Consider the following 106,379-nt stretch of genomic DNA (forward strand, 5'->3'; position numbering starts at 1 on the left):
GGTTCTTGCACGATGCGGCGGAGTTCGATGCGGAGTTCTTCGGGATTTCGCCGCGTGAGGCGTTGGTGATGGATCCGCAGCAGCGGTTGTTGCTGGAGACGTCGTGGGAAGCGGTCGAACGGGCCGGTCTGGATCCCGCGAGCCTGCGCGGCACGTCCACCGGGGTCTTCGTGGGCGTCATCGACCAGGACTACGGGCCGCGCGCCCAGGAGGCGCCCGAATCCGTCGGCGGCTACCTGATGACGGGCACCCTGCCCGCCGTCGCCTCCGGCCGCATCGCCTACAGCCTCGGGCTGGAGGGGCCCGCTGTCACGGTGGACACCGCTTGCTCGTCGTCGCTGGTCGCGCTGCACATGGCGGCCCGGTCGCTGCGCCAGGGCGAGTGCGAACTGGCGCTGGCGGGCGGCGCGTCGGTGATGGCCACGCCGGATCTCTTCGTGGAGTTCAGCAGGCAGCGCGGCCTGTCGCCGGACGGCCGGTGCCGCTCGTTCGCGGCAGGCGCCGACGGCACCGGGTGGTCCGAGGGCGCTGGCGTCCTGCTGCTGGAACGGTTGTCCGACGCGCGGCGCCGAGGTCACCCCGTGCTCGCGGTGCTGCGCGGCAGCGCCATCAACTCCGACGGCGCCTCGAACGGGCTCACCGCGCCGAGCGGCCCCGCCCAGCAGCGGGTCATCCGGGCCGCGCTGGCCGAGGCCGGGCTGTCCGCGCAGGACGTCGACGCGGTCGAGGCGCACGGCACCGCGACCACCCTCGGCGACCCGATCGAGGCGGAGGCGCTGCTGGCGACCTACGGCCGGGATCGCACCGAGCCGCTCTGGCTGGGTTCGCTGAAGTCCAACATCGGGCACTCGCAGGCCGCCGCCGGAGTCGGCGGGGTGATCAAGGCCGTGCAGTCCCTGCGGCACGCGGTGCTGCCCGCCACCCTGCACGCGGAGGAACCGACCCCGCACGTGGACTGGGAGCGCGGTCGGGTGCGGCTGCTCTCCGAAGCCCGGCCGTGGCCCGAGGTCGACCGGCCGCGGCGGATGGCGGTGTCGTCCTTCGGCGTCAGCGGGACCAACGCGCACGCCATCCTGGAGGCCTGCGAGCCGGACGCCGCGGTGGACCCGACGCCGCCGGTCACCGTGCCCGTGGCGGTTTCCGGGGTGAGCCCGCAGGCGCTGCGCACCCAGGCGGCCCGGCTGCTCGACCACCTCGACGCGCACCCGGACCTGGGCATCGCCGACATCGCACTGTCCACTGCGACCACCCGCGCCGCGCTGGAGCACCGGGCGGTCGTGGTGGCCACCGAGCACGCCCAGCTGCGCGCCGGGCTGGCCGCCATCGCCGCCGGGCAGGACAGCCCCTCGGTGCGCGTCGGTGCCGCTTCCGGCGGGGAGCAGCGGATCGCGTTCCTCTTCGCCGGCCAGGGTTCGCAGCAGCCCGGCATGGGGCGTGAGCTGGCCGAGCGGTTCCCGGTGTTCGCGGAGGCCTTCAACGAGGTCTGCACCGCGCTGGCCGCGCACGGCGTCACCGATCCGCGCCGCGCCGTCGACCTCGACCCGACCGACCTGGCCCAGCCCGCGCTGTTCGCGTTCGAGGTCGCCATGGCCAGGTTGCTGATGTCCTGGAACGTCCGCCCCGAGGTCGTCGCCGGTCACTCCGTCGGCGAGTTCGCCGCCGCGCACCTGGCCGGTGTGTTCGGCCTCGACGACGCCTGCCGGGTGATCGCCGCCCGCGGCAGGCTGATGGCCGCGCTGCCCGCCGGCGGCGCGATGACCGCCGTGGGGCTGCCCGAGGACGAGGTCCGCCCGCTGCTGGCGGGTGTCGTCGACATCGCCGCGGTCAACGGGCCCGCCTCGGTGGTGATCTCCGGTGCCGAAGCCGACGTGGCCGCGGTGGCCGAGCTCGCGGCCGCGCGCGGGGCCAAGACCAAGCGGCTGCGGGTCAGCCACGCGTTCCACTCCGCGCTCGTGGAACCGGTGCTCGCCGAGTTCCGCGAGGTGGTCGCGGGCGTGCGGCGGAACCGCCCGGTGCTGCCCGTGGCCTCCGGGCTGACCGGCGAGCTCGTCACCGACGAGCTGTGCGACCCGGACTACTGGGTGCGCCACGCCCGCGACGCCGTGCGGTTCGCCGACGCGGTCGCCGCCGCGGAGTCCTGCGAGATCACCGCTTTCGTCGAGATCGGACCGGACGGGGCGCTCAGCGGAATGCTGGACACCACCGCGCTCGTCGTGCCGACCGCGCGCGGGGGCCGCGCCGAGGTCGACTCGGCGCTCGGGGCGGCGGGCGCCCTGCACACCGCCGGGTCCGATGTGGACTGGACCGAGGTGTTCGCGGGCACCGGGGCGCACCGGGTCGACCTGCCCACCTACGGCTTCCAGCGCAACCGCCACTGGCTGGAGCCGGTGCGCCCGGAACCGGCCGCGGACGAGGTGGGAGCCCGGTTCTGGTCCGCTGTGGACGGTGCGCGGTGGACCGAGATCGCCGAGGCCATCGACGTCGACGCCGACGCGCCGCTCTCGCTCGCGCTGCCCAAGCTCGCCGCCTGGCGGAAGCGGGCGGACGAGCTGTCCAGGACCGACCGGTGGTGCCACCGGCTGGAGTGGCGACCGCTGCCGGAACCGCCGACCGCGCGGCTGTCCGGGACCTGGTTGCTGCTCACGGCCCCGGGCGGAACACCCGCTGACGACGCCGAAGCCGCCCTGAGCGCGGCGGGCGCCGAGGTGCGGCGGGTGGAGCTGGCCGACGCCGACCGCGCGGACGTGCTGGCCCGGATCACCTCCATGGTGCCGGAGCAGACCGGCGTCGCGGGTGTGCTCTCGCTGGCCGCGGCGGGTGGCGTGGAAGGCGGTGCGCCCATCGGGCTGGCCCGGACCGCCGCTGTCGTCCAAGCGCTGGGTGATGCCGGGATCGACGCTCCGCTGTGGTGCGTCACCGCCGGTGCCGTGGACGTGGACGGTTCGGGACCTCCGGTGCCGGAGCTGGCAGCGGTGTGGGGACTGGGCCGGGTCGCGGCGCTGGAGCACCCCGAGCGCTGGGGCGGGTTGCTCGACCTCGGGGCCGAGAGCGGTCGACGGGCCTGGCGGCACGTCGCAGCGGTGCTCGCCGGGATGGGGGAGGACCAGGTGGTGCTCACCCCGTCCGGGCCCGCCGGTGCCCGGCTGGTCCGCGCGGTGCCGGATGCCGTGGCGTGGCGGCCCCGCGGCACGGTGCTGATCACCGGCGGCAGCGGTGCCCTCGGTGCGCACGTGGCCCGGTCGCTGGCCGCCGCGGGTGCCGAGCACCTGGTGCTGGTCAGCCGCCGGGGCGAACAAGCGCCGGGCGCCGCTGAGCTGGTCGCCGAGCTGTCCGCCGATGGCACCCGGGTCACCGTCGCCGCCTGCGACGTGGCGGACCGGGACGGGCTCGCGGCGCTGATCGCGGAACTGCCGCCCACCGCTGTGGTGCACACCGCGGGAGTGGTGGACGACGGCGTGCTCGACGGGCTCACCACGGCCCGGCTCGCCGACGTGCGCGCGCCGAAGGCGACGGCGGCCTGGCACCTGCACGACCTGACCCGCCACCTCGACCTGGACGCGTTCGTGCTGTTCTCCTCGGCGGCGGGCGTGCTCGGCAACGCGGGACAGGGCAACTACGCCGCCGCCAACGCCGAGCTGGACGCCCTCGCGCAGCACCGCAGGGCCGCCGGTCTTCCCGCGACCTCGATCGCCTGGGGAGCCTGGGCCGGTGCGGGCATGGCGGTGGATCCGGTCACCGCCGAACGGCTGCGGCGTGACGGCGTGCGGCCGATGGAACCGGCCGAGGCGCTGTCCGTGCTCTGGCGGACCGTCAACTCGGAGCGGGCGCACGCGCTGGTCGCCGACATCGACTGGGCCCAGCTGGCGGCGGCCGTCACGGTCGCGCGACCGAGCCCGCTGCTCACCGACCTCGCGGGCGCCCCGGCATCGAACGGTTCCGCCGCGGCGCCGGAGCCCACGTCGGCCGAGCGCCTGGCCGAGGTGGAGCCGGGTGAGCGCGCCCGGCTGCTGCTGGAGGTCGTGACGGAGACCGTCGCGGCGGTGCTGGGCCACGAACCGGGCGCGGTCCTCGCCGACCGGGCGTTCATCGACCTCGGGTTCGACTCGCTGACCTCGGTGGAGCTGCGCAACCGGCTCGCCGCGGCCACCGGGCTGCGGCTCACCGCGACGCTGGCCTTCGACCACCCGACCCCGGAGGCGCTGGCCGGGCACCTGAGCGAGCTGCTGGTACCCGCGGAACCGCAGGCCGACCTGGTCGCCGACCTCGACCGCTTCGCCGCGGCCGCCACCGGCGCGAACGACCCCGACCTCCGGGCCGGGCTGGCGGGCCGGCTGCGCGCCCTGGCCGAGCAGCTGGCGCCCGCACCCGCCACGACCACCCGCGACGTGCTGAGCGCGTCCCGGGACGAGCTGTTCGACCTCATCGACAACGATCTGGGGGTGTCCGACCGATGACCGGCGACGACAAGGTCCTGGACTACCTGCGCCGCGTCACCGCCGACCTGCAGGCGACCCGCGAGCGGCTGCGGCAGGCCGAGGAGGCCGACGGCGAGCCCATCGCGATCATCGGCATGGCCTGCCGGTTCCCGGGCGGTGTGCGCTCTCCGGAGGACCTGTGGCGGTTGGTCTCCGAGGGGACCGACGCGATCGGGCCGTTCCCGGCCGACCGGGGCTGGGACCTCGCCGCGCTGGCCGCCCCGACCGGCCCGGGGCGGTCGGTCACGCAGGAGGGCGGATTCCTGGACGGGGCGGCGGATTTCGACGCGGAGTTCTTCGGGATCTCGCCGCGGGAGGCGCTGGCGATGGATCCGCAGCACCGGCTGCTGCTGGAAACCTCCTGGGAGGCGTTCGAGCGCGCGGGGATCGACCCCCGGTCCGCGCGCGGGAGCCGCACCGGCGTGTTCCTGGGCACCAACGGGCGGGATTACCCCGAGCTGCTGCGGAACGCCCCCGACGCGGTGGAGGGGCACGCGGGTATCGGCAACGCATCCAGCGTGCTCTCCGGTCGGGTGGCTTATGCACTGGGGTTGGAGGGGCCTGCGCTGAGCGTGGACACGGCGTGCTCGTCGTCGCTGGTCGCGCTGCACCTCGCCTGCCAGTCGCTGCGCCGTGGCGAGTCGACCACGGCGCTCGCGGGCGGCGCGACGGTGATGGCCACCCCCGGCACGTTCGTGGAGTTCACCCGCCAGCAGGGCCTCGCTCCCGACGGGCGCTGCAAGGCCTTCGCGGATGCCGCTGACGGCACCGGTTGGGGCGAGGGTGTGGGTGTTGTGGTGTTGGAGCGGTTGTCGGTGGCGCGGGGTTTGGGTCGTCGTGTGTTGGGTGTGGTGCGGGGTTCTGCGGTGAATTCGGATGGTGCGTCGAATGGTTTGACGGCGCCGAGTGGTCCGTCGCAGGAGCGGGTGGTGCGGCGGGCGTTGGTGGTGTCGGGTGTGTCGGCGGGGTCGGTGGATGTGGTGGAGGGGCATGGGACGGGGACGGTGTTGGGGGATCCGATTGAGGTGCAGGCGTTGCAGCGGGTGTATGGGCGGGGGCGTTCGCGGGATGTGTTGTTGGGTTCGGTGAAGTCGAATGTGGGTCATGCGCAGGCGGCTGCGGGTGTTGCGGGTGTGATGAAGATGGTGTTGGCGATGCGGTGGGGGGTGGTGCCTGCGTCGTTGCATGTGGGTGGGGTGTCGTCGCGGGTGGAGTGGTCGGGTGGTGGTGTTGAGGTGGTGGATCGGGCGCGGGAGTGGCCGGTGGTGGTGGGTCGTCCGCGTCGTGCTGGGGTGTCGTCGTTTGGTGTGTCGGGTACTAATGCGCATGTCATCCTCGAAGCCGCAGAAGAACCCGAGATTCACGAGTCCGCTGTGGACGGTCTGGTGCCGTGGGTGATCTCCGCCCGGACCCCGGAGGCGTTGCGGGAGCAGGCTGCGCGGCTGTGCGAGCACGCCCCGCGGGCAGCCGTCGACGTCGCCCACACGCTGCACACCGGCCGGGCCGCGCTGGAGCACCGCGCGGTCGTCGTCGGTGCTGATCGCGCCACCATGCTCGAAGGTCTCCGCGCGGTGGCGGAGGGAGCTCCCGCACCGCAGGTCGTCCACGGAAAGGCCCGCACGACGGGGAAGACGGTGTTCGTGTTTCCGGGTCAGGGTTCGCAGTGGGTTGGTATGGGGGTCGATCTGCTGGGGTCGTCGCCGGTTTTCGCGGAGCGGTTCGCGGAGTGCTCGGAGGCGTTGGAGCGCTTTGTTGAGTGGTCGCCGCGAGCGATGCTGGGCGATGAGTCCGGGTTGTTGCGGGTGGATGTTGTTCAGCCGTTGTTGTGGGCGGTGATGGTCTCGCTCGCGGCGGTGTGGGAGTCGTTCGGGGTGAAACCTGATGCGGTGGTGGGGCATTCGCAGGGCGAGATCGCTGCGGCCGTGGTCTCGGGTGCGTTGTCGGTCGAAGATGGTGCCAGGATCGTTGCTCTGCGGAGCAGTGCGCTGAAGGCTCTGGCCGGGCGTGGCGGCATGGTTTCGATCGCTGAGTCTGCTGACCGGGTGCGGGAGCGGATTTCGCAGTGGGGTGAGCGTGTTTCGGTTGCTGCGGTGAACGGTCCGGCGGTGACGGTGGTCGCGGGTGAACCTGCGGCGCTGGAGGAGTTGATCGAGGCGTGTGAGGCCGAGGATGTGCGGGCCCGGCGGATCCCGGTGGATTATGCGTCTCATTCGGCTCAGGTGGAGAGTTTGCAAGATGAACTGCTGGCTGTCCTGGAGCCGGTGCGGCCGGTGGCGGGTCGTGTTCCGCTTCTGTCCACTGTGTCTGGTGTGGAAACCGATGGGTCGGATTTGGATGGCAAGTACTGGTTCCGGAATTTGCGTGAGCCGGTGGAGTTCGAACAAGCGGTGTCCCGGTTGGTGGGGTCGGGGTGCGGGTTGTTCGTGGAGTGCTCGCCGCATCCGGTGCTGACGCTGGGTGTTCAGCAGACCGCTGAGGATGCTGTCGTGGTGGGCACTTTGCGCCGCGATGCTGGTGGCATGGACCGGGTGCTGCTGTCCGCGGCGGAGGTGCACGTCGCTGGTGCTCGCGTCGACTTCAGCCCGCTGTTCCAGGGCGGTCGGCTCGTGGACCTGCCCACCTACCCCTTCCAGCGCGAGCGGTTCTGGCCGACGGTGCGCCCCGCCGTCGGAGACCTCGACGCGGGTGGCCTCGACCCGGCGGGGCACCCGCTGCTGGGCGCCGTCGTCGAGCGGGCCGACGGCGGGGTGGTGCTGACCGGTCGACTCGGCTTGGACACCCACCCCTGGCTGGCCGACCACGTCGTGCGCGGCACCGCGCTGCTGCCCGCGGGGGCCTTCGTCGACCTCGCGGTGCACGCGGGCGATCTGGTCGGCTGCGACCAGGTCGACGAGCTCACCCTCGAAGCGCCGCTGGCCGTCCCCGACCACGGCGGTGCCCGCCTGCACGTCACCGTCGGCGGCCCGGACGCCTCGGGAACCCGGTCCGTCGCGGTGCACTCGCGCAACGACAGCGGCTGGACCCGGCACGCCACCGGCACCCTCAGCGCAGCCGAGTCCGATGTGGACGCCCAGGGCGGTCAATGGCCCCCGGGCGGAGCGGTTCCGGTCGACCTCGACGGCTGGTGGGACCACTTGGCCGCCCTCGGCGTGGACTACGGCCCGGCGTTCCGGTGCCTGCGCGCGGTGTGGCGGCACGGCGACGATCTGTACGCCGAAGCGGCCCTGCCCGACCCCGCCGCGGCAGAGGGGTTCGGCGTGCACCCGGCGCTGCTCGACGCCGCATCCCAGGCCACCGCGCTGCTCGCGGACGACCGAACGGCCCGGATGCCCTTCTCCTGGACCGGGTTCCGCCTGCACGGCACCGGTGCTACCTCGGTGCGGATCCGGGTGTCACCGCGCGGCGCGGACACCGTGAGCTTGTCGATCACCGACCCGGCGGGCGCTCCCGTGGCCACCGTCGGCTCGCTGGTCTCCCGCCCGGCCCCCGCTGCGGGCGTCGCACGGGCGGGCGGCCTGTACACCCTCGACTGGATCGACTTCCCCGGCGGCCTCGGCGGCGGGCAACCGGCCGGCGAGGTCGTGCACCTGCGCTGCGATCCCGCCCCGGACGACCCCCGCGCCCCGCTCGGCCGCGTGCTGGATGCGCTGCGGGACGCGCTCTCCAGCGACGACGGCCTGCTCGTGGTGCGCACCCGGGGCGCTGTGGCCACCGACGACCCCGACCCGGCCGGCGCTGCGGTGTGGGGACTGGTCCGGTCCGCGCAGCGCGAGCACCCGGGCCGGATCGTGCTCGTCGACGTGGACGACGACCCGGCGTCCGAGCGCGCGCTCACCGCCGCGATCGGCACCGGCGAGCCCCAGCTGGCGCTGCGAGCGGGCAGGGCGCTCGTGCCTCGCCTGACGGCGGTGCCCGCGGACGGCTCGGCGGTGGAGTTCCCGCGTGACGGGACCGTCCTGGTGACCGGGGCACCCGCAGGGCTCGGCGGTCTCGTCGCCCGCCATCTCGTGACCGCGCACGACGTCGCGCACGTCCTGTTCGTCTCGCGCCGCGGTGCGGACGCTCCCGGTGCCGACCGGCTGCGGGACGACCTGACCGCTGCGGGCGCCGCGATCACGATCGCCGCCTGCGACGCCGCCGACCGGGACGCGATGGCTGCCCTGCTGGCCGGAATCCCGGCCGAGCGGCCGCTGCGCGCCGTCGTGCACACGGCCGCCGTGCTCGCCGACGGTGTCGTCACCGCCGTGACCGATGCGGACCTGGACCGCGTGCTGCGCGCCAAGGCCGATGCCGCTCAGGTGCTCGACGAGCTGACCGCCGACGCGGATCTCGCCGAGTTCGTCCTGTTCTCGTCGGCATCGGGGACGCTCGGTGGCCCCGGCATGGCGGCCTACGCCGCGGCCAACGCACATCTCGACGCCTTCGCCGCCGCTCGGCGGTCTCGCGGTCTGCCCGCCCGGTCGCTGGCCTGGGGCCTGTGGGCCGACACCGGGGGCATCGCGGGCAGGCTCGCGAGCACCGCGGTCGACCGCATGGTCCGCGCGGGCGTCGCAGCGCTGAGCGAGCAGGACGGCCTGGCGCTGTTCGACGCCGCCCTGGCCTGCGAAGCCCCGGCCGTGCTGCCGATGCGGCTGGACGTCGCCGCGCTGCGGGCGGGCGGCCCTGAGCTCGCCCCGCTGCTGGCCGGTCTGGTCCGCCCCCAGGTGCGGCGCGCGGCCGTGGGCGGGAGCGACGACGGGCGGCCTCCGGCGGACCTGGCCGAACCGGGGGCGCTGCTCGACCTGGTGCGCGGGCACGTGGCGACCGTCCTCGGCCACGGCTCCGCCCGCAAGGTTCCCGAGGACCGGCCGCTGCGCGAACTCGGCTTCGACTCGCTCACCGCGGTGGAACTGCGCAACCGGCTCGTCGCGGCCACCGGGCTGCGCCTGCCGCCGACCCTGGCCTTCGACCACCCGAGCGCCGCGGCGCTCGCCGCGCACCTGCGCGCCGCGTTGTTCGGCGACGAGGTGGACGGGGCGGCGGCGCTGTTCGACCACCTCGACAGGCTCGCCGCGGACCTGGCCGCGACCGCGCTGAGCCAGGACGAACGCGCCGACGTCGCCGCCAGGATGCGGGCCCTGCTCGCCGAGTGGGCCGGGGAACCCGGCGATCCCGGCGACGGCGGGCTGCCGGCCGGGGACGACGACGAGCTCTTCGCCTACATCGACAGCAAGCTCGGTCCCGCGTGACGCGGCCGGACTTCCACGACGACTGCACCGGGAGGCTCTGATGGCCAACGAGGACCGGCTCCGCGACTACCTCCGGCGGGTCACCGCCGACCTGGACCAGGCGCGCACCGCCCTGCGCGAGCACGAGCAACGGGCCGGCGAGCCCATCGCGATCGTCGGCATGGGATGCCGCTTCCCCGGCGGCATCGACGACCCGGATGCGCTGTGGCAGCTGCTCGCCGAGGGCGGCGACGTGGTCGGAGGCTTCCCGACCGACCGGGGCTGGGACCTCGCCGGGCTCGCGGGCAACGGCGACGACGGCCCCTGCCACGCCCGCGGCGGCGGCTACCTGGACGGGGCGGCGGATTTCGACGCGGAGTTCTTCGGGATCTCGCCGCGGGAGGCGCTGGCGATGGATCCGCAGCACCGGCTGCTGCTGGAAACCTCCTGGGAGGCCTTGGAACGCGCGGGGATCGACCCGACCTCGCTGCGCGGCACCCGGACCGGTGTGTACGTGGGCGGCAACGGCAGCGACTACGCCGGACTGCTGCGCGAAGTGCCGGAAGGTGTCGAGGGCTACCTCGGCATCGGCAACGCCGCGTCGGTCGCGTCCGGTCGGATCGCGTACGTGCTGGGGTTGGAGGGGCCTGCGCTGAGCGTGGACACGGCGTGCTCGTCGTCGCTGGTCGCGCTGCACCTCGCCGCGCAGGCCCTGCGCGCGGGTGACTGCTCGTTGGCGCTGGTCGCCGGAGTGACCGTCATGTCCACGCCCGGCTTCCTGGTCGAGTTCAGCAGGCAGCAGGGACTCTCGCGCGACGGCCGGTGCCGCGCCTACTCCGACGCGGCCGATGGAACCGGGCTCGCCGAGGGTGTGGGTGTTGTGGTGTTGGAGCGGTTGTCGGTGGCGCGGGGTTTGGGTCGTCGTGTGTTGGGTGTGGTGCGGGGTTCTGCGGTGAATTCGGATGGTGCGTCGAATGGTTTGACGGCGCCGAGTGGTCCGTCGCAGGAGCGGGTGGTGCGGCGGGCGTTGGTGGTGTCGGGTGTGTCGGCGGGGTCGGTGGATGTGGTGGAGGGGCATGGGACGGGGACGGTGTTGGGGGATCCGATTGAGGTGCAGGCGTTGCAGCGGGTGTATGGGCGGGGGCGTTCGCGGGATGTGTTGTTGGGTTCGGTGAAGTCGAATGTGGGTCATGCGCAGGCGGCTGCGGGTGTTGCGGGTGTGATGAAGATGGTGTTGGCGATGCGGTGGGGGGTGGTGCCTGCGTCGTTGCATGTGGGTGGGGTGTCGTCGCGGGTGGAGTGGTCGGGTGGTGGTGTTGAGGTGGTGGATCGGGCGCGGGAGTGGCCGGTGGTGGTGGGTCGTCCGCGTCGTGCTGGGGTGTCGTCGTTTGGTGTGTCGGGTACTAATGCGCATGTCATCCTCGAAGCCGCAGAGGAGTTCGACCCCACCGCCGTCGAGGGCTCGGACGAATCCGAAGTGGACGACTCGACGGGTGCGGTGCTGCCCCTGGTGCTCTCGGCCCGCACTCCGGAGGCGTTGCGGGAGCAGGCTGTTCGGCTGAGGGAGCGGTTGGACTCGCACCCTGCGCGGGCCGCGGACGTCGCGCGCACGCTCCTCGACGCCCGAGCGACTTTCGAGCACCGCGCAGTGGTGGTCGCCCGGGACCTCGACCGACTTCCCGTCGCGCTGACCGCCCTCGCCGAGGACCGGGAGATCCCTGAACTGCGCCAAGGCGCCGCTGAACCTTTGGGGAAGACGGTGTTCGTGTTTCCCGGTCAGGGTTCGCAGTGGGTTGGCATGGGGGTCGATCTGCTGGAGTCTTCGCCGGTTTTCGCCGAGCGGTTCGCGGAGTGCTCGGAGGCGTTGGAGCGTTTCGTCGAGTGGTCGCCGCGAGCGATGTTGGGCGATGAAGCTGGTTTGTCGCGGGTGGATGTTGTTCAGCCGTTGTTGTGGGCGGTGATGGTCTCGCTCGCGGCGGTGTGGGAGTCGTTGGGTGTGGGGCCTGATCTGGTGGTGGGTCATTCGCAGGGTGAGATCGCTGCGGCTGTGGTGTCGGGTGCGTTGTCGGTGGAGGACGGTGCCCGGATCGTTGCTCTGCGGAGTCGTGCTTTGGTCGCCTTGGCCGGTGGCGGTGGCATGGTTTCGATCGCTGAGTCTGCTGATCGTGTGCGGGAGCGGATTTCGCAGTGGGGTGAGCGTGTTTCGGTTGCCGCGGTGAACGGCCCCGCGGTGACGGTGGTCGCGGGCGAGCCGGGTGCGCTGGAGGAGTTGATCGCGGCGTGTGAGGCCGAGGACGTGCGGGCCCGGCGGATCCCGGTGGATTACGCGTCCCACTCCGCCCAGGTGGACAGGCTGCGCGACACGCTGCTGGAAGAGCTCGCGCCGGTCCGCCCCCGGGCGGGTCGTGTCCCGCTCCTGTCCGCAGTGACAGGTGAGCGGATCGACGGTGCCCAGCTCGACGCCGACTACTGGTTCCGGAATTTGCGCGAGCCGGTGGAGTTCGAGCGGGCGGTGTCCCGGCTGGTGGGGTCGGGGTGCGGGTTGTTCGTGGAGTGCTCGCCGCATCCGGTGCTGACGCTGGGTGTTCAGCAGACGGCGGAAGATGCTGTCGTGGTGGGCACTTTGCGCCGCGACGACGGTGACCTCGACCGGGTGCTGCTGTCCGCGGCGGAGGCCCACGTCGCCGGTGCCGAGGTCGACTTCAGCCCGCTGGTTCGCGGCGGCCGGATCATCGACCTGCCCACCTACCCCTTCCAGCGCAAGCGGTTCTGGCTCGAGCCGACCGCCACCGCGCGGGCGGGCGACCCCGTCGACCCGCTCCGCTACCGGGTCGGCTGGGTTCCGGTGACCACCGAGCGCAGCGACCTGTCCGGCCGCTGGCTCGTCGTCACCGACAACCCCGACGACCGGGCTGCTGCCGTGGTTTCGGCCCTGCGCGAGCACGGCGCCGACCCGGTGACCGTCACCGCCGCCGAAGCACCCGAGGCCGCCTCGGGTGCCGCGGGAATCCTTTCCCTGCTCGGCATCGACACCGCACCCGATCCCGAGCACCCCGCACTGGGCGCGGGCGAGGCAGCGACCCTCTCGCTCGTCCAAGGTCTCGCGGGCAGCACGGTCCCGCTCTGGCTCGCCACCCGCGGCGCGATCGGCACCGGACCGGCCGACCCGGTCACCGCGCCGGAGCAGGCCGGGATCTGGGGCATGGGCCGGGTCCTCGGCCTCGAACATCCCGAGCGCTGGGGCGGTCTGGTCGACCTGCCCGCCGAGTTCGACGCCGAGACCGGTGCAGCGCTCGCTGCCGCTCTCGCGGGCACCGGCGGCGAGGACCAGCTCGCCCTGCGCGGCAGGACAGTGCTCGCCGCTCGGCTGGCACGCGCGCCCCGCACCCTGCGCGGCGACCGGCGGTGGCGGCCTCGCGGCACCGTGCTGGTCACCGGTGGCACCGGCGTGCTCGGCCCGCACCTGGTGCGCTGGCTCGCCCGCAGCGGCGCCGAACACGTCGTGCTGCCCAGCAGGCGCGGGCCGGACATGCCCGGCGCGGCGGAGCTGACCGCCGAACTCGCCGAACTCGGCGTGCGGCTGACCATCGCCCGCTGCGACGTCGCCGACCGGTCCGCGCTGGCCGGTCTGCTCGACGGCCTCCGCGACGACCCCGCGCCGCTGCGCGCCGTGGTGCACGCTGCCGCGCACATCGGCCTGGCATCGCTGGAGAGCACCAGCACCGCCGACTACGCGCAGGTCTGCGCGGCCAAAGCCGGCGGTGCGCGGGCCCTCGACGAGCTGACCGCCGGGTTCGACCTGGACGCGTTCGTGCTCTTCTCCTCGATCGCCGGTGTCTGGGGCAGCGGTGACCACGCCGCCTACGCCGCCGCCAACGCCCACCTGGACGCGCTCGCACAGCACCGCAGGGCGCGAGGGCTGCCCGCCACCAGCATCGCCTGGGGAGTCTGGCGGGCGGTCAACCCGTGGGACGCCGATCGCACGATCGACGGCATCGACAACGACGAGCTGCGGGCCCGCGGCCTGCCGTTGATGGACCAGGAGCTCGCCCTGGCCGCGCTCGGGCAGGTCCTCGACGACGACGAGACCACCATCGTGGTCGCCGACGTCGACTGGCCCCGGTTCGTCCCGGTGTTCACCTCGACCCGGCCCCGCCCGCTGCTGGCCGACCTGCCCGACGTGCGCGCGCTCGACAGCTCCGCGGCCGCGGCACCGGCCGGCGACGACGGGCTGGCGGCCCGCCTGGCGGCGGTGCCGGACGACGAGGCCGAGAGGATCGTGCTGGCCCTGGTGCGCACGCACGCGGCCGCGGTGCTCGGGCACGACGGCCCGGACTCCGTCGATCCCCGGCGCCCGTTCCGCGAGTCCGGGTTCGACTCGCTGACCGCGGTGGAGCTGCGCAACCGGCTGCGCCGGGTGGTCGGCGGATCCCTGCCCGCCACGCTGGTCTTCGACCACCCCACACCGGCCGCGCTGGCCCGCTACGTCCGCTCCCGGCTCGCGCCCGAGCGGGCCGCGGCCGGCGGCGACGAGGTCGACCGGTTGGAGCGGGAGCTGTTCGGCCCGGGCGACGACGAGCGCCGGGACCGGCTGGCCGCCAGGTTGCGGGCGCTGCTGTGGCGGTGGGACGACCGCGCCGCGCAGCACCCCGACCAGCCGGGGGATGACGACCTCGACCGGGCCACCGGCGAGGAGTTCTTCGACCTTATCGACGCCGAGCTCGGCGGTGCCTGAATGAGGGTGGACCTGATGGGCGAGAGCCACGCGACCGGGGCGCACGCGCCCCACGACCGACCCGGATCGGAGGAGGCGCGGCTGCGCGACTACCTCAAGCGGGTCACCACCGAACTGCGGTCCGCGCGACGCGACCTCGCGGCGGAGCGGGAGCGCCACCAGGACCCGGTGGCCGTCGTCGGCATGGCGTGCCGGTTCCCCGGCGGTGTCGAGACCCCGGAGCAGCTGTGGGAGCTGCTGGCCGCGGGTGCGGACGTGATCGGCGAGTTCCCCGCCGATCGCGGCTGGGACGTCGACGCGCTGTACGACCCCGACCCGGACCGGCCGGGCCGGACCTACGTGCGGCACGGCGGTTTCCTCACCGACGTCGACCACTTCGACGCCGAGTTCTTCGGCATCTCGCCCCGCGAGGCCGCGGCCACCGACCCGCAGCAGCGGCTGCTGCTGGAGACCGCGTGGGAGGGGCTGGAGCGCGCCGGCATCGACCCGCTGTCGCTGGAGGGGTCGCGCACCGGCGTGTTCGTCGGCTGCCACTACCAGGACCACGGGACCCTGCTGCGCGGTGCGCCGGAGGGGTACGAGGGCTACGTCGTGACCGCGAGCAACACCAGCGTGGTCTCCGGCCGGATCTCCTACTGCCTGGGCCTGCAGGGGCCTGCGATCACAGTGGACACCGCCTGCTCCTCGTCGCTGACCGCGGTGCACCTGGCCGCCCAGTCGCTGCGCCAGGGGGAGAGCACGCTGGCCGTGGCGGGCGGGGTGGCGATCATGGCGACTCCGGCCTCGTTCACCGGCTTCAGCCGCCAGCGCGGCCTGGCCCGCGACGGCCGCTGCAAGGCCTTCGCCGCCGCTGCCGACGGCATGGGGCTGTCCGAGGGCGTCGGGCTGATCGTGCTGGAGCGGTTGTCCGACGCCCGGCGCAACGGCCATCCGGTGCTGGCGGTGATCCGCGGGTCGGCGGTCAACTCCGACGGCGCTTCCAACGGGCTGACCGCGCCCAACGGACCGTCCCAGCGCGCCGTGATCCACCAAGCCCTGGCCACCGCCCGGCTCTCGCCGCACGAGGTGGACGCGGTGGAGGCGCACGGCACCGGGACCACGCTGGGCGATCCGATCGAAGCTCAAGCGCTGCTGGCGACCTACGGCCAGGACCGCACCGAGCCGCTCTGGCTGGGCTCGATCAAGTCCAACATCGGGCACGCCCAGACCGCGTCCGGGGTGGCCGGGGTGATCAAGATGGTGCTGGCGATGCGGCACGGCGTGCTGCCCGCGACCCTGCACGTGGACGAGCCGACGCCGCACGTGGACTGGTCGGCCGGAGCGGTGCGGCTGCTGACCGAGGCGCGGCCGTGGCCGGAGGTCGACCGGCCCCGGCGCGCGGGCGTCTCCTCGTTCGGGGTGAGCGGCACCAACGCCCACGTGATCCTGGAGAGCGCCCCGGACGACACCGGGGCGTCCACCGAACCGCGGACGGCAGGCCCGCTGCCCTGGCTGCTCGCGGCGCACAGCCGCGCCGCTCTGCGCGCGCAGGCGGCTCGGCTTGCCGAGCGCCTCTCCGCGGGCGAGGCACCCGCCGCGCTCGACGTGGCCCGCTCACTGGCCACCTCCCGGTCCGCGTTCGCCCACCGCGCCGTTCTCGTCGGTGCCGACCGCGAAGCCCTGGTCGAGGACCTCGTCCACCTAGCCGACGACGCACCCGGCCCGCACGTGGCCGTCGGCGAGGCGGCAGACCGGGGCAGGACGGTGTTCGTGTTTCCGGGTCAGGGTTCGCAGTGGGTTGGTATGGGGGTCGATCTGCTGGGGTCTTCGCCGGTTTTCGCCGAGCGGTTCGCGGAATGCTCGGAGGCGTTGGAGCGCTTTGTTGAGTGGTCGCCGCGGGAGATGTTGGGCGATGAAGCTGGTTTGTCGCGGGTGGATGTTGTTCAGCCGTTGTTGTGGGCGGTGATGGTCTCGCTCGCGGCGGTGTGGGAATCGCTCGGCGTGAAACCCGATGCGGTGGTGGGACATTCGCAGGGTGAGATCGCTGCGGCCGTGGTGTCAGGTGCGTTGTCGGTCGAAGACGGCGCTCGGATCGTCGCGCTCCGGAGCAGTGCGCTGAAGGCTCTGGCCGGGCGTGGCGGCATGGTTTCGATCGCTGAGTCTGCTGACCGGGTGCGGGAACGCATTGCGGGCTGGGGTGAGCGTGTTTCGGTTGCTGCGGTGAACGGTCCGGCGGTGACGGTGGTCGCGGGCGAGCCGGATGCGCTGGAAGAGTTGATCGCGGCGTGTGAGGCCGAGGATGTGCGGGCCCGGCGGATCCCGGTGGATTATGCGTCTCATTCGGCTCAGGTGGAGAGTTTGCAAGATGAACTGCTGGCTGTCCTGGGGTCGGTGCGGCCGGTGGCGGGTCGTGTTCCGCTTCTGTCCACTGTGTCTGGTGTGGAAACCGATGGGTCGGATTTGGATGGCAAGTACTGGTTCCGGAATTTGCGTGAGCCGGTGGAGTTCGAACAAGCGGTGTCCCGGTTGGTGGGGTCGGGGTGCGGGTTGTTCGTGGAGTGCTCGCCGCATCCGGTGTTGACGCTGGGTGTTCAGCAGACCGCTGAGGATGCTGTCGTGGTGGGTACTCTGCGCCGCGACGACGGTGATCTCGACCGGGTGCTGCTGTCCGCGGCGGAGGCCCACGTCGCCGGTGCTCGCGTCGACTTCAGCCCGCTGTTCCAGGGCGGTCGGCTCGTGGACCTGCCCACCTACCCCTTCCAGCACCAGTCCCACCGGCTCCCGGTCGGGGACGGGACCGACCTGGGCGGGGCCGGGCTGGACCCGGCCGGACACCCGCTGCTGGGTGCCCGGATCGACCACCCCGACGGCGCGGGCCTGGTGCTCACCGGGCGGTTGTCCCAGCGGACCCACCCCTGGCTGGCCGAGCACTCCGTGCACGGCACCGTGCTGCTGCCCGGCACCGCGTTCGTCGACCTCGCCGTGCACGCCGCCGATCTCGCCGGCTGCGACCACGTCGACGAGCTGACCCTGGCGGCGCCGCTGGTGCTGCCCGAGCGCGGGGCCGTGGTGCTGCGGGTCGCGGTGGGCGAGCCCGACGACACCGGGGCCCGCGGTCTGACCGTCCACTCCCGCCCCGACGAGGACGGCGCGGAGTGGGCCGAGCACGCCACCGGCCTGCTCAGCGCGGCGGACCCCGCCGACCAGGAGGCGGCCCGCGCCGCGGCCGACCTCGGCAGGGCCTGGCCCCCGGCAGGTGCCGAGGAGATCGACCTCACCGGCTTCTACGACGGCTTCGGCGACCGCGGTTACGGCCACGGCCCGGCGTTCCAGGGCCTGCGCGCGGCGTGGCGGCGCGGTGACGACGTCTTCGCCGAGGTCCGGCTGCCCGCCGACCACATCGCCGGGGCCGAGGGCTACGGCCTGCACCCGGCGCTGCTCGACGCGGCCTCCCACGCGCTGTCCCTGCGCCCGGCCTCCGGCGGCGACGAGCGCCCGCACCTGCCCTTCTCCTGGACCGGGGTCACCCTGCACGCCACGGGCGCCACCGCGGCCCGGGTGCGCGTCTCGCCGGCGGGCGACGACGCGGTGGCCATCGCGCTCGCCGACGACACCGGCGCCCCGCTGGCGACCGCGGACGCCTTGGTCGTGCGGCCGGTCGCCCCCGGTGGGCTGCGCTCCCGCAGCACCGGGCCGCTGTTCCGGGTGGCGTGGCGCGCCGAGCCGGTCCCGGCGGCCGAGACGCCCGGACTGCCGGTGGTCGCCGACGAGTTCGGGCTCGCCGAGGCGCTGCCCGGTGCCCGGACGACCACCTTCGCCGAGCTCGCCGCCGACCCCGGGGAGGTCCCGCCGGTCGTCGTGACCTGCCTGACCGGTGGGACGGCGCACCCGGCCGAGGCGGCGCGCACCGGAGCCCGGCGGGCGCTGGAGCTGGTCCGCACCTGGCTGGCCGAGGAGCGGTTCGCCGACTCCTGCCTGCTGATCGCCACTCGCGGCGCCGTCCGCACCGGTTCCGGTGACCCGGCAGCCGATCTCGGTGCCGCTGCCGCCTGGGGCCTGCTGCGGACCGCGCAGACCGAGCACCCCGGCCGGTTCGTCCTGCTCGACCTCGACGACTCCGGGGTCCTGCCCGCGGCTGAAACCGCTGACGAGCCCCAGCTGGCCGTGCGCGGCGGGCAGGTGCTCGTTCCGCGACTGGTCCGGGTGCCCGCAGCCGAGCCGGTCCACCTCGAAGGCACCGTGCTGCTCACCGGCGCGGGTGGAACGCTCGGCGGGCTCGTCGCCCGCCACCTGGTCAGCACCCACGGCGCGCGCGACCTCGTGCTCGCCTGCCGCCGCCCGGACGCGGTCGGCGAACTCGCCGCGGAGCTGCGCGATCTGGGCGCCGAGGTGCGGGTGACGGCCTGCGACGTGGGCGACCGCGGCCAGGTCGACGCCCTGGTCGCCGGGCTGACCGGCCCGCTGGCCGTGGTGCACCTGGCCGGGGCGCTCGACGACGGGATCGTCACCGCGATGACACCCGAGCGGCTGGACACCGCGCTGCGGCCGAAGGCGGACGCGGTGGTGCACCTGCACGAGGCGACCCGCGACCACGACGTGCGCGCCTTCGTGCTCTTCTCCTCGGCAGCAGGCACTTTCGGCAGCGCGGGCCAGGCGAACTACGCCGCGGCCAACGCCTTCCTCGACGCGTTCGCCGCCCACCGCCACGATCTCGGCCTGCCCGCGGTGTCCCAGGCGTGGGCGCTCTGGGCCGAGCGCAGCGGCATGACCGGGCACCTGACGGACGCCGACGTGGGCAGGATGACCGACGGGGGCATGGTTCCGCTGGACACGGCCGAGGCCCTCGCGCTGTTCGACGCCTCTCTGGCCGCGCAGCACGCGGCGGTGGTACCCGTGCGCCTCGACGCGACGCGGCTGCGCACGGGCGCCCCGGTGCCCCCGCTGCTGCGCGATCTGGCCCGGGGCCCCAAGCGCCGCACCGCGCGCAGCGGAGCGGCCGACGGCAGCGGGTTGCGCGAACGGCTCGCCGGTCTCGCCCCCGCCGACCGCGACCGGACGCTGCTCGACCTGGTCCGCCACCACGTGGCGACGGTCCTCGGGCACGCCTCGTCGGATTCGATCCGCTCCGGCCGCTCCTTCCAGGAGCTGGGCTTCGAGTCGCTGACCGCCGTCGAGCTGCGCAACCGGCTCGCCGCGGCGAGCGGGCTGCGGCTGCCCGCCACGCTGGTGTTCGACCACCCGAACCCGGCCGCGCTGGCCGCCCACCTGGGCACCCGGCTCGGCGCGGACCGACCCGCCCCGGCACCCGCGGCAGGGAACGCCGAGCTGGACCTGCTGCGCCGGGTGCACGCGATCCCGCTGGAGCGGCTCCGGACCGCCGGGCTGCTCGACGACCTGCTCGCCCTGTCCGACGACCTCGCCGCGGAGCCCGCCGCGGAGCCCGCCGAGGACGCCATCGACGACCTGGACCTGGACGGCCTCGTGCGGCTCGCCCTCGACGGCGAACCCGGCAGCGGGAGGAGCTGAGATGACCACCTCGAACGATCGCGTCGTCGCCGCGCTGCGCGCCTCGCTGAAGGAGAACGAGCGGCTCGGCCGGGAGGTGGCCGAGCTGACCGCGACCGCCACCGAGCCGATCGCCGTGGTGTCGGCGGCCTGCCGGTTCCCCGGCGGCGTGCGCAGCCCCGAGGACCTGTGGCGGCTCGTGGCGGCCGGGGAGTGGGCCGCGTCGCCGTTCCCGGCCGACCGCGGCTGGGACCTCGGCGCCCTGCTCGACGCCGAGCCCGGCTCGGCCGGGGCCAGCAGCACCGGTCTCGGCGGTTTCCTGGACGGCGCAGCCGATTTCGACGCCTCCTTCTTCGGGATCTCGCCGCGCGAGGCGCTGGCCATGGACCCGCAGCAGCGGCTGCTGCTGGAAGCCGCGTGGGAGGCCGTGGAACGCGGCCGGATCGCCCCGCACACCCTGCGCGGCACCCGCACCGGGGTGTTCGCGGGCGTGATGAACAACGAGTACGGCTCCCGGCTGACCGACCTGCCGCCGGGTGTGGCCGGGTACGTGGGCAACGGCAGCGCGGGCAGCGTCGCCTCCGGTCGCGTCGCCTACACCCTGGGCTGGGAGGGCCCGGTGGTCTCGGTGGACACCGCCTGCTCGTCCTCGCTGGTCGCCCTGCACCTGGCCGTGCAGGCGCTGCGCCGCGGCGAGTGCGATCTCGCCGTCGCCGCCGGGGTCACCGTGATGGCCACTCCCGGTACGTTCCAGGAGTTCAGCAGGCAGGGCGCGCTCGCCCCGGACGGCCGGTGCAAGGCGTTCGCCGACGCCGCCGACGGCACCGCCCTGGCCGAGGGCGTCGGCGCGGTGCTGGTCGAGCGGCTGTCCGACGCGCGCCGACTGGGCCACCCGGTGCTCGCGGTGGTGCGCGGGTCGGCGATCAACTCCGACGGCGCGTCCAACGGGCTGACCGCGCCCAACGGACCCGCGCAGGAGCGCATGATCCGCCAGGCCCTCGCCGACGCCCGGCTGACCGCGGCCGACGTGGACGCCGTCGAAGCGCACGGCACCGGCACCACCCTCGGCGATCCGATCGAGGCGCAGGCGCTGCTGGCGACCTACGGCCAGGACCGGGACCGCCCGCTGTGGCTCGGCTCGGTGAAGTCCAACCTGGGCCACACCCAGGCCGCCGCGGGCATGGCCGGGCTGATCAAGATGGTGCTGGCCCTGCGGTACGGCGTGCTGCCCGCCACCCAGCACGTGGACGCCCCGTCGACCCACGTCGACTGGTCCGAGGGCCAGGTCCGGCTGCTGACCGAGCAGCGCGACTGGCCGCGGTCCGGGCGTCCGCGCCGGGCCGGGGTGTCCTCGTTCGGCGTCAGCGGCACCAACGCGCACGTGATCCTGGAGGAGGCGGACCCGGCCGAACCCGCCGACGTGCCCGCCGCGTCCGGGCCGTGGCTGCTCTCCGGCCACGACGAGGCCGCGGTCCGGGCCCAGGCCGGGGAACTGGCCGGACTGCTGGACGGCGACGTCGACCCGGCCGCGATCGGGCACGCGCTGGCGGTCAGCCGGACCCCGCTGGAGCACCGGGCCGCCGTTTCCGGCGCTGATCTCGCCGCCGGGCTCGCCGCCCTGAGCGCGGGCCGCGCGCCGGTGCACCGGGCCGTCGAGGACGCCCGCACCGGGTTCCTGTTCGCGGGCCAGGGCGCCCAGCGCAGCGGCATGGGGCGCGAGCTGGCCGCGCGGTTCCCGGTGTTCGCCGAGTCGTTCGACCGGGTTTGCGACGCCTTCGCCGCCGCCGGGCTGGCCGATCTGCGCACCGCGCTCGACTCGCCCGACGCCGACCGCACCGAGTACGCCCAGCCGGGCCTGTTCGCCCACGAGCTGGCGCTGGCCGAGCTCTTCCGGTCCTGGGGCGTGCGGCCGGCCGTGGTCGCGGGCCATTCGGTCGGCGAGTTCGCCGCCGCCTGCCTGGCCGGGGTGTTCTCGCTGGCCGACGGCTGCCGGATGGTCGCCGCGCGGGGCAGGCTGATGGGAGACCTGCCGCCTGGCGGGGTCATGGTCGCGGTGGCCGCGAGCGAGACCGAGGTGCGCCCGCTGCTGGCGGGTGCGGTGGACATCGCCGCGGTCAACGGCCCGGAGGCGGTCGTGCTCTCCGGCGCCGAGACCGCCGTGGCGAGCGTGCTCGCGGAGCTGCCGGGCAGGAGGACGAAGCGGCTGCGGGTCAGCCACGCGTTCCACTCCCCGCTGATGGAGCCGGTGCTCGACGACTTCGCGGCTGTCGTGTCCACTGTGGAATTCCACTGGCCGTCGGTGCCGTTCGTCTCCGCGGTGACCGGCGCCCGGGCCGACGCGGAGGTCGCGGATCCGCAGTACTGGGTGCGCCACGTCCGGGCCGCGGTGCGCTTCGCCGACGCCGTCTCCGCGGCCGACGCGCTGGCCGCCGACGTGTTCCTGGAGATCGGTCCGGACGGCGTTCTCAGCGGGCTGGTCCGGTCCTTGCTCCCCGGCACGCCGGTGGTGCCCGCCGCCCGCACCGGCCGGCCCGAGGCGGAGGCCGCGCTCGCCGCGATCGGTGCGCTGCACACCCGCGGCGTCGAAGCGGACTGGGCCGCGGTGTTCGGCTGCGCGGGTCCGGCCGCAGTGGACCTGCCGACCTACCCGTTCCAGCGGCAGCGGTACTGGTTGCGCTCCGGCGGGCACCCGGTGCTCGACGGGGACACGGCCATCGCGGGCACCGGGGGGCACGTGCTCACCGGGCGGCTGTCCCGCGCCGCGCACGACTGGCTCGGCGAGCACACCGTCGGGGGCACCGCCATCGTGCCCGGCGCGGCGCTCGCCGAACTCGCGGTGCAGGCCGCCGACCGCACCGGGGGCGGGCACGTCGCCGAACTGACCCTGCGCGAACCCGTCCTGGTGCCCGAAAAGGGGCCGGTGCACCTCCAGGTGCTGGTCGAGGCCGCTGATCCGGCGGGCAGGCGCGAGTTCGCCGTGCACGCCAGGAGCGCGGAGACCGACGACTGGACCCAGCACGCCGGTGGTGTGCTCGCCCCGGAACCCGCGGCCGAGGAGCCCTGGGACGCCGCGGCCTGGCCGCCACCGGACGCCGAGGAAGTCGCCCCCGACCTGCTCTACGCCCGGATGGTCGACGCCGGTGTGGTGCACGGGCCCGCCTTCCGCGGGGTGCGGGCGGTGTGGACCCGGGGCGAGGAGGTCTTCGCCGAGGTCGCGCCGCCGGTCGACCTGCCGGGGGAGTACGCCGTGCACCCGGCGCTGCTCGACGCCGCGCTGCACGCCGCCGCGCTGGTTCCCGGCGCGGGCGCCGGGCTGCCGTTCGCGTGGGCCGGGGTCTCGGTGCACGCCGCGGCCACCGGAGCGCTGCGGGTGCGGATCACCCCGGCCGGTCCGGATGCGGTCTCGGTGTCCGCAGTGGACGGTTCCGGGACGCCGGTGCTCACCGTCGGGTCGCTGACCGCCCGGCCGTGGCGGGCGAACCGGGGAACCTTGCTGAAACCGGCCTGGCAGCCCGTCGGCACGGCGCCGGAACCCGCCGGTGCCCCGGCGGTGCTGACCGGTGGCGACCTGTCGGCCCTGACCGAGGTGCCCGCGGTGGTGCTCGCGCCGTGCACCCCGGCCGGTGACCTCCCCGAAGCCGCGCACGCGGCGGCGGCGCGGGCGCTGGCCCTGGTGCAGGACTGGATCGCCGACGACCGCTTCGCCACCTCCCGGCTCGTGCTGCTCACCACCGGTGCCGCGGCGATGGGCACCGCGCCGGACCCGGCGGCCGCGGCGGTGCGGGGCCTGGTCCGCGCTGCGGCGATCGAGCACCCGGGCCGGTTCGGCCTGCTCGACCTCGATCCCGCCGATCCCGACCCCGCCGCACCGGCCGTCCGCACCGCACTGGCCGTGCTCCTGGGCGGCGAACCGGAAGCGGCGATTCGCGCCGGGGCCGTGCACGTCCCCCGGCTGGTGCGCCGCGCCGCACCGGACGAACCAGGCCGGTTGCCCACCGCGGGCACCGTGCTGGTGACCGGCGGCACCGGATCGCTCGGCACCCTCGTGGCCGAGCACCTGGTCGGCCACCACGGCGTCGGAAAGCTGGTGCTGCTCAGCCGAAGCGGGGGACCGGCACCCGACCTGCCCGCCGACGTGCGGGTGGTGGCCTGCGACGCGGCAGACCGGGAAGCCCTCGGAGCCGTCCTCGACGGCATCCCCGACCTCACCGCCGTCGTGCACGTCGCGGGTGTGGTCGACGACGGCGTGCTCACGGCCCTGACCCCCGAGCGGCTGGCGGCCGTGCTGCGGCCCAAGGTCGACGCCGCAGCGCACCTGCACGAGCTGACCCGCCACCTCGACCTGGACGCCTTCGTGCTGTTCTCCTCGGCAGCGGGCACCTTCGGCGGCGCGGGCCAGGCGAACTACGCCGCGGCCAACGCCTTCCTCGACGCCCTCGCCGAGCAGCGGCACGCGGCTGGTCTGCCCGCCACGTCGCTGGCCTGGGGGCTGTGGGAGCAGGACGACGGGATGACCGCCGCCCTCGGTGCCGGCGACCGCGCCCGGCTGGCCCGCGGCGGGGTCACCGCGCTCGCCCCGGCGGACGGGCTGGCCCTGCTGGACGCGGCACTGGCCTGCGCCGAGCCCGTGCTGACCCCGATCGCGCTCGACCACGCCGCCCTGCGCGCCCAGGAATCCCCGCACCCGCTCATGCGCGACCTCGTGCCCCGCCGCCCGAAGCCCGCACCCCGTTCGGCCCCGCTCCCGGCGGCCGCCGGACCGGAGCCCGACCTGCTCGACGTCGTCCGCACCGAGGCCGCCGCCGTGCTGGGGCACCGCAGCGGCGCCGACATCGACCCGGACCGCGCGTTCAGCGACCTCGGCGTCGACTCGCTCGCCGCCGTGGACCTGCGCAACCGGCTCGCCGAGCGCACCGGGCTGGCACTGCCCGCCACCCTCGTGTTCGACCACGCCACCGCGACCTCGCTCGCCGCGCACCTGCGGGCCGAGCTCGGCGGTGCCGCCGAGGAGGCGGACGCGCCGGTCGGCACCGGCCCGGTGCCGGGCGAGGAGATCGCCGTGGTGGCGATGAGCTGCCGGTACCCCGGCGGCGTGCGCAGCCCCGAAGACCTGTGGGACCTGGTGGCCGCCGGGCGGGACGCGATGGGCGAGTTCCCCACCGACCGCGGCTGGGACCTGCCCGCGCTGTACCACCCCGACCCCGACCACCGCGGTACCTCGTACACGCGGGAGGGCGGATTCCTGCACGACGCCGCCGATTTCGACGCGGAGTTCTTCGGGATCTCGCCGCGCGAGGCGGTCGCGATGGACCCGCAGCAGCGCCTGCTGCTGGAGACCGCATGGGAGCTGTTCGAGCGGGCCTCGATCGATCCCCGGTCGCTGCGCGGCAGCCGCACCGGGGTGTTCACCGGGGTCATGTACCACGACTACGCGGGTCGGCTGCACACCGTGCCCGAGGCGGTCGAGGGCCACCTGGGCAGCGGCAACGCGGCGAGCGTGGCGTCCGGCCGGATCGCCTACACCCTGGGCTTGGAGGGGCCCGCGCTCACGCTCGACACCGCCTGCTCGTCCTCGCTGGTCGCGCTGCACCTGGCCGCTCAGGCCCTGCGCCAGGGCGAGTGCACCCTCGCCGCCGCAGGCGGGGTGACCGTGATGGCCACCCCGGACGCGTTCGTCGACTTCAGCCGCCAGCGCGGGCTGGCACCGGACGGGCGCTGCAAGTCCTTCGCCGAGGCCGCCGACGGGACCGGCTGGGGCGAGGGCATCGGGCTGGTGCTGCTGGAGCGGCTGTCCGACGCGCGCCGCAACGGTCACCCGGTGCTGGCCGTGCTGCGCGGATCCGCGGTCAACTCCGACGGCGCGTCCAACGGGCTCACCGCGCCGAGCGGCCCGGCCCAGCGCCGGGTCATCCGGCAGGCCCTCGACGCCGCCGGACTGGAACCGTCCGATGTGGACGCCGTGGAGGCGCACGGCACGGGAACCCCGCTCGGCGATCCGATCGAGGCCCAGGCCCTGCTGGCCACCTACGGCCAGGACCGCGCCGAACCGCTGTGGCTGGGCTCGGTGAAGTCCAACATCGGCCACACCCAGGCCGCGGCCGGGGTCGCCGGGGTGATCAAGATGGTGCAGGCCATGCGGCACGGCGTGCTGCCCGCGACGCTGCACGTGGACGCGCCGTCCTCGCACGTGGACTGGACGTCCGGCGCGGTTCGGCTGCTCGCCCAGGAGCGGCGGTGGCCCGATCCGGGCCGTCCCCGCAGGTGCGCGGTGTCCTCGTTCGGGATCAGCGGCACCAACGCGCACGTCGTGCTGGAGGCGGCGGCCGAGCCGGCCGGTGCCGAGCCGGAGGTGACCGGCGCGCCCGAGGTGGCGGTGCCGCTCTCCGCCCGCAGCGAAGCGGCGTTGCGCGCGCACGCGACCGGACTGGCCGCGGCGAGCGAGCACCCGGCGCACCTCGGGTGGTCGCTGGCCACGACGCGCGCGGAGTTCGACCACCGGGCCGTCGTGGTCACCGCTGACCCGCCCGGCCTGGTCCGGGGGCTGGACGCGATCGCCGCCGACCTCCCGGCGAGCACCGTCGTCCGCGGCGTGGCGCGGCCCGACCGGCGGGTGGCGCTGCTGTGCACCGGGCAGGGCACCCAGCGCGAGGGCATGGGGCGCGAAGCCGCCTCGCGGTTCCCGGTGTTCGCCGAGGCGTTCGACCGGGTGTGCGACGTCTTCGCCGGCGAAGGAGTTCCCGGGCTGCGCAAGCTGATCGACTCGCCGCAGGTGCACGGGACCGACGTGGCCCAGCCCGCCCTGTTCGCGTTCGAGGTGGCCGCCGCCGAGCTGCTCGCCTCCTGGGGGGTGCGGCCCGCCGTGGTGCTCGGGCACTCGGTCGGCGAGCTGGCCGCCGCCCACCTGGCCGGAGTGCTGTCGCTGCCGGACGCCTGCCGCGTGGTCGCCGCCCGCGGTCGGCTGATGGCGGGCCTGCCCGCCGGCGGCGCCATGGTCGCGGTCGAGGCGTCCGAGGACGAGGTACGTCCGCTGCTGGTGCCCGGCGCGGACCTCGCCGCGGTCAACGGACCCCGGGCCGTGGTGGTGTCCGGCGAGGAGGACGCGGTGGCCGCCGTGATCGGCGCGCTGCCGGGCAGGCGGGCGAAGCGGCTGCGGGTCAGCCACGCGTTCCACTCGCCCCTGATGGACCCGATGCTGGCGGACTTCGCCGCGGTGCTGTCCACTGTGGAGTTCTCCGAACCCGTCCTCCCGCTGGTGTCCGGGCTGACGGGCGCCGCGGCCACGGCCGAGATCGCCACCGCGCAGTACTGGGTCCGGCACGCCAGGGAAGCGGTGCGCTTCGGCGCCGCGGTCGGCGCCGCCGCGGAGTCCGGCGCCACCGACTTCGTCGAGGTGGGGCCGGACAGCGCACTGGCCGCGATGGCCCGCGATGCCCTCGGCGCGGCAACCGAGCCGGACATCGCCGTGCACGCCGGGCCCCGCCGCGATCGCGCGGAACCGGCCGCGCTGCTCGGCTGCGCCGCCGGGCTGTACGTGCGAGGCGTCCCCGTCGACTGGAGCCCCGCGTTCGACGGCATCCCGGTCCGCCGGGTCGACCTGCCCACCTACCCCTTCCAACGCCGCCGCTACTGGCTCGACGCCGAGCCGGCGCTGCCGGACGGCGGCCTGTGGCGGGCGCTGCGGGACGGGGACGCCGCCGCCGTCGGCATCGACCCGGACGAGCCGTGGGGCGAAGTCCTGCCCCGGCTCGCCGCGCTGCTCGGCGGCGATCGCGCCGCCGAGCCGGAACCCGGCCCCGACCCGGAACCCCAGTCCCTGCCGGACCGGCTCGCCGGGCTCGACGAGGCAGCGCGCGACGACGCGGTGCTGTCCTACCTGCTGGCCAGCATCGCCGCGGTGCTCGGCCACGACTCCGCGGCGGACATCGACCCCGACGCCGACCTGCTCGACCTCGGCTTCGCCTCGCTGACCGCGGTGGAGCTGCGCAACCGGCTGGCCGCCGCCACCGGCCTGGACCTGCCCCCGACCCTCGTCTACGACCACACCAGCCCGACCGCGCTCATGCGGCACCTGCGCTCGGAACTGGCCGCCACCACCTGATCGAGAAGAACCGAAGGAGAGCACCACCGTGACGATCTCTAGCTCACCCGGCACCTCCCTCACCTCCCCGGACTGGCGGGTGATCTGGCGCGACGACTTCGACGGTCCCGAGGGCACGCCGGTCGACCACGACCGCTGGACGGTCATCACCGGCAAGCCGTGGGCCGCGGGCGAGGAGAGCTACGCCGACGACACCGACCACCTCAGCCTCGACGGCCGGGGCAACCTGCGGGTCACCGTCACGCACACCGAGGAGCAGGGCTACGTGTCCGGCTGGCTGGAGACCAGCCGCGCGGACTTCCTGCCGCCCGCGGGCGGAGCGCTGCGGATCGAGGCCAGGGTGCGCACCGCGCCCGGCCTCGGCCTGGACTGCGCGATGTTCGCCTGGGCCGAGCGGATGCGCTCGCTCGGGGACGAGGAACCGCTGCAGGGCTGGTACAAGTCCGGTGAGCTGGACCTGTTCGAGGTGGTCAACACCGCGCCCGCCGACGTCTACGGCGTCGTGCACTCCCCGGAGTGCCACCAGCTGCCCTCGCTGGGCATGGGCACCGCGTACACCAACCCCGGCGGGGCGCCGCTCAGCGACGACTTCCACACCTACTCGGTGGTGTGGACGCGCGAGCCGGACACCCTCACCTGGTACCTCGACGGGCACCAGTACCTGCACCTGACCCCGGCCGACACCACCCCCGAGGGATGGCTGTTCGACCAGCGCGCGTTCTTCGGCCTGCTGGTGGTCGTGGGCAGCCCGGGCGGCCCGATCCTGCCCGGCGAGCCCGACCCGGCCGCCTTCCCGGCCACCATGCTGGTCGACCACGTCACCATCGCCGAGACCGGCGGCGCCCGGTGACCGCGGTGGACGCGGCCACCGACACCGCCGACCGGGTCGTCGCCGACCTCGTCGCGGACCCCGGCGGCAACCTCTACCCGTCGGTGTACGAGACGGGGCGGCTGGTCTCCCTGGTGCCCTGGCTGACCGGGCACGAGAAGCGGATCGAGTTCCTGCTCTCGGCGCAGCAGCCGGACGGGGCGTGGAGCGGGCCGGGCACGGTGGCCCTGGTCCCGACGCTCAGCGCGGTGGAGGCCCTGCTCGCCGCCGGGCGGACCGGTGCCTCCGTCGACCGCGGCCTGTCCGCGGCCGCGGACCTGTTGCGCCGGGTGGAGCGGGACGGCCTGCCCGGGACGCTGATCCCGTTCCTGATCGTGCCCGCGCTGGTGGCCGACATCAACGACCGGCTCGGCCACGAGCGCCTGACCCTGCCGCCGGACCTCGACCCCGCGGCACTGGCCGCGCTGCGCGCCGACGGCTGGCGCAACCCGGTGTCGGCGTTCTACCTGGAGATCGTCGGCCCGGCAGCGGTCGGCTCGACGGCCGTGTCCCCGGTGGCCGGGGTGATCGGCTGCTCGGCGGCGGCCACCGCGGCCTGGCTCGGCCCCGATGCCCCGGCCGCGGACGACCGCAGCGCCGAGTCCGTCGACTTCCTGGTCCGGTCGCAGTCCACCATGGACGGTCCGGTCGCCGGGCTGACCTCCATGACGTACTTCGAACGGGCCTGGGCGTACCGGGCGCTGGCCGCCGCGGGCACCGACCCGGAGGTCATCGCGCCGCTGCTGGAGGGCCTGCCCGGCGACGTGGGCCGCGCCGGAGCGCCCTCGGCACCCGGCGCGGCGGCCGATTCGGAAACCGCCGCGCTGGTGCTGCTCGCCACGGCCGACCGCACGGGCGTGCTGCCCGAACCGCACTGCCTGTGGGAGTACGACCGGGACACGCACTTCCTCACCACCGTGCCGGTGGGCGCCCCCTCGGTGATCACCAACGCCCGCGTCCTCGAGGTCCTGCACCGCTACCTGGAGCAGGACCCGTCCGACGCGGACCGCTACGCCGGGGCCGCGGCCCGCGTCGCCCGCTACCTGACCGACAACCAGCAGCCCGACGGCAGCTGGCAGGACCGCTGGCACGTCTCGCCCTACTACGCCACGGTCTCCTGCGGGTTGGCGCTGCTGGCCGCGGGGCGCACCGAACCGGTCGGCCGGGCCGTCGCGATGGTCCGCGAGTCCCAGCGCCCCGACGGATCTTGGGGCGTTCACGAGGGCACCGCGGAGGAGACCGCGTACGCCGTGCTGCTGCTGGCCGCCGCACCGGGCGAGCACCGGGACGCGATCGCGCGCGGGCTCGCCCACCTGGAACGCGCCGGGTCCGCGGGTCCGCACCCGCCGCTGTGGGTGGGCAAGGACCTCTACGCGCCGGTCAACCTGATCCGGGCAGCCGTGCTCGCGGCCGCGGCGGCGGGCCGTCGGGCGGGAGGCGGCGCCTGCCCGTACCCCTTCCAGCCCGCCGAGCGGCTGGAGACCGACCCGCGCGCGGCCGAGCTGCGCCGCACCGCCCCGGTCAGCCGGGTGACGCTGCCGTTCGGCGGTGAGGGGTGGCTGGCGGTGGGCCACCGGGAGGTGCGGACCGTGCTGTCCGACCGCCGGTTCGGCCGGGCCGCCCTGGTCGGCGCCGACGTGCCCCGGGTGACCCCGCGGGTGATCGCGCAGACCAGCATCCTGACCATGGACCCGCCGGACCACACCCGGCTGCGGCGACTGGTCGCCCCGGCGTTCACCCCGCGCCGGATCGAGGCGCTGCGGCCCAGGGCCGAGCGGCTGGCCGCAGACCTGGTTGGCCGCATGATCGACCAGGGGCCGCCCGCCGACCTGGTGCGCGATCTGGCCCGGCCGCTGCCGAGCACGCTGATGTCGGAGCTGCTCGGGGTCCCGGTCGCCGATCAGGACCGGTTCTTCGACTGGGCCGAGACCGTGGTGGGCGGCCCCGGCGTGGACCCGTCGGCGATCGCGGCCGCCTTCGCCGAGCTGTCCGAGTACCTGGCCGGACTGGTCGCGCAGCGCCGCGAAGACCCCCGGGACGACCTGCTCGGCACCCTGGTCGCCGCGCGCGACGAGGGAGACCGGCTCAGCGAGCAGGAGCTGGTCGGGATCGGGGTGACCCTGCTGCTGGCGGGTCTGGAGACCACCACCAACCAGATCGGCAACTTCGCCTGGCACCTGCTCACCCGCCCCGGCCTGGTGGCGTGGCTGCGCGAGGACCTCGGCCGGGTTCCCGCCGCCGTCGAGGAGCTGCTGCGGTTCACCCCGATCGCGACCTCCGCCGGGTTCACCCGGGTGGCCGCCGAGGACGTCCGGCTCGGCGAGGTGACGATCCGCGCGGGCGAGGCGGTGCTGGTCGACCTCGACTCGGCCAACCGCGACGAGGCGGTCTACCCCGACGCCGACGAGCTGCGCCTGGACCGGGCGGGCGAGCCGAACCTGGCCTTCGGCCACGGCCCGCACTTCTGCCTGGGCGCCCAGCTGGCCCGGATGGAGCTGGACGTGGCGCTGACCGCGCTGCTGGAGTCCCTGCCGGGCCTGCGGCTGGACGTGCCCGCCGGGGAACTGGTCTGGCACACCGACCGCGTGGTCCGCGGCTTGCGGGCGCTGCCGGTGCGCTGGTGACCGCTCACCACTGGACCGGCAGCGCGTGCAGGCCGTTGACCAGGGGCGAGGACTTCACCGGCAGGTCGGCTGCCGGGACCGCCACCCGCAGTCCCGGCAGCCGCTCGAACAGCACCGCGAGCGCCACCTCGAGCTCCGCGCGGGCCAGGTTCTGCCCGAGGCACTGGTGGACCCCGAACCCGAACGCCACGTGCCCGCGGTCGCCGTCGGCCAGGTCGAGCCGGTCGGGGTCCGGGCGCTCGCGGTGGTCCCGGTTCGCGACCGCGGTGGAGAACACCAGCCCGTCGCCCGCGCGGATCCGGACGCCGCCGACCTCGACGTCGGCCACCGCGATCCGGGTGACCACCGTGTCGGTGACCGAGGTGTGGCGCAGCAGCGCCTCCACGGCAGGCCCCGGGGCGGCGCGCAGCGCGGCGAGCCGTTCCGGATCACCGGCCAGCAGCGCGGCGCTGACCGCGATGGCGCTGGAGGTGGTCTCGTGCCCGGCGCCGAGCAGCAGCACCGCGGTGTTCACCACCTGCTCGACCGTCATCCGGCCCGCCGCGACCTGATCGGCCAGCAGGCCGCTGATCAGGTCCGGGCCCGGTCGCTCGGCCTTGGCGGCGGCCAGCCCGGTCAGGTAGTCGATCAGGTCGGCCGCGGCCCGGACCACCTCGGCGCGCTGCGGCGCGGTGATCATCGTCCGGGTGCGGGTCTGGAAGAACTCGTGGTCGGCGTAGGGCACCCCGAGCAGTTCGCAGATCACCATCGAGGGCAGCGGCAGGCAGTAGTCGCGCACCAGGTCCGCCGAGCGGCCGCCGGCCGCCATCCGGTCGACGAGCGAACCCGCCAGCCGCGCCAGGGCCGGCCGCATCGCCCGCACCCGCCGGACGGTGAACCAGGCGGTCACCATCCGGCGGAAGTAGGCGTGGTCGGGGTCGTCCATCCCCGCCATCGTGCGCAGCGGGGTGCCCTCGGCGGGGGAGGGCAGCAGCGCCGGGTAGCCCGGCCTGGTCCGGTCCGCGGAGATCCGCGGGTCCGACAGCAGGGCACGGGTCTCGGCGAGGCCGGTGACCAGCCAGCCGGGGCCGCCGCCGGGCAGGGTGACCCGGGAGACCGGGTGCCGGGCGTGCAACTGCCGGTAGCCCGCGGGTGGTTCGTGCGGGCAGGTCCTCGGTTGCGGGACCCGCGGCGGCCGGTCGCCGGTCATGATCAGGAAACCTTGGACCCGGCCGGGTCCTCCGCCCGTTGTGGGTCCGGCGCGGGTGCGGGCTGCGCCGGACGTCCCTTGGCCAGCAGGGCGCAGGCCGCGCCGATCAGCACTGCGGCGATCGGCAGGACCATCGCGCCGTGCATGGCGGCCACGTAGCCGGTGGTGAACACCTCGCGGGCGGCGGCTTCGACCTGCTGGGCCAGGGCGGGGGAGATGCCGCTCGGGATCGGCACCGCGGTGCCCGCTTGCAGGTCGGCGAAGTCGATTCCGCTGCTGGTGGCGCGCCGCACGCCGTCGACGAACTCGCCGCGCACCTCCGCGGGCAGTGCCGCGGCCGCGGTTTCGGTGCGGGCCATCAGGTTGCCGATCAGCTGGTTCTGCAGCAGCACGCCGAATCCCGCGGTGCCCAGCACCGAGCCGACCTGCCGGGTCGCGTTGAGCACGCCCGCCGCCGATCCGGCCACCATCGGCTGCACGTCGTGCATCGCCACGGTGGTCAGCGGCGCGAAGGTGGCGCCGAGGCCCACGCCCATCACGAGCATCGCGGGCAGCAGCGTCCAGGCCGTGCTGTCCACAGTGGAGGTGAGGGTGAAGGTCAGCAGGCCGAGGCCGAACAGCAGCAGTCCGGTGACCACGATGCGCTTGCCGCCCAGCTTGTCGCTGAGCCTGCCCGCGTACGGGCCGAGCACCACCGAGATCGCCGACATCGGCAGGCTGATCAGGCCCGCGGCCAGCGCGGAGTAGCCCAGCACCGACTGCGCGTAGAGCTGGAAGCCGATCGCCATGCTCATGATGCCGACCGAGAGGCCGATGGCGCCGATGTTCATCAGGCCGAAGTTGCGGTTGGTCAGCAGCTCGAAGGGCACCATCGGCGCGCGCGGCCCGGGGCGGCGCTGGCTGAACGCGAACGCCACCAGCAGCAGGACACCGGCGACCAGGAGCAGCGGGATGCTGATGAACGACCAGACCGCGCCCCAGTCGTAGCGCTCGCCCTCCTGCAGGCCGAAGGTCAGGCAGGACAGGCCGAGGACAACCAGCAGCGCGCCGCGGAGGTCGAAGCGGCCCGTGCGCGGCGGCGTGGCGCCCGCCGGGATGATCAGCGGGGCGATCACCAGCACCAGGACGCCCAGCGGGACGTTGATGGTGAAGATCCAGCGCCAGTCCAGCGCGCCGACCAGGAATCCGCCCAGCGGCGGTCCGGTGATCGTGGCGACGCCGGCCACCGCGCCCCACACGCCCAGCGCCGCACCGCGCCGTTGCGGGGGGAACACGCTGATGATGATCGACATGGTCTGCGGGATCAGCAGCGCCGCGCCCAGGCCCTGCAGGGTGCGGGCCGCGATGAGCTGGGCAGGCGTCTGCGCCAGCGCGCACAGCAGCGATGCCGCCGAGAACACCGCGACCCCGGCGAGGTAGGTGTTGCGCTTGCCGAGCAGGTCGCCGAGCTTGCCGCCGGGGATCAGGAACACCGCCAGCACCAGCACGTAGGAGTTGCTGACCCAGAGCACCTCGTTGTAGGTGGTGCCCAGCCGCTCGACGATGTTCGGGATCGCCACGCCGACGACGGTCGTGTCGAGCAGCGTCATGAAGAATCCGAGGCAGAGGGCCACCAGCACGGCCCAGGGATTCCCTCGCAGTTTACTCATCCGTTCGCTCTCTACTCGGTGGTGCGCCAGTGCAGGCGGCCTTCGCGGATGTCGTCGGCGATGGCGCGGGTGAGGTCCAGGTCGGCGCGCAGATGTGCTTGCAGGTGGCGGAGTTCGATGATGTCGATGGCGTTCACGCCGCGTTTGAACAGTGCGTCGCTGCTGGTGGTGGCCGCTGCTAGTTCTGCTTCCAGCAGCACTGTTCGCCGTTCGAGCTGGGCGGCGGCGTCGTCGGGGCTCAGCAGTGACATGAACGCCAAAGCCGCGCAGTAGGCGGGGTATTCGGGTTGGAGGGTGGCGAGCAGTTCGCGGAGTCGTCCGGTGGCGATCTCCCGGCCCGCGTCGGTGATGGCGTAGACGGTGCGTTCGGGTCGTTTGCCTTCTCTGGTGGTTTCCACGGGGTGGATGTAGTCGGCCTTGGTGAGGACGTCGAAGGCGTGGTACAGCGCGCCGTGGGTGACCTTGATCAGGTGATCGAGTCCTTGTTCCCGCATCCGCTGGCGGACTTCGTAGGGGTGCCGGGGTTGTTCGTCGAGCAGGCGCAGGACGGCCAGCCCGAGGGTCGTGAGGTTGCGCATCAGGTGCCTCCGGTCAGGTCCGTTCAGAATAGTCCAAACAAACTATTTGGCGAAGACGGGTCTGCCCGCGCCCGCGCGCGGGTGGGTAGGGGCACGCTAGGGGTGCCTCGCCGGAGGTCCCCGCTGTTAGCGTCGATCCGTCATACAGCCACCCTGAGCTGCGCAAACGTGCGCCGTCGACGCGGGCGGCGGGCGCTCACAGGCGAGGAAGGCGGTTCGTCACTGTGTCGGCACCGAACGGGAGTTCCCCCGGAGAAGCGCTGGAGCTGGACGACTCCCTCTCCCAGTGCCCGCACGAGCTCTACCGGGGACTGCACGCCTCGGGCTCGGGTGTGCAGCGCGTGATCATGCCGCCCGGCGCGGGGCCGTGGAGCGGGCTGCCGGTCTGGCTGGTCACCGGCTACCGCGAGGCCCGCGCCGCGCTCGCCGATTCGCGGCTGAGCAACGACCTGGCGCGAACCACCCGCCTGTTCGGCGGCGGTGGCGGTGGCGGCGAGGGCGGCAGGGGCGCGTTCTCCGCCGCGCTCTCCCGCAACCTGCTGCACGCCGACCCGCCGGACCACACCCGGCTGCGCAAGCTGGTCAACAAGGCGTTCACCTCGCGTGCCGTGCAACGCCTGGAACCCAGGATCGAGCGGATCACGGCCGATCTCCTCGACCAGCTCGACGGCGTCGAGGAGACCGACCTGCTGGTGTCCTACGCCTCGCCGCTGCCGATCATCGTGATCTGCGAACTGCTGGGCATCCCGGCCTCCGACGAGGACGACATCCGCGGCTGGACCAAGGGCCTGGTCTCCGGCGCCTCGCGCACGGACATGGCGGCCGCGTCGGAGGGCATCGGCGCCTACCTGACCGAACTGGTCGCGGGCAAGCGAGCGGCCCCCGGCGACGACCTGCTCTCCGAGCTGATCAGGGTCAACGAGAACGGCGACCAGCTCGCCGACGAAGAACTGGTGCCGATCACCTTCGTGCTGCTCATCGCGGGCCACGAGACGACGATCAACCTGATCGGCAACGGCGTGTACGCCCTGCTGCGCAACCGCCCGCAGCTGGAACGACTGCGGGCCGACCCGGCCCTGCTGCCGGGGGCGGTGGAAGAGCTGCTGCGCTACGAGAGTCCCAGCAGCCACGGCACCTTCCGCTCGACCACCGAGGACCTCCCGCTGGGAGACGCGGTGATCCCGGCGGGCGAACTGGTCCTGATCTCGCTCATCGCCGCCAACCGCGACCCGGCCCACTTCGACGCCCCCGACGTCCTGGACGTGGCCCGCCCGCCGACCTCCAACCTGGCCTTCGGGCACGGCATCCACCACTGCGTCGGAGCACCGCTGGCCCGCATGGAGGGGCGCATCGCCCTCGGCAGGCTGCTGGAGCGCTACCCGCACCTCGCGCTGGCGGTCGACGAGGCCGACCTGTCCTGGAACCACAGCACCCTGATCCACGGCCTGCGGTCCCTCCCGGTCCGCCTCAACGGAAGGAGCGAGCCGTGATCACCAGAGCGGCCTCCATCGGAATTCCGGTCACCGACCAGGAAGCGGCGGTCGAGTTCTTCGTCGACGTCCTCGGCTTCGAGAAGCGGGTGGACGTCCCGACCGACCGCGGCCGGTGGATCGAGGTGGCGCCGGCGGGTGCGGAAACCGTGCTGACCCCCTACACGTGGCTCGACCACCACGACGACCGGACCGGTGTCTTCACGCGCGTGGTCCTGGAGTGCCAGGACCTGACCGGTCTGCACGAGGAACTGGTGGCCAAGGGCGTCGAGTTCGAGCTCGACCCCACCGAATCGGCCGGCGGCCGGTTCGCCCACTTCAAGGACCCCTTCGGCAACCTGTACGTCCTGGCCGAGCTCTGATCCGGGCGGCGCTTCCCGCCGAGGATTCGCGGTTCCTGGGACGGCGGTGAGGGTGCTCGGCGGGATCACGCTCGGACAGCGTTCCCCGTGAGGAGCGGATCAGCGTCCGGTCTCCCGGATTCCGCGTCCGGGCGGCGTTTGCGGCTGTTCCGCCTTGCTCGGCCGCCGCCGTCGCGGTGCCCTGCCCGCGGCGCTCGCGATGCTGCCGTCAGGCGCCCCCGCCGGGTTTTCGGCCACCGGCATCACTTCGCGACACGAGATTGGAAGAACGTCGATGAATTCAGTCAACGTCTTGGTGGTGGGTGCTGGACCTACCGGGCTCACCTTGGCTTACGACCTGGCTCGTCGCGGTGTGTCGGTGCGGATCATCGACAGGGACGCGAAGTTCACCACCGCTTCCCGGGGCAAGGCCGGCATCCAGCCGCGCACCCAGGAGGTCTTCGACGACTTCGGCATCGTCGACGAGGTGCTGAAGCTGGGCACCACGCGGCTGCCGTTCCGGCGGTTCCACCGCGACCGGATCGTGAGCGAGGCGATTCCGTACGAGGCGAACGACCCCCGGCCGGACGCGCCCTACCGGCGGCTGCTGTTCGTCCGGCAGTCCCTGGTCGAGGGCGTCCTGCGGGATCGCCTGGCGGAGACCGGGAACTCGGTGGAGCGCGGTGTGAAGCTGCTCCGGTTCGAGCAGCACGCCGGAGGGGTCGTCGCGACGCTGGAGTCGGAGGGCGGCGCTGAAGAGGTCACCGCCGACTACCTGGTGGGCTGCGACGGCGGTGCCAGCACCGTGCGCAAGGCCCTCGGGCTGGAGTTCCGCGGGTTCACCGAGGAGGACCGCAAGCTGCTCGTCGGCGACGTCGAGGTGGACGGTCTGGACCCGGACGCCTGGTACCAGTGGTACGACATGGAGCGCGGCATCCTCCTGCTGTGCCCGCTCGCCGACACCAACACCTGGCAGATCCAGGCCTCGCCTCCCGCGGACGCCGACGGCGCGCCGATGGGCCCGTCGCTGGCGGCGATGCAGACCGCGGTGGACCGGATCACCGGGATGCCGATCCGGCTGTCCAACCCGACCTGGCTGTCGACGATGAAGCGGAACGTGCGGATGGTCGACACCATGCGCGTGGACCGGGTGCTGCTGGCCGGCGACGCCGCTCACGTGCACCCCGTCACCGCCGCCCTGGGCGCGAACACCGGGGTGCAGGACGCGTACAACCTGGGCTGGAAGCTGGCCAGGGTGATCACGCGCGGTGCCGGCGACGGACTGCTCGACACCTACGAGCGCGAGCGGGTGCCCATCGCCGAGTGGACCCTCAAGACCGCCTGCGACGCGGGCGACCTGATCTTCGCGGCCATGCTGGACGGCAAGGGCGGCGCCGAGAAGGGGCTGACCGAGGAGTCGTTGCAGCTCGGCCTGCACTACCGGGAAGGACCGCTGAGCCGCGATCTCGTGGACGCCGGTGCGGTCCGCGCGGGCGACCGCGCGCCCGACTCGCCGTGCCCGGGCAGCGTCGACGGCGCGACCACGCTGTTCGACGCCTTCCGCGGCCCGCACCTGACCCTGATCGGCGTGGGCCCGACCACCGCGGCCGCGCTCGAAACCGTGTCGGACCAGCACGGCGACGTGCACACGGTCCTGCTCACCGAGCACCCGGAGGCGTACGCGGGCCCGGACGACCGGCTCGTGCTGGTGCGGCCCGACGGCTACATCGGCCTAGTCGCCCCGGCCGACGACGCACGCGCGGTGCTCGACTACCTGGCAGCCCTGGACACCTTCGCACCGGTGGAGGACTGATGTACCGTCCCGAGTACTTCCGCGCCCCGGATCTGGAGGCGCAGCACGACCTCATCGAGGAATACCCGTTCGGCCTGCTCACGCTGTCCATGTTCGGCTCGCCCGAAGCGGTGCAGCTGCCGTTCGTGCTCGACCGGGATTCCTGGCCGTACGGCAAGTTGCGCGGGCACCTGTCGCGGGGCAATCCGATCGCCAAGGCGCTGTCGGAGAACGTCGAGGTCCTGGTCGCCTTCACCGGGCCGAGCGCCTACATCTCGCCGGACAACTACGAATCCCAGCCGCACTTCCCCACCTGGGCGTACGCGGCGGTGCACGTGAAGGGGCGGCCCAGGCTGCTCGACGACACCAGGACCGTGCGCCAGCTGACCGACCTGATCGCCGACCAGGAGGCGCGCCTGGCCCCCAAGCAGCCGTACGTGCTGCCCCGCAAGGCCTCGGCGCTCTTCGATGAGTACCTGCAGCTCATCCAGGGTTTCGAGATCTTCGTGACGAAGATCGACGGGATCTTCAAGCTCGGCCAGAACAAGACGCCGCGCGACATGGCGGCCCAGGCGAAGGCGTTCCGGGAGCAGGGCACCGAGTCCTCGGTGCGGATGGCCGAGTTCCTGGAGAAGCACAACCCGTTCCCCAAGCACTCCTGAACCCGCGCGGACCGCGTTGTCGCAGTGCGACTTCCGCCGGTCCACCCGTCGAAGGCGGCCTGCCGGACCGATCGTCCGGCAGGCCGCCTTCGACGTGAGCGTCAGCGGTTCATCGCGAGTTCCGGCGCCAGCGCTTCCGGCAGCCGGTCGGCGTGGATGACGTGCAGGCTGCTGACGGCTCGGGTCAGCGCCACGTAGAGGCGCTGGAGGCCGCGCTGCTCGGCTCCGGCGATGCGGGCGGGCTCGACGACCAGGACGACGTCGAACTCGAGGCCCTTGGCGAGGGTGACCGGCGTGAGGGCGAGGCGCTCGGCGTCCAGGTCGTCCTCGCCGGTGCCCAGCACGGTGTGCGGCAACCCGCTGCGGGTGAGGGCCTGGTGGAGCTCCGGGACGTCGTCGTCGGCGGCGATGAGCCCGACCGATCCTTCGCCCGCCAGTGCCGCGGTGCAGGCCGCGAGGGTCGCCTCGATCGTCCCCTCGGGCGCGGTCCGGGTGATGTGCAGCGAATCGGCGACCCGGCGGAACGAGGCCGGGCCGTTCAGCCCCGGTGCGATGTGCGGCAGCAGGCGGGCGGCGTAGTCGATGATCTGCGCCGGCACGCGGTAGCCGCGGGTCAGCTCCTCGACCCGGCCGTCCGGCAGGTCGAGGTGGGCGAGGACATCGGTCCAGTCCTGGACGGCGGAGGGGCTGGTGGCCTGCGCCAGGTCGCCGAGGACGGTGCAGGAGATCGCCACCCGGCGGCCGATCGCCCGGATCTGCATCGGGCTGAGGTCCTGGGCTTCGTCGACCACGATGTGGCCGAGCCGCGCCGGGCGCTCGATCAGCGCCGCGGCCTCGTCGAGGAGGGCGAGGTCGAGGCTGCTCCAGGGCATCGACTTCACGCTGCGCGGGCGGCGTTCGAGCAGGAGGTCCTGCTGCTCCTCGGCGGAGAGCACGCCGTCGGCGGCGCGCGCGAGCTGGTCGGCGTCGGTGAGGAGGTCGAAGACCAGCCGGGCCGGGTCGGCCGCGGGCCACATCTGCCGGAGGGCGCGGCCGATCGCCTTGTTGCGCTGGAGCTGGGGAAGCGTTGTGGTGCCCGAAGTTCCGGCCTGCTCCATCCGGCGCAGCACGAGGTGCGCGAGCCGCTGGGTCAGCAGTTCGCGGCCGGCGGTGTAGTCGATGTTGCGGCTGAGCGCGGCGTCGAGCTCTTCGGCGAGCTCCTCGGGGTGCAGGCGCCAGGTGCGGTGCTGGTGCTTGACCTCCACCGTCTCCTCGAGCGGTCGCACCCGCGACCACAGGTGGCGGCGGATGACCTCGCTCATCCGGACGTCGCCCTTGACCCGCGCCGTCCGCGGCTCGTCGGTGCGCTCGACGGTGAGGTCCGGTCCGGTGAGCTCGTCGATGGTGGTCTGCGAGACGGCCACCTCGCCGAGGGCGGGCAGGACCTTGCGGATGTAGGCGAGGAACGAGCGGTTGGGACCGATGACGGCGACCCCGCCCTCCTTCTGCAGCCGCTCCCGCTCGGCGTAGAGCAGGTATGCCAGGCGGTGGAGGCCGACCGCGGTCTTGCCCGTGCCGGGCGCGCCCTGGATGCACAACGTGCTTTCCAGCGCGGTGCGCACCAGGCTCATCTGCTCGGGCTGGATCGTGGCGACGATGTCGCGCATCGGGCCCTTGCGGGGCCGCTCGATCTCGGCTGCCAGCAGGCCGCTCCCCGCGTCGGAGGCGACCTGCTCGCCGATCCGCTCGTCCTCGAAGGCGGTCAGCACGCCGTCGTTGTCGAAGCCGTACCGGCGGCGGACCCGAACGCCCAGCGGATCCTGGTCGCTGGCCTCGTAGAAGGCGCGCGACAGCTCGGCGCGCCAGTCGATGACCATGGGTTCGCCGTCGTCCTCCCGGACACCGCGGCGTCCGATGTAGACGCGGTCGCAGTCCGGCGGGTGGGTGGGCGAGCTGGCCTCCCGGGCCTTGCCGGTGTCGTTGCCGTAGGCCTCGCCCGGCGGGAATTCGAGGCGTCCGAAGAACAGCGGCGCGCCGTCGAGGTCGGCGAGCTCCTTGGCGAACTGCTTGCGGAACTGGCGCAGCGCGTGGTTGAAGTACTTGTCCACGACGGCATCGCCCTCACCGGCGCCGGTGGCGAGCATCGTGTTGACCTCGTCGCGCATGCGGGTCAGCGTTTCGCGGCAGGTGGCCATGTAGTCGCGTTCGGCGAGTATCTCGGGCTCGACGGCGTCCTGGTCGGTCTGGTGCACGGTCATGACAGGCCTCGCAGCGAAAGGTCGGCAGGTGGAGTACGCGAACTCGATCAAGAATACAAACGAGGAAAGTTCTTAACCAAGTTGGCCCGCATCCCGGCAATATGTCCCTGGTAGGAGGAATTGCCGGGATGGTGGTTCTCGCGCCACCCCGTCCCGGCCGCATCCGCGCTCGCGAATTCGGGTTGAAAATTTGACCACTTTCGGCCGCCGGAAACCGAAGAACCGGGCCCGGCAACGGAAGCTGCTCCGCGCCGACCACGTCCTCCTGCCGAACGGGACTCGTGCCGGATCTTCGCGCATCAGCGGCGCGTGTCGCGGGCCTCGGCGTGTCGGTACCCGTGGTGGCGGCCCCGGTTGGCGCGCATGCCAGACTGCCTGGCGATGCACACGCCGTCCGACCTCGCCGATCTGCTCGAGTGCGAGCACCGCAGCATCCTCAAGCAAGCGCTGGCGGCGGGGTTGCCCGGCGCGCCGCGGCCGAGCTCCGGGCCCGACCGGCTGGCCGTCAAGCACGGGCGCGCGCACGAGGCCGCCACGCTCGAACGGTTGCGCGACGAGCGCAAGACCGTGGTCGAGATCGAGGAGCCCGATCAGGTCGCCGCCGCGAAGGCCACCGAGGAGGCGCTGCGGGCGGGCGCGCCGGTGGTCTACCAGGCCGTCTTCCACGACGGCGAGTTCTCCGGACGTGCCGACTTCCTGCTCCGCGATGACCGGGGCCGCTACGAGGTCTACGACACGAAGCTCGCGCGGCACGCCAAGCCGTCCGCGGTCCTGCAGCTCGCCGCGTACGCCGACGCGCTGCGCCGCGGCGGTTGGCCTGCCGGGCCGGAGATGCACCTGCTGCTCGGCGACGGCACCACGCGCAGCCTGCGCGTCGACGACTTCCTGCCGCTGCTCGACCGCCTCCGCGACCGGCTCGTCGCGCGGCCGCCACGGCTGCCGGAACGCATGTGGGCCGACGAACGCCCGGCCTGCGGCGGCTGCGGCTTCGCCGACCACTGCTCGTCGGCGCGCGAGGCGGACCGGGACCTGTCGCTGGTCGCCGGGATGCGCGGTGAGCAGCGGCGCAAGCTGGTGACCGCCGGGCTCGGCACGATCGACGCGCTCGCCACCGCCGAACCCGCGGACCGGCCGCGCGACATGTCGGCGGGCACGTTCGCGACCTTGCGCGCGCAGGCCGCCATCCAGGTGCGGCAGGACGAAACCGGGAAGCTGGCGTACGAGGTCATCGACCCGACGGCGCTGGCCGAGCTGCCGCCACCGAGCCCGGGCGACGTCTTCTTCGACATGGAAGGCGACCCGTACGCGCTGGCCGGCACCGGGCTGGAGTACCTGTTCGGCGCCGTCACCCCCGACCTGCGCTTCACGCCGTTCTGGGCGCACACGCGCGCCCAGGAGAAGCGCGCCTTCGAGGAGTTCGTCGACTTCGCCACCGCCCGGCTGACCGAGGACCCGGACGCGCACGTCTACCACTACGCGCCGTACGAGGTCACGGCCGTCAAGCGGCTCGCCGCGGTGCACGGAACGCGCGAGGAGGCCGTGGACGAGCTGTTGCGCAGCGGCCGGATGGTCGACCTGTACGGCGTGGTGCGCAAGGCTCTGCGCGTCGGCCAGCGGTCGTACTCGATCAAGTACCTCGAACCGCTGTACATGCCGGAATCCCGCGGCGGCGATGTGCAGACGGCCGCGTCGAGCATCGAGGCGTACGAGGACTACCTGACGCTCGCCAAGGCCGGTGACGTCGAGAAGGCCGACGAGGTGCTCCGCGGCATCGCCGACTACAACGAGTACGACTGCGTGTCCACGTTGCGGCTGCTGGAATTCCTGCACCGGGTCCGCGAGGAAGCGGGCATCGAGCTCGCGACCCCGGCACCGGAGTCCGAAGTGGACGCCCTGCTGCGGCGGACGGAGGAGGAAGAGGCCGCGCTGCGCCGGGCCGAGCGCGCGGCCGCGCTGGCGGCGCTGGTCGACCCGCTGCTCGACGGCCTGCCCGGCGATCCCGCCGACTTCACCCCGGACGACCGCGCTCGTGCGCTGCTCGCCGCCTCCGTCGGCTACCACCGGCGCGAGACGAACCCGGCGTGGTGGGAGTTCTTCCGGCAGCTCGCCGCACCGGTCGGCGACCTGGAGGTGGACACGACCTGCGCGGTGCCGGTGTCGGTGGCCGCGGGGGAGTGGGTGCCGCCGTCGGGGCGGCTCCGCACGGCCAAGCGCACGCTCACGGTGGCGTGCGACCCGGACCGGCCGCACCCGTTCTCGGTCGGGGACGGCGTGCGGCTGCGCTACGGCGCCGACGCGCGGGAGGCGAAGGTCGTTGCCGCGTCGGCGGTCGAGCTGACGCTGGAGGAGAGCAGCGCACCGGACAGCACGTCGAACGAGCTGCCTGCCGCGGTCCTGCCGGGCGGCCCGGTGCGGCCGGCGCCGAAGGACGAGGCCGTGGCCGAGCTGGCCCGGCTGGTCGGGGAAACCCTCCCGCGGCTGCCCGCGCATCCGGGTGTGGACCTGCTGCGCCGGATCCCGCGGTTGCGCGGCGGCGGTGCGCTGCCCACCCCGGGCGAGGACTCGGTGGCCACCGTGATCGAGGCCGTCGACGCGCTCGACGGCTCGGTGCTCGCGGTGCAGGGCCCGCCCGGGGCCGGGAAGACGTACCTGGCGGGCAAGCTGATCGCGCACCTCGTGCGCTCCGGGCGGACGGTCGGTGTGACGTCCAACAGCCACAAGGCCGTGGAGAACGTGCTGTCCGCCGCGCTCGGCAACGCCCCGTCGATGGCGTGCGCCAAGCGGCCGCGCCGGACGCCGGACCCCGAGCTGCCGTGGGAGCAGCCGAAGACGAACAACGCGCTGGCCAAGTGGCGCGAGGAGCACGACGACGGGCATCTCGTCGGCGGCACCGCGTGGACCTTCGCCAACGCCGCCGTGCGCGAGGAACCGTTCGACGTGCTGGTGATCGACGAGGCCGGGCAGTTCGCGCTCGCCGACGCGCTCGCCGTGTCGATGTGCGCGAAGAACCTGGTGCTGCTGGGCGATCCGCAGCAGCTGCCGCAGGTCGTGCAGGGCACGCACCCGGCGGGTGCGGAGGCCTCGGCGCTGGGGCACCTGATCGGCGAAGCGGACATCATGCCGCCCGAGCTGGGTTACTTCCTGGACCTGACGCGGCGCATGCACCCGGCGGTGTGCGCGCCGGTTTCCCGGCTGTCGTACGCGGGTCTGCTGCACTCGCACCCGTCCGCGGACCGCTCGGTCGACGGCTTCGCCTCCGGGCTGTACCTCGCGTCGGTGGAGCACCGCGGGAACACCACGCGGTCGGTCGAGGAAGCGGCGCAGGTCGTGTCGGTGATCGAGGACCTGCACGGGCGCACCTGGCAGGGCCGCCCGCTGACGGACGCGGACTTCCTCGTGGTGGCGCCGTACAACCTGCAGGCGCGAACGGTCACGCGCGCGCTGGCCGACGCCGGTTTCGGCGACGTGCGCGTCGGCACGGTGGACCGGTTCCAGGGCCAGGAAGCCCCGGTGGTGGTGGCGACGATGACCTCGTCGTCGGCGATCGACCTGCCCCGCGGACTGGACTTCCTGCTGTCCCGCAACCGGTTGAACGTGGCGCTGTCGCGAGCGCAGTCGGTGGCGGTGCTGGTGTGCAGCCCGCGGCTGCTGGAGGCCGACATCCGCACGGTCGAGCAGATGCGGCTCGTCTCCGGGATGCTCGGCCTGCTGCGCGAAGCCCACCCCTGGCCCGGCCGCTGACCTGCTCCGCGGGCCGCGTCGTCGGCGCGTTGGGGTAGCTTGCCGATCATGAGGATCGTGGCAGGTGTGCTCTTCTTGTCCTACCTCGTCATCGTGTTGACCTGGTGGCTCCAGTACGCCATCGCCGCGGTCTTCGTCATCAGGTTCGTCGTCACCGCCGTCCGCGGCCCCCGCGACGTCTGGCGCAGGCCTGCTCTCTGGGGACTGCTCAGCGCCGGTTCCGCGTTCGCCTTCCTGGCCACCGTCGCCTACGGGATGTCTTCGATGAAGAGCCACTTCAAGAAGGACCCCGGCGACCCGTGCCACATCGACGACGACGTGTTGGGAAATGAACCGATCCTGGACTGGCCGCTGAGCGACACCGGTTGTGGCGGGTACGAATCGGTGCCCGCCTTCGTGAACCCGGTGATCTTCCTGTTCGCCGCGGTCCTGCTGGCATCGACGGTCGCGGTGATCACGACCTGGCGCCGGGCGCGGGCCCGGGCGGAGTAGCCGGGCCCGCGCCGACCAGGATCAGGGAACCGGTGCCGCTCGGCGGGGCAGGCGCGTCGAACTCGCGGCTTCCCGGACGTCGTCGTCGGGGTGTTCGCGCAGCGCCAGGATTCGGTCGGTTCAGCCCGATCGGCGGGCGGTCGCGGTGAGGATGCGGATGGCCAGCAGGCCGGGGATCGATCCGCGCTGCCGGTGCAGGTGGTCGGTGACCGCCGCGCGGGCAGTCCAGGATCGCGCACGCCATCGCCCCGGATCCCGGGATCTCCGCCGCGCTGACAAGGGATCGATAATACCTGTTGCTTCAGTGGAGAACGAAATTAATCCCGGGTCGGGAAAGCCCGAAGGCCCGCCGAGGAGCTCGGCGGGCCTACGGGGTGGGGGAGCGTCAGGCGGTGTAGCCCTTGGGCTTGATCAGCGACGCCAGCTGGTCGAGGCTCAGCCAGTAGTCCTCGATGCCGCTGAAGTTGGCCGGGTCGGCGATGTGGACCGTCTTGTTCGCCGCGTCGTAGCCGGCGATCGTCACGTAGTGGTAGATCGTCTGGCCGGACGGGTAGCCGGGCGGCTGGTTGCCGGGGGTCGCCACGATGTTGGCCACCATGGCCTTGTCCTGGTCGATGTTGCGGACGACGTCCGACCACAGCTGGTCGGTCAGCTCCGGGGTGAGCTGCTTGTCGCTCCAGTCGCGGGCGATGTAGCCGCCCTTGTCGCCGAGCTTCTCGTTGAGGCCGTCGACGATCTGGTGGATGGTGTCCGTGCCGTTCTCGGTGGTGCCGAGGTCGGCGGCGAGCGCGGCCTGGTCGGGCAGGGCGTCGGTCTGGCTGGACAGCGCGATGCGGGTCGCGGTCGGGCCGCACCAGTAGCTGGTCTGCTGCGCCTGGTAGTCGAGGTCGAGGGACTTCGAGACCGGCTTCGGCGGCTCCTGCGGGGCGGGGGCCTCAGCGGGGGCCGGTGCCGGCGGGAGCTCCGCGGCGGGCGGGGCCTGCGGGGCGGCCAGGGGTGCCTGGGCCGGGGCTTCGGCGGCGGGGGCCGCGGCGGGAGCCGGCAGCGGGGCTTCGTTGTCCACGGCGCGGACCTGGGCCGTCGTGGGTTCCGGTTCCGAACCGGCGCCCGCCACCAGGGGCTGGCCGACCAGCACGATCGCGCCGCCCGCGACGACCACCGGGAGGACCTTGCCGGACACCCGGCGGGCCCGGGAGCCGCCTGCGTTCTTGCCGAACTTGTCAACGAGTGCGCGGACCTTGGTCTTCGGGGTGTGGCCCGCGTTGCGAAGCTTCTGCACGTGCGCCTTTCGACGTCGGGGAGATCCGGTCGGCACCGCCGGGGGTGCGGTTGCCGTCGTGACCGGATCGTGATTCAGCCTCCAGCAACGTAACTGAGAGTCATGCTCGCTTCAATGTATGCCCTGATCGGGTCAGCGTTTGGGGCTTGACGACTCCGCTGGGTAACCGTTTGCGTCCGTCGGTGGAAAACCGCCGCGCCGCGCCGAGTGGATCTCGGGCGCGGAATCCGCATCGGGGTCATCGGTGCTGGTGAGCGAAGTGCGGATCCGATGCCGTGCGGGCCCGGCGGGCCGAGATCGGATTCCGGTCGATCACCGTCGGTGAAGATCGGCGGGAGCGCCATCGTGAGCCTGGGCACAGGGCGCCGGAACGATCAGCGTCGTGGCTGCTCGCGGAGTGCTCGCGGTGCCGGCGGATAGACTGGGCCCGGGTGGATTGATCTCCGATGCGGGCGGTGACCGGTGGCCGTTGATGCGATGGACGTCGCCGCGCTGTTCCACGACAGCCGCCGCGAGTCCGCGCCCGCCTACCGCCGCCTCAAGGACGTGCTCATCGAGCAGATCGGCACCGGGCGGTGGCCCGAGGGCGAGCTGCTGCCTTCGGAGAGCCAGCTGGTCAGCGCCCTGGGTCTGTCGCGGATGACGATCAACCGGGCGCTGCGCGAGCTGAGCGCGGAGGGGCTCGTCGTGCGGCTGGCCGGGGTGGGCACCTTCGTCGCCGAGCGCAAGAGCAGCTCGGCGTTGTACGAGGTGCGCAACATCGCCGACGAGGTGCAGCGGCGCGGGCACCGGCACCGGACCGACGTCGTGCTGCTCCGGGCCGAGCCCGCCGACCTGCGCGCGCACCGGTTGTTCGGGATCGCCGAGGGGCGGCCGGTCTTCCACTCGGTGGTGGTGCACTTCGAGGACGGCGTCGCGATCCAGCTGGAGGACCGCCACGTCAGCCCCGAGCTCGCTCCCGACTACCTCGACCAGGACTTCACCGCGCAGACGCCGAACAGCTACCTGTCGCGGATCGCGCCGCTGGGCAAGGGCGAGCACGTCGTCGAGGCGGTGCTGGGCAGCGCGGAGGACTGCGCGCTGCTGGGCGTCGAGGGTTCCGAGCCGTGCCTGCTGATCCACCGGCGCACCTGGTCGGAGGGGCGGCTCGTCAGCTCTGCGCGGCTGTTGCATCCTGGATCGCGGTTCCGGCTCGAAGGAACCTTCGACGCGAGCTGATCGCGCGCGGAAAACCCCTGGTCATCACCCGGAAACGTTGGTGTTAGTCATCGAGTGCGCGGTGCCCCGGTCGATGCCGGATCCGACTCTTGACGAGCTGTATATACAGCACTATACATATCGCACCGCTCGGATTGTGCTCCCGGGCACAGCCAGGGCAGGGCAGCAGCCCGGTCGCGACGGAGGGGACGACGTGGTTCCCGCAGGGAGGAACAGGTGAGAAAAGGCGCGGCGGCACTGAGCCGGGGCCTCACGGCACGGCACATCCGCTTCATCGCCCTCGGCTCGGCCATCGGGACCGGCCTCTTCTACGGCTCGTCGGAGGCGATCAGCCAGGCCGGGCCATCGGCGCTGCTGGCCTACCTCATCGGCGGCGCGGTGGTGTTCGTGGTGCTGCGGGCGCTCGGCGAGATGGCCGTGGCCGACCCGGTGCCCGGTTCGTTCGGCGAGTACGCCAGCAGGCACCTGGGGCGCCTGCCGGGCTTCCTGACCGGCTGGACCTACACCTTCGAGATGATCATCGTCTGCATCGCCGACGTCACCGCGCTGGCGGTCTACATGGGGTTCTGGTTCCCCGACGTGCCCAGGTGGGTCTGGGTGCTGGCCACCCTGTTCGTCATCGGCGCGGTGAACCTGGCCAGCGTCAAGGTCTTCGGCGAGCTGGAGTTCTGGTTCTCGGTGATCAAGGTCGCCGCGATCATCGCGATGATCATCGGCGGCGCCGCGGTGCTGGTCTTCGGCTTCAGCGCCGGTCAGGCCGAGCCGGCGGTGAGCAACCTCTGGACCAACGGCGGCATGTTCCCCAACGGGTTCGAGGGCTTCCTGCTGTCCTTCGCCGTGGTGATGTTCGCCTTCGGCGGCACCGAGATCATCGGGGTCACCGCGGGGGAGGCCGCCGACCCGGAGAAGACCATCCCGCGCGCGGTGAACACCGTCCCGGTGCGCGTCCTGCTGTTCTACGTGCTCACCCTCGGCGTGATCATGTCGATCACCCCGTGGCAGTCGATCAGCTCCTCGGGTAGCCCGTTCGTGGAGATCTTCCAGAGCCTGGGCCTGACGTCGGCGGCGACGGTGCTCAACGTCGTGGTGATCACCGCCGCGCTCTCGGCGATCAACAGCGACATCTTCGGCGCGGGCCGGATGCTGTTCGGCATGGTCGAGCGCGGTCAGGCACCGGCGATCATGGGCCGGGTCTCGCGCAACGGCGTGCCGTGGATGACGGTGGTCATCATGACCGGTGCGCTGCTGGTCGGCGTGGTGCTCAACTACGCCATCCCGGAGAACGTCTTCACCGTCATCGCCTCGATCGCGACCTTCGCGACGGTCTGGGTGTGGCTGATGATCATGCTCTCGCACTACCGGGCCCGCCGGGCGATGAGCGCCGAGGAGGCCGCCGCGCTGAAGTTCCCGTCGCCGCTGTGGCCCTACGCCCAGATCGCGGCGATCGCCTTCCTGGTCTTCATCTTCGTGCTGCTGGCCTTCTCCGCGGACACCCGCGTGGCGCTGCTCGTCGGCGCGGCGTGGCTCGCGCTGCTGACGCTCTGCTACTGGCTGGGCGTGGCCCGGCGCCCTTCCGGTGACCGGGCGGCCGAGGTGGAGGTGAGCTGAGGCGGCGCCGAACCGCGGAACGTCCGGGCCGGTCCGGGCGGGGATCATCGAATTCCCGCCCGGATCGGGCGTTTCGGGGCCTTCGGCCGGCCTGGGTGTCTGCCATTCCGGACAGCGGCCACCGGACGGGCGTTGCCCCCGGCATCCGCGCGGCGGCTAATGGAACCGGCCGAGATCCGCGAGGTGAGGAGTGGCGCATGGCGGCGTTGCAGGTCGAGCGGAGGTCGATCGACCCGGTCCCGGACGGCGAGCGGCACGGCAGCCCGCGCAGCCTGTTCACGCTGTGGTTCGCCGGGAACATGCAGATCACCTCGGCGGTGACCGGTGCGCTGACCGTGCTCGTCGGGCTGCACCCGCTGTGGGCGCTGGTGGCCATCGCGCTGGGCAACGCGCTCGGCGGCGTCCCGATGGCGCTGCACGCGGCGCAGGGGCCGAAGCTCGGCATCCCGCAGATGATCCAGAGCCGGGCGCAGTTCGGCGTGCACGGCGCGGTGCTGCCGCTGGTGCTCGTGGTGCTGATGTACCTGGGCTACTTCGCCAGCGGCAACGTGCTGGGCGGTCAGGCCCTCGCCGCGATCACCCGGTTGCCGGTGGACCTCAGCATCGTGCTCTACGCGGCGCTGTCGGCGCTGATCGCGGTCGTCGGGTACCGGCTCATCCACCGGTTCGGCTGGCTGGCGTCGCTGCTGTCGGTCGTGGTGTTCGCGTACCTGACCGTCCGGCTGGTCGGCGCGCACGACCTCGGGCCGGTGCTGGCGGAGCCGGAGCTGGACGTGCCCGCGTTCCTGCTCGCGCTGTCGCTGACCGCGTCGTGGCAGCTCACCTTCGGCCCCTACGTCGCCGACACCTCCCGCTACCTGCCCGCGAGCACCTCGATCCGGGCGACGTTCTGGTGGACCTACGGCGGCACCGCGCTCGGCGCGACGTGGGCGATGTCCTTCGGCGCGCTGGCCTACGCGGTCGCGGGTGAGCGGTTCAAGGGCCACGAGGTCGGCTACGTGGTGGGGCTGGGCGGTGAAGCGCTGGTGCTGCCGCTGCTGCTGGCGATCGCGCTGGGCAAGCTCACGATCAACGTGCTCAACATCTACGGCGGGTACATGACGGTGGCCACCACGATGACCGCCTTCACCCGCCGGGCGGGGCTGTCACCGGCGGTGCGGATCGGCTACATCGCGCTCGTCGGCGTGCTGGGCGGGGTGCTGGCCGTGCTGGGGCGCGGTGATTTCCTGGCGAACTTCGTGCTGTTCCTGCACTTCCTGCTCTACTTCCTGACGCCGTGGAGCGCGATCAACCTGGTCGACTTCTACTTCCTGCGCAAGGAGCGCTACGACCTGGACGCGATGTACGACCCGGACGGCGCCTACGGTCGCTGGTGCGCTCCGGCGCTGATCGCCTACTTCGCCGGTATCGCGGTGCAGATCCCGTTCTCCCATGTGGACGGTGTGTTCACCGGTTTCGCGGTGCCGCTGCTCGGCGGCGCTGACGTCGCCTGGCTGCTCGGGCTGGCGGTTCCCGGCGCGATCTACTGGGCCGCCATGCGCAACCGCCTCGGCTTGCGCACCTGAGGCGCCGCCCGCGCCACCGCCGATCGGGTGGTGCCTCCGGTTCACGTGGAGTTCCACATCTGACCACAGTGGACGTACCGGGATGCGTCCGATTCATCCTGCGATGGCCTCTCGATCACTCTTTTGGTGGGTTCGGAGTGACGGGGATGTGTTGTGTGGTGGGGAAGAGCGGGATCTGGCGAGAAGTGGTCGGCGGGGTTCTCCGGGCGGCAGCCGTCGGTCAAGGTTGTGGATCAACAGCGGTGTCCGGCCGTCCCGCGAACAGCGGATGGAGGTGTCGGTGAGCGCGAACGGAACCGAGCCCGGTGGAGCGGGCGGAACCAATCCGGTGACCGCCGGTTCGCGGCGGCGCGTGGTCCGCCACCTCGAACCCGCCGAGCTGGCCGACGTCGAACTGCTGCTGGACGGGGCTTTCCCGCCGCTGCGGGGATTCCTCAGCGCCGCCGAGGCGTTCTCGGTGCGCAGCAGGCACTGCCTGAGCAGCGGGGCGCCCTGGCCGGACCCGATGACGCTCCCGGTGACCGACGAGGCCGTCGCGGCCGACGAGGTCGAGCTGCGCGACGGCGAAGGCGCTCCGGTGGCGGTGGTCCGCAACGAGGCGCCCTGGCACGACGAGTCCGGCGCGCACGCCGCCGGGCCGGTCCGGGCGGCGGGCGAACCCACCGGTGTGCTGCGCCGGATGCGCCCGCCCGCCGAGGACGTCCGCGCCAAGTTGCCCGCCGGGCCGGTGCTCGGGCTGCTGCCGGAGGAACCGCTGCACCACCGCGAGCTCGCCCAGATCCGCGAGCTGGCCGCCGAGCTCGGCGCGCACGTGCTGGTGCTGCCGAGGATGAGCGGGCCCCGTCCGGAGCTGCTCGTGCAGGCCCTGCTGGCCGCCGAGCCGGAACTGCCGGCGGGCACCACGATCGTGCCGGTCCCGCTGGTGCGCCGCGCCGACCCGAAGCGCGACGCGCTGCTGTGCGCGCACGTCGCGGCGGCCTACGGCGCTACCCACCTGATCTCGGAGCAGGCGCTGGAGCAGGCTCCGATCGAAGTCCTGGCGCCGCCGGAGGTGGCGCGCGACCGGGACGATCGCTGGCGCCCGGCCGCGCAGATCGCGCCGGCCGACCGCCGCCCCGGGCTCGGCGACGAGCGGCTGCGCGAGCTGCTCGACCGCGGCGAGGCGCTGCCCGGCTGGTTCACCACCGCCGCCATCGCCGAGCAGCAGCGCAGGATCCACCCGCCGCTGGCCGGTCGCGGGTTCACCGTGCTGTTCACCGGGCTGTCCGGGGCGGGCAAGTCCACGTTGGCCCGCGCGCTGCGCGACGAGCTCAACCGGCACGACCACCGCGCGGTGACGCTGCTCGACGGCGACGTCGTGCGCCGCACCCTGTGCGAGGGACTGGGCTTCTCGGCGGCGGATCGCAGCCGGAACGTGCGCCGCATCGGTTTCGTGGCCGCGGAGGTCACCCGGCACGGTGGTGCGGCGATCTGCGCGCCCATCGCGCCGTACCACGCCGATCGCGACGCGGTGCGCCGGATGGTGGCGGAGGTGGGCGGCTTCGCGCTGGTCCACGTGGCCACGCCGCTGGACGAGTGCGAGCGGCGGGACCGCAAGGGCCTGTACCGCAAGGCCCGCGCCGGTTCGCTGCCGGAGTTCACCGGTGTTTCCGCCCCGTACGAGGTGCCCGGCGATGCCGACCTCGTCCTGGACACCACCGGGCTCTCGCCGGAGGAGGCGGTCGGACGCGTCGTGGCGCTGCTGCGCGAGCGGGGCTGGGTGGGGTCGTGGACTGGGGAGTAGCGGCGACCGGGCTGCTCACCGGGCTGCTGGTGGGCATGACCGGCATGGGCGGCGGCGCGCTGACGATGCCGCTGCTCACGCTCGTGTTCGGCGTGCCACCACTGGCCGCGGTGTCCTCGGACCTGGTGGCCGGGGCGGTGATGAAACCGCTCGGCGCGGTCGTGCACCTGCGTCGGCGCACGGTGCAGCCGAAGCTGGTCGGCTGGTTGTGCCTGGGTTCGCTGCCGTGCGCGGCGGTCGGCTCGCTGCTGGCCGGATCGCTGGGCGCGGGCGCGGAATCGGTGCTCAAGGAGGTCATCGGCGGTGCCGTGCTGCTCGCCGCGGGAATGCTGTTCCTGCGGATGCTGCTGGCCCGCCGCCGCGGCGGCGGGCCGGGCGGACTGGTGGTGCGGCCGCTGCCGACGGTGCTGCTGGGCGGGGTGGCCGGGCTGGTGGTCGGCCTGACCTCGGTCGGTTCCGGTTCGATCATCATCGTGGTCCTGCTGCTGCTCAACCCCGGGCTGAGCTCGGCGCGGCTGGTCGGCACCGATCTCGTGCAGGCGGTGCCGCTGGTGCTGGTCGCCGCGGTCGGGCACCTGTTCGCCGGTGATGTCCACTTCGGACTCGTCGGTGCGCTGCTGGTCGGTTCGCTGCCCGGAGTGCTGGTGGGCGCGCTGATCTCGGCCCGGGTGCCGGACCGCCCGGTGCGCGTGCTGGTGGGCGGCATGCTGGTGGCCACCGGGCTGGTGATGCTCGGCGCGGGCGTCCTGCTCGGCGGGGCGGCCGGGCTGCTGGCGGTGCTGCTCGGCGTGGTGCTTTCCGCTGGTGGGCAGCGCGAAGTCGTCGCGGCGGGCGGTGGACGTTCGGTGCGCAGGGACGGGGAGGTATCCGGGTGAACGTCGACGATCACGAGCTGGCCGCGCGGCTGGCGCAGCGAGCCGGGGAGCACCTGGTCGAACTGCGGGCGGCGCGAGCGTCCACATCGGACCCGAAGGAGCTCGGGGCGGCTGGTGATGCGGCGGCCCACGCGCTGCTCGGCGTCGCGCTCGCGCAGGAGCGCCCGGAGGACCCGGTGCTGTCCGAGCACGGAACCTCCGGCCCGGAGCGCAGGCCCGGCGGGAGGGTCTGGATCGTCGACCCGCTGGACGGCACGCGCGAGTTCTCCGAGGCCGGGCGCACCGACTGGGCGGTGCACGTCGCGCTGGTCGACGAGCACGAGGTGAGCGCCGCGGCCGTGGCGCTGCCCGCGCAGGGCTTGGTGCTCGGCACCGTTCAGCCACCCGAGCGGCCGCCGCGCGGGAGCGGGCCGCCGCGGATCGCGGTCAGCCGCAGCCGTCCGCCGGAGTTCGTGGCCGAGGTCGCCGAGCGCACCGGTGCCGAGCTCGTCCCGATGGGTTCGGCGGGCGCGAAGATCAGCGCGGTGGTGCTCGGCGAGGTCGACGCCTACCTGCACGGCGGTGGCCAGTACGAGTGGGACAGCGCGGCCCCGGTGGGCGTCGCGCGTGCCGCCGGGCTGCACACCAGCCGCCTGGACGGCTCCGAGCTGGTCTACGGCCGCGCCGATCCCTGGCTGCCGGACCTGCTGGTCTGCCGGGCGGAGCTGGCCGGTGACCTGCTCGACGCGCTGTCCCGCACCCGATCCGAGGGGAGTCGCTGATGCTGTCCCGGCTGGACCTGCTGGAATCCGAGGCGGTGCACCTGATCCGCGAGGTGGTCGCCGAGTTCGACCGCCCGGCGCTGCTGTTCTCCGGCGGCAAGGACTCCGCGGTCCTGCTCAAGCTGGCGGAGAAGGCGCTGGCCCCGGCGCCGATCCCGTTCCCGGTGCTGCACGTCGACACCGGGCACAACTTCGAGGAGGTGATCGACTTCCGCGACCGGCGCGCCGCCGAGCTCGGCGTCCGGCTGGTGGTGGCCTCGGTGCAGGACTCCATCGACGCCGGGCGGGTCGCCGAGCCGACCGGCAAGGGCGCCAGCCGCAACCGGGCGCAGACCGTGACCCTGCTGGACGCCATCGCCGAGCACCGCTTCGACGCGCTGTTCGGCGGGGCGCGCCGCGACGAGGAACGCGCCCGGGCCAAGGAGCGGATGCTGTCGTTCCGGGACGCCTTCGGCCAGTGGGATCCGCGCAACCAGCGCCCGGAGCTGTGGAACCTCTACAACGGGATGATCCACCCCGGCGAGAACGTGCGCGCCTTCCCGCTGTCGAACTGGACCGAGCGCGACGTGTGGACCTACATCGAGCGCGAGGGCGTGGAGCTGCCGTCGCTGTACTTCGCGCACGCCCGCAAGGTCTTCGAGCGCGACGGGATGCTGCTGGCCGACACCCCGTTCCTGCCGCGCGAGCCGGGCGAGCAGCTGGTCGAGCGCTCCGTGCGGTTCCGCACCGTCGGCGACATGACCTGCACCGGCGCGGTGCCGTCGGCGGCCGCCACGGTCGCCGAGGTGATCGCCGAGATCGCCGCGACCGGGGTGAGCGAGCGCGGGCAGACCCGCGCCGACGACCGCGCCAGCGCGGCCGCGATGGAGGACCGCAAGCGGGAGGGGTACTTCTGATGAGCGACGCACCGGTGTTCGCCCCGGCCGACAGGCTGCTGCGGTTCGCCACCGCCGGTGCCGTCGACGACGGCAAGAGCACCCTGATCGGCCGCCTGCTGCACGATTCCCGCTCGCTGCTGGCCGATCAGCTCGAAGCGCTGGAACTGGCCAGCCGGGAGCGCGGCGACGCGGGCCTGGACCTGGCGATGCTCACCGACGGGCTGCGCGCCGAGCGCGAGCAGGGCATCACCATCGACGTGGCGCACCGCTACTTCGAGACCGCGCGGCGGGCTTTCATCATCGCCGACACGCCCGGCCACGCCCAGTACACCCGCAACATGGTCACCGGCGCGTCCACCGCGGGCCTGGCGATCGTGCTGGTCGACGCCCGCAACGGCCTGACCGAGCAGAGCCGCAGGCACGCCGTGCTGGCCGGGCTGCTGCGGGTGCCGCGGCTGGTGCTGGCGGTCAACAAGATGGACCTGGTCGGCTTCGACGAGGCGGTGTTCCGCGCCATCACCGGGGAATTCGCCGCTTTCACCGCCGAGCTGGGCCTGCGCGAGGTCACCGCCATCCCGATCTCGGCGCTGCGCGGCGACAACGTCGTGCACCGCTCGGAGTCGACGCCCTGGTACGACGGGCCTGCGCTGCTGGAGCACCTCGAAGACGTCGAAGTCGCCGACGAGGGTGCCGCCGGTGAGTTCCGGCTGCCGGTGCAGTGCACCATCCGCGCCCCGGGATACCGCGGCTACGCCGGGCAGATCGCCAGCGGCTCGGTGGCCCCGGGCGAGGAAGTCCTGCACCTGCCCTCCGGGATGCGCAGCCGCGTGGTCGCGGTCGACACCGCCGACGGCGAGCTGGGCCGGGGGAGAGCGCCGCAGTCGGTGACCGTGCGGCTGGCCGACGACATCGACGTCGGGCGCGGCGACATGCTCTGCGCTCCGGCGAACCCGCCGGTGGCGGCCGCGGAGCTCACCGCATCGGTGTGCTGGATGTCGGCGGGATCGGTGCTGGAACCGGGCACGAGACTGCTGCTCAAGCACACCACGCGCACGGTGAGGGCGGTGGTGTCCGGGATCGGCGACCGGCTGGAGGTCACCACGCTGGAGCGCGGCCCGGCCGAGCGCCTGGAGCTCAACGAGATCGGCGAGGTCGGCCTGCGGCTGGCGCGACCGGTGTTCTGCGATCCCTACGCCGACAACAGGTTCACCGGCGGCGCGGTGCTCATCGACGAATCCACCCACGCGACCGTCGGCGCGGTCATGATCACCGAAGCGCGCTGAAACACGACAAGGAGCTTGGAATTGGTCCAGATCATCGGGGCCGGGTTCGGCCGCACCGGCACCGCGTCGCTGAAGGCGGCGCTGGAGCGCCTCGGCTACGGCCCGTGCTACCACATGTTCGAGGTCATCGCGCAGCCCGACCGGGTGCAGCACTGGGCACGCGCGCTGGACGGCGAGATCTCCGACTGGGAGGCCGTCCTCGGCGGCTTCGAATCCACAGTGGACTGGCCGGGGTGCACCTTCTGGCGGGAGCTGGTGGACTTCTACCCCGACGCCAAGGTCCTGCTGACCGTCCGCGACCCGGAGAAGTGGTACGACAGCGTGCACAGCACGATCTACCGGTTCGCGCAGGAAGAACCCGAGGACGGCCACTCGTTCGTCAAGCTGCGCCCGACCATCGAGCGGATGATCTGGGACGGCACCTTCGGCGGCCGCTTCGACGAGCGCGCGCACGCCATCGAGGTCTTCGAGGAGCACAACGCCGCCGTGCAGGCCGCGGTCCCGGCCGACCGGCTGCTGACCTACCGGGTCGGCGAGGGCTGGCAGCGGCTGTGCGACTTCCTCGGCGTGCCCGTGCCGGAGGAGGACTTCCCGCACGTCAACGACTCCGGCTCGATCCGCGAACTGGTCGACCGGATCAGCCGGGACGGCGAGGTCCCCTCACCGTTCGACTGAACCGCTCACGGGCGGGAACCGAGCTGCCGCGCGGCTTCGGCGAAGGCGGCGCGCAGCCGTGCGTGCGCCGGGTCGTTGGCGGGATCACCCCGCGAAGTGGCTGGTCACCCAGGTGCCGACCCGTGCGCGGAAGTGCTCCGGGGCGAGACTCCCGGCGCCGTCGGGAAACGCCGCCACCACCGGGACCCCGGTGACGCGCGGCAGCTCGGTGCGGTTGCACCGCTCGGCCAGGCCGGGCTCGTCGGGCACCGCGCCGAGCACCAGTCCCGCCGGTTCAAGACCGCGGGAGCGCAGCGCGCCGACGGTGAGCTCGGTGTGGTTGAGGGTGCCGAGCCCGATGCGGGTCACGACGTAGACCTGCACCGGGTGGTCCCGGGCGAGATCAGCGGCCAGGTCCAGCAGCGTCCCGCCGCTGGTGTCGAGGCGGACCAGCAGCCCGCCCGCGCCTTCGACGAGCACGGTGTCGCGGGTCCGGGCCAGCTCGCGGATGCGGGCGGCGTGCGCGCTGACCGGAGGGATCTCGACACCGCGCAACCGGGCCGCGGTGTCGGGCGCCAGCGGGTCTTCGAGGCGGGTGAACTCGGCGACCTCGCAGCCCGCCAGGCGCGCCACCGCGCGGATGTCGGGTTCATCGGTGCCGACACCGGTCTGCGCGGGCTTCACCGCGATCGCGCCAGGCCCGGCGCGGACGGCGAGCGCAGCAGTGGTGACGGTCTTGCCGACACCGGTGTCGGTGCCGGTGACGATGCGGATCACGGCCACCTCCGGTGCTCCTTGACGACCCGGACCAGCGCTTCGACCGCCCGCTCCCAGCGCGCGTCGTCGAGACCGGCGCGGGCGGTGATGCGGAGCCGGGAGACGCCGTCCGGGACCGACGGCGGCCGGAAGCAGCCCACCCGCACCCCGGCCTCCAGCGCTGCCGCCTGCGCGGCGACGGCGACCTGCGGAGAAGGCATCGGCACCGAGAGCACCGCACCCGCGGATCGCCGGACACCGAGCCGGTCGGCCAGTTCGGCGCCGCGCTGGTGGATCCGCGACGGGAGCGCGGGTTGCCTGCGCAGGCAGCGCAGCGCGGTCAGCGCGGCGGCGGTGGGCGCCGGTGCCAGACCGGTGTCGAAGATGAACGGGCGGGCCCGGTTGACGAGGTGGTCGACGAGCGCGGCGGAACCGAGCACCGCACCGCCCATCGCACCCAGCGATTTCGACAGCGTCGCGGTCATCACCACGTGCGGGTGCTCGGCAAGGTCGTGCAGCGCGCCCCGGCCGCCGGGGCCGACGACGCCGAGGCCGTGCGCTTCGTCGACCACGAGAAGCGCGTCGTGCTCGGCGCACACCGCGGCGAGCTCCGGCAGCGGAGCGGCGTCGCCGAGCACCGAGAAGACCGATTCGGTCAGCACCAGCGCCCGCCGGTCACCGGCCGCGGCCAACGCCTCCCGGACCGCGGCGACGTCGTTGTGCGGGACCACCTCGATCGCCGCCCTGGCCAGCCGCGCGGCGTCGATCAGCGAGGCGTGCACGTGCGCGTCGGAGACGATCAGCGACCGCTTGTCCGCCAGCGCGGTCACCACCGACAGGTTGGCGTGGTAGCCCGTCGAGAACACCAAAGCCGCCTCGCGGCCGGTGAATCCGGCGAGCTCGCGCTCCAGCTCGACGTGCAGCGAGGTGGTGCCGGTGACCAGCCGGGACGCGCCCGCACCCGCTCCCCAGCACAGCGCCGCGTCGGCGGCGGCCCGGCGCACCGCGGGATGGCGGCTCAGCCCCAGGTAGTCGTTGTTGGCGAGGTCGATGACGTCCTCGTCGGCCGTCCGGGGCCGCAGCGCGCGCTGCAACCCGGCGGCCTCGCGCCCGGCCCGCTGCTCGGCGAACCACTCCGCCCAGCCGCTCATCCGCGTTCCGCCTCTCCGCGATTCACAGTGGTGGTTGCGTTGGGAGTTGATCTTGCGTGTCGTGGTTTCTCGTGGCTGGTTTGCGTCACGTTCCCCTGAGGTGCGGTTGCACAGGGCTACTCATCCCGCATTCGCGGCGGCCGCGATCCCGGCGCAGATCGCGGCGACGTCCTCGTCGCTGCACACGTACGGCGGCATGGTGTAGATCAGGTCCCGGAACGGGCGCAGCCACACCCCTTCGGCCAGCGCCGCTTCGGTCGCCTTGGCCACGTCGACGGGATGGTCGAGCTGGACCACGCCGACCGCACCGAGCACGCGCACGTCGAGGGCGTCGATCCCGTGCAGCGTCTGCAATCCGGCGTTGATCCGCCGCACGTCGGCAGCCCAGCCACCGGTGCTCAGCAGGTCCAGGCTGGCGGAGGCGACCGCGCAGGCCAGCGGATTGCCCATGAACGTCGGCCCGTGCATCAGAACGCCGGAATCGCTGGCCGACAGGCCGCGGGCGACCTCCGCCGTGCACATCGCGGCGGCCAGCGACAGGTAGCCCCCGGTGAGCGCCTTGCCCACGCACAGCACGTCCGGAACCACCCCGGCGGCCTCCGCGGCGAAAAGCGTGCCGGTCCGGCCGAAACCGGTGGCGATCTCGTCGAAGACCAGCACCAGCCCGTGCTCGTCGGCGACCTCGCGGAACACCGCCAGGCATTCGGCGGGGTAGGGGTGCATCCCGCCCGCGCCCTGCAGCAGCGGCTCCACGATCAACCCGGCCAGCCGGTCGGCGTGCTCGGCGGCGAGCGCGCGGAAACCCGCCGCCCACGCGCCGACGTCGCCGCCCAGGCCCGGTGGGCGCTCGCCGAAGACCTGCTCCGGCAGCACCCCGGACCACATCGCGTGCATGCCGCCGTCGGGATCGCACACGCTCATGCAGTCGAAGGTGTCGCCGTGGTAGCCGCCGCGCACGGTGAGGAACCGGGTCCGCTCGGGCCGCCCGGCACCGCGCTGGTGCTGCAGCGCCATCTTCATCGCCACCTCGACGCTCACCGACCCGGAATCGGCGAGGAAGACGCGGTCCAGGCCCTCCGGTGCGAGGTCGATCAGGCGCCGGGCCAGCTCGACCGCCGGTTCGTGGGTGAGCCCGCCGAACATCACGTGCGCCATCCGGTCGAGCTGGCGGCGCGCCGCCTCGTCGAGCACCGGGTGCCGGTAGCCGTGGATGGCCGACCACCACGACGCCATCCCGTCCACCACCTCGCCGGCGCCGTCGAGGGCGATCCGGCTACCGGTGGCGCCGGTGACCAGGCGGGTCGGCGCCGGATCGGTCATCGAGGTGTACGGGTGCCAGAGGTGCTCGCGGTCGAAGGCGAGCAGTTCCGCCGCCTCCATCAGGCGTTCGGGAGCAGGTCGGTGCCCGCGCCGCGCCGCCGGATCACCGGGTCGGCCGCGCGCTGGGCGAGGTCCTCCGCCGAGCCCTGCACGACGAAGCCGCTGTCCCGGATCATCTCCAGGTCCGCCTCGGCGGCCTGGCCCTCCGAGGTGAGGTAGTCGCCGAGGAAGATCGAGTTGGCGACGTGCAGCGCGACCGACTGCAGCGAGCGCAGGTGCATCTCGCGGCCACCGGCGATGCGGATCTCCCGGTCGGGGCAGACGAAGCGCGCCATCGCCAGGATCTTCACGCAGCGGGTCGGGGAGAGCTCCCAGGTGTTCTCGAACGGGGTCCCGTCGAAGGGCATCAGGAAGTTGACCGGGATCGAGTCCGAATCCAGCTCCCGGAGCGCGAACAGCGCCTCGACGAGCTGCTCGTCGGTCTCGCCCAGCCCGGCGATCAGGCCGGAGCAGGGCGAGATCCCGGCGCCCTTGGCCTTCTCCACGGTGTCCACGCGGTCGGCGTAGGTGTGGGTCTGGACGATGGCGTCGTGGTGGCTCTCGGCGGTGTTGATGTTGTGGTTGTAGGCGTCCACGCCGGCGTCCTTGAGCCGTTCGGCCTGGCCCTCCTTGAGCAGTCCCAGGCAGGCGCAGACCTCGACGCCGGGGTGCTCCCGCTTCAGCGCCCCGACCACGTCGACCACCTTGTCGATGTCCCTTGTGGACGGTCCGCGGCCGGAGGCGACCAGGCACACCCGGCTCGCGCCGCCGCCGAGCCCCGCCCCGGCCTGCGCGAGGGCCTCGGCCTCGGAGAGCCACGAGTACTTCAGGATCGGCGCGCTGGAGCCCAGCGCCTGCGAGCAGTAGTTGCAGTTCTCCTGGCAGAGCCCGGATTTCAGGTTGACCAGGTAGTTCACCTTCACCGCGTTGCCGAAGTGCGCGCGGCGCAGCCGGGCGGCCGCGGCGACGACGGACATCAGCTCGGCGTCGTCGGCGCGCAGCACCGCGAGGGCGTCCTCCGGGGTGGCCGGGGTGCCGGCGAGGACCGCGTCGGCGAGCTGGTGGAAGTGGGCGCTCATCGCTTCTCCGGGGTGTCGAACCTGAACAGCGTTCACCTGAACGGCGTTCAGGCTAGACTGGGCGGATCGATCGGTCAACGGGAGGTTCCTGGGTGCGCTACCACCGCAGCGACGTCGTGGCCCGCGCGATCGCGGTGCTCGACGAGTACGGGCTGGAGTCGCTGACGATGCGGCGGCTGGCCACCGAACTCGGCGTGCAACCCAGCGCGCTCTACCACCACGTGCCGAACAAGCAGACGCTGCTGGCCGCGATCGCCGACGAGATCCTGATCCGCGGCAGGCGGCCCCGCCGCGCCGAGCGGTGGGACCGGCGCGTGGTCGAGATCTGCGGCGAGCTGCGGGACGCGATGCTGGCCTACCGCGACGGCGCCGAAGTCGTCGTCACCGCGCACACCTTCGGCCTCGGCGCCGGTGAACCCGCAGGTCAGCTGCGTGCGGCGCTGCGCGACGGCGGCCTGCCCGATGACGTGGTCGACGTCGGCACCCGAGCCCTGCTGCACCTCGTGTTCGGCCACACCGTGGAGGAGCAGATGGCGCTGCAGGCCGCCAGCGCCGGAGCGATCGACCGCGCTCCCGGCGGACCGGCGGACTTCGAGCGCGGGCTCGACCTGGTGCTGGACGGCCTCCGGGCCAGGGTCAACGGCTGACGTCATCACCCCACCGGGTGGTCTTGGCGCGGTGGCCGCGGAATGTGCCGACGCGGCGGTGCGGCGTGGGGCATCGTGGGCGCGAGGCTGACCTGGACAGATCCGGCCGCCCGCCCGCGAAACCCCGAGAAGACCGCGAAGGACACCGCAGCCGTGAACAGCGTCAACGAAGCGCTGCAGCTCTACCCGGAGCTCGCGATCCTGGTCGGGATCCAGACGCTGTGGACATTCTGGATCCTGACCGATCCGCTCGGGCGCCCGGAATGGCTGGTCGGCGTGGTCAGCTGGCCGGAGCACAGCGACGCGCTCTGGATCGCCGACCGGCAGCACGCGCTGGCCGCCCGGCTGCTGGTGGCCACGCCCTCCGGCGGCGTCGTCTGGCAGACCTCGGGCACGCTGGCGGCCACGATCGACGCGCTGAGCAAGCTCCCGGAACCCGGCGCCCCCGGCGCGCCGTGCGAGGTCCTCAAGCCCGGGCCGTTCTGGCCCCCGGCTCGCCTCTGCTGACGAAGCCGTCGAGCTTCAGCCCCAGGTGCTCGCGGTGGTCAAGGCGATCGTCGCGCCGTCCGGATCGGTGATCGCCAGCACCTCGCCCAGCAGCGGGTGGTCGAACCGGTCGGTGACCTCGGCGCCGACCCCTGAGACCAGCTTCTCCGCCGCGGCCAGGTCCTCCACCGCGAAGAAGCACAGCCAGCCCCAGGCCGCCGCGACCTGCCGGCCCGTCCTGGTGGCCAGCGGCCGGTCGTCGACCAGGTACTCCGCGCCGGTGGCGGTCGGGCGCACCGCCCAGTTCAGCGTCCCGGCCCAGAAGGAGTCGGCCCGCTCCGGATCGCTGGTGGCCAGCTCGATCCAGCACGGCTCGCCCGGACGGGGTTCGGGGGCCAGCGGACCGTGCTGGGCACGGCCCTTGGCGATCCGGGCCAGCGCGTCGTCCGGGCCGGTCAGCGCGCAGCTGGGGGAGCTCCCGGCGAACACCGGCCGCCAGCCCGGCCGCTCTCCGGCGCGGGGCTTGCGGATCGTCGTGCAGCGGCGGTTGCCGACCCAGCAGTCGAACCCGCGACCGGTCGGATCCGGGTTCCAGCCGAGCAGCGCGCGGTAGCGGACCGCCGAAGCAACCGGGTCCGGGCTGATCAGGTCGACGCGGCGCAAGCCGCGAACCACGGGTCGTGCGGGCACGGTCGACACCTCACCGCTGGGGACCCTCATCCTGGTCACCTAGCTCGCCCCGCACAATCCTCCGTTCGTCCTCACCGCAGCCGTTCCAGCTCGACGGCCACGTCCACCACCTGCGCGGCGAGCTTGCGCAGCTCGCCGTGGTCGGCGGTGTCGTCGACCGCGGTGACCACGTCCTCGGCGGCGCAGCGCAGCTGGAACAGCCGGTCCTGCAGGTCTGCCAGCTCCGCGGCGGAGAGCACCACCGCGTCCTCCGGCAGCCCGCCGCGCTGCACCGCGGTGCGGCGCTCGTAGGCGCGCTGGCGGCAGGACTGCGCGCAGTACAGGCGTGGACGCCCCTGGCGGCCGGCCTCCGGAACGCGCCGCCCGCACCAGGCGCAATGCCGGATCTGCCGCTGGCGCCGGGAGGGCTGGTCAGAGATATCCACGATCGATCACGTTAGTCAAGGGCCCCGCCTGCGCGATGCAGGCACGCCGATCGGGCAGAGTTGTCCGGTGTGACGCATCCTTTCCTGCTCGGCCCCCGACCCCGCGCCTTCGCTCACCGCGGGTGGCACCTCGGGGAGCTGCACGACCTGGAGAACTCGCTGAGCGCGTTCCGGCGCGCGGCCGAGGAAGGCTTCCGCTACATCGAGACCGACGTGCACGCCACGGCCGACGGCGTGGTGGTGGTCAACCACGACCCGACGCTGGAGCGCACCACCGACGGGCGCGGCACCATCCGGCGGCTGCCGTGGTCGGCCGTGCGCACCGCGCGGGTCGGCGGCCGGGAGCCGGTGTGCTCGCTGGACGAGGCGCTGGAGGAGCTGCCGGAGACCTTCTTCAACATCGACGTCAAGGAGGACTCGGCGGTGGAGCCGGTCCTGCGGGTGGTGCGCGCGCACAACGCCTGGGAGCGGGTGTGCCTGGCCTCCTTCGCCGAGCACCGGCTGACCCGGCTGCGGCGCGCCGCTGGGCCCAAGCTGCTGACCTCGACCGGCAAGCGGTCGGCCGGGCTGCTGTGGCTCGGTTCGCGGTGGGGCGGCTGGCCGCTGCGCTCGCTGGTCGTCGGGGGCGCGGCCCAGGTCCCGCAGGGGTTCGGCGCGGTGCGGGTGATCGACCGCCGGTTCGTCCGGCAGGCGCACCGCTGGGGGATCGAGGTGCACGTCTGGACCGTCGACGACCCCGCCGAGATGCGGCAGCTGCTCGACGCCGGGGTGGACGGGCTGGTCACCGACCGGCCCGACCTGCTGAACCAGGTGCTGCGCGAGCGGTTCGGCGAGCCGCAGCCGGAGGTGGGCGGATGAGTACAACTACGCATTGTCCGCGCTCGGGCCTCCACCGTGTTCGATCGAGCCAGTAAGGTCCGGTTACCCCCAATCGAGTGACATTGGCTTCGGAGGACCGAACGGATGAGCGTGATGGGCAGCGACGTGGCACCGGACGCCGCGCAGCGGCGCCGGGAGCAACGTGGTTGGTGCTGGTACGACTGGGCCAACTCGGTGTTCCCGACTTCGGTGTCGACGGTCTTCCTGTCGCTCTACCTCACCGCGGTGGCCACCTCGGCGGCCAAGGCGGACACCGAGCGCAACGGCCTGAACCCGTGCCCCGGCGGCAACGCTCTGGTGGACTGCGACATCTCGGTCTTCGGGCTGAGCTTCCCGGCGGGGTCGCTGTGGGGGTACCTGCTGTCGGTGGCCACCGTCGTGCAGGTGCTGGTCCTGCCGATCACCGGGGCGATCGCGGACCGCTCCAGCAGCAAGCGGCTGATGCTGGGGGTGCTGGCCTTCGGCGGCGCCGCGACCACCGCGCTGCTGGCGCTGGTCGGCGGCCAGAACTGGCAGCTGGGCGTGGTGCTGTTCATCCTCGGCAACATCTGCTTCGGCGCCTCGGTGGTGGTCTACTACTCGTTCCTGCCGGAGATCGCCGACGCCGATGAGCGGGACATGGTCTCCACCAAGGGCTGGGCGTTCGGCTACCTGGGCGCGGGCGTCGCGCTGGCCCTGCACCTGGTGATCTACCTCTTCCACGACTCGATCGGCATGGACTCCGACGCCGCGGTGCGGGTGATCTTCCTGTCCTCGGGCGTGTGGTGGGCGGCGTTCACGCTGCTGCCGCTGGCGGCGCTGCCCAAGCGCCGCGCGGGGGAGGGGGAGCAGGCGGCCGCGCCTCGCCCGACGGCGACCGTCATGGAGGGCTTCAAGCAGCTCAAGAGCACGCTGCGCGAGGCCAAGCACTTCCCGCTGACCCTGGCGTTCCTGGGCGCCTACTGGATCTTCACCGACGGCATCGCCACCGTCGTCCAGGTCGCGCCGCAGTACGGCAACCTGGAGCTGAAGCTGCCGCAGGACGCGCTGATCGTCACCGTGCTGATCGTGCAGTTCATCGCCTTCGTCGGCGGCATGCTGCACGGCCTGCTGGCCAAGCGCATCGGTGCCAAGAAGACGATCCTGATCAGCCTGTCGATCTGGCTGGTCGTGGTGGTCGCCGCCTACTTCGTGCAGGCCGGGCAGGAGATGCAGTTCTACGGCCTGGCGGTGGGCATCGGCCTGGTGCTCGGCGGAACGAACGCGCTGTCCCGTTCGTTGTTCAGCCAGATGGTGCCGCCCGGCAGGGAGGCGGAGTACTTCTCGCTGTACGAGATCGGGGAGCGCTCCACCTCGTGGCTGGGGCCGTTGGTGTTCGCCGGCGTCGGGCAGGCCACCGGGTCGTTCCGGCTGGCCATCATCTCGCTGGTGCTGTTCTTCGCCGTCGGCCTGCTGCTGGTGGCGCTGGTGCCGGTGCGGCGGGCCATCGAGGCGGTGGGCAACCCGGCGCCGAAGGTGCTGTGAGCGGAGTAGCGGGTCACACTGCGGAGCGCACCTGTCGGGTGACGCTCCGCATCCGCTCTGCCGTTCCGGGGGCGTTGCTCCAAGCTGGTGATGGGTGCGATCGGGCCGCACGGCGTGTTCGGTATATGCCGGTACGCAGCGTTGTGAAAACGGAAAACGAAGTGCAGCTACAATCCGTTACTTCCTTTCCGGCGGCCTGCTCCGTCCGTGGCGTGATCTATGTCCCACTCTCGACGTTTTCCCTGGACGTGGTTTAGCCAGAGTGGCTCACCATCTGGCACTATCACCCGTTCGAACGCACCTATAGATTGCCAGTGGGATAACGCGTCACGAACGCGGACCGACTGCATCTCTAGGGAGAAGGCTGTCGTTGACGGGTGAACAACGTCACCGACGGCAACCAGAAGCATGACACCGGGAACAGACGACGGGGCTCCCGTCGTTGCACACGGTGAGCACAACCGCCCGGGCTCGGCCCCGGGCCGAAGTGAAAGGAACCGTCATGGCCGACCGCGTTCTGCGTGGCAGCCGGCTCGGAGCAGTGAGCTACGAGACCGATCGCAACCACGACCTCGCACCGCGCCGGACGGTGCGCTACGCCTGCCCCAAGAGCCACGAGTTCGAGGTGCCGTTCTCCGACGACGCCGAGGTGCCGCCGACTTGGGAGTGCCGTCTGCACGGCACCGAGTCGAAGATCATCGACGGCAACGAGCCGGAGCAGAAGAAGGCCAAGCCGCCGCGCACCCACTGGGACATGCTCCTGGAGCGACGCACCATCCCGGAGCTCGAAGAGCTGCTCACCGAGCGGCTGGACCTGCTGCGGGCGCGCCGAGGCCGCTGACCCCGGAAGCACCACGCTGACAAAGCGCCTGGGACCCGTTCCCAGGCGCTTTGACGTGTTTCACCGCCGTCAGCGGCGGAGGGTGCGCAGGAGGCCCGCTGCCTGGTGGGCCCGGCGGCGCAGGCCCCACTTGGTCACCCGCACCAGGGCTTCGCGGACCACTTCGGCATCCATCTTGGACGTGCCCGCCTCGCGCTCCACGAAGGTGATCGGCGCTTCCACCACCACGAAGCCCGCCTCCACCGCGCGCCACGCCAGGTCCACCTGGAAGCAGTAGCCCTGCGAGGCGACGTCGTGCAGCCGGACCGTCTCCAGCACCTCGCGCCGGTACACCCGGAAGCCGGAGGTGATGTCGTTGATGGACACCCCCAGCGCCAGCTTCGAGTAGGTGTTCGCACCCCGGGAGAGCAGCGCCCGGTACCAGGGCCAGTTCACCGTCCGCCCGCCGGTCACGTAGCGGGAGCCCAGCACCACGTCGGCCCCGGTGCCGTCCGGCCCGAGCATGCCGATCAGCCGCGGCAGGTCCTCCGGGGCGTGCGAGCCGTCCGCGTCCATCTCGATGATCGCGGCGTAGTCGCGCGCCAGCGCCCAGTCGAACCCGGCCACGTAGGCCGCGCCCAGCCCGGCCTTCTCGGTGCGGTGCAGCACGTGCACCCGCTCGTCCTCGGCGGCCAGCCGGTCGGCGATCTCGCCGGTGCCGTCCGGGCTGCCGTCGTCGACGACCAGCACGTGCGCCGCGGGCATCGCGGCGGACAACCGGCGCACGATCGGCTCCAGGTTGTCCCGCTCGTTGTAGGTCGGGATCACCACCAGCACCGCGTCGGGGCTTGGCCGGGTCGACATCCATGTCCTCCTAGCCGGTCGTCGCGGACCGGCCGTGCGTTTCGGTCGGGTGTTGTCTCAGCCGCGGCGGGGCCGCCACCAGGTGGCCGCCAGCGCGCCCGCCGCCAGCGCCACCAGCGCCCACGTCGTCGCGGATCCCAGCTGGGTGGCCACCGTCAGCGTCGAGCGCAGCGGCACCTCGGCGATCAGATTCTGCGCGGTGAACTGCTCGGTCCGCTCGCTGACGGAACCGTCGGGCTGCACCACGGCGCTCACACCGCTGGTCGACGCGACCACGACGGCGCGGCCGTGCTCGACCGCGCGCAGCCGGGCCATCGCCAGCTGCTGGTAGCTCATCTCGGAGTAGCCGTACCAGGCGTTGTTGGTGGGCAGCGCCAGCACGGTCGCGCCCTGCTGGACCGCGCCGGTGTACACGTCGTCGTAGGCGACGTCGTAGCAGATGCCCACGCCCACCTGGACACCGCCGACGTTGAGCAGGCCCGGCTCGTCGGCGGGCACCATGTCCTGCGGGAAGCGCTGCACGAACGGGCTGACCCGGCTCGCCAGCGACCGCATCGGGATCGTCTCGGCGAACGGCACCAGGTGCTGCTTGACGTAGCGGTCGCCCGCGCCGGTGGCCGGGTCCCACTGCACGATCTGGTTGCGCAGCGAGCCGTCGGCGTCCTTGCCGAGGCCGCCCACGACCAGCGGCACGCCGAGCTGCGCGGCGATGGCCGAGAGCTCCGGGTCGGTCCGCGCCGGCCCCCAGCTGCCGACCTGCTCGGGCAGCACGACGAAGTCCGGCTGCGGCACCCGCCCCGTCTGCACGTCGGCGACCAGCTTCTTCGCGGCCGCGATGTGGTTGGCCTTCAGCACGTCGTCCTCGTAGAGCAGCCCGAGCCCGAGGTTGGGCGCGTTGCCCTGCACGATCGCGACCCGCGCGGTCCCCGCCTCGGCGTCGGTGCCGATGAGCGGCGACATCGCGAGGCCGCCGACGACCGGCACCAGGGCCATGGCCAGGGGAGCGGCCCAGTTGCGCCGGGCGCGCAGCCGGAAGGCCAGTTCCGCCAGGGCACCGCCGATCAGCGCGACGGCGAAGGAGACCAGCGCGCTGCCGCCGAGCGCGGCCAGCGGCAGCAGCAGCCCGGTGTCCTGGGTGAAGGCCAGCCGGCCCCACGGGAAGCCGCCGAAGGGCACGCTGGAGCGCAGCACCTCGAAGGCGACGAACACCGCGGCCAGCCACACCGGTCCGCCGGGCAGCCTGCTGACCCGCGCCATCCCGGCACCGGCGAGACCGACGAACAGCGCCTCGACCGCTGCCACGCCCAGCCACGGCCACGGGCCGAAGTCGGCGCCGAGGAAGTCCTGCAGCCAGCCCAGCAGCGGCAGCAGGAACGAGAAGCCGAACAGCAGGCCGTAGCCGAACCCGGCGCGGGCGCTGCGGTGCCGGATCACCGCGGCGAACAGCGCGAACGCGATCGGTGCCAGCCACCACAGCTCCCGGGGCGGCGATCCGGCGTAGAGCGCGAACCCGGCCGCGACGGCCGCCAGGACGCGCAGCGGCCAGACTGATCGACCTCTGGTTCTGCTGCGATCCGGCCGGGCGGTGCGCTGCGGACGAGTCGTGGGGGAAGCCAAACGATCAACCTTCTAGGTGCTGCCGTGCCGGCCGGGCCGGAACGCCGAACGTCGTGCCGAACGAGGTGCGCGAACGGTCGGCGCGCACTTGACAAATGTACGCCGGGGCGCGACCGGCCCGGGCAAGGGCGGCTGATCAGGTGGTGCTGGTTCCAGGCGGGTGCGTCCGGTCGGCAGGTGGGCCATGCTGGAGCGCTAGTCGATCTAGGAGGTGCTTCGTGGCGGAAGAGCTCGGTGGTGGTCAGCACGCGGTCATCGCGCTGCACGGGTGGTTCGGGTCCGGAGCCGCCTGGCGGCCGGTGCACCCGCACCTGGACGGCAGCCGGTTCCGGTACGTGTTCCCGGACTACCGCGGTTACGGCAGGCGGATCGGCGAACCCGGCGAGCACACCCTCGCCGAGGCCGCGCAGGACGTGCTGGCGCTCGCCGACGAGCTGGGCTTCGACCGGTTCTCCGTGGTCGGTCACTCGATGGGCGGCGCGGTGATGCAGCGCGTGCTCGCCGACGCGCCGCACCGGGTGCGGGCGCTGGTGGGGGTCTCCCCGGTGCCTGCCAGCGGCGTGCCGTTCGACGAGCAGAGCTGGGAGCTGTTCACCGGTGCGGTCGCCGAACCGGGCAACCGCCGCGCCATCCTCGACCTGACCACCGGCAACCGGCTCACCGGCGTCTGGCTGGACGCGGCCGTGCGCCACTCCCTGGCGCACTCCGACCGGCGGGCCTTCGGCGACTACCTGGAGGCGTGGGCGAAGGCCGACTTCGACGCCGAGATCCAGGGCAACCCGGTGCCGGTGAAGGTGATCGTCGGTGAGCACGACCCGGCGCTGGGCGCGGCGACCATGCAGGCGACCTTCCAGCAGCACTACCCGAACTGCGAGCTGGAAACCCTGACCAACGCCGGGCACTACGCGATCGACGAAACGCCGATCGCGCTGGTCACGAGCATCGAGCGGTTCCTCGCCACCGTCGAGGACTGAGCCGCCGCCGAGTTCGATGACTTGCCGGATCCCGGCCGACACGAAGCGTTACGCTGGGTCTCGGTGATCTTCGGCGCGAGAGGGGCGGGCGATGACCGGGCACGTCGGCGGTGACAACCGCTTCGACGGCGAAGCGGAGAACGTCGTGCAGGCGCGCGACATTCACGGCGACGTCCACTTCCACGCGCCCGAATCGCCCAACCCGCCGCCGAAGCAGGTCCCGCCGCCGAGCCGGTTCTTCACCAACAACGAGCGGCAGCTCGCCGAGATCGGCGAGTTCCTGCGACCGGGTACCGATTCGGGGCCGCCCAGGTTGGTGGTCGTGCAGGGCCTGCCGGGCAGCGGGAAGAGCGAAACCGCCTACCGGTGGGTCAGCGAGCACGGCGACGACTACCCGGACGGCGCGTTCTACACCCGGCTGACGGCGGGGAAGGACGAGCCCGGCCTGATCAGCGAAGCGCTGCACCAGTTCCTGCTCGCCATCGGGTACAAGACGGCCGAGCTCCCGGCAGGGCTGGACGCCCGCTCGAACCTGTTCCGGTCGTGGAGCAGCGGCAAGAAGGTCGTGGTCGTGATCGACGACGCGATCACCGCGGCGCAGGTCATGCCGCTGCGACCGGGCGAGGGGCATTCGGCGGTGCTGGTGACCGAGGCCCGTTCGCTGAGCTCGCTGCGGGTTCGTGCGGGCGCCGAGTTCGTGCCGCTCGATCCGCTGGAGGTGGATGCTGCGCGGCTGCTGGTGTCCCGGATCGTCGGTAACACGAGGAACTTGAGCGACGAAGCCGAGCAGGTCGACCGGCTGATCGAGCTGTGCGACGGGCAGACGATCGCGCTGTGCGTCGCGGCTTCGGAACTCGCGGGCAGCCCTGATCGGCCGGTGTCCCGGCTGGTTCGGGAGCTGTCGAAGGAAGGGCAGCGCCTGAGGCGGCTTTCGCGCGACGAGGGCCTGTCGGTCAAAGCGGTGTTCAACACCGCGGTGGCCCGCCTCGATGACGAGGCGCGGCAGCTGTACGCGGCGTTCGGGCAGCACCCGGGTGCCGGAGAGGTGGCTCTGGCGGCGTTGGCCGCGGCCGTCGAGCACGACGAGGACGACGTGCGGGAAGTGCTGGACCGGCTCGTCTCCGCGCACTTGATCCGCGAGGTCGCCGAGGACCGCTACTTCGCCTACGGCCTGGTCCGCGAGCACGCCCGTGAACTCGGCGAGCCCGCTGTGCGCGACCGGTTCACCGAGTTCTACGTCCGCCGTGCTCTGGCCGCCGGACACGCGGTGCGGCCGAACCGGGGATGGCTCGAAAAGCTGTGGCCGGAATTCCGGTCGGAGCCGCTCGACGTCGATGAAGCACGGGCGTGGCTGGCCACCGAACGGGCCAACCTGCGCGCGGTGGCGAAGGATCTGCACGAGGCCGGTGCGGAGCAGCTCTGCCAGCTGGCCGTGGCTCTGTGGCCGTTCCAGGAGCAGGGCAAGCACGTCGACGACATGGACGTGATCAACGGTCACGCCGCCGAGGTCGCCGGTCATCGCGGGCTGACCTTCGCCGCCGGACTCGCGGTGATCCAGCGGGGCTTCGCCTTCCAGGCGCGCGGGGAATCCGACAAGGCAGCCGGGCTGTTCGCCGAGGGCGAGGAGAAGGCCCGTGCGATCTCCCGGGACGACCTGGCGGCCACCGCCGTGGAATCGCTGGGAATCAGCCTGCGGAACCAGGGCGACCGCCACGGCGCGTGCACCGCGCTGGAGCGCAACCTGGAGATGGCGGAGCGGCTGGCCGATCCGCGACGACTGGCACTCGCCCGGATGCACCTGGGATCCGTCGCCGATGCCCAGCGCGGTGAGCGGTTGCTCGACCAGGCACTCGCCGAGTTCACCTCCGAGCCCTACAACGCCGCGAAGACGCGCATGTGGCGAGGACGGCGGCGCACCGAGCAGGAGCGCTACGACGACGCGAAGACAGACCTGGATGCTGCGCTGGAGTACATGACCGCGCACGGGCACCACTTCGACCGGGCGCAGGTGCTGGTCGGTCTCGGCGACAACGCGCTTGCCGCAGGCGATGTCGAGACGGCGCAGGAGCACTTCCGGGACGCTGCGGCGATCTGCCGGGCCCGTGGCTTCGCAGAGCTGGGCGAGCAGGTGCGCGTCCGGCTCGATCAGTCCTCGAAGGACAGCTGAACCTGCTCGACGCGCGGGCCCAGCTGGAGCTGTTCGGGGAGCTCGTGCGGTGACCGGCCGGAGCACAGCCAGGCGTGCACGACGGCGGCGCACGCCGGGCCGAGGTCGTCGGCACCGCGGAACCGCACCACGGGCAGATCGGTTCCGCTGATGATCCAGTCGCCAGCGCGGTCCCGCGTCGCGGCGAGCAGGCAGCCGGGCAGGCGCGACAGCGAAGCGCGGATCCACCGCAGCGGGTCCTCGTAGCGGTCGTCGTGGACGAGGACTTCGGCCAGCTCCAGCCAGCGCCGGTCCGGTTCGTCAGCGCAGGTCACCAGAACTCCGCCGGAGACCACCGGTTCGTCCAGCGCCGCCGCCGGGAACCGCGTCACCGATGCCGACCGGTCGGCCAACCGCACCTGGATCAGCTGGCTACCGGCTCCCGGCGGTTGCGCGGCCGGGAGCGGGACGGCGGCGGAATCCGCTGGCACAGGCGGTTCTTCCAGCTCCAGACGGGTGTAGATCTCGGCGCGCAGCAGCGCCGCCGACCGGCCCGGCTCGGAGGTGGCGAGCCCGGTGATGTGGGCGTGCTCGGCCGGTGAATGCCCTGCGATCGCCGCGTCGACCTGCCCGGCCAGCGGGGCTTCCGGGTCCAGGCGCGGTGCGGTTCGCAGCAGGGCGGCGATCGGCGAAGCCGGGTCGACGGTCTCCTCCGGCCAGGTGGCGAGCAGGACCGGCGTGCCCAGCGCGGCCGAGTAGAACGTCACCGACCCGTGGTCGCCGATCGTGACATCAGCGGCGACCAGCGCGGCCCGCCAGCCCTCCTCCGGTGGCAGCACCACCACGCCCGCCCTGGCGCACTCGGCCAGCCACATCCGCACCTGCCACGGCGAATGGCCGTGCCAGATGTTCGGGTGCAGCGCGACCACGATGCGGTAGGAGTCCAGCGGCAGCTGGCGGGCGAGTCGCAGGACCAGCGACGGGTGCCTGCCGAACAGGGAGGCCTGGCCCCAGGTGGAGGAGACCGCGACGCAGCGCTGGTCGGGGCCGATTCCGAGCCGCTTGCGGTAGGAATCGCGCAGCGGGCGGCTGGCCAGCATCCGGTCGAAGCAGGGATCGCCCGCGACCAGCGCGGCCGGGACGGCTTGCGGGCAGTAGCGCGCGAGGCGGTCCCGCTGCTCGTGGTGCGACAGGACCGCGACCGAGGGAACTACCTCACCCTCGTGCAGCAACCACGCATCGGAAAGACCGAAGACCGGATTCTCCTGGATTCTCCTGGATTCTCCTGGATTCTCCTGGATTCTCCTGGATTCTCCTGGATTCTCCTGGATTCTCCTGGATTCTCCTGGATTCTCCTGGATTCCAGGAACTTATTGTATCCCATTCCGTGCGGCAGAACGATCAGCGGAGCCCGGATCTCGTGCAGCGCTCCGCCGTAGCTGGCCGAGACGGCGAGGTCGAACTCGCCGCGCACCGCCTGCTCCCAGTCGATCGGCGTGATGCCCCGCTCGCCGAGGAAGTCGGTGGTGCCGGTGGTGAAGGCGCTGGACCCGGTGCACGTGAACACCGTCTGGATCCGCAGGTCGCCCGCCCAGCACGGCACCACGTCGAGCAGGCGGGTGGCGGCTGTGACGTTGTGCACGATCACCAGCACGCGCCGGGTGGTCGAGGCGGTCCGCCACCGCCTGCCGGGCGCGCCGATCAGCAGTTCATCCCACTCCAGCGCCACGGTGATCATCCTATCGGCCGGGTGCGCTTACCTGATCGCGGGAATTCGGCCGACACCTCATGGGGCGGCGCGCCACCGCGGCTACTGTTCCAGCGTGCAGAAGACGATCAAGCCGTCCTGGCGCATGACCACCGCGGTGCTGGCCGCCGCCCTGATCGGCGCGGGTGCGCCCACCGCCTACGCCGCGCTCGGAGACGAAGCACCGGCGCCGAACGGGCGTGGCGCGCCCTTCGTGGAGACCAGCCTGCTGTTCGGCACCGTCCGCCCCGACGGCGGACCGCCGGTCACCGACGAGCAGTTCCACTCCTTCGTCGACGAGGTCGTCACGCCGCGGTTCCCGGACGGGCTGACCGTGCAGGACGGCTACGGCCAGTACCGCGACGCCAACGGCGTGATCGAGCGGGAGCGGTCGTTCGAGCTGATCCTGCTCTACCCGGTCGGCGCGTACCGGGACAGCGACCCGAAGATCGAGCAGATCCGCTCGGAGTACGTCGCGCGCTTCGCCCAGGAATCGGTGGCCCGGGTCGACGACCGGGCCGCGGTGGACTTCTGAGCTGGGAGCTGGTCGCGCCCGCGGGGGCGTGACCAGCTAGCGCATCGGCTGGAGCGAGGTCACCACCACGATCAGGTCGTCGAGGGACAGGGCCGCCTTGTCGCTGCGCAGCAGCAGCGTCGGGAACTCGGCATCCACCGGGTCGTCCAGGGTGACGATCGCGACCGGTTCCCGCCACTCGCTGCTGAAGTTGGTGTGCTCCTCGTAGTCCTGCAGGAACACCTGCGCCCGGCCGACTCCGGTGGCCACCTCCTGGACGTCGATCGCACCCGGCACGTCCGCCAGCGTCCGGTAGGTCCCGTGCCGCCCGTTGAGCACCCGCTGCGGTGCTGCCACCGCGCAGCCGGTCGAGAACGCCTCGAGGACGAGGTCATCGCCGAACTCGTACCTGGTGGCCGGGCAGTCCGGAGCGTCCTCCGGGTTCACGGACACCTCGTCGATCGCGAGGTGGCCCGGCACGGTCAGCTCGATCGCGAGGCGCCCGTCGTCGATGGTGATCTCGCGGCTGGGCGACCAGACGACGCCGACCGCGCCGATCGTCAACAGCGTCATCACCACGACCAGCGCAGCGAGTGTCCCGATGGCGATGTTCGTTCACTGCGAAACGGGTTGTCCGCCCTGGTCCGGGAGGCATGATCGGCGGGCGAGCTGGGGAGGGGAGATGCGCTGGCGTCGGCTCTCGGCGAGTGCGCTCGTCGCATGCCTCTTACCGGTGGTGACCGGGTGCTTCGCGGTGCGCAGCGGTGCGGAGGAACCGGCGTTGCCGAGTGCGGCGGCGCAGCTCGACGGCGTCGAGGTGTGGGATCTGCGAACCCGGCCGACCTCGGTGCAGGCCGGCACCGTCGACCGTGACGTGGCGATCTACGAGACGCGGCCGTCGCGGCCGGTGCTGGTGCGGCTGCCGGACGGTGCGGAGCTGCGGTTGGCCGCTCGGTTCATCGCGTTCGACGCTCACGGCAGCCGGGGACGTGAACCGTCCGGCGTCGAGGCGAAGACGGAGATGATGCCCTTGGCCGAGACGGTCGAGGTGTACCGCTCGACGCTCCAGCAGCTGGGCCTGCCCACCGGTGCGGTCGCCGACTTCGAGCGTGCGGCTGCCGATGCGACGGGGACCGAGTGGGTGCGCATGGACCGGGTGGGCGGCGAGTCCGGTGACTTCGCCTTCGGTGTTCAGGCCCGCTACAGCCCGGCCGCCGGTGCCGGGCTGGTCGTCGTCGGCGGGAGCTGGCGGATCAGCTGATCACCTGCCGTGGTAGGTGAAGGCGGCCCAGTGCGCCGGGGTCGCGGGGTCGGTTTCGGCGAAGTAGCGGGCGAGCTCGTCCGGGACGCCGGGAATCGGCCTGCGGTGCGGGTCCAGCATCCACAGCTGGGCGGCGCGAAGAGCGTCGGCGGGTTCCGGCGAGCCGTCGTTGAGGTGGTGGTGGAAGACGATCATGAACATCGCGGTCACCAGGTCGTCGATCTCCCACCGGGTGCCGACCACCCCGCCTGCCCCCGCGGCCAGGAACGCGGTGGCCAGGGTGAGGACCTCGTCGTGCTGGCGTCCGGTCAGGTCGCTGGAGCAGGCGGCCAGCACCACCAGTGCGCCGCGCGGACCGCTCTTGTGCCGCAGGATCTCCCGCACCGGCAGCGACCGGCCGGAGCCCAGCTGCAGCGCGGAGTCGACCGGGAGCTCGGCCGGGGTGGCGTGGCAACCCAGGTGCAGCATCGTCGTTCCGGGCAGCGCGGTGAGCACGTCTTCCGGACTGGGAACCGAACGCTGACCAGGGCGGCCGAGGTAGTGGCCGTGCGCGTAGTGCGCGGCGTGGATGTGGCCGATCTCGTGACGGGTCCAGTACAGGTCAGGGGTGCGGACCAGGACCGGGCGGTCGGCGAAGCGCGGTGCCCGGCGCCGGGCCGCCTCGACGAACTGCCGCGCCGAGGCCGCATAGCCGATGACGGCGTCCTGGCAGGCGTACCGCTGCTCACCCGGCTTCCGCGCCGCGTGCCACGGGACGAGGCTGAGCTTCCCGGTCGGCACCAGCACGATCCGCGGCTGGTCGCCGCCGAGCCAGTCCAGCACAGGGCCGATCGCGGCGGTCCACGCCCAGTCGCACAGGTTCTGCAGCGCGGCCTGCCACGGCTGTTGCACGGCCTCGCCGATGCGTGCGCGTTCGCGTTGCAGCAGGTCGAAGTGCTGGACCGGCTGCCGGTCGCGCAGCTCGGCGAGCGGCAGGTGGTGGAGCCGCCCGTCGTCGGTGATGGCCACGGCTTCCCCGGCGGTGAGGTAGACCAGCGCGCGAGCGCTGCGGGCGCGCAGTGCGGTGCTGATCTCCTCGGTGCTCGGCGGGGAGAGCAGTTCTTCTTCCGCGGCAGTGCCTTTCAACGCGCGCTGTGCCGCCAGCCGCAGATCGCTGGGCAGCTGGAGCTGCGCCGGGCGGCTCCGGTCGGGTCCGGAGTCCCAGGGCTGTTGCTGGTCCACTTCGGCCGTCCAGCGCTCGGCCAGATCCGGGTGACCGCTGTTGCGCAACAGGTCCGGCATCGTCGCCGCGGAGGTCGCGGCGTGCAGGACCATGCCGCGGCCGAGTTCCAGCGCCTGCACCGCGGACTCCAGGTCGTCCGCGCGCAAACAGCGCTGCACCGCGGCGAAGGCGCCGCCGGCCGCGGACGAGGCGACCTTCATCGCCCGCTGCGGGCTGGACTGCAGCAGCACGCCCCGGGCACGTGTCCGCAGCGCTTCCAGGCTGGTCTCGATCGCGCGGTGCACCTCGCCGCGTTGCGCGTAGTTGGCGGCCAGCACGGCGAAGTTGGCCGCCAGCGCTTCGCTGTTGCCCGGCGGGCGCTCCCGGAGCATGCGCTCCAGCCCGTCGATCGCCGAGTTCAGCGCGTCGTCGGAGGAGCGCTGCCAGGAACGGGCCTGGCGCGCGTAGGCCAGCAGCTGGACGGTGAAGTACTCCAGCTCCTTCGGCAGGTCCGGCTGCCTGCTCACCGCGTCGAGCGCGGCCAGGCCTTCGTCGGCCAGGTCCACGTCGTCGGCGACCAGCCCGGCGGCAGCGCAGAACACCGCCGTACCGGCGACCTCGACGGCCCGTTCCGGAACGGATTCCGGGAGCTGCTGGGCTGCCACGAGCGCGCGGCGCGCGGCGGCGAGGTCGGCCGGTCCCGGTGGCGCGGAGTCGGCCCGGAACTCCCGTGGCCGCAGCAGGCGCAGCGAGATGATGCACCTGGCCATCCACCGGGCCTGGTGCTCCGGCATCTCGTCGCCGACGGTGGCGCGCAGCTTGCTCATCCCGGCGTCGGGATCGGTGATCTGCTCGGACTCCATTCCCGCCAGCCACGCCCCGATCTCGGGCAGGCGCTGCTGGGCTTCGAAGGAGTAGTACTGGGCCGCGTCGGCGTCTTCGCGGTTGCCGGACAGGAAGAACCGGGTCACCAGCATCTTGCCCAGAACCGTGGTCATGTCGGCGCGGATCTCGTCATCGGGCGCCAGCAGCTCGTCGGCCCGGCGCACGTGGTCGAGCGCGTCCTGAACCGTTTCGAGCGGATGACCTATGCCGTACTCGGCGCTGAGGGCGAGCAGCGCGTGGCTGATGCCCGATGCGGTTTCGACCTCCGGGTACCGCTGCGTCACGTGCTGGGCGATCTCCTTGGCCCTCGCCAGCGCGGCGTGGTCGCCGCGCTGGGCCTGCACGATCAGGATCGCGGCCTGCGTGATCAGCTCTTCGGCGCGCTCGGCGGAATCGTCGGGCAGCGCCGCGATCCGCTGCTCCTGCTGGTCGATCAGCCTCGCCAGATCGTCGGCACCGAGGTTCTCCGGAGATCGCATCCGGAACAGCAGCAGCATGTCCTGCAACGGCGAACCGGCGGGCAGTCCCTCGGATGCGGAGGTGAGCAGCTGCTCGATCTGGGCGTCGTCCTGGCCGCTGGACAGGCCTGAGGTGACCGCGTGGATGGCGTCGAGTTCGGCGGGGCTCAGCTCGTCACCGGCCGCCGTGGCCAGATCGCGCAGGACCGCGGCCATGTCGTCGTGCTGATCGGGCGACCAGGCCAGCAGCCGGACAGCGGCGAGCTCCTCGTCGCCGGCGCTGGACATCGCCGCCAGGTGCTGCTGGACCTCGGGCAGCACGGCGCGGTCCACGTAGCGGTAGAGCTCGTCCGGGTCGGGCTCCTGCCAGCGCAGGGCGGCGGGGACGCCGCGGTAGAGCAGGAGGGCCGCGAGAGCGGCGTGGCAGTCGTCCTGCGTGCTCGGATCGTCCCAGCTCAGCGCTTCGGTGAACGCCTCGACGGCCAGCCGGTGATCCTCCGCCGTGCCGCTCATCTGCAGGAACCGCAGCTGGTACATCGAGGCGCGGAACATCCACGTCCGGCGGCGGGCGGCGCCGTCCGGCAACCCGGCCAGCGCGGCGTCCAGCAGCTCGATCGCCTCGGTGACGTCCGCCGGATCACGGGTGCTCAGGGCGAGTTTGGTGTTGATGAGACCGCGGTGCGCGAAGAACCCGGCCTGATCCGCATCAGCTGCTGGCCGCAGGTCGCGCAGGATCTCCGCGGCCCGGCGCAGGTCTGCCTGCGAGTCGCGGGCCGCGTGGGCGATCGCGAGCTGGAGGCGGGCACCGGGCTGCTCCGGCTGGAGCGCCACCAGAGCTCCGGCGATCTCGATGGAGCGGGCGGGATCCTGGCCGGTCAGCTCGGTGCGCTGCAACAGGAGTGCGTTGAGCCGCAGCAGGACCTCGAAGCTCGCCGGATCGCCGTCCAGTTCGAGCAGCTTCCGCCGCAGCTCGGCGATGCTCACGTCCAGTCCGGCCGGCAGGTCGGCCGCAGGCGGGTCCGACGCCAGCGCGGCCCGGAGGGCGACGGGTTCATGGCGCCGCGGATCGTGCTCGTCGGTCGCACCGATGATCACGCCCAGGTCCCCGGCCAGGACGTCCCAGTCCTGCTGGGTGGTTTCGGCTCCCTGCCCGGCGATGACGTTGATGCGGATCCCGGCGACACCCGGGTTCGCGGCGGTTCGGGGGGACAGCGCGTCGAGATGTGCGCGCAGCGCGGCGGCCGGTGCGGCGCGGATGTGCTCCACCGCCTGCTGTTCCGACCACGGCACGGCGTCGCGCGCGTGCGGGGGGAGCTGCTCGGCCACGATGAGGTTGACGAGTTCGAGGTGGCAGTGATCGGCCGTTTCCGGCGGGATGCCGGGTTGCTCCAAGAGCGCGGTGAAGATGTCCGAGGCGTACCGCAGATCGCTGTCCGGACCGCCCATCGTGCGGAATCGCGCCGAGCACAGGTTGGCGCGGTGGAACTGGATGCCGCGCAGCAGCTGCTCGTCGGTGAGCAGCGCGAACGCGGCGTCCAGGTCGGCGATCGCTTCCGCCGCGCAGTCCCGGTCGACCAGCCGCGCGGCGATGTCCGCGCCGACCATCCCGCCGCGGGCCCGGACCTCCACGTGCATCGGCAGCTCGTCGTCGAGCAGCGGGCGCAGCTCGCGCAGGTGCGCCAGCGCGAGCCGCAGGGACGGTTCGCCGTGGTGGCCCGCGCTCGCCCAGTGCGCCATCGCGAGGTGGAGCAGCGGCAGGGCGCGGGCGGGCGAGTCGTCGGGGAGCGCCTCGTGCAGCTCGCCGGCGATGCCGATCGCTTCGACCGGGTCCTCGCCGGTCAGCTGGCTGCGCTGCAGCAGCAGCTCGACCAGTTCGACGGAGGCGCGGTAGGCCTGCTCGTCGTCGGGTTGCTGCTCCAGCGCCTCGCGCCGTGCGGTGATGGCTTCGGTGAGTCCGGTCGGAACCTCGGTCATCCTGCCCCCTGCGGAAACGGCCCGGTCACCGAGACTAGCGCGCGGCGACCGCCTCCGGAGCTGGTTCGTCCACAGTGGCCGTCGGTCGCGGCTACTCGCCGACTTCGCCGTCGGCGAGTTCGCGCAGGAGGTCGAGGTGACCGACGTGCCGGGCGGTCTCCTGGGTGACGTGCGCGAGGATCCACCGGATCGTCCGCTCGCCGTCCGCGGACAGGCCGTCCGGGCTCAGTCCGGCGAGCGCGCAGGTGGAACGCTCCCACTCCGCCTGGTATGCGGCGATGACGGTCCGCGGCGAATCCGCGGCGGTGAGGTTCCACGACGGATCGGGGCTGCCCTCCCACAGGGACGGTAGCGCGGCCCCGGCGCCGACGATCGAGATCCAGTGCCGCTCCACCGCGGTCAGGTGCTTGATCACGCCGAGCGCGGTCGTCCTGGGCGAGGTGGCGATCGGTGCCGCGGCGGCCAGCTCGGGGCTGAGCCCGTCGACCTTGCCGACAGCGGTGTGCCGCAGGAACTGCAGGAACTCCTGGGAGAGCCGGAGTTCGCCGGTCGCGTCTTCAGCCGGCCAGCGCCGGTGGTGGATCGTCACCGCAGTGCTCCTCGGTTCGTGCTCGCCGCCGGGACTGTAGTTGATGGCGGGTAGCCTTCGACAGGTGCGATGCCCGGTGCCGCATCGGGCCGGATCTCTGGGGGAGCTGTGCTGGACGGGGAACCGCGGCCGCCGGCCGGTGGCTGGGCGGAGCGGGTGCTGCGGATGTCGGTCCGGGACCTGGTCCGGACCGGCTCCTTCGACGGCATCGCTGTCGGTGCGGCGAAGGAACAGCTGCGGGAAGTCCTGCCGGAACCCTCGTCCTGGGCGCCGACCGACGGCCCCGAATCCGATCTGTGGTCCTACGGGAGCGTCGATCTCGTCTTCTGCGGCGGCCTGCTCCTCAGCATCTTCTGCGACGGTCTGGAACACCTCGGCCACGAGGATCCGCACGTAGACCGGATCGCGGTCGACGCATCGTTCCTGCGGCCGGGGATGACCGGCGCGCAGCTCGTGGACGCGCTCCGCGCCGACGGCATCGCCTGGTCGGTCCGGCCCGGAGCGGTGCCCGAGCACACCGCCAGGGTCCGGACCGGACCGCACGGCGTGGAATTCCTCCTGGAATCCGATCCCTGGGAACCCGCCGATCCCGGCGAGATGAGGCTGATCGGCTTCGAGCACCGCGCCCGGTGATGCGGTGCTACTTGGCCGGACGGCGGGAGATCGCGACGCCGATGAGGCAGATCGCGCCGCCGGCCAGCGCGTAGAGCGTCGGGGTTTCGCCGAGCAGCAGCCAGGACAGCAGGATCGAGACCACCGGTGCCACGTAGGTCGTGGAGCTGAGCTTGCCCGCGCTCATCCGCCGCAGCGCGTAGGACCAGGTGGTGAAGCCGATCGCGGTGGGGAACAGTCCCAAGTAGACAGTTCCGAGGACGGCGTTCAGCGGGGCGGTCCGGAGCTCGTCGAGCAGCTGCGGGGCCCAGGGCAGGAGCACCGCGGTGGCCACCAGGCAGCCCAGCCAGAGCCCGATCAGGCCGTCGACGCCCCGCAGGGTCGCCTTCTGGACCAGCACTCCGGCCGCGTACAGGACGGCGGCGACCAGGCACAGCACCACGCCGAGCCAGTCGCGGTGGCCTGCCGAGCCGAAGGCGATGAGCGAGAGCCCGCCCAGCGCGACCAGGGAGCCGATGATCAGCACCTTCGGGTAGCCCTCGCCCAGGAACAGGCCGGCGCCGAAGGCGATCAGCAGCGGTGCGATGTTCACCAGCAGCGCGGCGGTTCCCGCGTCGATGTGCTGCTCGGCGGCGTTGAGCACCACCGTGTACCCGGCCAGCCAGAGCACCGCGTACACCGCGACCAGCAGCAACGTCCGGCGCGACTTCGGCGGCCGCGGCGCACCGCGGAACCGGATCAGCACCATGAGCGAGAGCGCGAGCGCCGCGACGGACAGGCGCAGCAAGGCCATCGGAGCGGGCGAGAGGGAGTGCCCGATGTTGCGGATGGCCACGAAGGCCGATGCCCACAGCACGATGGTCACGGCGACGGCTGCCGTCGCCTTCCCGCGTTCGGTCGAGGAAGGAGCGTCGGGGGTCCGGGTCTGAACGGTCACGATGGCCATCGTCGCCAGCGCGAGAAGAAAGGACAAGCGACTATTCCTACCGAACCGTTAAGCATTGCTTTACTCTTGGTGTCATGCTCGACCTGCCGAGACTGCGCGTGCTCCGGGCCGTCGTCGCGACGGGCTCGATCCGCGCGAGCGCTTCCGCGCTGGGCTACACGCCCTCCGCGGTGAGCCAGCAGCTGTCCTCGCTGCAGCGCGAAACCGGGTTGCAGCTCTTCGAACGGGTCGGCCGCGGAATCGAGCCGACCACCGCGGGCCTGACGCTGGCGGCCGAAGCCGAGCCGCTGTTCGCAGCGGTCAGCCGGCTCGAAGGCGTGGTCGGCGACCTGCGCGCGGGGCGCATCGGCAGCCTGTCGATCGGCTACTTCGGCACCGCCGGGGCGACCTGGCTGCCCTCGATCGTGGCCGCGCTGCGCGCCGAGTTCCCCGAGCTGCGGCTGGAACTGCGGCTGACCGAGCTCGACCCGTCCGAACCGGACATCGACATCCTCGTCGAGCGGCCCGGCACCGAATACCCGCCGCAGGTCGCCGTGCACCACCTCATCGACGACCCGTACCTGCTGGTCGTCCGGGATGACGATCCGCTGGCCGAACGCGCGGAGGTGCCGCTGGCCGAGCTGGCCGAACGGCACTGGGTGGACAACGACTTCGCGGTGGGAGCCTGCCGCCAGGTGCTGCTCGAAGCCTGCGCCGAGGCGGGCTTCGCTCCCCGGTTCGTGGTGGAGACCCGCGACTACCAGACCGCGATCCCCTTCGTGGCCACCGGCATCGGCATCACGGTGATCCCGCGGCTGGGCATCGGGAACCTGCCCGCCGGCCTGACCGCGCTGCCCGTGGTGGCACCGGCGACCGTCCGCCGGATCAACGTCGTGGTGAAGAAGTCGGTCGCCGAGCACCCCGCCGTGCAGCGCACCGTCGAACTGCTGCACGACCTCACCGCCGGGGACTTTTGAACCCGGCGCGCACCGGGCACTCCTGGTGAGCCCTTTTCATCCGAGCCGGTGGCCGCGGCCAGGCGGTACCCGAGGTTCCGCCTGGCCGCCACCTGCGGAAGGAGGGGCCACGGGCACGAGCGAACGGGGGAGCCATGACTTCCGGACCAAGCGCAGGGCAGCCGGGGACCGAGCAGAGCACCGGGACGGTGCGGAGCAGCTGGGCGCTGACCACCTCGGAGCACGCCCGGCCGCCGTCGGGATGGCTCGCCTTCGCGGGCTCGATGCTGGGCCTGCTGGGGATCTTCAACATCATCACCGGCATCACCGCGCTGACCCGCCCGGAGTACTTCCTGGTCACCGCCAACCGGTTGCTCGCGTTCGACTACCCGGTCTGGGGCTGGATCTGGCTGGCCCTCGGCATCGTGCAGGTCGTGGTCGGCGCCGGCGCGGTGTACGGCCGCGGCTGGGCGCGCTTCATCGGCATCGACCTCGCCGCGCTGTGCGCGATCGGGCACCTGGTGTTCCTCACCGCCTTCCCGCTGTGGTCCGTGCTGGTCATCGCGCTGTCGGTGATGGTCATCTACGGGCTGGTCGTGCAGAGCGCGCCGACCGGACGAGCACACCCGTGACGCGGCGCGCGGTTGCCCACCCGGCCAGGCAGAGCACGACCAGCGCGGGCCACAGCAGCACCTGACCGACCGCCGCCAGCCATCCCGTCCCGGTGGCCGCCGCGAGGCCGAAGGTCGCCGTGCAGGTCATGCCCAGCGGGAAGACCGTCGCCCAGCGCCGGAAGTCGTAGCGCAGCCGCGGCGCGAACAGCTCCAGCACGGCAAGCACCACGTACCAGGCGGCGGTGATCGCCCAGAGCACGATTGCGCCCGCACCGGCCGCACCGGCCGCTCCCGGGGGCAGCGCGGCCGCCAGCGCGGTGGTGGCCACGGTGCTGATCGCCAGCGCGCCACCGGCGATCCAGTGATCACCGCTGCCGCGCACCAGCTGCCGGAAGTCGAACCGCGACAGCACGAAGACGTACAGGCCCAGACCGAGCACGTCCGCGGCCGCCGCCAGCGGCAGGACCCACGCCGCCCCGACGGCCAGCTTCGCGGCCAGCACCGCCAGCGACTGGGTGGACACGCACAGCAGGAAGCTCGAACCGACCGCCGGGGAGCACAGATTCCGGAGCACCCGCGGCAGCAACGCCGCCCACAGCACCACCGCCACCGCCAGCAGCACCCAGCTCGCGGTCGGCCACCCGTGCTGGGCGAGACCAACGCCGAGCACCCCGGTCGCCGCGACACCCGTCAGCGCACCGGGCCGGGCGGCCTCGGCGCGCCAAGCCGGTGCGTCCGAGGCCAACCGGGTCAGGAACGACAACCCGAGCAGCACCCACACCGCACCGGCCAGCGCCAGCAGCGCCCAGGACAGCACCGCGTCGCCCGCCAGCTGCGCGGCGACCGACACGATGCCGATTCCCATCACCACCGCACCGGATTCGCACGGGATCCGGTGCACCACCGCCGCGAACACGGCTCAGGGCCGCTGCCAGCCGCGCGGCGCCCGGCGGGTGCCGACGCGATCTCCGCTGCGACTGCGGTAGACGATGTACGGGCGGAACAGGTAGTGCACCGGTGCGCTGAAGGCGTGCACGAGGCGGCTGAACGGCCACAGCGCGAACAGCGCCAGCGCGAGCAGCGCGTGCAGCCGGTAGTCCAGCGGCGCGTCGGCCATGAGCTCGGGATGCGGTTGCAGCAGGAAGATGTCGCGGAACCACGGGCCGATCGATTCGCGGTAGTCGTAGGGCCCGCGAACCCCGTTGTCGACCACCGTCGTCCACAACCCGACCGACATCACCGCGAGCAGGAGCACGTAGGTGAGCCGGTCGCTGCGACTGGACGACCTGCGCACCGCCTCCGTGCGCAGCCGCCGCCACAGCAGCACCACGAGCCCGGCCAGCGCGGCGCAGCCGGCGACCGTGCCCATCAGCAACGACACCACGTGGTAGCTCTGCTCGGTCACGCCGAAGAACTCGGTCAGCGCCTTGGGCACCAGCAGCCCGAGCACGTGACCGCCGACCACCAGCAGCAGCCCGCAGTGGAACAGCGGGCTGCCCACCCGCAGCAGGCGGGACTCGTGCAACTGGCTGGAACGCGAGGTCCAGCCGAACTTGTCGTAGCGGTACCGCCAGATCGTGCCGCCGATGAACACGGCCAGCACCACGTACGGCAGCACGCCCCACAGCATCGCGTCGATCGGGCTGATCATCGGCTCCCCTCCCGGAGCAGGAACGGTTGCAGGCCGACCATCTCGGTCGGCGCCTGCGCGGGCACGGCCGCGCTCTCGCGGCTGCGCGGGACCGCGTCGAGCACGGCGCCCACCGCCCCGGCGTACGGCGTGCCGACCTCGCCGAGCTTGCGGTGCAGCAGCTCGATCGCGGGCCGGAAGCGGCCGAGCAGCGACTCACCCGGATCCGCGGCCGCGACCGAGAACTCCAGCAGCGCGGGCAGGTAGTCGGGCAGCTCCCCGTCGGCGATCCGGAAACCGTGCGTGCGGTAGATGCCCGCCAGCTCGGCCAGGGCACCGCCGCGCAGCCGCGTGTCGCCGTGCACGAACCACGTCAGGTAGAGGCCCCGGCGCGGGCTGACGTCGAACACCTCGACGTAGTGCTGCTCGGCGTCCGCCAGCGGAGTTCCGGCGAGGTGGTCCAGCAGGTGGTGCAACGGCTCCGCGGCGGCGATGTCGCCGAGCTCGGCGGTGGCCTCGCGCAGCAGCGGCAGCTGCCGGATCAGCTCGGCATCGGGGTAGTGCAGGCACCACGCGGCGATCTGGCGGACCAGGCCGCGGGTGCGGGCGTTCAGGCGCCGGCGCCTCACCGCTCACCTCCGCGCACCGTCGGGAACATCCCGTCCGGACGGCCGTCGCCGTTCCACACCACCAGATCGGTGCTCCCGGAACGCAATCCGCCCATGCCGGGGCCGCCGTCGGTGTCCAGGCTGCACGTCGTCGCCAGCGACTCCAGGTCGTGCGCATCGCCGATCCCGGCGGTCGGGATGACGTAGCGGTCCTCGTACTTGGCGATGGCCAGCAGCCGGTACATCGACCGCAGCTCGGCGGCGTCCATCCCGGCCGCGCGCAGCGGCTCCTCGTCCGGTGGCTCCCCGAGGTTCACCGAGCGCATGTACGAGCGCATCGCCGCGAGCCTGCGCAGGGCGTCGCGCACCGGGTCGACGTGGCCCGCGGTGAACAGCTCGGCCAGGTACTCCACGGGAATGCGCAGCGCGTCGATCGCCCCGAAGAGGTTGTCGGCGTCCTCCCCGTCGAAACCGGTCTCGGCCACCGCGTCCACCACCGGCGACAGCGGCGGGACGTACCAGACCATCGGCATGGTGCGGTATTCCGGGTGCAGCGGCAGCGCCACCCGGTAGCGGCAGATCAGGTCGCGCACCGGGGAGCGCCGGGCCGCCTCGATCCAGTCGTGCGGGATGCCCGCCCGCTCGGCCGCGGCGACCACCTCCGGCTCGTGCGGGTCCAGGAACAGATCGCGCTGCGCCGGGTAGAGCTGGTGCTCGTCGGTGATGGCGGCGGCTTCGGCCACCCGGTCGGCGTCGTAGAGCAGCACACCGATGTAGCGCAGCCGCCCGACGCAGGTCTCCGAGCAGATCGTCGGCTGGCCCACCTCGACCCGCGGGTAGCAGAAGGTGCACTTCTCGGCCTTGCCGGTGCGGTGGTTGAAGTAGACCTTCTTGTACGGGCAACCGGAAACGCACATCCGCCAGCCGCGGCACTGGTCCTGGTCGACCAGCACGATGCCGTCCTCGGCGCGCTTGTACATCGCGCCGGACGGGCAGGAGGCGACGCAGGACGGGTTGAGGCAGTGCTCGCAGATCCGCGGCAGGTGGAACATGAACGACTGCTCGAACTCGAACTTGATCCGGGTGCCCAGCTCGGTGCGCAGCTTGGCCACCACCGGGTCGGCCGCACCGTGCTCTGGCGTGCCGCCGAGCGAATCCTCCCAGTTCGGTCCCCACTGGACGGACGTCGGACGGCCGGTGACCGCTGAGGTCGGCCGCGCGACCGGGACGTCCTCGCCCAGCGGCGCTTCCAGCAGCATCCGGTAGTCGTAGGTCCAGGGCTGGTAGTAGTCGTCGAGCTCCGGCAGGTCCGGGTTGGCGAACAGCGTCGCCAGCTTGCGCAGCCGACCGCCGCCGCGCAGCTTCAGCCGGCCCCGCCGGTCCAGCTCCCACCCGCCGCGCCACTTCTGCTGGTCCTCGTAGGCGCGCGGATATCCCTGCCCGGGACGGGTTTCGACGTTGTTGAACCACACGTACTCGACGCCGTCGCGGTTGGTCCAGGTCTGCTTGCAGGTGACCGAGCAGGTGTGGCAGCCGATGCACTTGTCGAGGTTCATCACCATGGCGAGTTGGGCCATCACGCGCATCAGTAGTCGACCTCCTGGCTGCGGCGGCGGATCACGGTGACCTCGTCGCGCTGGTTCCCGGTGGGCCCGTGGTAGTTCAGCGCGAAGGTCTGCTGGGCGTAGCCGCCGATGAGATGGGTGGGTTTGACCTGCACGCGGGTCAGCGAGTTGTGGATCCCGCCGCGCCTGCCGGTGGTCTCGCTCTTCGGCACGTTCACCGTCCGGTCCTGCGCGTGGTACATGAACACGGTGCCCGCGGGCATCCGGTGCGAGACGACGGCGCGGGCCACCACCACGCCGTTGCGGTTGACCGCCTCGACCCAGTCGTTGTCGCGCACGCCGATCGCCGCCGCGTCCACCGGGCTCATCCAGAACGTCGGACCGCCGCGCGAGAGCGTCAGCATGATCGGGTTGTCCTGGTACTCGCTGTGGATCGACCACTTCGAGTGCGGGGTCAGGTAGCGCACCACCACTTCCGCGCCGTCGGCGCCGAGCCTGCGCTCCCCGGCGAGCCGGTGCAGGTCCAGCGGCGGCCGGTACAGCGGGAGCTGCTCGCCGAACTCGGCCATCCAGTCGTGGTCCAGGAAGAAGTGCTGGCGGCCGGTCAGGGTGTGCCACGGCTTGAGCTGCTCGACGTTGATGGTGAACGGCGAGTAGCGCCGCCCGCCGGATTCGTCGCCCGACCACTCCGGGCTGGTCACCACCGGTGCCGGGCGGGACCGGGTGTCGGCGAAGGTCACCCGGTGTCCGAGGTGGTGCTCCGAGAGGTGGGTCAGCGGGCGGCCGACGCGCCGCTCCAGCGCGCGGAAGGCGTCGTTGGCCAGCCGTCCGTTCGTGGTGCCCGACAGCGCGAGCACGGCATCGGCGAACCGGCGGTCGGTGTCCAGCCGCGGCCGCCCGGCGGCCGGGCCCGCGGTGACCAGGCCGTTGGCGCTGCCCAGCCAGGCCAGCTCGCGATCGACCTCGACCGTCCAGCCCTTGGTGGTCACGCCGAGCTTGTCCAGCAGCGGCCCGGCAGCGCCCAGCTTCGCCGCCACCGCCGGGTAGTCCCGCTCGACGACCGTCAGCGCGGGCATGGTGCGGCCGGGTTGCGGATCGACCTCGCCGCTGCGCCAGTCCAGCAGCACCCCTCCCGGCTGCGCGACCTCACCGGGCGTGTCGTGGCCGATCGCGGTGGCGACCACGTCCCGCCGCACCCCGAGGTGGGTGGCGGCCAGCTCGCTGAACTTCGCGGCGATGCCGTGGAAGGCGTCGAAGTCGGTGCGGCACTGCCACGGCGGGTCGACCGCGGCGTTGAACGAGTGCACGTAGGGGTGCATGTCGGTGCTGGACAGGTCGTGCTTCTCGTACCAGGTCGCGGCGGGCAGCACCACGTCGGAGAACAGCGTGGTGCTGGTCATCCGGAAGTCCAGCGACAGCAGCAGGTCCAGCTTGCCCTCGGCGGCTCGCGCCCGGTGCACCTCGGCCGGCGGCTGCTCCGGCTCCGCCGAGCGCGGGCTCGCATCGGCGCCCAGCAGGTGCTTGAGGAAGAACTCGTTGCCCTTGGCGGAGGAACCGAGCAGGTTGGAGCGCCACACGGTGAGCACGCGCGGCCAGTTCGCCGGCGCGTCCGGATCCTCGCAGGCGAAGCCGAGCCGCTCCGAGCGCAGTTCCCGCACGACGTGCTCGACCGGGTCCAGCCCGGCGGCCGCGGCTTCGTCGGCCAGGTCCAGCGGGTTGCGGTCGAAGGTCGGGTAGGACGGCATCCACCCCGCCCGCGCGGAGCGCGCGATGCAGTCGGCCGCCGTCGTCCCGCTGAGCGTGCCCGCGGCTCCCGGCCAGGACAGCGCGTCGGTGCTGAGCCCGTCGTAGCGCCACTGCCCGGTGTGCAGGTAGAACCAGGCCGTTCCGATCATCTGCCGCGCGGGGCGGTGCCAGTCCGCCGCACCGGCCAGCGTCGCCCACCCGGTCAGCGGGCGCACCTTCTCCTGGCCCACGTAGTGCGCCCAGCCGCCGCCGTTGCGGCCCTGGCAGCCGGTGAGCAGCAGCAGCGTCAGGAACGTCCGGTACACCTCGTCGGAGTGGTACCAGTGGTTGGTGCCCGCACCCATCAGGATCATGCACCGGCCTTCGGAGCGGATCGCGGTGTCGGCGAACTCCCGCGCGATCCGCGCCGCGCGCGCGGCGGGCACCGAGGTGATCTGCTCCTGCCAGGCCGGGGTGCCCGGTTCGGGGTCCTCGTAGCCGGCGGGCCAGCTGCCGGGCAGGCCTTCGCGGCCGACCCCGTACTGCGCGAGCAGCAGGTCGAACACCGTCGTCACCAGGGGGCCGTCCGGCTTCAGCCGCACCGCGGGCACGCCGCGGGCGATCGCGGCTCCGGCCCCGTCCGGGGAGTCGAAGCGGGGCAGCAGCACCTCGGTCGGTTCGTGCGGGTGCTCGTGCAGGCTCAGCCGCGGGGTGATCTCGCCGAGGTCGAGGTTCCAGCGCCCGGACTCCTCGTCGTTCCAGCGGAATCCCAGCGAGCCGTTGGGCACCACCGGTTCTCCGGTCGCGTCGTCGAGCAGCACCGTCTTCCACTGCTCGTCCGCGCCCGCCCGCCCCAGGTCGGCGGCCGTGACGAACTTGCCCGGCACCAGCGCGCCGTCCCGCTCGACCAGGCCGACCAGGAACGGCAGATCCGTGTAGCGGCGCACGTAGTCGGTGAAGAACGGGGTGCGGCGCTCGACGAAGAACTCCTTGAGCACGACGTGGCCCATCGCGACCGCCAGCGCGGCATCCGTGCCGGGGTGCGGGGCCAGCCACTCGTCGGCGAACTTGGTGTTGTCGGCGTAGTCCGGGGAGATCGCCACGACCTTCTGGCCGCGGTAGCGGGCCTCGGTCATGAAGTGCGCGTCCGGAGTGCGGGTGACCGGGACGTTGGAACCCCACATCATCAGGTACGCCGCGTCCCACCAGTCCGCGGATTCGGGCACGTCGGTCTGGTCGCCGAACACCTGCGGCGAGGCCACCGGCAGGTCGGCGTACCAGTCGTAGAACGACAGCATCGGGGCGCCGATCAGCGACATGAACCGGGAACCGACGGCGTGCGAGACCATCGACATCGCGGGGATGGGGGAGAACCCGGCGATCCGGTCCGGACCGTGCGCGGCGATGGTGTGCACGTGCGCGGCGGCGATCATCTCCAGCGCCTCGTTCCAGGAGATCCGCACCAGGCCGCCCTTGCCGCGCGCCCGCTGGTAGCGCTGCCGCAGCTCGGGATCGTCCACGATGGACTCCCAGGCGCGCACCGGGTCGCCGGTGGCGGCCTTGGCCCGGCGGTACATCTCGACGAGCACTCCGCGCGCGTGCGGGTAGCGGATGCGAGTGGGGGAGTAGGAGTACCAGGAGAACGAGGCGCCTCGCGGGCAGCCGCGCGGCTCGTACTCCGGGCGGTCCGGGCCCACCGACGGGTAGTCGGTGTCCTGGGTCTCCCAGGTGATGATCCCGTCCTTGACGTAGACGTTCCACCGGCAGGACCCGGTGCAGTTCACCCCGTGCGTGGAGGGCACGACCTTGTCGTGGTTCCAGCGGTCCCGGTAGAAGGCGTCACCTTCGCGGCCGCCTGCGCGGAAGACGGTCCGCATGTCGGCCGAGACGTCCTCCCTGGACAGCAGGCGACCGAGTCGGAGCAGCGCGTCGCCCGCCGTTCCGCCGCCGTCGGCCCGGAACCGGGAGAACCACCTGGATTCGCTGCTCGGATCTCTGATGGGTGCTGCGCACATGACGTTCTCCGATCGCTTTGAGGAATTGCGGCAGGTGGTGCCCGGGTCGAATTTACGACCGCCGGACGTGGCCTGCCAGGGAGGTGGAAAGTGGGAATGTTCACTGATGGTAAACGGGTGAAAACGCCCCGTGTTCGGTTTGCGAGTGTCGCGAAGCTGGCCTGTTTTGTGGTGATGATCCATTGTTTCGGCACCAACATAACCTCATCTACCTGCGGTTATGTCTGAGGTCGGGTTGCGTCGGAGGGTAATCCCAAGAATTCTTCAAGTCTTCTCCTGCCCCTTCTTGGTGTTCCTGGTGTCTCGTATGCGAGGTTTCTTCTCGATTGATGTACGTGTTTGTTCGGTGGTGCAATGAATGGCTTCCGAATGGCTTACGACTTTTGGTGGTTGCGAATCGTTTTGGTCGCTAACAGGTCGTCTTGCTGCTGTTTGCCGCGTTGGGCGGGCTTGGCGGATGGAGCAGTGGTGGCCCGATCTGCGGGCGTTCGGGTGCAGTGGGTGGTGATCGGTCGCGTGTGACCATGATGGCATCCGGTCGAACTGATTTTCGAGCACATTTCGGTCGCTCGATCGGATGATCATCGGCGGCGTTCCGGTCAGCGGGCGGCTCGATGGCGCCTGGAGGTCCCGGCAGCCGCGCCCCCGCGCGTCATCGCGGTGCCGCGTCGGTGCTCCGCGCGAAGGTCCGCCGGTAGTCGCGCGGCGGCACGCCGACGATGCGCCGGAAGTGGTGCCGCAGCAGGGCGGCCGTGCTGAACCCGCACTCGCGCGCGATCTGCTCGATGCCCAGCTCGGTGTCCTCCAGCAGGCGGCGGGCGTGCAGGACGCGCTGGGTGGCCAGCCACTGGTGCGGCGTCGTACCGGTCTCGGCGACGAACCGCCGCGCGAAGGTGCGCGGTGACATCCGCGCGCGGGCGGCGAGGCCGGCCACGTCGTGCTCGACGTCCAGGCTCTCCTGCATCCAGGCCAGCACCGGTTCGAGGCTGGCGCCGGTGCAGTCGGGAACGGGCAGGTCGATGAACTGCCGCTGCCCGCCGTCGCGCTGCGGGGGCACCACCATGCGGCGGGCGATCCGCATCGCCGCCGCGGAGCCCAGTTCGCGGCGGACCAGGTGCAGGCAGGCGTCGATCCCGGCGGCGGTTCCCGCGCTGGTCACCACGTCCCCGTCGTCGACGTAGAGCACGTCGGGGTCGAGTCGGGCGGTGGGGAAGCGGCGGCGGAACTCGCTCGCGTAGTACCAGTGCGTCGTGCAGCGGCGGCCGTCCAGGAGTCCTGCTGCGCCGAGCAGGAAGGCGCCGGAGCACACCGAGAGCAGGGTCGCCCCGCGCGCTGCGGCGGCTCGCAGTCCGTCGAGCACTTCCGGCGGGTAGTGCTCCCGGATCTGCGCGGCCGGTACCGCCACGACGTCGGCGCGGGAGAGCTCGTCGAGCCCGTGCGGGGGGACCACCTGCATCCCCACCGAGGTGCGCACCGGTTCGCCCGGGCGCTGCCCGCAGATGCGGAAGTCCACCGGCGGCACCCCGTCGGCGGTCCGGTCCAGGCCGAAGACCTCGCACAACACGCCCAGCTCGAACGGAGCGACGTCGTCCAGCACGACCGCGGCCACGCTGCGCAACATGCCCACCACGGTAGTTGGCAGGATTTTGCCGCACAATGGCGTTGCTGCCGCTGTCGGCGGGATCCGGTGCATCGCAGGCTGGTTCCAGCGAACCCGAGAGCCACCAGGGATGAGCCACCATGAACACTCCGCTCGGCAGGCCGTTGCCCGGACTCCGCCGCTACTTCGCGATCCAGGGCTGGTTGTGGTCCCGCTACCTGGCGGACCTGCAGCCGTGGGAGGCGGAGGCCGAGATGCGCTGGGTCCGCAATCCGGTCACCAGGCGCTGGGAGCTGCGCGGTGGCCTGCTGCCGCCGTGCCCGAAGGAGTCTACTTAGGACCGATCGGCCGCCGCTCGTAGCGCTGCGCTCGCGGTGTACGTCCGGTGCGGTAGGGCGACTGCCGCGTCGTCGGCCGACGACGCGGAACCTCGCCGGGCCGAAGCTGGATCCGACGTTGGACCTGGCTTCGGAGGTGTTGTGATGGTGACCGAGTTCCTGATGCAGTGGGGTCCCGGCTGGCACGGCCCGCACGGCGGCCCCGGGTGGCCGGTCGGGCTGTTCTTCCTGCTGCTGATCGTCGCGCTGGTCGTGACCGTCAGCTGGCTGGCTCTGCGCGCTCGCCCGCGCCGGACGTCGGCCGCCGAGCGGGCGAAGGAGATCCTCGCCGAGCGCTACGCCCGGGGTGAGATCAGCTCCGAGGAGTACCGCGAACGGCTCGGCGGACTGGGCTGATCGCGGAGGTGGCCGTCGGCGCCTTCCGGCGGCCACCTCGTCAGGAACGAACCAGTCTCGAAAATATGACGGTGAATTTCCAACATATCCCCGTTCGGGGGAGCGCGTTCTCCCCGCTGGGGAGTTACCGTCGACACAGGTGCGCGCGAAGTCGTGCGGCACCGCGCTCCGGCTCGGTCCGGGGCACAACACTGGGGGGAGCGTTCGGGACGCGGCGGGTGCGCCGGTTCCCGGTCGCTCGATCGACCACGGGAGTGGTCTGCGATGGATCTGATGAGGTGCAGCGAGCTCCCGCACGAGCAGTTGTGCGAGGAGATCAGGATCGCCGGTCTGGCCCGCAAGCAAGCCCTGGACTCCGGTTCGAGGGCGGACGTGGAGATGGCCGAATCGGTGCTGGACTGGTTCCTGGACGAACTCGCCGACCGGCTGCGGCGGGGCAGCGCCCCGGGGGCTGGTGCGGTCCGGCAGGACGAACCGGTTCCGCGGTGACCGCATGACCGGTGGACTGGAGCGGAGCGCGGTCCGGTCCGGCGAGGTCGTGCGGTCAGCGCGCGTTGCGGGAGGCCAGGCGGGATCCCGGCTGGGAGAGCCTGCCGCGGGCGGTCACCAGCGCGGTGCGGGCGTCTTCCGGCGAGCCGTGGGCGAGGTGCTCGGCCGCGGTGCGGACCGCGGCCGCCGCATCGGCGGAGACCTCGATCTGCGGGTGCTGGTCGAGCATGTCGACCGCGCGGCTCAGCTCCTGCTGGGCCCGGTCGGCCGGGTTGTGCTGTGCGGTCAGTAAGTCGATGAGGGCTGTGTCCACCGCGTCGCGCAGGGCCGCCTCGGTCGTGCTGTGCTGGGCAGTCACGAGGCGGAAGTCTATGCGCTGGAAAAGCGGTTTTCCCCGCGACGAAGATCACCCACATGGGTGGTCCTTGCGCTGTTGATCTACACGGTGGGCAGCGGCACCGCCCGGCCGCCGGTTCGCGGAGCGGCTCGCCGGCGTGCGGAGTCCACTGAGGACTCCCGGGTGGCCGGACGGATCCGGTGGTTCCGACCGGCGAGTAACCTGGTGGTGATGTTGGTTGCCACCGAACCCGGGAAGTAGGGGAGAGGCATGTTCTGGACCATCCTCGGATGGATCGTCTTCGGCCTGGTCGCGGGTTTCATCGCCAGGGCGATCGTGCCGGGCAAGGACGACATCGGCCTGGTGCGGACGATCCTGCTCGGCGTCGCCGGGTCGGTCGTCGGCGGATTCGTCTTCGGCCTGCTCACGGTCGGCCTGCGCGGCTTCGAGCCGGCGGGCTGGATCGGCTCGGTGATCGGCGCGGTGATCGTGCTGGTGATCTACAACAAGGTCACCGGCCGCAAGCGCCGGATCCGTTCGTAGCGCGGGCTCGCGCAGCGGTACCAGGGGAAACCGGTTTCGCCGGTTTCCCCTGATTCTTGCGCGGTGCCGCGGGCGCGAAAACCGGTCCCGCGGCTGCGGTCACGGCTTGCGGCCGACTCCGGCCAGCCCGGTCAGGCGCTCCGGGTGCTCGCCGACCTCGTCCGGCACCACCGGGCGCCACTGCGGCAGGAAGACCACGCCCGGCTCCGCCAGCTCGAAGCCGTCGAAGAAGCCGGTCACCTCGGCCTTCGAGCGCATCGTCATGGGCGTCGTGGTGCGCTTGCGGTAGAGGTCGGCGTGCGCCGGGCCGACGTCGGGGCGGCCCTCGTTGGAGGCGTGCGAGATCGCCAGGAAGCTGCCCGGGGCCATCGCCTCCCGGTAGCGGGCGATGATCTTCCGCGGCTCGTCGGCGTCCGGGACGAAGTGCAGCACGGCGACCATCATCACCGCGACCGGCCGGCTCAGGTCCAGCAGTTCGGCGACCTCCGGGCTGCCGAGCACCCGCTCCGGATCGCGCATGTCGACGTCGATGATCGCGGCGTCCGGGTTGTCCTGCAGCAGCTTCTTGCTGTAGGCGACGGCGACCGGATCGGTGTCGACGTAGACCACCCGCGCACCGGGTGCAGCCCGCTGTGCGACCTCGTGCACGTTGCCGACGGTGGGGATGCCCGAACCCAGGTCGAGGAACTGGTCGATGCCCTGCTCGACGCAGAACTGCACGGCGCGGCGCAGGAAGGCGCGGTTGGCCTGCATCACCAGCGGCAGGTCCGGCCACATCGCGATCGCTTCCTCGGCCATCTGCCGGTCCACCGCGAAGTTGTGGTCGCCGCCCAGGTAGTAGTCGTAGACCCGCGCCGCGTTCGGCTTCTCCAGGTCGATGTGCCCGTGCTCCGGCGACACCTCGGACATCCAGCTCCTCCTCACGGCCGGGCGGTGCGCCACCGCCCAGCCGTGATGTTAATCGTGTCCGTTATGCCCGGGCTAGACCGCCGGTTCGGCAGCGCCGCCCAGCCGGACCACGACGCCCAGGGCCAGCAGCGCGACCGCCGCGCCACCGGTCATGGTGATGGCCATCGCCGGGCCGTCATTGCCCAGCAGCCCGACCAGCGGCGCGATCAGCGCGCCGAGCCCGAACTGCCCGGCGCCGAGCAGCGCGGCCGCGGTCCCGGCGGCTTCGCCGTGCCGCGAGAGCGCGAGCGCGGGCGCGTTGGGCAGGACGAATCCCATGGCGCCCAGCACCAGCCACAGGGGCACGATGAACCCGTACAGCCCGCCGGTGCCGGTGGTGGTCAGCGCGGTCAGGACCAGGCCCGCCGCGGTGGCCGCGACCAGCGCGCCGAACACGATCTGCTTGGGGCTGTAGCGGTTGAGCAGCACGACGTTGAACTGCGAGGCGCCGATCAGCGCGACCGCGCCGACGCCGAAGACCAGGCCGAACGACTGCTGGTCGAGGCCGAACTGCTCCTGGAGCACGAACGAGGAGCCCGAGATGTAGGAGAACAGCGCGGACATCGCCAGCGCCGCCACGATGGCGAGCAGCACGAAGTCGCGGTCGGTGATCAGCTGCCGGTAGGTGCGCAGGACCGGGCGGAACTGCGCGGCCTGGCGGCGCTCCGGCGGCAGCGACTCCTTGAGCGCGAAGATCGCCACCACCAGCAGCACCGCGCCGATGATCGCCAGCGCGCCGAACACGCCGCGCCACGAGCCGGTCAGCAGGATGGCGCCGCCCAGGCTCGGCGCGAGGATCGGTGCCACGCCCATCACCAGCATCAACCGGGAGAGCGCGGTGGCCGCGGCGCGGCCGCTGAACAGGTCCCGGACCACGGCGAGCGCGACGACCATGGCGGCGGCCGCGCCGATGCCCTGCAGCGTGCGCAGCGTTCCCAGCACGGCGATGTTCGGCGCGAACAAGCACGCCACCGAGGCCAGGATGTGCAGCGCGGTTCCGATGATCAGCGGCAGCCTGCGGCCGACGATGTCGGAGAACGGGCCGATCAGCAGCTGACCGATGCCGAGGCCGAGCAGGGTGCCGGTGAGGGTGAGCTGCACCGTGGAGGCGCTGGCCGCCAGGTCGTTGCCGATGGCGGGCAGCGCGGGCAGGTACATGTCGATGGTGAGCGGGCCGAGGGCGATCAGCGCCCCGAGCACGACGATGACCCGGAATCGGTCGAACCCGGTCGGCTCTTTCGCGGCAGGTCGTGCGTCCCGCGTCGCCGGAGGGTTCTGCACCGCAACGTTGTCCATTGTTGCCTTTCGAACTCACCGCGAGGGGTGGGAGATTCTGACGCGCTCCTTAGCGATGGTCGCGATCGCTTTGTTCCCGCGTTGGCGGCGCAATGGCTGTGATGCGGGCTACAGTGCGCCGGATTCAGTGCCATATCGGGATTTTCCGCGCATCAAGTTAACCGCGCTAAATGTCTATTGTGGACGTATTCCCGGTTTCCGGTAAAGGGATGATGAATTCTGGCGGTCGGGAATGCGCGTGGTGTCCGGCCGGGCCCGGTTCCCGGATCCCGGATCCTGGGAATCGGGCCGGACGCGCCGTGGCCGCTTCCTGTGCGAAGAGGGCTCCGCCCGGTGCCCTGCGGGGGGTAGGATTTCCAGGTTTGGCCAGGCCGGTGAAGTGGAGCGGGCGATGCACGGATACACCCAGGACAAGGACAACTACCTCAAACGACTGGCGCGCATCGAGGGGCAGGTCCGCGGCCTGGCGCGGATGATCGAAGAGGACAAGTACTGCATCGACATCCTGACCCAGGTCTCGGCGGTGACGAAGGGCCTGCAGGCGGTCTCCCTGCGGCTCCTCGACGAGCACCTCAAGCACTGCGTGGCCGAAGCGCTGGCCGAGGGCGGCCAGAACGCGGACGAGAAGGTCAAGGAGGCCAGCGACGCGATCGCCCGCCTGGTGAAGTCCTGAGGCGTGGGCCGGGAGCGGCGGTCGGCCGCCCCCGGCCTGTCGTCAGCTCTGCGACAGCAGGGCGCGCATGGTGTCGATCTCGGCCTGCTGGGCGTCGATGATCTGCTGGGCCATCTGCTTGGCCGCCGGGAACTGGCCGTCGGACAGCTCGGTCCGGGCCATCGTCACGGCACCCTCGTGGTGCTTGATCATCAGCTCCAGGAACATGCGGTCGAACTCCGCGCCCTTGGACTGCTCCAGCTGCGTCATCTCGTCGCCGGTCATCATGCCGCCCATGTCGCCGTGACCCATCGAGCTGTGGTCGGCGCCGGGCCCGGCGCCCCACTCGCCCAGCCAGCCGTTGAGCGTCGCGATCTCCGGTCCCTGCGCGGCCTCGATCTGCTTGGCCAGGTCCTTGACCTGCTGGGACTCCGCCCGCTCCGGGGCGAGCCGGGACATCTCGATCGCCTGCTCGTGGTGCGGGATCATGCCCTGCGCGAAGGTGACGTCGGCGGCGTTGCTCGCCGCCTGCTCCTGGCTCGCCGGAGCCTCCGGGGCCGGGGTGGTGCCGGTGCCGCAGCCTGCCAGTGCGATCGCGGCGACCGCGCTGGCCGCGGCGGCGAATGCGCGTGTGCGCTTCATCGTTGTCCTCGTCTTTCCATGAGCTGAATCGGGCGTGCGTCATCGAGCCACGACGTGGAGGTCGCGGCCGATCAGCTGCCGATCAGCGACGAAGCACGCACAGCGCCGCGAGTCTTCGCGGTACGGGCAGAGGTGGCGGCAGCAGCACCGGCAAGGCCACGGCCAGGCTCTTCGGCAGCTCGGCCGCGGCGCGGAGGACGCGGCGGAGCTGGGGGAGCAGCAGCACCAGGAAGCCGGCGATGATCGCCAGGCACAGGTGCAGCGCGCCGTGGCCGGAGTCCGCCGGCGGCTCGTGGTGCTCGACCGCCGCGGTCTGCACGGCGGCGGCCGGCTGGTGCGCCGACTCGTGCTGCTGAGCCGGGACGTGGTGCATCAGCACGACGCAGAGCGCGAGGACCAGCAGCAGGCCCCAGCGGAGCAGTCCCGGACGTTCGCGCACGCCCCTCACCATACCGGGGTTGGGTTTGCCGGTCGTCAGGACTTCACCAGTCGGGCGATCGCGTCGCTGGCCTCGCGGATCTTGTCCTCGGCCTGCTCGCCGCCTTCGGCGAGCGCTTCGGAGACGCAGTGCTTGAGGTGCTCGTCCAGCAGGCCCAGCGCCACGGCCTGCAGGGCCTTGGTGGTGGCCGAGATCTGGGTGAGCACGTCGATGCAGTACTCGTCGTTGTCGATCATCCGGGCCAGGCCGCGGACCTGGCCCTCGACCCGCCGCAGCCGCTTGGCGTAGTTGTCCTTGTCGTGCGTGTAGCCGTGCATCGGCACCTCCCCGGAGTCCTTGCTTCCTTTATACCCCAGGGGGGTAATTTTCGGCAAAGCCGATCAGAGGAAGCCCTCCGGCTTGACCGGTCCTTTCGCCGCCTCCGGCTGCTCCCGCTCGGCGCGCGCCAGCCAGAGCACGCCGCCCAGCTGCACCAGGGCCGCGCCGCCGGTCAGGGCCACCGCGATGATCGCGTAGCTCTGCCAGCCCGAGATGAAGCCCAGCACCACCGCGACGACGAAGAACAGCAGCGTGCGCACCAGCACGGTGGTGAGTTGACTCTTGCTCATCTCTCAAGGGGCCTTCCTGCTCGCTTCCCTCACCGAGTGTAGGCGGCCGGGCGGGCGGCCCTCGCGAAGCGGGTGCGCCGCCCGGGTTCACCGGCTGCCGTCGGCTGCGGGCTGCGGAGGGAGCTGGGCCGCCGCGCGCAGCTGGCCGGAACCAGGCCTCCCGCCTGCGGAGACCGCGCTCGGGCTGATCCCCCTGGCGCGCTTGAACGCCGAGCTGAAGCCGAAGCCGTCGGCGTAGCCCACGCGCTTGGCCACCGAGGAGACCGTTGCACCGGGTTCGGCCAGCAGCTCGGTCGCCAGCGACATCCGCCAGTCGGTCAGGTAGGCCAGCGGCGGTTCTCCGACCAGCTCGGTGAACCGCCTGGCCAGCGTGGCCCGGGAAACACCGGAGTGCGCGGCCAGCGAGGCGACCGTCCACGGCCTGGCCGGTTCTTCGTGCATGGCTTGCAGCGCGCGGCCGACGACCGGATCGGAAAGCGCCTGGTGCCACGCGGGTGGGCGGGCCTCCGGGCGGTCGAACCAAGCGCGGAGCGCGCACAGCAGGAACCAGTCCAGCAGTCGCTCGAGCACGGCGTCCTGGCCCGGCTTGATCGAGGCGACCTCGGAGGCGACGAACTCGAGAACGGGATCGCAACCGTCACCCGGCAGGACCAGCAGAGGTGGCAACGCGTCCACGAGCCGGCGGCCGGGGTTGCTGCACAGCTGGTAGCCGCCGACCAGCAGCACGGTGCGGCCCGCAGCCGCGCGTTCGGCGGCCGGGAGGTCGCTGACCACGGAGAACGGCTCGCTGGAGATGGCGAGGTCGCCCTGTTCCAGCAGCGTCGGCTCGCCCCTGCCGGGCAGGAGCCACCCGTGGCCGTGGACCACGGCGCAGAGGGCCAGCGACGCGTCCTCCGGGGAGCGCGACGACCACGGCGCGGGCAGTTCGGCTTGGCGGAACAGGGTGCTCTCAGCCCGGACACCTCGGAGCAGATCGGTGAGCACGTCCATGAGCTCAACGTAGACGAACGCACATGACCGCGAGATCGCCGGCGATGGCCGCCCGGGCCGTTGCTCGCTTGACTCGGTGGCATGACGGGAAGAACGGTCCTCGTGCTCGGTGCGACGGGCAAGACCGGACGACGTGTGGTCGCGCGGCTGCGCGCGGCGGGCGAGCAGGTGCGCGCGGCCTCCAGGTCCGCCGACGTGCGGTTCGACTGGGCCGGCCGGTCCACCTGGCCGATAGCCCTGAGCGGTGCCGCCGCGGTGTACCTGGTGGTGCCGGAGGAGGTCGAACCGGTGGCGCCCTTCGTCGAGCAGGCGGTGGAGGCGGGCGTCGAGCGCTTCGTGGTGCTGTCCGGTCGAGGTGCGGACACCTACGGGGACTCCGCCTTCGGGCGATCGATGATCGCGGCCGACTTCGACTCCTACGTCACCGCGGCTGCGGCAGCAGGTGCGTGGGATTGAGGGGCTAGCCCGTGCGGTCGTCGACCAGCGAGGTCGCGGTGAGGAGGAGTTTCACGCAGTAGTCGACCAGCTGCTCGTGCGTGGCCGGGAGGCTGCCGTCCAGCCAGCGGACGAACAGGTTCGTCAGCGCGCCGATCAGCGCCGTCGCCGTCATCCGCGCGCCCAGGTCGGCGGCCTCCCCGTCGAGTTCGGACCGGATCAGGTCGGCGAACACCGGCATCAGCTCGGCGCCCCGGCTGCTGAGCGTCGCGTCGGTCACGGGTTCCAGCAGCAGCACCCGGCCCTTGCGCGGGTCGTCGGTGAGCACGGCGAGGAATGCTTCGACCGCGGCTGTCGCGACCGCTTCCCGGGTGCCCTCGGTATCGGCCACCGCTGCTCCCAGCGCGGTTCTCGCCTCCTCGGCGACCTGGTCGTACACCGCCAGCAGCAGGGCGTCCCGATCGGGGAAGCTCTCGTAGAAGTAGCGGTCGGTGAGCTTGGCGCGGCGGCACACCGAGCGGACCGTCACGGCCGCGCTGCCCTGCGTGCCCAGCAGTTCCAGGCCGACTTCGAGCAGCTTCGACCGCCGCGCGGATCGGCGCTGCTCGAGGCTGGTCCCGCCCCACGTCATCCGGTTGCTCCGCTCGGTTGATGGTCATTGACGGCCACCCGCCGCGATCCTACTTTGACGACAGGTGTCCTCAGTTCAGGAGGGAGCACCGATGTCGAAGCCGACACCGCTCGGTCCGGACTCGCTCATGTGGCGCTACTTCGGCGACTGGCGCGGCCTGCTGCTGGCGCTGTGGGCCGGGTCGATGCAGAACATGCACCCGCAGCTGGGCGCGGGAGTCGAGGAGCACTCGCGGTTCTTCGACGAGCGCTGGGAGCGGCTCTTCCGGTCCCTCTACCCGATCGGCGGGGTGATCTACGACGGCCCGCGCGCCGAGCAGACCGCGCGGCAGGTGCGCGGCTACCACGACACGATCAAGGGCGTCGACAAGCACGGGCGGCCCTACCACGCGCTCAACCCGGACACCTACTTCTGGGCGCACTCGACGTTCCTGGTGATGCCCGTCCTGATCAACGAGCACTTCGGCGAACCGCTCACCGAGGAGCAGAAGGAGCAGATCTACGCCGAGGGCGTGCAGTGGTACCGCCTGTACGGGATGAGCATGCGCCCGGTGCCGCCGGACTGGCGGAGCTTCCAGGAGTACTGGGACCGCATGTGCCGCGAGGTCCTGGAGGACAACAAGGCCACCCGCGACGTCCTGGACATCTCGCGGATCGGTAAGCCGCCCGCGCTGCGCTGGCTGCCCGCGCCGCTGTGGAAGCTCGCCCGCATCCCGATCAGCCGCGGCTTCGTCTGGCTCACCGTCGGCGTCTACGACCAGGCCGTCCGGGACAAGCTCGGCTACCGCTGGACCGCGCGCGACGCGCGGCTCCTGCGCCTGCTGGGACGCACGCTCGCCCTCGCGTGGCGCCTGGTGCCGTTCGAACTGCGCTACCACCCGCGCGCCCGCGCGGGCTGGCACCGCGTGCGCGGCAAGACCCCGGCCGGTGCGCCGCTGGTCGAAACCCCGTCCCGCTACCTCCCGCCGCCGGACCGCCGCGACGACCCCAAGCACTACTCGCCCGCGCAGGTCGGCTGAAACCAGGTGACTCCTCGTGGCGGTACGCGACCTCGCCGGTGCGTGCTGTGATCACCAGTGGTGAACCGCCGCCTCACCGCGATCTCCGCGCGCGCTCGTGCGCCCGCGGAGGGAGGAGGTCGTTGATGATCCGTCGCACCTGCGCGGTCGTCGCCGCGCTCATGCTGGCCCTCACCCCGGCAGCCGTCGCGGCCGAGGTCAAGCCGGTGGCCACCGGCTTGGACATCCCGTGGGGCCTGGCGTTCCTGCCCGACGGCTCGGCGCTGTTCACCCAGCGCGACACCGGGCAGATCATGTCCCTGAAGGACGGCCAGGTCGCCGAGGTGCAGAAGATCGAGGACTCCGAACCGACCAACGGCGAGGGCGGGCTGATGGGCCTGGCCGTGTCGCCGCAGTTCGAGTCCGACCAGACGGTGTTCGTCTTCTACAGCACCAGCGAGGACAACCGGATCGCGAAGCTGCGCCTCGGCGAAGCCCCGCAGCCGATCCTGACCGGCATCGCGAAGAACCGCTACCACAACGGCGGCCGCCTCGCGTTCGGCCCGGACGGCATGCTCTACGCCGCCACCGGCGACGCCCAGGACAAGCCCAGCGCGCAGGACCCGGACTCGCTCAACGGCAAGATCCTGCGCATGACGCCCGACGGGAAACCGGCCCCGGACAACCCGTTCGGCGATTCGCTGGTCTACTCGCTGGGCCACCGCAACCCGCAGGGCCTGGGCTGGGACGACGCGGGCAGGCTGTACTCCTCGGAGCTCGGCGACGCCACCTGGGACGAGGTCAACCTGATCGAGGGCGGCAAGAACTACGGCTGGCCCGAGTGCGAGGGCGAGTGCGGCAACGGCGAGTTCACCGACCCGCTGGTGACCTGGCCGACCCGCGAATCCTCGCCCAGCGGCCTGGCGGTCCACGACGGCAACATCTACGTCGCGGCCCTGCGCGGCCAGCGCCTCTGGCAGATCCCGCTCAACGGCGACGGCTCGGTCGGTGAGCCGGTTGCGCTGCTGGCCGGCGAGTACGGCCGCCTCCGCACGCCGGTCTCGGCCCCGGACGGCACCCTCTGGGTGACGACCTCCAACCAGGACAACAACGGCAGCCCCGGCGCCGACGACGACCAGATCCTCAGCGTCACCCCGTGACGCGGGCGCGAACGCCCTCCTGCCGGTACCCGGAACCGGCAGGAGGGCGTTCGGCTCATCGCTTGCGCTTCAGCGTGCGGTCGTAGTTCTTGGAGTGCGCTTTGGCGATCAGCGCGGAGAGATCCGTGCTCCGCAGGTCGAAGGTCATCGCAGGTGTGCCGGGTCGGCTGGATCTATGCTGCGGGGCATGGCGAACAGGTCTCCCAGCGACATGATGGCCGCCGTGACCGAGAGCATGCGGGAGCGGACCGGCAGGTCGCTGGAGGAGTGGGTGCGGCTCGTCGAGGCCGAAGGGCCCGATCCGCTCGATCAGAAGGCGGTGCGCGGCTGGCTCAAGGAACAGCACGGCGTCCCGCAGAACTCGCAGTGGGCGATCGCCGACGCCGCCGCTCGGGCCGCGGGCTGGGAGCGGCCGACGGTCGAGGGCTACATCGACGGCCAGTACGAGGGGGCGAAAGCAGTGCTGCGCCCGATCTTCGACCGGGTCCGCGAACTGGCCGAGGCCCTCGGCGACGATGTGACCGCGGAGGGCTGGAGCACCTACACGCCGTTCGTCCGGTCCCGCCAGTTCGCGGCGATCGCCGCCGCCACCAAGACCCGGGTGGACCTCGGCCTCCGCTTCGTGGAGGCTCCCGACTCACCCCGGCTGAAGCCGTCCAAGGGCCCCGGCCAGTCGACCCACAAGATCGGCCTGACAATCCTTGACGACGTCGACGAGGAAGTCGAATCGCTGCTCCGAGCCGCCTACGAGCAGAACGGCTGAACCCGCGTCACGACAGCTGATCGCGGCTCGGCCGCTCATGCGGAGCGTCCACTGTCGACCCGTGCGGGAACCGCGCTTCGCGGTCCCCGCACGGTGATTCGACCGTGTGCCGACCCGGAGGCCTGCGCTCACACGTGTGGTTCCACCAGTTCCACCACGTTGCCCTTGGAAGCCGGACCGATCCTGGTGGCGACGATCTCACCGTTCTTGAACACGTACAGCGTGGGGATGGCGGTCACGTCGTACTTGGGATACGTCTCCGGCTCCCGGTCGATGTCCATCCGGCCCACCGTGAGGCGGCCTGCGTAGTCCTTCGCGACCTCCACGAGGATCGGGTCCAGCGCCCTGCACACCCCGCTCCATTCGGCGCGGAAGCACACGAGGACCGGCCCCGAGGCTTCCACGACATCGGATTGGAAGCTGCTGTCGCTGAGTTCGACGACGACGCTCATGAGCACTCTCCTTCTCCGTTGGTCTGCGAGCAGTTCACGGCCGTCGTTGTGCCGACACGGCCGTCTCCGGGTAATCGGCCGTGGCCTGGTGCCCGGCCGGGCACCAAGTGCCGCCGGGAAACCCGGGAGGATCTTGGGCAGGCGGAATGAACGACCCGGCGGATGCGGGCCGTTCCTGCGAGAAAGGGCAACGGCGCGCCACCCCTCCCGATCACTGTCGGGAGTCGAGCGAGCACGTGCGGTAACTGTCTGGTACGGATCATGTCAGCCCGCGATTCGACGACGCCAGAGCCAGATGGGTAATTCCGGGAACGTCGTCGAACCTCCGGCACACCGTGATCGGCACCCGCGGACCGCGAGATCGTCTGTCATCGGCAAGAAGTCGAACCACCGCCGGGGCAAGGAGAACAGGGCGCCGGGGG

Annotated in this window: 77 protein-coding genes and 1 pseudogene; 43 read left to right on the top strand and 35 right to left on the bottom strand. The window is 72.5% G+C overall.

Annotated elements, in window-relative coordinates; all coding sequences use genetic code 11:
* The 7 genes and pseudogenes from OU416_RS35410 to OU416_RS35440 form a co-directional block, all read left to right on the top strand.
* Positions 1-4,454 (top strand): type I polyketide synthase (locus tag OU416_RS35410; RefSeq protein WP_408642290.1); only part of this gene is annotated, 4,454 nt, incomplete at its 5' end.
* Between the two features lie 26 nt (positions 4,455-4,480).
* A complete protein-coding gene (locus tag OU416_RS35415; RefSeq protein ID WP_408642291.1) occupies positions 4,481-9,703 on the top strand; it encodes an SDR family NAD(P)-dependent oxidoreductase in 5,223 nt (1,740 codons plus the stop codon).
* 40 nt (positions 9,704-9,743) lie between these two features.
* Positions 9,744-14,417: a type I polyketide synthase gene (locus tag OU416_RS35420; RefSeq protein ID WP_270931446.1), complete on the top strand. Its 4,674-nt coding sequence runs from the start codon at positions 9,744-9,746 to the stop codon at positions 14,415-14,417.
* A 15-nt stretch (positions 14,418-14,432) separates the two neighbouring features.
* Complete coding sequence (locus OU416_RS35425) at positions 14,433-19,922, top strand: type I polyketide synthase (protein ID WP_270931447.1); 5,490 nt, start codon at positions 14,433-14,435, stop codon at positions 19,920-19,922.
* Between the two features lie 16 nt (positions 19,923-19,938).
* A pseudogene (locus OU416_RS35430) lies at positions 19,939-27,960 on the top strand (beta-ketoacyl synthase N-terminal-like domain-containing protein); the annotation flags it as partial.
* Between the two features lie 67 nt (positions 27,961-28,027).
* Positions 28,028-28,849, top strand: a complete 822-nt coding sequence (locus OU416_RS35435) for a glycoside hydrolase family 16 protein (RefSeq protein ID WP_270931449.1) — start codon at positions 28,028-28,030, stop codon at positions 28,847-28,849.
* Positions 28,846-31,491: a cytochrome P450 gene (locus OU416_RS35440; RefSeq protein ID WP_270931450.1), complete on the top strand. Its 2,646-nt coding sequence runs from the start codon at positions 28,846-28,848 to the stop codon at positions 31,489-31,491. The genes OU416_RS35435 and OU416_RS35440 overlap by 4 nt, the downstream gene beginning before the upstream one ends.
* A gap of 4 nt (positions 31,492-31,495) precedes the next feature.
* Here OU416_RS35440 and OU416_RS35445 read toward each other — a convergent pair whose 3' ends face one another.
* The 3 genes from OU416_RS35445 to OU416_RS35455 are packed head-to-tail and all read right to left on the bottom strand — an operon-like array spanning position 31,496 to position 34,907.
* Entirely contained in the window at positions 31,496-32,680 is a 1,185-nt protein-coding gene (locus tag OU416_RS35445) for a cytochrome P450 (RefSeq protein ID WP_270931451.1), read from the bottom strand.
* A gap of 2 nt (positions 32,681-32,682) precedes the next feature.
* A complete protein-coding gene (locus tag OU416_RS35450; RefSeq protein WP_270931452.1) occupies positions 32,683-34,329 on the bottom strand; it encodes a DHA2 family efflux MFS transporter permease subunit in 1,647 nt (548 codons plus the stop codon).
* An 11-nt stretch (positions 34,330-34,340) separates the two neighbouring features.
* Positions 34,341-34,907, bottom strand: coding sequence for a PadR family transcriptional regulator (locus tag OU416_RS35455; RefSeq protein ID WP_270931453.1), 567 nt, complete (start codon positions 34,905-34,907; stop codon positions 34,341-34,343).
* Between the two features lie 224 nt (positions 34,908-35,131).
* On the opposite strand from OU416_RS35455, the gene OU416_RS35460 reads away from it, so the two are divergent.
* From OU416_RS35460 to OU416_RS35475, 4 genes are all read left to right on the top strand, one after another.
* Positions 35,132-36,397, top strand: a complete 1,266-nt coding sequence (locus tag OU416_RS35460; protein WP_270931454.1) for a cytochrome P450 family protein — start codon at positions 35,132-35,134, stop codon at positions 36,395-36,397.
* Positions 36,394-36,759, top strand: a complete 366-nt coding sequence (locus OU416_RS35465) for a VOC family protein (protein WP_270931455.1) — start codon at positions 36,394-36,396, stop codon at positions 36,757-36,759. The genes OU416_RS35460 and OU416_RS35465 overlap by 4 nt, the downstream gene beginning before the upstream one ends.
* Positions 36,760-37,033: 274 nt before the next feature.
* Entirely contained in the window at positions 37,034-38,551 is a 1,518-nt protein-coding gene (locus OU416_RS35470; protein WP_270931456.1) for an FAD-dependent oxidoreductase, read from the top strand.
* Positions 38,551-39,192 carry an FMN-binding negative transcriptional regulator gene (locus OU416_RS35475; protein ID WP_270931457.1) on the top strand — a complete coding sequence of 214 codons (642 nt, stop codon included), beginning with the start codon at positions 38,551-38,553 and terminating at the stop codon, positions 39,190-39,192. Before OU416_RS35470 ends, OU416_RS35475 begins: the two co-directional genes overlap by 1 nt.
* A gap of 101 nt (positions 39,193-39,293) precedes the next feature.
* Here the strand turns inward: OU416_RS35475 and OU416_RS35480 are convergent, their stop codons facing one another.
* The gene (locus OU416_RS35480; RefSeq protein ID WP_270931458.1) at positions 39,294-41,429 is read right to left on the bottom strand and encodes a HelD family protein; all 2,136 of its coding nucleotides are present in this window, start codon (positions 41,427-41,429) and stop codon (positions 39,294-39,296) included.
* 381 nt (positions 41,430-41,810) lie between these two features.
* Here OU416_RS35480 and OU416_RS35485 point away from each other — a divergent pair, with 381 nt between their 5' ends.
* A complete protein-coding gene (locus tag OU416_RS35485; protein ID WP_270931459.1) occupies positions 41,811-45,170 on the top strand; it encodes a TM0106 family RecB-like putative nuclease in 3,360 nt (1,119 codons plus the stop codon).
* Between the two features lie 48 nt (positions 45,171-45,218).
* The gene (locus OU416_RS35490; RefSeq protein ID WP_270931460.1) at positions 45,219-45,662 is read left to right on the top strand and encodes a hypothetical protein; all 444 of its coding nucleotides are present in this window, start codon (positions 45,219-45,221) and stop codon (positions 45,660-45,662) included.
* A gap of 385 nt (positions 45,663-46,047) precedes the next feature.
* Here the strand turns inward: OU416_RS35490 and OU416_RS35495 are convergent, their stop codons facing one another.
* Positions 46,048-46,941 carry a C39 family peptidase gene (locus OU416_RS35495; protein ID WP_270931461.1) on the bottom strand — a complete coding sequence of 298 codons (894 nt, stop codon included), beginning with the start codon at positions 46,939-46,941 and terminating at the stop codon, positions 46,048-46,050.
* Positions 46,942-47,403: 462 nt separating this feature from the next.
* Between OU416_RS35495 and hutC the strand changes: the two genes are divergently transcribed.
* The 9 genes from hutC to OU416_RS35540 all read left to right on the top strand — a co-directional run bounded on the left by hutC (position 47,404) and on the right by OU416_RS35540 (position 57,587).
* Positions 47,404-48,159 carry a histidine utilization repressor gene (gene hutC / locus OU416_RS35500; RefSeq protein WP_270931462.1) on the top strand — a complete coding sequence of 252 codons (756 nt, stop codon included), beginning with the start codon at positions 47,404-47,406 and terminating at the stop codon, positions 48,157-48,159.
* Between the two features lie 216 nt (positions 48,160-48,375).
* The gene (locus tag OU416_RS35505) at positions 48,376-49,767 is read left to right on the top strand and encodes an amino acid permease (RefSeq protein ID WP_270931463.1); all 1,392 of its coding nucleotides are present in this window, start codon (positions 48,376-48,378) and stop codon (positions 49,765-49,767) included.
* A gap of 197 nt (positions 49,768-49,964) precedes the next feature.
* On the top strand, positions 49,965-51,332 hold the full coding sequence (locus OU416_RS35510; RefSeq protein ID WP_270931464.1) for a purine-cytosine permease family protein: 1,368 nt from the start codon (positions 49,965-49,967) through the stop codon (positions 51,330-51,332).
* 280 nt (positions 51,333-51,612) lie between these two features.
* Entirely contained in the window at positions 51,613-53,115 is a 1,503-nt protein-coding gene (gene cysC / locus OU416_RS35515) for an adenylyl-sulfate kinase (protein ID WP_270931465.1), read from the top strand.
* The gene (locus tag OU416_RS35520) at positions 53,100-53,990 is read left to right on the top strand and encodes a sulfite exporter TauE/SafE family protein (RefSeq protein ID WP_270931466.1); all 891 of its coding nucleotides are present in this window, start codon (positions 53,100-53,102) and stop codon (positions 53,988-53,990) included. The genes cysC and OU416_RS35520 overlap by 16 nt, the downstream gene beginning before the upstream one ends.
* Positions 53,987-54,751, top strand: a complete 765-nt coding sequence (locus tag OU416_RS35525; protein ID WP_270931467.1) for a 3'(2'),5'-bisphosphate nucleotidase CysQ — start codon at positions 53,987-53,989, stop codon at positions 54,749-54,751. The genes OU416_RS35520 and OU416_RS35525 overlap by 4 nt, the downstream gene beginning before the upstream one ends.
* Positions 54,751-55,647, top strand: a complete 897-nt coding sequence (gene cysD / locus OU416_RS35530) for a sulfate adenylyltransferase subunit CysD (protein ID WP_270931468.1) — start codon at positions 54,751-54,753, stop codon at positions 55,645-55,647. The genes OU416_RS35525 and cysD overlap by 1 nt, the downstream gene beginning before the upstream one ends.
* On the top strand, positions 55,647-56,912 hold the full coding sequence (locus OU416_RS35535; RefSeq protein ID WP_270931469.1) for a sulfate adenylyltransferase subunit 1: 1,266 nt from the start codon (positions 55,647-55,649) through the stop codon (positions 56,910-56,912). Before cysD ends, OU416_RS35535 begins: the two co-directional genes overlap by 1 nt.
* A 21-nt stretch (positions 56,913-56,933) precedes the next feature.
* A complete protein-coding gene (locus tag OU416_RS35540; RefSeq protein ID WP_270931470.1) occupies positions 56,934-57,587 on the top strand; it encodes a sulfotransferase family protein in 654 nt (217 codons plus the stop codon).
* An 84-nt stretch (positions 57,588-57,671) separates the two neighbouring features.
* On the opposite strand, the gene bioD is transcribed toward OU416_RS35540, so the two are convergent.
* From bioD to bioB, 4 genes are all read right to left on the bottom strand, one after another.
* Positions 57,672-58,343, bottom strand: coding sequence for a dethiobiotin synthase (gene bioD / locus OU416_RS35545; RefSeq protein WP_270931471.1), 672 nt, complete (start codon positions 58,341-58,343; stop codon positions 57,672-57,674).
* Positions 58,340-59,473: an 8-amino-7-oxononanoate synthase gene (locus tag OU416_RS35550; protein WP_270931472.1), complete on the bottom strand. Its 1,134-nt coding sequence runs from the start codon at positions 59,471-59,473 to the stop codon at positions 58,340-58,342. Before OU416_RS35550 ends, bioD begins: the two co-directional genes overlap by 4 nt.
* A 120-nt stretch (positions 59,474-59,593) precedes the next feature.
* Positions 59,594-60,853 (bottom strand): adenosylmethionine--8-amino-7-oxononanoate transaminase, encoded by a 1,260-nt coding sequence (locus OU416_RS35555; RefSeq protein ID WP_270931473.1) that lies wholly within the window; start codon positions 60,851-60,853, stop codon positions 59,594-59,596.
* Complete coding sequence (bioB, locus tag OU416_RS35560) at positions 60,853-61,911, bottom strand: biotin synthase BioB (RefSeq protein WP_270931474.1); 1,059 nt, start codon at positions 61,909-61,911, stop codon at positions 60,853-60,855. The genes OU416_RS35555 and bioB overlap by 1 nt, the downstream gene beginning before the upstream one ends.
* 92 nt (positions 61,912-62,003) lie before the next feature.
* Between bioB and OU416_RS35565 the strand changes: the two genes are divergently transcribed.
* A complete protein-coding gene (locus tag OU416_RS35565) occupies positions 62,004-62,558 on the top strand; it encodes a TetR/AcrR family transcriptional regulator C-terminal domain-containing protein (RefSeq protein ID WP_270931475.1) in 555 nt (184 codons plus the stop codon).
* A 42-nt stretch (positions 62,559-62,600) separates the two neighbouring features.
* Positions 62,601-63,065 (top strand): hypothetical protein, encoded by a 465-nt coding sequence (locus OU416_RS35570; protein WP_270931476.1) that lies wholly within the window; start codon positions 62,601-62,603, stop codon positions 63,063-63,065.
* Positions 63,066-63,080: 15 nt separating this feature from the next.
* Here OU416_RS35570 and OU416_RS35575 read toward each other — a convergent pair whose 3' ends face one another.
* Both OU416_RS35575 and OU416_RS35580 read right to left on the bottom strand, forming a co-directional pair.
* Entirely contained in the window at positions 63,081-63,734 is a 654-nt protein-coding gene (locus OU416_RS35575; RefSeq protein WP_270931477.1) for a VOC family protein, read from the bottom strand.
* Between the two features lie 71 nt (positions 63,735-63,805).
* Positions 63,806-64,159 (bottom strand): hypothetical protein, encoded by a 354-nt coding sequence (locus OU416_RS35580; protein WP_246025606.1) that lies wholly within the window; start codon positions 64,157-64,159, stop codon positions 63,806-63,808.
* Between the two features lie 69 nt (positions 64,160-64,228).
* Between OU416_RS35580 and OU416_RS35585 the strand changes: the two genes are divergently transcribed.
* From OU416_RS35585 to OU416_RS35595, 3 genes are all read left to right on the top strand, one after another.
* The gene (locus OU416_RS35585; RefSeq protein WP_270931478.1) at positions 64,229-65,017 is read left to right on the top strand and encodes a glycerophosphodiester phosphodiesterase; all 789 of its coding nucleotides are present in this window, start codon (positions 64,229-64,231) and stop codon (positions 65,015-65,017) included.
* 105 nt (positions 65,018-65,122) lie between these two features.
* A complete protein-coding gene (locus tag OU416_RS35590) occupies positions 65,123-66,541 on the top strand; it encodes an MFS transporter (protein ID WP_270931479.1) in 1,419 nt (472 codons plus the stop codon).
* Positions 66,542-67,043: 502 nt separating this feature from the next.
* Positions 67,044-67,382: an RNA polymerase-binding protein RbpA gene (locus OU416_RS35595; protein ID WP_093156699.1), complete on the top strand. Its 339-nt coding sequence runs from the start codon at positions 67,044-67,046 to the stop codon at positions 67,380-67,382.
* A 69-nt stretch (positions 67,383-67,451) separates the two neighbouring features.
* Here OU416_RS35595 and OU416_RS35600 read toward each other — a convergent pair whose 3' ends face one another.
* Positions 67,452-68,225 (bottom strand): polyprenol monophosphomannose synthase, encoded by a 774-nt coding sequence (locus OU416_RS35600; RefSeq protein ID WP_270931480.1) that lies wholly within the window; start codon positions 68,223-68,225, stop codon positions 67,452-67,454.
* Between the two features lie 57 nt (positions 68,226-68,282).
* Positions 68,283-69,842: an apolipoprotein N-acyltransferase gene (gene lnt, locus OU416_RS35605; RefSeq protein ID WP_270931481.1), complete on the bottom strand. Its 1,560-nt coding sequence runs from the start codon at positions 69,840-69,842 to the stop codon at positions 68,283-68,285.
* A gap of 218 nt (positions 69,843-70,060) precedes the next feature.
* Between lnt and OU416_RS35610 the strand changes: the two genes are divergently transcribed.
* Both OU416_RS35610 and OU416_RS35615 read left to right on the top strand, forming a co-directional pair.
* Positions 70,061-70,816, top strand: coding sequence for an alpha/beta fold hydrolase (locus OU416_RS35610; protein ID WP_270931482.1), 756 nt, complete (start codon positions 70,061-70,063; stop codon positions 70,814-70,816).
* A 91-nt stretch (positions 70,817-70,907) separates the two neighbouring features.
* Positions 70,908-72,983, top strand: coding sequence for a hypothetical protein (locus tag OU416_RS35615; RefSeq protein WP_270931483.1), 2,076 nt, complete (start codon positions 70,908-70,910; stop codon positions 72,981-72,983).
* Here the strand turns inward: OU416_RS35615 and OU416_RS35620 are convergent.
* Both OU416_RS35620 and OU416_RS35625 read right to left on the bottom strand, forming a co-directional pair.
* On the bottom strand, positions 72,962-74,194 hold the full coding sequence (locus OU416_RS35620; protein ID WP_270931484.1) for an acetate and sugar kinases/Hsc70/actin family protein: 1,233 nt from the start codon (positions 74,192-74,194) through the stop codon (positions 72,962-72,964). The two genes, OU416_RS35615 and OU416_RS35620, sit on opposite strands and share 22 nt — an antisense overlap.
* Entirely contained in the window at positions 74,173-74,700 is a 528-nt protein-coding gene (locus tag OU416_RS35625) for a hypothetical protein (RefSeq protein ID WP_270931485.1), read from the bottom strand. Before OU416_RS35625 ends, OU416_RS35620 begins: the two co-directional genes overlap by 22 nt.
* An 85-nt stretch (positions 74,701-74,785) precedes the next feature.
* Here OU416_RS35625 and OU416_RS35630 point away from each other — a divergent pair, with 85 nt between their 5' ends.
* Positions 74,786-75,244 carry a DUF3574 domain-containing protein gene (locus OU416_RS35630; RefSeq protein WP_270931486.1) on the top strand — a complete coding sequence of 153 codons (459 nt, stop codon included), beginning with the start codon at positions 74,786-74,788 and terminating at the stop codon, positions 75,242-75,244.
* A 36-nt stretch (positions 75,245-75,280) separates the two neighbouring features.
* Here OU416_RS35630 and OU416_RS35635 read toward each other — a convergent pair whose 3' ends face one another.
* A complete protein-coding gene (locus OU416_RS35635) occupies positions 75,281-75,796 on the bottom strand; it encodes a hypothetical protein (protein ID WP_270931487.1) in 516 nt (171 codons plus the stop codon).
* Positions 75,797-75,905: 109 nt separating this feature from the next.
* On the opposite strand from OU416_RS35635, the gene OU416_RS35640 reads away from it, so the two are divergent.
* Positions 75,906-76,484 (top strand): hypothetical protein, encoded by a 579-nt coding sequence (locus tag OU416_RS35640; RefSeq protein WP_270931488.1) that lies wholly within the window; start codon positions 75,906-75,908, stop codon positions 76,482-76,484.
* On the opposite strand, the gene OU416_RS35645 is transcribed toward OU416_RS35640, so the two are convergent.
* Together OU416_RS35645 and OU416_RS35650 are read right to left on the bottom strand one after the other, a co-directional pair.
* Complete coding sequence (locus OU416_RS35645) at positions 76,485-81,002, bottom strand: CHAT domain-containing protein (protein ID WP_270931489.1); 4,518 nt, start codon at positions 81,000-81,002, stop codon at positions 76,485-76,487.
* A gap of 91 nt (positions 81,003-81,093) precedes the next feature.
* Positions 81,094-81,591 (bottom strand): mycothiol transferase, encoded by a 498-nt coding sequence (locus OU416_RS35650; RefSeq protein ID WP_372907117.1) that lies wholly within the window; start codon positions 81,589-81,591, stop codon positions 81,094-81,096.
* A 108-nt stretch (positions 81,592-81,699) separates the two neighbouring features.
* Here OU416_RS35650 and OU416_RS35655 point away from each other — a divergent pair, with 108 nt between their 5' ends.
* Positions 81,700-82,224: a hypothetical protein gene (locus tag OU416_RS35655; protein ID WP_270931490.1), complete on the top strand. Its 525-nt coding sequence runs from the start codon at positions 81,700-81,702 to the stop codon at positions 82,222-82,224.
* Between the two features lie 7 nt (positions 82,225-82,231).
* On the opposite strand, the gene OU416_RS35660 is transcribed toward OU416_RS35655, so the two are convergent.
* Positions 82,232-83,176 carry a DMT family transporter gene (locus OU416_RS35660; RefSeq protein WP_333779676.1) on the bottom strand — a complete coding sequence of 315 codons (945 nt, stop codon included), beginning with the start codon at positions 83,174-83,176 and terminating at the stop codon, positions 82,232-82,234.
* 47 nt (positions 83,177-83,223) lie between these two features.
* On the opposite strand from OU416_RS35660, the gene OU416_RS35665 reads away from it, so the two are divergent.
* Together OU416_RS35665 and OU416_RS35670 are read left to right on the top strand one after the other, a co-directional pair.
* Positions 83,224-84,105, top strand: a complete 882-nt coding sequence (locus tag OU416_RS35665; RefSeq protein WP_270931491.1) for a LysR family transcriptional regulator — start codon at positions 83,224-83,226, stop codon at positions 84,103-84,105.
* A gap of 134 nt (positions 84,106-84,239) precedes the next feature.
* Complete coding sequence (locus OU416_RS35670; RefSeq protein WP_270931492.1) at positions 84,240-84,716, top strand: DUF7144 family membrane protein; 477 nt, start codon at positions 84,240-84,242, stop codon at positions 84,714-84,716.
* On the opposite strand, the gene OU416_RS35675 is transcribed toward OU416_RS35670, so the two are convergent.
* The 6 genes from OU416_RS35675 to OU416_RS35700 form a co-directional block, all read right to left on the bottom strand.
* Positions 84,664-85,563: a tellurite resistance/C4-dicarboxylate transporter family protein gene (locus OU416_RS35675; protein WP_270931493.1), complete on the bottom strand. Its 900-nt coding sequence runs from the start codon at positions 85,561-85,563 to the stop codon at positions 84,664-84,666. The genes OU416_RS35670 and OU416_RS35675 overlap by 53 nt on opposite strands.
* A gap of 54 nt (positions 85,564-85,617) precedes the next feature.
* On the bottom strand, positions 85,618-86,349 hold the full coding sequence (gene narI, locus OU416_RS35680) for a respiratory nitrate reductase subunit gamma (RefSeq protein WP_270931494.1): 732 nt from the start codon (positions 86,347-86,349) through the stop codon (positions 85,618-85,620).
* Positions 86,346-86,957: a nitrate reductase molybdenum cofactor assembly chaperone gene (gene narJ / locus OU416_RS35685; protein ID WP_270931495.1), complete on the bottom strand. Its 612-nt coding sequence runs from the start codon at positions 86,955-86,957 to the stop codon at positions 86,346-86,348. Before narJ ends, narI begins: the two co-directional genes overlap by 4 nt.
* The gene (gene narH, locus OU416_RS35690; protein WP_270931496.1) at positions 86,954-88,522 is read right to left on the bottom strand and encodes a nitrate reductase subunit beta; all 1,569 of its coding nucleotides are present in this window, start codon (positions 88,520-88,522) and stop codon (positions 86,954-86,956) included. Before narH ends, narJ begins: the two co-directional genes overlap by 4 nt.
* Complete coding sequence (locus tag OU416_RS35695; protein ID WP_270931497.1) at positions 88,522-92,241, bottom strand: nitrate reductase subunit alpha; 3,720 nt, start codon at positions 92,239-92,241, stop codon at positions 88,522-88,524. The genes narH and OU416_RS35695 overlap by 1 nt, the downstream gene beginning before the upstream one ends.
* A 652-nt stretch (positions 92,242-92,893) precedes the next feature.
* Complete coding sequence (locus OU416_RS35700; protein ID WP_270931498.1) at positions 92,894-93,862, bottom strand: GlxA family transcriptional regulator; 969 nt, start codon at positions 93,860-93,862, stop codon at positions 92,894-92,896.
* A 119-nt stretch (positions 93,863-93,981) separates the two neighbouring features.
* Between OU416_RS35700 and OU416_RS35705 the strand changes: the two genes are divergently transcribed.
* The 3 genes from OU416_RS35705 to OU416_RS35715 all read left to right on the top strand — a co-directional run bounded on the left by OU416_RS35705 (position 93,982) and on the right by OU416_RS35715 (position 95,064).
* Positions 93,982-94,179 carry a hypothetical protein gene (locus OU416_RS35705; protein ID WP_270931499.1) on the top strand — a complete coding sequence of 66 codons (198 nt, stop codon included), beginning with the start codon at positions 93,982-93,984 and terminating at the stop codon, positions 94,177-94,179.
* A 144-nt stretch (positions 94,180-94,323) separates the two neighbouring features.
* Positions 94,324-94,575: an SHOCT domain-containing protein gene (locus OU416_RS35710; RefSeq protein ID WP_270931500.1), complete on the top strand. Its 252-nt coding sequence runs from the start codon at positions 94,324-94,326 to the stop codon at positions 94,573-94,575.
* 264 nt (positions 94,576-94,839) lie between these two features.
* On the top strand, positions 94,840-95,064 hold the full coding sequence (locus OU416_RS35715) for a hypothetical protein (RefSeq protein ID WP_270931501.1): 225 nt from the start codon (positions 94,840-94,842) through the stop codon (positions 95,062-95,064).
* Positions 95,065-95,119: 55 nt separating this feature from the next.
* Here OU416_RS35715 and OU416_RS35720 read toward each other — a convergent pair whose 3' ends face one another.
* Complete coding sequence (locus tag OU416_RS35720) at positions 95,120-95,422, bottom strand: hypothetical protein (protein WP_143121720.1); 303 nt, start codon at positions 95,420-95,422, stop codon at positions 95,120-95,122.
* Positions 95,423-95,671: 249 nt separating this feature from the next.
* On the opposite strand from OU416_RS35720, the gene OU416_RS35725 reads away from it, so the two are divergent.
* Positions 95,672-95,944 carry a GlsB/YeaQ/YmgE family stress response membrane protein gene (locus tag OU416_RS35725; protein ID WP_093347431.1) on the top strand — a complete coding sequence of 91 codons (273 nt, stop codon included), beginning with the start codon at positions 95,672-95,674 and terminating at the stop codon, positions 95,942-95,944.
* 99 nt (positions 95,945-96,043) lie between these two features.
* On the opposite strand, the gene OU416_RS35730 is transcribed toward OU416_RS35725, so the two are convergent.
* Positions 96,044-96,853, bottom strand: a complete 810-nt coding sequence (locus tag OU416_RS35730) for an SAM-dependent methyltransferase (protein WP_270931502.1) — start codon at positions 96,851-96,853, stop codon at positions 96,044-96,046.
* Between the two features lie 72 nt (positions 96,854-96,925).
* On the bottom strand, positions 96,926-98,188 hold the full coding sequence (locus OU416_RS35735; protein WP_270931503.1) for a multidrug effflux MFS transporter: 1,263 nt from the start codon (positions 98,186-98,188) through the stop codon (positions 96,926-96,928).
* A gap of 391 nt (positions 98,189-98,579) precedes the next feature.
* Between OU416_RS35735 and OU416_RS35740 the strand changes: the two genes are divergently transcribed.
* Positions 98,580-98,861, top strand: coding sequence for a metal-sensitive transcriptional regulator (locus tag OU416_RS35740; RefSeq protein ID WP_093156858.1), 282 nt, complete (start codon positions 98,580-98,582; stop codon positions 98,859-98,861).
* A gap of 42 nt (positions 98,862-98,903) precedes the next feature.
* Here OU416_RS35740 and OU416_RS35745 read toward each other — a convergent pair whose 3' ends face one another.
* The 5 genes from OU416_RS35745 to OU416_RS35765 all read right to left on the bottom strand — a co-directional run bounded on the left by OU416_RS35745 (position 98,904) and on the right by OU416_RS35765 (position 101,519).
* Positions 98,904-99,482 carry a DUF305 domain-containing protein gene (locus OU416_RS35745; RefSeq protein ID WP_270931504.1) on the bottom strand — a complete coding sequence of 193 codons (579 nt, stop codon included), beginning with the start codon at positions 99,480-99,482 and terminating at the stop codon, positions 98,904-98,906.
* 82 nt (positions 99,483-99,564) lie between these two features.
* Positions 99,565-99,921: a hypothetical protein gene (locus tag OU416_RS35750; protein WP_270931505.1), complete on the bottom strand. Its 357-nt coding sequence runs from the start codon at positions 99,919-99,921 to the stop codon at positions 99,565-99,567.
* 35 nt (positions 99,922-99,956) lie between these two features.
* Positions 99,957-100,238: a metal-sensitive transcriptional regulator gene (locus OU416_RS35755; protein WP_270931506.1), complete on the bottom strand. Its 282-nt coding sequence runs from the start codon at positions 100,236-100,238 to the stop codon at positions 99,957-99,959.
* A gap of 63 nt (positions 100,239-100,301) precedes the next feature.
* Positions 100,302-100,529, bottom strand: a complete 228-nt coding sequence (locus tag OU416_RS35760) for a hypothetical protein (RefSeq protein WP_270931507.1) — start codon at positions 100,527-100,529, stop codon at positions 100,302-100,304.
* A gap of 87 nt (positions 100,530-100,616) precedes the next feature.
* Positions 100,617-101,519 (bottom strand): AraC family transcriptional regulator, encoded by a 903-nt coding sequence (locus OU416_RS35765; protein WP_270931508.1) that lies wholly within the window; start codon positions 101,517-101,519, stop codon positions 100,617-100,619.
* Positions 101,520-101,600: 81 nt separating this feature from the next.
* Between OU416_RS35765 and OU416_RS35770 the strand changes: the two genes are divergently transcribed.
* Complete coding sequence (locus tag OU416_RS35770) at positions 101,601-101,975, top strand: SDR family oxidoreductase (RefSeq protein WP_270931509.1); 375 nt, start codon at positions 101,601-101,603, stop codon at positions 101,973-101,975.
* Between the two features lie 4 nt (positions 101,976-101,979).
* Here the strand turns inward: OU416_RS35770 and OU416_RS35775 are convergent, their stop codons facing one another.
* Positions 101,980-102,585 (bottom strand): TetR/AcrR family transcriptional regulator, encoded by a 606-nt coding sequence (locus OU416_RS35775; RefSeq protein WP_270931510.1) that lies wholly within the window; start codon positions 102,583-102,585, stop codon positions 101,980-101,982.
* A gap of 91 nt (positions 102,586-102,676) precedes the next feature.
* On the opposite strand from OU416_RS35775, the gene OU416_RS35780 reads away from it, so the two are divergent.
* The 3 genes from OU416_RS35780 to OU416_RS35790 all read left to right on the top strand — a co-directional run bounded on the left by OU416_RS35780 (position 102,677) and on the right by OU416_RS35790 (position 105,505).
* Positions 102,677-103,603 (top strand): oxygenase MpaB family protein, encoded by a 927-nt coding sequence (locus OU416_RS35780; protein WP_270931511.1) that lies wholly within the window; start codon positions 102,677-102,679, stop codon positions 103,601-103,603.
* A gap of 125 nt (positions 103,604-103,728) precedes the next feature.
* Entirely contained in the window at positions 103,729-104,742 is a 1,014-nt protein-coding gene (locus tag OU416_RS35785) for a PQQ-dependent sugar dehydrogenase (protein ID WP_270931512.1), read from the top strand.
* A 187-nt stretch (positions 104,743-104,929) separates the two neighbouring features.
* A complete protein-coding gene (locus OU416_RS35790) occupies positions 104,930-105,505 on the top strand; it encodes a DUF5655 domain-containing protein (RefSeq protein ID WP_270931513.1) in 576 nt (191 codons plus the stop codon).
* 128 nt (positions 105,506-105,633) lie between these two features.
* Here OU416_RS35790 and OU416_RS35795 read toward each other — a convergent pair whose 3' ends face one another.
* Positions 105,634-105,957 (bottom strand): thioredoxin family protein, encoded by a 324-nt coding sequence (locus OU416_RS35795; protein ID WP_270931514.1) that lies wholly within the window; start codon positions 105,955-105,957, stop codon positions 105,634-105,636.
* Between the last annotated feature and the right edge of the window lie 422 nt (positions 105,958-106,379).

This window comes from Saccharopolyspora indica, from assembly GCF_027853965.1.
Classification (GTDB): Bacteria; Actinomycetota; Actinomycetes; order Mycobacteriales; family Pseudonocardiaceae; genus Saccharopolyspora; species Saccharopolyspora indica.

Bases quoted from the DNA above. Each gene is read 5' to 3' on its own strand.
- OU416_RS35420 (WP_270931446.1), top strand. From the start codon at position 9,744: ATGGCCAACGAGGACCGGCTCCGCGACTACCTCCGGCGGGTCACCGCC.
- OU416_RS35425 (WP_270931447.1), top strand. From the start codon at position 14,433: ATGGGCGAGAGCCACGCGACCGGGGCGCACGCGCCCCACGACCGACCC.
- OU416_RS35445 (WP_270931451.1), bottom strand. From the start codon at position 32,680: ATGACCGGCGACCGGCCGCCGCGGGTCCCGCAACCGAGGACCTGCCCG.
- OU416_RS35450 (WP_270931452.1), bottom strand. From the start codon at position 34,329: ATGAGTAAACTGCGAGGGAATCCCTGGGCCGTGCTGGTGGCCCTCTGC.
- OU416_RS35455 (WP_270931453.1), bottom strand. From the start codon at position 34,907: ATGCGCAACCTCACGACCCTCGGGCTGGCCGTCCTGCGCCTGCTCGAC.
- OU416_RS35470 (WP_270931456.1), top strand. From the start codon at position 37,034: ATGAATTCAGTCAACGTCTTGGTGGTGGGTGCTGGACCTACCGGGCTC.
- OU416_RS35475 (WP_270931457.1), top strand. From the start codon at position 38,551: ATGTACCGTCCCGAGTACTTCCGCGCCCCGGATCTGGAGGCGCAGCAC.
- OU416_RS35480 (WP_270931458.1), bottom strand. From the start codon at position 41,429: ATGACCGTGCACCAGACCGACCAGGACGCCGTCGAGCCCGAGATACTC.
- OU416_RS35485 (WP_270931459.1), top strand. From the start codon at position 41,811: ATGCACACGCCGTCCGACCTCGCCGATCTGCTCGAGTGCGAGCACCGC.
- OU416_RS35490 (WP_270931460.1), top strand. From the start codon at position 45,219: ATGAGGATCGTGGCAGGTGTGCTCTTCTTGTCCTACCTCGTCATCGTG.
- OU416_RS35510 (WP_270931464.1), top strand. From the start codon at position 49,965: ATGGCGGCGTTGCAGGTCGAGCGGAGGTCGATCGACCCGGTCCCGGAC.
- cysD (WP_270931468.1), top strand. From the start codon at position 54,751: ATGCTGTCCCGGCTGGACCTGCTGGAATCCGAGGCGGTGCACCTGATC.
- OU416_RS35535 (WP_270931469.1), top strand. From the start codon at position 55,647: ATGAGCGACGCACCGGTGTTCGCCCCGGCCGACAGGCTGCTGCGGTTC.
- OU416_RS35550 (WP_270931472.1), bottom strand. From the start codon at position 59,473: ATGAGCGGCTGGGCGGAGTGGTTCGCCGAGCAGCGGGCCGGGCGCGAG.
- OU416_RS35555 (WP_270931473.1), bottom strand. From the start codon at position 60,853: ATGGAGGCGGCGGAACTGCTCGCCTTCGACCGCGAGCACCTCTGGCAC.
- bioB (WP_270931474.1), bottom strand. From the start codon at position 61,911: ATGAGCGCCCACTTCCACCAGCTCGCCGACGCGGTCCTCGCCGGCACC.
- OU416_RS35570 (WP_270931476.1), top strand. From the start codon at position 62,601: ATGTGCCGACGCGGCGGTGCGGCGTGGGGCATCGTGGGCGCGAGGCTG.
- OU416_RS35590 (WP_270931479.1), top strand. From the start codon at position 65,123: ATGAGCGTGATGGGCAGCGACGTGGCACCGGACGCCGCGCAGCGGCGC.
- OU416_RS35595 (WP_093156699.1), top strand. From the start codon at position 67,044: ATGGCCGACCGCGTTCTGCGTGGCAGCCGGCTCGGAGCAGTGAGCTAC.
- OU416_RS35600 (WP_270931480.1), bottom strand. From the start codon at position 68,225: ATGTCGACCCGGCCAAGCCCCGACGCGGTGCTGGTGGTGATCCCGACC.
- OU416_RS35615 (WP_270931483.1), top strand. From the start codon at position 70,908: ATGACCGGGCACGTCGGCGGTGACAACCGCTTCGACGGCGAAGCGGAG.
- OU416_RS35625 (WP_270931485.1), bottom strand. From the start codon at position 74,700: ATGATCACCGTGGCGCTGGAGTGGGATGAACTGCTGATCGGCGCGCCC.
- OU416_RS35635 (WP_270931487.1), bottom strand. From the start codon at position 75,796: ATGACGCTGTTGACGATCGGCGCGGTCGGCGTCGTCTGGTCGCCCAGC.
- OU416_RS35640 (WP_270931488.1), top strand. From the start codon at position 75,906: ATGCGCTGGCGTCGGCTCTCGGCGAGTGCGCTCGTCGCATGCCTCTTA.
- OU416_RS35645 (WP_270931489.1), bottom strand. From the start codon at position 81,002: ATGACCGAGGTTCCGACCGGACTCACCGAAGCCATCACCGCACGGCGC.
- OU416_RS35665 (WP_270931491.1), top strand. From the start codon at position 83,224: ATGCTCGACCTGCCGAGACTGCGCGTGCTCCGGGCCGTCGTCGCGACG.
- OU416_RS35670 (WP_270931492.1), top strand. From the start codon at position 84,240: ATGACTTCCGGACCAAGCGCAGGGCAGCCGGGGACCGAGCAGAGCACC.
- OU416_RS35675 (WP_270931493.1), bottom strand. From the start codon at position 85,563: ATGGGAATCGGCATCGTGTCGGTCGCCGCGCAGCTGGCGGGCGACGCG.
- narI (WP_270931494.1), bottom strand. From the start codon at position 86,349: ATGATCAGCCCGATCGACGCGATGCTGTGGGGCGTGCTGCCGTACGTG.
- narH (WP_270931496.1), bottom strand. From the start codon at position 88,522: ATGCGCGTGATGGCCCAACTCGCCATGGTGATGAACCTCGACAAGTGC.
- OU416_RS35695 (WP_270931497.1), bottom strand. From the start codon at position 92,241: ATGTGCGCAGCACCCATCAGAGATCCGAGCAGCGAATCCAGGTGGTTC.
- OU416_RS35700 (WP_270931498.1), bottom strand. From the start codon at position 93,862: ATGTTGCGCAGCGTGGCCGCGGTCGTGCTGGACGACGTCGCTCCGTTC.
- OU416_RS35705 (WP_270931499.1), top strand. From the start codon at position 93,982: ATGAACACTCCGCTCGGCAGGCCGTTGCCCGGACTCCGCCGCTACTTC.
- OU416_RS35710 (WP_270931500.1), top strand. From the start codon at position 94,324: ATGGTGACCGAGTTCCTGATGCAGTGGGGTCCCGGCTGGCACGGCCCG.
- OU416_RS35715 (WP_270931501.1), top strand. From the start codon at position 94,840: ATGGATCTGATGAGGTGCAGCGAGCTCCCGCACGAGCAGTTGTGCGAG.
- OU416_RS35725 (WP_093347431.1), top strand. From the start codon at position 95,672: ATGTTCTGGACCATCCTCGGATGGATCGTCTTCGGCCTGGTCGCGGGT.
- OU416_RS35730 (WP_270931502.1), bottom strand. From the start codon at position 96,853: ATGTCCGAGGTGTCGCCGGAGCACGGGCACATCGACCTGGAGAAGCCG.
- OU416_RS35735 (WP_270931503.1), bottom strand. From the start codon at position 98,188: ATGGACAACGTTGCGGTGCAGAACCCTCCGGCGACGCGGGACGCACGA.
- OU416_RS35740 (WP_093156858.1), top strand. From the start codon at position 98,580: ATGCACGGATACACCCAGGACAAGGACAACTACCTCAAACGACTGGCG.
- OU416_RS35745 (WP_270931504.1), bottom strand. From the start codon at position 99,482: ATGAAGCGCACACGCGCATTCGCCGCCGCGGCCAGCGCGGTCGCCGCG.
- OU416_RS35755 (WP_270931506.1), bottom strand. From the start codon at position 100,238: ATGCACGGCTACACGCACGACAAGGACAACTACGCCAAGCGGCTGCGG.
- OU416_RS35760 (WP_270931507.1), bottom strand. From the start codon at position 100,529: ATGAGCAAGAGTCAACTCACCACCGTGCTGGTGCGCACGCTGCTGTTC.
- OU416_RS35765 (WP_270931508.1), bottom strand. From the start codon at position 101,519: ATGGACGTGCTCACCGATCTGCTCCGAGGTGTCCGGGCTGAGAGCACC.
- OU416_RS35770 (WP_270931509.1), top strand. From the start codon at position 101,601: ATGACGGGAAGAACGGTCCTCGTGCTCGGTGCGACGGGCAAGACCGGA.
- OU416_RS35775 (WP_270931510.1), bottom strand. From the start codon at position 102,585: ATGACGTGGGGCGGGACCAGCCTCGAGCAGCGCCGATCCGCGCGGCGG.
- OU416_RS35780 (WP_270931511.1), top strand. From the start codon at position 102,677: ATGTCGAAGCCGACACCGCTCGGTCCGGACTCGCTCATGTGGCGCTAC.
- OU416_RS35785 (WP_270931512.1), top strand. From the start codon at position 103,729: ATGATCCGTCGCACCTGCGCGGTCGTCGCCGCGCTCATGCTGGCCCTC.
- OU416_RS35790 (WP_270931513.1), top strand. From the start codon at position 104,930: ATGGCGAACAGGTCTCCCAGCGACATGATGGCCGCCGTGACCGAGAGC.
- OU416_RS35795 (WP_270931514.1), bottom strand. From the start codon at position 105,957: ATGAGCGTCGTCGTCGAACTCAGCGACAGCAGCTTCCAATCCGATGTC.